100 protein-coding genes, 1 tRNA gene, 1 other RNA gene and 1 pseudogene (2 of these 103 only partly in view) are annotated in these 115343 nt (G+C 72.3%); 58 read left to right on the forward strand and 45 right to left on the reverse strand.

What is annotated here, in order from left to right; all coding sequences use genetic code 11:
• Positions 1–1669, reverse strand: partial view of a glycosyltransferase gene (locus tag QRN56_RS09900; RefSeq protein ID WP_285102762.1) — the 5' portion only. The gene continues 1058 nt to the left of window position 1, outside the view; only the first 1669 of its 2727 coding nucleotides appear in the window; the start codon lies at positions 1667–1669; the stop codon falls past the left edge of the window.
• Between the two features lie 128 nt (positions 1670–1797).
• On the opposite strand from QRN56_RS09900, the gene QRN56_RS09905 reads away from it, so the two are divergent.
• The gene (locus QRN56_RS09905; protein WP_285102764.1) at positions 1798–2472 is read left to right on the forward strand and encodes a DUF402 domain-containing protein; all 675 of its coding nucleotides are present in this window, start codon (positions 1798–1800) and stop codon (positions 2470–2472) included.
• Here QRN56_RS09905 and QRN56_RS09910 read toward each other — a convergent pair.
• Positions 2459–3259, reverse strand: coding sequence for a siderophore-interacting protein (locus QRN56_RS09910; RefSeq protein WP_285102766.1), 801 nt, complete (start codon positions 3257–3259; stop codon positions 2459–2461). The two genes, QRN56_RS09905 and QRN56_RS09910, sit on opposite strands and share 14 nt — an antisense overlap.
• A 155-nt stretch (positions 3260–3414) precedes the next feature.
• Here QRN56_RS09910 and QRN56_RS09915 point away from each other — a divergent pair, with 155 nt between their 5' ends.
• Complete coding sequence (locus QRN56_RS09915) at positions 3415–4581, forward strand: nucleotide sugar dehydrogenase (RefSeq protein WP_285102768.1); 1167 nt, start codon at positions 3415–3417, stop codon at positions 4579–4581.
• Positions 4582–4584: 3 nt separating this feature from the next.
• Complete coding sequence (rfbB, locus tag QRN56_RS09920) at positions 4585–5580, forward strand: dTDP-glucose 4,6-dehydratase (protein ID WP_285102769.1); 996 nt, start codon at positions 4585–4587, stop codon at positions 5578–5580.
• 86 nt (positions 5581–5666) lie between these two features.
• Here rfbB and QRN56_RS09925 read toward each other — a convergent pair whose 3' ends face one another.
• Positions 5667–6278 carry a dTDP-4-dehydrorhamnose 3,5-epimerase family protein gene (locus tag QRN56_RS09925; protein WP_285102771.1) on the reverse strand — a complete coding sequence of 204 codons (612 nt, stop codon included), beginning with the start codon at positions 6276–6278 and terminating at the stop codon, positions 5667–5669.
• Positions 6279–6332: 54 nt separating this feature from the next.
• On the opposite strand from QRN56_RS09925, the gene rfbD reads away from it, so the two are divergent.
• Entirely contained in the window at positions 6333–7205 is an 873-nt protein-coding gene (gene rfbD / locus QRN56_RS09930; RefSeq protein ID WP_285102773.1) for a dTDP-4-dehydrorhamnose reductase, read from the forward strand.
• Positions 7206–7250: 45 nt separating this feature from the next.
• On the opposite strand, the gene rfbA is transcribed toward rfbD, so the two are convergent.
• Positions 7251–8114 carry a glucose-1-phosphate thymidylyltransferase RfbA gene (gene rfbA / locus QRN56_RS09935; protein ID WP_285102774.1) on the reverse strand — a complete coding sequence of 288 codons (864 nt, stop codon included), beginning with the start codon at positions 8112–8114 and terminating at the stop codon, positions 7251–7253.
• A 244-nt stretch (positions 8115–8358) separates the two neighbouring features.
• On the opposite strand from rfbA, the gene QRN56_RS09940 reads away from it, so the two are divergent.
• The 5 genes from QRN56_RS09940 (at position 8359) to QRN56_RS09960 (ending at position 17131) form a co-directional block, all read left to right on the forward strand.
• A complete protein-coding gene (locus QRN56_RS09940; RefSeq protein WP_285102775.1) occupies positions 8359–9432 on the forward strand; it encodes an LCP family protein in 1074 nt (357 codons plus the stop codon).
• 323 nt (positions 9433–9755) lie between these two features.
• The gene (locus QRN56_RS09945) at positions 9756–11579 is read left to right on the forward strand and encodes a glycosyltransferase family protein (protein ID WP_285103157.1); all 1824 of its coding nucleotides are present in this window, start codon (positions 9756–9758) and stop codon (positions 11577–11579) included.
• Between the two features lie 21 nt (positions 11580–11600).
• On the forward strand, positions 11601–12851 hold the full coding sequence (gene wecC / locus QRN56_RS09950; protein WP_285102776.1) for a UDP-N-acetyl-D-mannosamine dehydrogenase: 1251 nt from the start codon (positions 11601–11603) through the stop codon (positions 12849–12851).
• A gap of 461 nt (positions 12852–13312) precedes the next feature.
• Complete coding sequence (locus QRN56_RS09955; RefSeq protein ID WP_285102777.1) at positions 13313–15133, forward strand: CgeB family protein; 1821 nt, start codon at positions 13313–13315, stop codon at positions 15131–15133.
• A 6-nt stretch (positions 15134–15139) separates the two neighbouring features.
• A complete protein-coding gene (locus QRN56_RS09960; RefSeq protein ID WP_285102778.1) occupies positions 15140–17131 on the forward strand; it encodes a glycosyltransferase in 1992 nt (663 codons plus the stop codon).
• Between the two features lie 30 nt (positions 17132–17161).
• On the opposite strand, the gene QRN56_RS09965 is transcribed toward QRN56_RS09960, so the two are convergent.
• Genes QRN56_RS09965 through QRN56_RS10000 form a run of 8 tightly spaced genes read right to left on the reverse strand, consistent with a single transcriptional unit; the run spans position 17162 to position 27386 of the window.
• Positions 17162–18382, reverse strand: coding sequence for a hypothetical protein (locus QRN56_RS09965; protein ID WP_285102780.1), 1221 nt, complete (start codon positions 18380–18382; stop codon positions 17162–17164).
• 35 nt (positions 18383–18417) lie between these two features.
• On the reverse strand, positions 18418–19737 hold the full coding sequence (locus QRN56_RS09970) for a glycosyltransferase family 4 protein (protein ID WP_285102782.1): 1320 nt from the start codon (positions 19735–19737) through the stop codon (positions 18418–18420).
• Between the two features lie 2 nt (positions 19738–19739).
• A complete protein-coding gene (locus tag QRN56_RS09975) occupies positions 19740–21125 on the reverse strand; it encodes a DUF6270 domain-containing protein (RefSeq protein WP_285102784.1) in 1386 nt (461 codons plus the stop codon).
• The gene (gene wecB, locus QRN56_RS09980) at positions 21122–22297 is read right to left on the reverse strand and encodes a non-hydrolyzing UDP-N-acetylglucosamine 2-epimerase (protein ID WP_285103159.1); all 1176 of its coding nucleotides are present in this window, start codon (positions 22295–22297) and stop codon (positions 21122–21124) included. The genes QRN56_RS09975 and wecB overlap by 4 nt, the downstream gene beginning before the upstream one ends.
• A 17-nt stretch (positions 22298–22314) precedes the next feature.
• Positions 22315–23442 carry an ABC transporter ATP-binding protein gene (locus tag QRN56_RS09985; protein WP_285102786.1) on the reverse strand — a complete coding sequence of 376 codons (1128 nt, stop codon included), beginning with the start codon at positions 23440–23442 and terminating at the stop codon, positions 22315–22317.
• On the reverse strand, positions 23432–24331 hold the full coding sequence (locus QRN56_RS09990) for an ABC transporter permease (RefSeq protein WP_285102788.1): 900 nt from the start codon (positions 24329–24331) through the stop codon (positions 23432–23434). Before QRN56_RS09990 ends, QRN56_RS09985 begins: the two co-directional genes overlap by 11 nt.
• A complete protein-coding gene (locus QRN56_RS09995) occupies positions 24328–26076 on the reverse strand; it encodes a glycosyltransferase (RefSeq protein ID WP_285102790.1) in 1749 nt (582 codons plus the stop codon). The genes QRN56_RS09990 and QRN56_RS09995 overlap by 4 nt, the downstream gene beginning before the upstream one ends.
• Entirely contained in the window at positions 26076–27386 is a 1311-nt protein-coding gene (locus tag QRN56_RS10000; protein ID WP_285102792.1) for a glycosyltransferase family 4 protein, read from the reverse strand. Before QRN56_RS10000 ends, QRN56_RS09995 begins: the two co-directional genes overlap by 1 nt.
• A gap of 122 nt (positions 27387–27508) precedes the next feature.
• On the opposite strand from QRN56_RS10000, the gene QRN56_RS10005 reads away from it, so the two are divergent.
• Complete coding sequence (locus QRN56_RS10005) at positions 27509–28579, forward strand: LCP family protein (RefSeq protein WP_285102793.1); 1071 nt, start codon at positions 27509–27511, stop codon at positions 28577–28579.
• A gap of 14 nt (positions 28580–28593) precedes the next feature.
• On the opposite strand, the gene QRN56_RS10010 is transcribed toward QRN56_RS10005, so the two are convergent.
• Both QRN56_RS10010 and QRN56_RS10015 read right to left on the reverse strand, forming a co-directional pair.
• A complete protein-coding gene (locus QRN56_RS10010; protein ID WP_285103161.1) occupies positions 28594–30303 on the reverse strand; it encodes a phospho-sugar mutase in 1710 nt (569 codons plus the stop codon).
• Between the two features lie 77 nt (positions 30304–30380).
• Positions 30381–31220, reverse strand: a complete 840-nt coding sequence (locus tag QRN56_RS10015) for a purine-nucleoside phosphorylase (RefSeq protein ID WP_285102795.1) — start codon at positions 31218–31220, stop codon at positions 30381–30383.
• Positions 31221–31300: 80 nt separating this feature from the next.
• Between QRN56_RS10015 and QRN56_RS10020 the strand changes: the two genes are divergently transcribed.
• A complete protein-coding gene (locus QRN56_RS10020) occupies positions 31301–32857 on the forward strand; it encodes an NAD(P)H-quinone dehydrogenase (protein WP_502928777.1) in 1557 nt (518 codons plus the stop codon).
• Between the two features lie 33 nt (positions 32858–32890).
• Here the strand turns inward: QRN56_RS10020 and QRN56_RS10025 are convergent, their stop codons facing one another.
• From QRN56_RS10025 to QRN56_RS10040, 4 genes are all read right to left on the reverse strand, one after another.
• The gene (locus QRN56_RS10025; RefSeq protein WP_285102799.1) at positions 32891–33355 is read right to left on the reverse strand and encodes a hypothetical protein; all 465 of its coding nucleotides are present in this window, start codon (positions 33353–33355) and stop codon (positions 32891–32893) included.
• A gap of 9 nt (positions 33356–33364) precedes the next feature.
• Positions 33365–33865 carry an NUDIX domain-containing protein gene (locus QRN56_RS10030; RefSeq protein ID WP_285102801.1) on the reverse strand — a complete coding sequence of 167 codons (501 nt, stop codon included), beginning with the start codon at positions 33863–33865 and terminating at the stop codon, positions 33365–33367.
• Between the two features lie 48 nt (positions 33866–33913).
• Complete coding sequence (locus QRN56_RS10035) at positions 33914–34384, reverse strand: hypothetical protein (protein ID WP_285102802.1); 471 nt, start codon at positions 34382–34384, stop codon at positions 33914–33916.
• A 125-nt stretch (positions 34385–34509) separates the two neighbouring features.
• Positions 34510–36315 carry an acetyl/propionyl/methylcrotonyl-CoA carboxylase subunit alpha gene (locus tag QRN56_RS10040; RefSeq protein ID WP_502928778.1) on the reverse strand — a complete coding sequence of 602 codons (1806 nt, stop codon included), beginning with the start codon at positions 36313–36315 and terminating at the stop codon, positions 34510–34512.
• Between the two features lie 459 nt (positions 36316–36774).
• Between QRN56_RS10040 and QRN56_RS10045 the strand changes: the two genes are divergently transcribed.
• A complete protein-coding gene (locus tag QRN56_RS10045) occupies positions 36775–37773 on the forward strand; it encodes a hypothetical protein (protein ID WP_285102803.1) in 999 nt (332 codons plus the stop codon).
• 69 nt (positions 37774–37842) lie between these two features.
• Here the strand turns inward: QRN56_RS10045 and QRN56_RS10050 are convergent, their stop codons facing one another.
• Together QRN56_RS10050 and QRN56_RS10055 are read right to left on the reverse strand one after the other, a co-directional pair.
• Complete coding sequence (locus QRN56_RS10050) at positions 37843–38589, reverse strand: Maf family protein (RefSeq protein ID WP_285102804.1); 747 nt, start codon at positions 38587–38589, stop codon at positions 37843–37845.
• Between the two features lie 134 nt (positions 38590–38723).
• Positions 38724–40421 (reverse strand): DUF885 domain-containing protein, encoded by a 1698-nt coding sequence (locus QRN56_RS10055; protein WP_285102806.1) that lies wholly within the window; start codon positions 40419–40421, stop codon positions 38724–38726.
• A 342-nt stretch (positions 40422–40763) separates the two neighbouring features.
• Here QRN56_RS10055 and QRN56_RS10060 point away from each other — a divergent pair, with 342 nt between their 5' ends.
• The gene (locus tag QRN56_RS10060) at positions 40764–43310 is read left to right on the forward strand and encodes a glycosyltransferase family 8 protein (RefSeq protein WP_285102808.1); all 2547 of its coding nucleotides are present in this window, start codon (positions 40764–40766) and stop codon (positions 43308–43310) included.
• A gap of 1919 nt (positions 43311–45229) precedes the next feature.
• On the opposite strand, the gene QRN56_RS10065 is transcribed toward QRN56_RS10060, so the two are convergent.
• Genes QRN56_RS10065 through QRN56_RS10080 form a run of 4 tightly spaced genes read right to left on the reverse strand, consistent with a single transcriptional unit; the run spans position 45230 to position 49183 of the window.
• On the reverse strand, positions 45230–46789 hold the full coding sequence (locus tag QRN56_RS10065; RefSeq protein ID WP_285102810.1) for a glycosyltransferase: 1560 nt from the start codon (positions 46787–46789) through the stop codon (positions 45230–45232).
• Positions 46786–47025 (reverse strand): acyl-CoA carboxylase epsilon subunit, encoded by a 240-nt coding sequence (locus QRN56_RS10070; protein WP_285102811.1) that lies wholly within the window; start codon positions 47023–47025, stop codon positions 46786–46788. Before QRN56_RS10070 ends, QRN56_RS10065 begins: the two co-directional genes overlap by 4 nt.
• Entirely contained in the window at positions 47022–47546 is a 525-nt protein-coding gene (locus tag QRN56_RS10075) for a hypothetical protein (RefSeq protein ID WP_285102813.1), read from the reverse strand. The genes QRN56_RS10070 and QRN56_RS10075 overlap by 4 nt, the downstream gene beginning before the upstream one ends.
• A gap of 38 nt (positions 47547–47584) precedes the next feature.
• Complete coding sequence (locus tag QRN56_RS10080; RefSeq protein ID WP_285102814.1) at positions 47585–49183, reverse strand: acyl-CoA carboxylase subunit beta; 1599 nt, start codon at positions 49181–49183, stop codon at positions 47585–47587.
• Positions 49184–49303: 120 nt separating this feature from the next.
• Here QRN56_RS10080 and QRN56_RS10085 point away from each other — a divergent pair, with 120 nt between their 5' ends.
• From QRN56_RS10085 to QRN56_RS10095, 3 genes are all read left to right on the forward strand, one after another.
• The gene (locus tag QRN56_RS10085) at positions 49304–50149 is read left to right on the forward strand and encodes a biotin--[acetyl-CoA-carboxylase] ligase (RefSeq protein WP_285102816.1); all 846 of its coding nucleotides are present in this window, start codon (positions 49304–49306) and stop codon (positions 50147–50149) included.
• A 163-nt stretch (positions 50150–50312) separates the two neighbouring features.
• Positions 50313–50609 (forward strand): hypothetical protein, encoded by a 297-nt coding sequence (locus tag QRN56_RS10090; RefSeq protein ID WP_285102817.1) that lies wholly within the window; start codon positions 50313–50315, stop codon positions 50607–50609.
• 77 nt (positions 50610–50686) lie between these two features.
• Positions 50687–51769 carry an adenylate/guanylate cyclase domain-containing protein gene (locus QRN56_RS10095; RefSeq protein WP_285102818.1) on the forward strand — a complete coding sequence of 361 codons (1083 nt, stop codon included), beginning with the start codon at positions 50687–50689 and terminating at the stop codon, positions 51767–51769.
• Between the two features lie 43 nt (positions 51770–51812).
• On the opposite strand, the gene QRN56_RS10100 is transcribed toward QRN56_RS10095, so the two are convergent.
• The 3 genes from QRN56_RS10100 to QRN56_RS10110 all read right to left on the reverse strand — a co-directional run bounded on the left by QRN56_RS10100 (position 51813) and on the right by QRN56_RS10110 (position 54609).
• A complete protein-coding gene (locus tag QRN56_RS10100) occupies positions 51813–52610 on the reverse strand; it encodes a crotonase/enoyl-CoA hydratase family protein (RefSeq protein WP_285102819.1) in 798 nt (265 codons plus the stop codon).
• Positions 52611–52627: 17 nt separating this feature from the next.
• Positions 52628–54316: a lysyl oxidase family protein gene (locus tag QRN56_RS10105; protein ID WP_285102820.1), complete on the reverse strand. Its 1689-nt coding sequence runs from the start codon at positions 54314–54316 to the stop codon at positions 52628–52630.
• A gap of 83 nt (positions 54317–54399) precedes the next feature.
• A complete protein-coding gene (locus QRN56_RS10110; RefSeq protein ID WP_285102821.1) occupies positions 54400–54609 on the reverse strand; it encodes a hypothetical protein in 210 nt (69 codons plus the stop codon).
• Positions 54610–54694: 85 nt separating this feature from the next.
• On the opposite strand from QRN56_RS10110, the pseudogene QRN56_RS10115 reads away from it, so the two are divergent.
• Positions 54695–55198: pseudogene (locus tag QRN56_RS10115) on the forward strand (HAD family hydrolase); the annotation flags it as partial.
• Here QRN56_RS10115 and QRN56_RS10120 read toward each other — a convergent pair.
• Both QRN56_RS10120 and QRN56_RS10125 read right to left on the reverse strand, forming a co-directional pair.
• Complete coding sequence (locus QRN56_RS10120) at positions 55185–56195, reverse strand: PDDEXK nuclease domain-containing protein (protein ID WP_285102822.1); 1011 nt, start codon at positions 56193–56195, stop codon at positions 55185–55187. The pseudogene QRN56_RS10115 and the gene QRN56_RS10120 sit on opposite strands and share 14 nt — an antisense overlap.
• A 104-nt stretch (positions 56196–56299) precedes the next feature.
• Positions 56300–57055: an SOS response-associated peptidase gene (locus tag QRN56_RS10125; RefSeq protein WP_285102823.1), complete on the reverse strand. Its 756-nt coding sequence runs from the start codon at positions 57053–57055 to the stop codon at positions 56300–56302.
• A 140-nt stretch (positions 57056–57195) separates the two neighbouring features.
• Here QRN56_RS10125 and QRN56_RS10130 point away from each other — a divergent pair, with 140 nt between their 5' ends.
• From QRN56_RS10130 to QRN56_RS10145, 4 genes are all read left to right on the forward strand, one after another.
• Positions 57196–58452: a multidrug effflux MFS transporter gene (locus QRN56_RS10130; RefSeq protein WP_285102825.1), complete on the forward strand. Its 1257-nt coding sequence runs from the start codon at positions 57196–57198 to the stop codon at positions 58450–58452.
• A gap of 93 nt (positions 58453–58545) precedes the next feature.
• Positions 58546–60795 carry an esterase-like activity of phytase family protein gene (locus tag QRN56_RS10135; protein WP_285102827.1) on the forward strand — a complete coding sequence of 750 codons (2250 nt, stop codon included), beginning with the start codon at positions 58546–58548 and terminating at the stop codon, positions 60793–60795.
• A 53-nt stretch (positions 60796–60848) separates the two neighbouring features.
• Positions 60849–62075, forward strand: a complete 1227-nt coding sequence (locus tag QRN56_RS10140) for an LCP family protein (RefSeq protein ID WP_285102829.1) — start codon at positions 60849–60851, stop codon at positions 62073–62075.
• A 191-nt stretch (positions 62076–62266) separates the two neighbouring features.
• Entirely contained in the window at positions 62267–63559 is a 1293-nt protein-coding gene (locus QRN56_RS10145) for an LCP family protein (protein WP_285102848.1), read from the forward strand.
• A gap of 27 nt (positions 63560–63586) precedes the next feature.
• Here QRN56_RS10145 and QRN56_RS10150 read toward each other — a convergent pair whose 3' ends face one another.
• Together QRN56_RS10150 and QRN56_RS10155 are read right to left on the reverse strand one after the other, a co-directional pair.
• Positions 63587–64192, reverse strand: coding sequence for a LysE/ArgO family amino acid transporter (locus tag QRN56_RS10150; RefSeq protein ID WP_285102850.1), 606 nt, complete (start codon positions 64190–64192; stop codon positions 63587–63589).
• 97 nt (positions 64193–64289) lie between these two features.
• Complete coding sequence (locus QRN56_RS10155; RefSeq protein WP_285102852.1) at positions 64290–65216, reverse strand: LysR family transcriptional regulator ArgP; 927 nt, start codon at positions 65214–65216, stop codon at positions 64290–64292.
• A 90-nt stretch (positions 65217–65306) separates the two neighbouring features.
• Between QRN56_RS10155 and QRN56_RS10160 the strand changes: the two genes are divergently transcribed.
• Positions 65307–65924, forward strand: a complete 618-nt coding sequence (locus QRN56_RS10160; protein ID WP_285102853.1) for a LysE/ArgO family amino acid transporter — start codon at positions 65307–65309, stop codon at positions 65922–65924.
• On the opposite strand, the gene QRN56_RS10165 is transcribed toward QRN56_RS10160, so the two are convergent.
• Positions 65921–67207, reverse strand: coding sequence for a pyridoxal phosphate-dependent aminotransferase (locus QRN56_RS10165; protein WP_285102855.1), 1287 nt, complete (start codon positions 67205–67207; stop codon positions 65921–65923). The genes QRN56_RS10160 and QRN56_RS10165 overlap by 4 nt on opposite strands.
• 180 nt (positions 67208–67387) lie before the next feature.
• On the opposite strand from QRN56_RS10165, the gene QRN56_RS10170 reads away from it, so the two are divergent.
• The 6 genes from QRN56_RS10170 (at position 67388) to QRN56_RS10195 (ending at position 71764) form a co-directional block, all read left to right on the forward strand.
• Positions 67388–68785: a TadA family conjugal transfer-associated ATPase gene (locus QRN56_RS10170; protein WP_285102857.1), complete on the forward strand. Its 1398-nt coding sequence runs from the start codon at positions 67388–67390 to the stop codon at positions 68783–68785.
• The gene (locus QRN56_RS10175) at positions 68785–69642 is read left to right on the forward strand and encodes a type II secretion system F family protein (protein WP_285102859.1); all 858 of its coding nucleotides are present in this window, start codon (positions 68785–68787) and stop codon (positions 69640–69642) included. Before QRN56_RS10170 ends, QRN56_RS10175 begins: the two co-directional genes overlap by 1 nt.
• Positions 69639–70556, forward strand: a complete 918-nt coding sequence (locus QRN56_RS10180) for a type II secretion system F family protein (RefSeq protein ID WP_285102861.1) — start codon at positions 69639–69641, stop codon at positions 70554–70556. Before QRN56_RS10175 ends, QRN56_RS10180 begins: the two co-directional genes overlap by 4 nt.
• Positions 70557–70596: 40 nt before the next feature.
• Positions 70597–70782: a hypothetical protein gene (locus tag QRN56_RS10185; RefSeq protein ID WP_285103177.1), complete on the forward strand. Its 186-nt coding sequence runs from the start codon at positions 70597–70599 to the stop codon at positions 70780–70782.
• Entirely contained in the window at positions 70779–71159 is a 381-nt protein-coding gene (locus QRN56_RS10190) for a TadE/TadG family type IV pilus assembly protein (RefSeq protein WP_285102863.1), read from the forward strand. Before QRN56_RS10185 ends, QRN56_RS10190 begins: the two co-directional genes overlap by 4 nt.
• 101 nt (positions 71160–71260) lie before the next feature.
• Positions 71261–71764: a pilus assembly protein gene (locus QRN56_RS10195; protein ID WP_285102865.1), complete on the forward strand. Its 504-nt coding sequence runs from the start codon at positions 71261–71263 to the stop codon at positions 71762–71764.
• A gap of 115 nt (positions 71765–71879) precedes the next feature.
• On the opposite strand, the gene QRN56_RS10200 is transcribed toward QRN56_RS10195, so the two are convergent.
• Positions 71880–73199, reverse strand: coding sequence for a glycoside hydrolase family 10 protein (locus tag QRN56_RS10200; protein WP_285102867.1), 1320 nt, complete (start codon positions 73197–73199; stop codon positions 71880–71882).
• Positions 73200–73429: 230 nt separating this feature from the next.
• On the opposite strand from QRN56_RS10200, the gene QRN56_RS10205 reads away from it, so the two are divergent.
• From QRN56_RS10205 to prfB, 3 genes are all read left to right on the forward strand, one after another.
• Complete coding sequence (locus QRN56_RS10205) at positions 73430–73906, forward strand: hypothetical protein (RefSeq protein ID WP_285102869.1); 477 nt, start codon at positions 73430–73432, stop codon at positions 73904–73906.
• Between the two features lie 31 nt (positions 73907–73937).
• Positions 73938–74354, forward strand: a complete 417-nt coding sequence (locus QRN56_RS10210; protein ID WP_502928779.1) for an ankyrin repeat domain-containing protein — start codon at positions 73938–73940, stop codon at positions 74352–74354.
• Positions 74355–74422: 68 nt separating this feature from the next.
• A complete protein-coding gene (gene prfB, locus QRN56_RS10215) occupies positions 74423–75532 on the forward strand; it encodes a peptide chain release factor 2 (protein ID WP_285102872.1) in 1110 nt (369 codons plus the stop codon).
• A gap of 40 nt (positions 75533–75572) precedes the next feature.
• Here prfB and QRN56_RS10220 read toward each other — a convergent pair whose 3' ends face one another.
• A complete protein-coding gene (locus tag QRN56_RS10220; protein ID WP_285102874.1) occupies positions 75573–76616 on the reverse strand; it encodes an NAD(P)-dependent alcohol dehydrogenase in 1044 nt (347 codons plus the stop codon).
• Positions 76617–76813: 197 nt separating this feature from the next.
• Here QRN56_RS10220 and ftsE point away from each other — a divergent pair, with 197 nt between their 5' ends.
• The 5 genes from ftsE (at position 76814) to ssrA (ending at position 80898) form a co-directional block, all read left to right on the forward strand.
• Positions 76814–77590 carry a cell division ATP-binding protein FtsE gene (ftsE, locus tag QRN56_RS10225; protein ID WP_285102875.1) on the forward strand — a complete coding sequence of 259 codons (777 nt, stop codon included), beginning with the start codon at positions 76814–76816 and terminating at the stop codon, positions 77588–77590.
• Between the two features lies 1 nt (position 77591).
• Positions 77592–78503, forward strand: coding sequence for a permease-like cell division protein FtsX (gene ftsX, locus QRN56_RS10230; protein WP_285102877.1), 912 nt, complete (start codon positions 77592–77594; stop codon positions 78501–78503).
• Positions 78503–79867, forward strand: coding sequence for a M23 family metallopeptidase (locus QRN56_RS10235; RefSeq protein WP_285102879.1), 1365 nt, complete (start codon positions 78503–78505; stop codon positions 79865–79867). Before ftsX ends, QRN56_RS10235 begins: the two co-directional genes overlap by 1 nt.
• 90 nt (positions 79868–79957) lie before the next feature.
• Positions 79958–80440 carry an SsrA-binding protein SmpB gene (gene smpB / locus QRN56_RS10240; RefSeq protein WP_285102881.1) on the forward strand — a complete coding sequence of 161 codons (483 nt, stop codon included), beginning with the start codon at positions 79958–79960 and terminating at the stop codon, positions 80438–80440.
• Positions 80441–80529: 89 nt separating this feature from the next.
• Positions 80530–80898, forward strand: a transfer-messenger RNA (tmRNA) gene (ssrA, locus tag QRN56_RS10245).
• An 89-nt stretch (positions 80899–80987) separates the two neighbouring features.
• Here ssrA and QRN56_RS10250 read toward each other — a convergent pair.
• Positions 80988–81647 carry a hypothetical protein gene (locus QRN56_RS10250; RefSeq protein WP_285102883.1) on the reverse strand — a complete coding sequence of 220 codons (660 nt, stop codon included), beginning with the start codon at positions 81645–81647 and terminating at the stop codon, positions 80988–80990.
• A 699-nt stretch (positions 81648–82346) separates the two neighbouring features.
• On the opposite strand from QRN56_RS10250, the gene QRN56_RS10255 reads away from it, so the two are divergent.
• The 6 genes from QRN56_RS10255 (at position 82347) to QRN56_RS10280 (ending at position 91157) form a co-directional block, all read left to right on the forward strand.
• The gene (locus tag QRN56_RS10255; RefSeq protein ID WP_285103165.1) at positions 82347–84089 is read left to right on the forward strand and encodes an HNH endonuclease; all 1743 of its coding nucleotides are present in this window, start codon (positions 82347–82349) and stop codon (positions 84087–84089) included.
• Positions 84090–84175: 86 nt separating this feature from the next.
• Complete coding sequence (locus QRN56_RS10260; RefSeq protein ID WP_285102885.1) at positions 84176–86056, forward strand: propionyl-CoA synthetase; 1881 nt, start codon at positions 84176–84178, stop codon at positions 86054–86056.
• A 38-nt stretch (positions 86057–86094) separates the two neighbouring features.
• Positions 86095–87888: a beta-N-acetylhexosaminidase gene (locus tag QRN56_RS10265; protein WP_285102887.1), complete on the forward strand. Its 1794-nt coding sequence runs from the start codon at positions 86095–86097 to the stop codon at positions 87886–87888.
• The gene (locus QRN56_RS10270; protein WP_285102889.1) at positions 87885–89459 is read left to right on the forward strand and encodes an N-acyl-D-amino-acid deacylase family protein; all 1575 of its coding nucleotides are present in this window, start codon (positions 87885–87887) and stop codon (positions 89457–89459) included. The genes QRN56_RS10265 and QRN56_RS10270 overlap by 4 nt, the downstream gene beginning before the upstream one ends.
• Before the next feature lie 59 nt (positions 89460–89518).
• Positions 89519–90724, forward strand: a complete 1206-nt coding sequence (locus QRN56_RS10275; RefSeq protein WP_285102891.1) for a type III PLP-dependent enzyme domain-containing protein — start codon at positions 89519–89521, stop codon at positions 90722–90724.
• A 28-nt stretch (positions 90725–90752) separates the two neighbouring features.
• Positions 90753–91157 (forward strand): RidA family protein, encoded by a 405-nt coding sequence (locus tag QRN56_RS10280; RefSeq protein WP_285102893.1) that lies wholly within the window; start codon positions 90753–90755, stop codon positions 91155–91157.
• A 6-nt stretch (positions 91158–91163) separates the two neighbouring features.
• On the opposite strand, the gene QRN56_RS10285 is transcribed toward QRN56_RS10280, so the two are convergent.
• Positions 91164–92138 carry a DUF4349 domain-containing protein gene (locus QRN56_RS10285; protein WP_285102895.1) on the reverse strand — a complete coding sequence of 325 codons (975 nt, stop codon included), beginning with the start codon at positions 92136–92138 and terminating at the stop codon, positions 91164–91166.
• A gap of 308 nt (positions 92139–92446) precedes the next feature.
• Between QRN56_RS10285 and QRN56_RS10290 the strand changes: the two genes are divergently transcribed.
• From QRN56_RS10290 to nagB, 6 genes are all read left to right on the forward strand, one after another.
• Positions 92447–93601 carry an ROK family transcriptional regulator gene (locus QRN56_RS10290; RefSeq protein ID WP_285102897.1) on the forward strand — a complete coding sequence of 385 codons (1155 nt, stop codon included), beginning with the start codon at positions 92447–92449 and terminating at the stop codon, positions 93599–93601.
• 90 nt (positions 93602–93691) lie between these two features.
• A complete protein-coding gene (locus tag QRN56_RS10295; protein ID WP_285102898.1) occupies positions 93692–94984 on the forward strand; it encodes an extracellular solute-binding protein in 1293 nt (430 codons plus the stop codon).
• Positions 94985–95121: 137 nt separating this feature from the next.
• Positions 95122–96072 (forward strand): carbohydrate ABC transporter permease, encoded by a 951-nt coding sequence (locus tag QRN56_RS10300; protein ID WP_285102900.1) that lies wholly within the window; start codon positions 95122–95124, stop codon positions 96070–96072.
• Positions 96069–96923, forward strand: a complete 855-nt coding sequence (locus QRN56_RS10305; protein WP_285102902.1) for a carbohydrate ABC transporter permease — start codon at positions 96069–96071, stop codon at positions 96921–96923. The genes QRN56_RS10300 and QRN56_RS10305 overlap by 4 nt, the downstream gene beginning before the upstream one ends.
• Positions 96924–96988: 65 nt before the next feature.
• A complete protein-coding gene (locus QRN56_RS10310; protein ID WP_285102904.1) occupies positions 96989–97990 on the forward strand; it encodes an ROK family protein in 1002 nt (333 codons plus the stop codon).
• Complete coding sequence (nagB, locus tag QRN56_RS10315) at positions 97990–98769, forward strand: glucosamine-6-phosphate deaminase (protein WP_285102905.1); 780 nt, start codon at positions 97990–97992, stop codon at positions 98767–98769. Before QRN56_RS10310 ends, nagB begins: the two co-directional genes overlap by 1 nt.
• 41 nt (positions 98770–98810) lie before the next feature.
• Here the strand turns inward: nagB and QRN56_RS10320 are convergent, their stop codons facing one another.
• A complete protein-coding gene (locus QRN56_RS10320; RefSeq protein ID WP_285102907.1) occupies positions 98811–100166 on the reverse strand; it encodes an AAA family ATPase in 1356 nt (451 codons plus the stop codon).
• 125 nt (positions 100167–100291) lie between these two features.
• Here QRN56_RS10320 and QRN56_RS10325 point away from each other — a divergent pair, with 125 nt between their 5' ends.
• The 5 genes from QRN56_RS10325 (at position 100292) to QRN56_RS10345 (ending at position 105109) form a co-directional block, all read left to right on the forward strand.
• Complete coding sequence (locus QRN56_RS10325; protein ID WP_285102909.1) at positions 100292–100594, forward strand: DUF3039 domain-containing protein; 303 nt, start codon at positions 100292–100294, stop codon at positions 100592–100594.
• A complete protein-coding gene (locus tag QRN56_RS10330) occupies positions 100591–102396 on the forward strand; it encodes a DEAD/DEAH box helicase (protein WP_285102911.1) in 1806 nt (601 codons plus the stop codon). Before QRN56_RS10325 ends, QRN56_RS10330 begins: the two co-directional genes overlap by 4 nt.
• A 92-nt stretch (positions 102397–102488) precedes the next feature.
• A complete protein-coding gene (locus QRN56_RS10335; protein ID WP_285102913.1) occupies positions 102489–103937 on the forward strand; it encodes a nicotinate phosphoribosyltransferase in 1449 nt (482 codons plus the stop codon).
• Positions 103938–104051: 114 nt separating this feature from the next.
• Positions 104052–104360 carry an ATP-dependent Clp protease adapter ClpS gene (gene clpS / locus QRN56_RS10340; protein ID WP_502928786.1) on the forward strand — a complete coding sequence of 103 codons (309 nt, stop codon included), beginning with the start codon at positions 104052–104054 and terminating at the stop codon, positions 104358–104360.
• Positions 104357–105109, forward strand: a complete 753-nt coding sequence (locus tag QRN56_RS10345) for a DUF2017 family protein (RefSeq protein ID WP_285102914.1) — start codon at positions 104357–104359, stop codon at positions 105107–105109. The genes clpS and QRN56_RS10345 overlap by 4 nt, the downstream gene beginning before the upstream one ends.
• Positions 105110–105124: 15 nt before the next feature.
• On the opposite strand, the gene QRN56_RS10350 is transcribed toward QRN56_RS10345, so the two are convergent.
• Positions 105125–105952 carry an MBL fold metallo-hydrolase gene (locus tag QRN56_RS10350; protein WP_285102915.1) on the reverse strand — a complete coding sequence of 276 codons (828 nt, stop codon included), beginning with the start codon at positions 105950–105952 and terminating at the stop codon, positions 105125–105127.
• Positions 105952–106755, reverse strand: a complete 804-nt coding sequence (gene murI, locus QRN56_RS10355; protein WP_285102916.1) for a glutamate racemase — start codon at positions 106753–106755, stop codon at positions 105952–105954. Before murI ends, QRN56_RS10350 begins: the two co-directional genes overlap by 1 nt.
• Before the next feature lie 143 nt (positions 106756–106898).
• Here murI and rph point away from each other — a divergent pair, with 143 nt between their 5' ends.
• Together rph and rdgB are read left to right on the forward strand one after the other, a co-directional pair.
• Positions 106899–107654, forward strand: coding sequence for a ribonuclease PH (gene rph / locus QRN56_RS10360; protein ID WP_285102917.1), 756 nt, complete (start codon positions 106899–106901; stop codon positions 107652–107654).
• On the forward strand, positions 107651–108262 hold the full coding sequence (gene rdgB / locus QRN56_RS10365; RefSeq protein ID WP_285102919.1) for an RdgB/HAM1 family non-canonical purine NTP pyrophosphatase: 612 nt from the start codon (positions 107651–107653) through the stop codon (positions 108260–108262). Before rph ends, rdgB begins: the two co-directional genes overlap by 4 nt.
• On the opposite strand, the gene QRN56_RS10370 is transcribed toward rdgB, so the two are convergent.
• A complete protein-coding gene (locus QRN56_RS10370) occupies positions 108259–108657 on the reverse strand; it encodes a DUF3054 domain-containing protein (protein WP_285102921.1) in 399 nt (132 codons plus the stop codon). The two genes, rdgB and QRN56_RS10370, sit on opposite strands and share 4 nt — an antisense overlap.
• Before the next feature lie 175 nt (positions 108658–108832).
• Between QRN56_RS10370 and QRN56_RS10375 the strand changes: the two genes are divergently transcribed.
• Both QRN56_RS10375 and QRN56_RS10380 read left to right on the forward strand, forming a co-directional pair.
• Positions 108833–109834 (forward strand): trypsin-like serine peptidase, encoded by a 1002-nt coding sequence (locus QRN56_RS10375; RefSeq protein ID WP_285102922.1) that lies wholly within the window; start codon positions 108833–108835, stop codon positions 109832–109834.
• Positions 109835–109928: 94 nt separating this feature from the next.
• On the forward strand, positions 109929–111560 hold the full coding sequence (locus QRN56_RS10380) for an ATP-binding cassette domain-containing protein (protein WP_285102924.1): 1632 nt from the start codon (positions 109929–109931) through the stop codon (positions 111558–111560).
• A gap of 3 nt (positions 111561–111563) precedes the next feature.
• Here the strand turns inward: QRN56_RS10380 and QRN56_RS10385 are convergent, their stop codons facing one another.
• Positions 111564–112133: an NUDIX hydrolase family protein gene (locus QRN56_RS10385; RefSeq protein WP_182614170.1), complete on the reverse strand. Its 570-nt coding sequence runs from the start codon at positions 112131–112133 to the stop codon at positions 111564–111566.
• Between the two features lie 155 nt (positions 112134–112288).
• On the opposite strand from QRN56_RS10385, the gene trxA reads away from it, so the two are divergent.
• Complete coding sequence (gene trxA / locus QRN56_RS10390) at positions 112289–112654, forward strand: thioredoxin (RefSeq protein WP_182614171.1); 366 nt, start codon at positions 112289–112291, stop codon at positions 112652–112654.
• 38 nt (positions 112655–112692) lie between these two features.
• On the opposite strand, the gene QRN56_RS10395 is transcribed toward trxA, so the two are convergent.
• The 4 genes from QRN56_RS10395 to QRN56_RS10410 form a co-directional block, all read right to left on the reverse strand.
• The gene (locus QRN56_RS10395; RefSeq protein ID WP_350224565.1) at positions 112693–113457 is read right to left on the reverse strand and encodes a DsbA family protein; all 765 of its coding nucleotides are present in this window, start codon (positions 113455–113457) and stop codon (positions 112693–112695) included.
• 98 nt (positions 113458–113555) lie between these two features.
• Positions 113556–113993, reverse strand: a complete 438-nt coding sequence (locus QRN56_RS10400) for a hypothetical protein (protein ID WP_285102925.1) — start codon at positions 113991–113993, stop codon at positions 113556–113558.
• 63 nt (positions 113994–114056) lie between these two features.
• Positions 114057–114138, reverse strand: a tRNA-Leu gene (locus tag QRN56_RS10405).
• A gap of 35 nt (positions 114139–114173) precedes the next feature.
• Positions 114174–115343 carry the 3' portion of an acyl-CoA dehydrogenase family protein gene (locus QRN56_RS10410; protein WP_285102927.1) on the reverse strand. It continues 42 nt past the right edge of the window, so 1170 of the gene's 1212 nt are visible here — the last part of the coding sequence; its start codon lies beyond the right edge, outside the window; it ends in the stop codon at positions 114174–114176.

A 115343-nucleotide genomic window follows, 5' to 3' on the forward strand; every position in this document is an offset into this window, starting at 1 on the left:
TGGCGCGCCGGCCAGCCTCGTCGGCGTCGAGCAGGCCGGCGAAGCGGATGTCGGCGTCGTTCCGGGGCCGGAAGTCGACGTCGGCCCCGATGGACCACGCGGGCAGGAAGGCGTGCAGGCGCGAGGTGACCACGTGTGAGTACCGGCTGCGGTAGGCGTCGAGCAGGTCGACGGCGTCGCGCACGTTGCGGGCGAAGGAGTTGCGGCGCACCTCGGGGTAGAGGTGCGTGACGGACTCGGCCGCGGCGTCGTGCTCCGGGACGGCCGTGTCCACGTACACGGCCGGGGCCCCGGCGGGCGCCGGCGTGAAGCCGGCCGGGAACACGGTGTCGACGGTGGTGGTGAGGCAGCCGCTGAAGAACGCCGGGACGCCGGCGTTGAGCAGCAGGTGCACGGTGGTCCAGTCCCGGCAGCCGATCGGCCCGTGGGCCCTGAGGTAGTCGACGGCGGTGGGCGTGAGCACGGCGTGCTTGTTGATGTGGAACGACACGAACAGCGGCTGCAGGTTCTCGTGGAACGGGAAGTCGAACCGCAGGTCGAACTGGCTGTGCATGTACCAGCCGTAGGCCAGCATCCACGTGTTCTCCGGCACGGCGTCCAGCCGCGACATGTCCCGCTGGACCAGGGTCAGGTCGACGTCGGCGCCGGGACCGGGCACGACGTGCTCGGGCCGCACGCGGCCGGCGAGGAGCCGGACGGGCTCGGTGACGGCGGCGTCGCCGTGCAGGCGCAGGCCCTCGTGCCGCAGCAGGTGACCGAGGCTCGCGACGGTCTGGACCGTGTCGCCGATGTTGGTGGACGCCACGTTCTCGTCGGGCGCCTTGTAGTCGAGCACGGCGAACGACACGTGCCCGGCCGGGACCCGGGCCGGTGCGGCCGGCCGGTGCGCCTTCTCGATCCAGGGCGCCAGGTGGTCGATCGAGGCCTGGACCTGGTCGGTCAGGCCGGTCGCACGGCGGGCGGCGTCGAGGGCCTCGGCGGCCAGCGCGGCCTCGTCGGCGATGAACAGCAGCCGCGCGAGGTCGAGCAGCACCGGAGCGTCGGACACGATCCCGTGCCGCACCCACGTCGCCGCGGTGCGGGCCACGTCGGGGCTGGCCATGGCGATGCCCGCCCGGACGTACTCCGCCGGGGCGAGGCGGGCGGCGTCGTCCGGCCCGAGCTGGCGCAGCAGGTCCCAGGCGAGCTCGCGCAGGCCCACCCGCTGCGCGATCAGCGCGGCTCCGGCGACCCCGGCACGGCGCGTCTCGGGGTGCGCCATGAGCGAGTGGCAGAGCGACCGCCACTGGCCGGTGTCCAGGGTGCCGGCGGTGCGGATGGAGGTGGTGACGGCCTCGTCGACGGGCAGGCCGCGACGCAGGGCGGCGGTGACCACGGCGTCGCCGGAGAGGGGTTCGGGACGTTCCTGGAACGGGCGGTCGGCGGCGCGGTCCGGGGCGGACCACACCTCCCGCGGCTGGCGGCTGGGCTCCTTGGCCTGGGTCCAGGACTCCTGGTCGGGAGTCGGCACGGGCCGGGCCTCGGGTAACGGGCCCGGCTTGTCGGGATGCGGGTTGTACAGGGTCTCGGCGGTGGCGGTGAGCAGCGCCTCGGCGATCATCTCGTCGGCGGCCGGGACCTGGTGCGCAGTCTCACCGGACGCGGCGAGACGGCGGCTTGCAGGGGACATGAAGACTCCTCGTGGGGTCGACGGTTGAGCAGGAGAACCGTCGTACCGGCCTGTGCACGGAGCCGACGGTGGCCAGAGCGTAGTGCCCTCCGGTTACGCCCCGACGACGACTGGGTAGGCTCCCGGACATGTCTGCGCAACAACCTGCTGACCAGGCCTTTTCGTCGTCGCAGCCGCCGTCCGGGCTGCTCCCGGAGCCACCCTCGGAGCCGTCGTCGCGGCCGACGGAGCCGGGCACCCTCGTGGGCTGCCGCATGCGCAAGTGGGACGGCACGCCGCACTGGCGGTTCGACGCCGTGCACCTCGGCCGGGACGAGCACGGCGTGTGGCTCGGCTACCGCTCCGGGACGCGGTTCAGCAGGCCCGGCCGGGAGTACCGGACGCGCTGCCCCGGCGTCGTGCTGTTCGGCGACGTCGGGTGGGTCGCGGACATCTACCGCGGCCACCCGCGGGGCGTGCGCCTCTACATCGACCTCACGACGGTCCCGCAGTGGCGCGCCGTGCCCGACGGCGGGGACGGCCGCGGCCCGGCGTTCGAGGTCTCGGGCATCGACATGGACCTCGACGTGCTCGCCCTGCGGCCGGGCAGCGAGCGAGCCAGGGAGCAGGGCGAGTTCTTCATCGACGACGAGGACGAGTTCGCGGAGCACTCCGTCCGGTACGGCTACCCGCCGTCGGTCGTGGCCCGGGTACGGGCGGACGCCGACGCGCTGCTCGAGACGGTGCGGGCCGGGGAAGCGCCGTACGACGGCCCGACGGCGGACCGCTGGTTCGCGGTCCTCGACGGGCTCAGCGGGCGCTGAGCACCAGGTCGTCCTGCTCGACGGCGGCTCGCCACTCGGGCTTCTCCGCGCGCCAGCGCTCGTCGTCGCGGCCGAGCCGCCAGTAGCCCGACGCCGAGAGCAGCTCGCGCGGGACGCCCAGCGTCCCGCGCGCCCAGCGGCGCAGGTCGCGCACGCAGCCGGCCTCGCCGTGCAGGAACGTGTGCGGGGTACCGTCCGGCAGCTCGGCGGCCTGCACGACGTCGGCCAGGCTCGCCCCCGTGGACCGGTGGACCCAGGTGAGGTGCAGGTTCGCGGCGCTGGTGATCTCCTGCTCCTCGGACGCGTCGGCGACCTCGACGAAGACGTGCGCCACGGCGTCCTCGGGCAGGGCCTCGCACGTGGCCGCGATGGCCGGGAGGGCGGACTCGTCACCGGCCAGGAGGTGCCACGGCGCGTCGGGGGACGGCGCGTAGTCGCCGCCCGGGCCCACGAAGGAGACCTCGTCGCCCGGCTGGACCCGCTGCGCCCACGGGCCGCCGTGGCCCACGTCGCCGTGCGTGACGATGTCGATGTCCCAGCCGGACGCGGTCACGTCGCGGATCGTGTAGGTGCGCAGGACGGGGCGGCCCTCGGGCTCGGTGGGCTCGGCCATGACCAGCTTGACGTAGCGGTCGGTGAACGGCGTGATGTCGGCGTCGGCCAAGGCCGTGCCGCCGAGCGTCACCCGGATCATGTGCGGGGTGAGCTGCCGGACCGCTGTCACGGTAGCCGTGGTGCGGACGCCTCTGCGGGGCTTCTCGGTCGGTGCGCTGGTGGTCTGTGACATGGTGAGGCAAGCCTAACCTCGGGCGCGCTGGGGTGCCGGTGTGGCGTGCGTCACTGAATGAAGCACTTGTCGGGCGCTCCGGCGCTTGTCCTACGGACCGGGCGGCGCGCCTACCATGGGCCCGTTGTCGAACTCTTCCTGTCAGGAGCCTGGTCGTGAAGATCGCTGTTGTCGGTACGGGGTATGTCGGGCTGTCGAACGCGGTGCTGCTCGCGCAGAAGCACGAGGTGTGGGCGCTGGACGTCGACCCGGTCAAGGTGGCCCAGGTCAACGACCGGATCTCGCCGATCGTGGACCCCGAGCTGGAGGAGTACCTGGCCGGCCGCGAGCTGGCACTGACCGCGACCCTGGACAAGGAACAGGCGTACGCGGAGGCCGGTGTCGTGGTGATCGCGACGCCGACCAACTACGACGAGGTCACCAACTTCTTCGACACGTCCTCGGTCGAGACCGTGATCGACGACGTCCTGGAGCGCGTGCCCGACGCGACGATCGTGATCAAGTCGACGATCCCGGTCGGGTTCACCGAGCGCATGCGGGCCGAGCACCCGGGGGCCGCGATCGTCTTCTCCCCGGAGTTCCTGCGCGAGGGCCGGGCCCTGTACGACAACCTGCACCCCTCGCGCATCGTGGTCGGGGACCGCGGCGACCGCGGCAGGCAGTTCGCCGACCTCCTGCTGGAGGGCGCGCTGGACGAGACCACCCCGGTCCTCCTGACCCACCCGACCGAGGCCGAGGCGATCAAGCTGTTCGCCAACACCTACCTGGCGCTGCGGGTGGCGTACTTCAACGAGCTGGACACCTACGCGGCCACCCACGGCCTGGACACCGCGCAGATCATCGAGGGCGTGGGCCTGGACCCGCGGATCGGGACGCACTACAACAACCCGTCCTTCGGCTACGGCGGGTACTGCCTGCCCAAGGACACCAAGCAGCTGCTGGCCAACTACGCCACCGTGCCGCAGAACCTGATCAACGCGGTCGTCGACGCCAACACCACCCGCAAGGACTTCGTGGCCGCGGACATCCTGCGCCGGGAGCCGAAGACCGTGGGCGTGTACCGGCTGGTGATGAAGGCCGGGTCGGACAACTTCCGCGACTCCAGCGTCCAGGGCATCATGAAGCGGATCAAGGCCAAGGGCATCGAGGTCATCGTCTACGAACCCACCCTCGAGCAGGACGACTTCTTCTCCTCGGAGGTCGTGCGCGACCTGGACCAGTTCAAGACGCGCGCGGACGTCATCATCGCCAACCGGCGCACCGAGGTGCTCGACGACGTCGCGGACAAGGTCTACACCCGCGACATCTACGGACGGGACTGACCGATGCGCGTCCTGGTCACCGGCGGCGCGGGCTTCATCGGCGCGAACTTCGTGCACCAGACGGTGCGCGAGCGCCCCGACGCGCGGGTCACGGTGCTCGACGCCCTGACCTACGCGGGCGACCGTACCTCGCTCGACCCGGTCGCGGACCGGGTGGAGCTGGTGGTCGGGTCGATCGCCGACGCGCCGCTCGTGGACCGGCTCGTGGCGGAGTCGGACCTGGTCGTGCACTTCGCGGCCGAGTCGCACAACGACAACTCGCTGAACGACCCGTCGCCGTTCGTACAGACGAACCTGGTGGGCACGTTCACGCTGCTGGAGGCGGTGCGCAGGCACGACGTGCGGTTCCACCACATCTCGACGGACGAGGTGTACGGGGACCTGCCGCTCGACACCCCGGACCGGTTCACGCCGGAGACGCCGTACAACCCGTCGTCGCCGTACTCGTCGACCAAGGCGGGCTCCGACCTCCTGGTCCGGGCCTGGGTCCGGTCGTTCGGCGTCCAGGCCACCATCTCCAACTGCTCGAACAACTACGGCCCGTACCAGCACATCGAGAAGTTCATCCCGCGTCAGGTCACCAACCTGATCGACGGCGTGCGTCCGCGCCTGTACGGCGCGGGGCTCAACGTGCGCGACTGGATCCACGTCGAGGACCACAACGCGGCAGTGTGGACGATCATCGACAAGGGCAGCATCGGCGAGACGTACCTGATCGGCGCCGACGGCGAGACCAGCAACCTCGACGTGGTGCGGACCCTCCTGGAGATCTTCGGGCGGGACGCCGACGACTTCGACCACGTGACCGACCGGCCCGGGCACGACCTGCGGTACGCGATCGACGCCAGCCGGCTCCGGACGGAGCTGGGGTGGGTGCCGCGGTACACGGACTTCCGGGCGGGGCTGGAGGCGACCGTGGAGTGGTACCGGGAGAACGAGCCCTGGTGGAGGGGGGCGAAGGCGCTGACGGAGGCCAAGTACGCCGCCTCGGGACAGTAGCTTTTCGGCGCCCCGGCCTCGTCGTTCGGCTGGCGGTCCTGAGGTGGCGTAGTTGGCCTCTGTCAAAGGCCTGGTCGTTGGGGTGGCTAGGGACCGGCGAGGTAGCTGGTGACCGACTCCATGGTGGGGAGCAGGCCCTTTTCCCTGGCCTCGGCGAGGCTGGGGGCTGCCTCGTCCTTGTCCGAGAGCAGGGGCTTGAGGGGGGTGCCGTCGCGGGCCGTGGTGGGCCAGGTGATGGCGAGGTCCTCGTCGAGGGGGTGGACGCCGTGCTCGCGGCCCGGGGCGTAGCCGCTCGAGCAGAGGTAGAGCACCGTGGAGCCGTCTTCGAGGGACATGAAGGCGTGGCCCAGGCCCTCGGACAGGTAGACGGCGCGGCGGTCGACGTCGTCCAGGAGCACGGCGTCCCAGGTGCCGAAGGCGGGCGAACCCACGCGGAGGTCCACGACGACGTCGAGCACCGCGCCGCTGACGCACATGACGTACTTGGCCTGGCTGGGCGGCACGTCGGCGAAGTGGACGCCGCGGACCACTCCGGCGGCCGACACCGAGCAGTTGGCCTGCTGCAGGTCGAAGGCGTGCCCGACGGCGTCGGCGAACGGGCCCGCCTTGAACGCCTCCAGGAAGAGTCCGCGCGGATCCCCGAACTGTTTCGGGGTGATCTCGAAGGCGCCGGGCACGGTCAGCTCGCGGTACTCCATGGAACTCCTCGCGTGGTTCGTCGGCGGTCCTGCGGCCCTGGTTAGGATCCTAGGGTGACCAGCGGACGCAGCACGGCACAGCAGTGGGTGGTCTTCGGCGCGGCGGGCATGCTCGGCCAGGACATGGTGGCCGCCGCCCGTGGCGCGGGCCACGAGGTGGCCGGGATCCGCCGGTCCGACGTCGACATCACCGACGCGTCGGACGTGCTCGCCGCGGTGGCGGGTCACGACGTCGTCGTCAACTGCGCGGGCTGGACCGCCGTCGACGACGCCGAGACGCACGAGGCGGAAGCCTTCGCCGCCAACGCGACCGGGCCCGCGCACCTCGCGCGCGCCGCCGCGGCGTCCGGGGCGCGCCTGGTCCACGTGTCCACGGACTACGTGTTCGACGGCGGCGCGACAGAGCCCTACGCCGAGGACGCGCCGGTGGACCCCCGGTCGGCCTACGGACGGACCAAGGCCGCCGGCGAGTGGGCCGTGCGGGCGTACGCGCCGGACGCCCTCGTGGTCCGGACCGCGTGGCTCTACGGTGCGGGCGGCAAGTGCTTCCCTCAGACCATCGCGCGGGTGGCGGGGGAGCGGGACCGGCTGAGCGTCGTGGACGACCAGACCGGTCAGCCCACCTGGACCGCGGACCTGGCGGACCTGATCGTGCGGCTCGTGGCGGCACGGGCGCCCGGCGGGCTGTACCACGGGACGGCGTCGGGCCAGGTGACGTGGCACGGGTTCGCCCGCGAGGTGGTGGCGGCCGCCGGGCAGACGACGCCGGTGGACCCGACCACGAGCGCCGCCTACCGGCTCCCGGCGCCCCGGCCGGCGTTCTCGGTGCTGGGGCACGACCGGCTCCGGGAGGTCGGCGTGGAGCCGATCGGCGACTGGGCCGACCGCTGGAAGGCCGCGGCGCCGACGGTGCTGGGGACCCGCTGAGCGCGTGGCGCTCCGCCCCGGCGGTCGGGCGCCGCACCCCGGCGGTCAGGACTCCAGGAGGCTCAGCAGGTAGGTGCCGTAGCCGGACTTGGTGAGCTTCTCCGCCCGGGCGCGCAGGTCGTCGTCGGACAGGAAACCGCGGCGCCAGGCGACCTCCTCCGGGGCGCCGATCTTGAGGCCCTGGCGTCGCTCGATGGTGCGGACGTAGTCCGAGGCCTCCAGCAGCGAGTCGAAGGTCCCCGTGTCGAGCCAGGCGGTGCCGCGCGGCAGCACCTCGACCTGGAGCCGGTCCTGGCGCAGGTACTCGGCGTTGATGTCGGTGATCTCGTACTCGCCGCGTGCCGAGGGCTCGAGCCCCTTGGCGATGGCCACGACGTCGTTGTCGTAGAAGTACAGGCCGGGCACGGCGTAGCTCGACTTGGGGCGGGCGGGCTTCTCCTCCAGCGAGAGCGCCTTGCCGTGCTCGTCGAACTCGACCACGCCGTAGGCGGTGGGATCGGCGACGCGGTAGGCGAAGACCGCACCCCCGTCGAGGTCTGCGAACCGGGTGAGCTGATGGCCCAAGCCGGGGCCGTAGAAGATGTTGTCGCCCAGCACGAGCGCGGCCGAGTCTGCGCCGAGGAACTCCTCGCCGAGCACGAAGGCCTGGGCGAGGCCGTCGGGCGACGCCTGCGTCGTGTAGGTGATCGAGATGCCGAACTGCGAGCCGTCGCCGAGCAGCCGCTCGAACTGGCCGGCGTCGTGCGGGGTGGTGATGACCAGGATGTCGCGGATCCCGGCCAGGATCAGGGTGGAGAGCGGGTAGTAGATCATCGGCTTGTCGTAGACGGGCACGAGCTGCTTGCTGATCCCCTGGGTGATCGGGTGCAGCCGTGTCCCTGAACCGCCGGCGAGAATGATTCCGCGCATGAGCCGGATCTTCCCACGCGGCGGCCGGTCACCGGAGGGTGGAACCGGCCGGTCGGAACGTGTTCTCCCGCTCTTCCCCCGTCGTCTTTCTCTCATCAGGAAATACCCGCGCAGAATTCACCCGGATGAAATCCTCTTCTCGCACACGGGCCGTTGTCGTGCAGGTCAGGGGCAGGGTGAACCACGGGTGATCTCTTTCGCAGGGTGATGCGGCGCCGGTCCTCCGAGCGGTACTCAGATGGGTATGCATGGACCTGATGGAGTCAGCGACCTCCGTACCGCGCCGCGCCCCGCCGAACCCGAGCCGGCTCCCGCGCGTCGCCGTCGCCGGGGCAAGGGGTTCGTCGCGCTGGTGATCATCGGCGCCCTGGTGCTCGTCTGCGCCAGCGGGGCCATGGCCTACTACGGCTACAAGATCTCGCTCGACGAGAAGATCGAGCGCATCGAGGACCCGTTCGCCGACATCGACGAGGCCGCCCGCCCCGAGCCGGCCCCCGTGGAGGGCACCGCCGCGCCCGTGAACATCCTGGCGCTCGGCTCCGACAGCCGGATCTCCGCCGGCGACCCCTCCGCCTGGGAGCTCGGCGCGCAGCGCACCGACGCGATCCTGCTCCTGCACCTGTCGGGGGACCGGAAGTCGGCCGCGGTGATCTCGATCCCGCGGGACTCCTGGGTGGACATCCCCGGCTTCGGCGAGGGCAAGATCAACGCGGCGTTCTCGTTCGGCGGCCCGGGCCTGATGGTCCAGACGGTCGAGGCCCTGACCGGGGTGCGCATCGACCACTTCGCGGTGAGCGACTTCGAGTCCTTCACGACGCTCACCGACACCCTCGGCGGCGTGGAGATCACGGTGCCCGACGGCGGGGGCGGCTCGGTGGAGCAGACGATGACGGGCCAGGAGGCGCTGGAGTTCACGCGCGAGCGGTACGCGCTGGCGAACGGCGACTTCGGTCGCGTGCAGCGGCAGCAGGCCTGGATGCGGGCCATCGCCTCGAAGGCCACCGAGAACAAGAGCGACCTGCTGAAGATGTCCAAGTTCCTGGAGGCGGCGGTCCGGGCCGTGGCCGTCGACCCGGACCTCACGATCGACCGGATGCTGGAGCTGGCCGTCAGCGCCAAGGACCTCTCCACCAGCGACATCACGTTCCTGACCGCGCCCTACTCGGGGACCGGCCGCAGCGACGACGGGCAGTCGATCGTGCTGCTCGACCGGGACGCGCTCGACCCGCTCATGGCGGCCGTGGCGCGCGACGAGCTGCCCGTCTACCTGGCGGAGTCGCCGGGCGGGATCGACACGCTGCCCGCCGTCGTGGAGTAGCCGGGGCCGCCGCGCTGCCGAAAGTTGACCGGCCGAAATATTGCCCGGGTGAATCTCTGCTCCTTTCACCCGCTTTCGGCAATTGAGGGACATGGGCCGCTTGTAGCATCAGTTCACCAATGGCGCATCCTGGACCTCCGGCACCTTCCTTTCGCGCCTGGCGGGGTGCCCTTATCGCTGAATGCCTTCGGGCAGACAAGGACATTCTTGCCGTGAAGGATCGTGCGCCGGGCGTGGTGCGAGGGCTCCGTCGTGCGGTGTGGCACCTGCGCCACGGCGGCCTCGACCAGCTGCGGACGCATCTGCGCAGGCAGCGGGTGCCGATGGCCGGGCAGGTCGGCGGTTCGCGCCTGACGAAGGACGGGCTGACGTTCGACCCGTGGCCGGCCCGCCCGACGTCGGGCCTGGCAGCCCGCGGCACTGCGGCCGGGCGCGACCCCGTCGGCGGGCCGCGCGCCCTGCGGGTCGGCGTCATCCTGGACGACTTCTCGCGGCTCGCGTTCGCGCCCGAGTGGGACCAGGTGCCGCTGACCCCCACGACCTGGCGGGACGAGCTGGCGAGCGGCCTGGACCTGCTCTTCGTGGAGTCCGCGTGGAACGGCAACGCCGGCGCGTGGCAGTACCACCTGACCGGCACGTCGGCCCCGCGGCCGGCCCTCGTCGAGCTCGTCGCGGCCTGCCGCGCGGCGGGCGTGCCCACGGTGTTCTGGAACAAGGAGGACCCGGTCCACTTCGCGGACTTCCTCGACGCCGCCCGGCTGTTCGACCGGGTCTACACCACGGACGTCGACCGCGTGCCCGCCTACGTCGAGGCCCTGGGCCACGACCGGGTGGGTGTGCTGGAGTTCGCCGCGCAGCCCGCGATCCACAACCCCGTGCGGCTCCACGGCCGCGGTCCGGAGCGCGACGTCGCGTTCGCCGGGATGTACTTCGCGCACAAGTACCCGGAGCGGCGCGAGCAGATGGACCTGCTGCTCGGGGCGGCGCTCGACGTCTCGCCCAAGATGGGGCACGGCCTGGAGATCTTCAGCCGGTTCCGCGGCAAGGACGAGAAGTACCAGTTCCCGGCGCCGCTGGACGGGCGCGTCGTCGGCTCGCTCGACTACGACCGGATGCTGACCGCCTACCGCGAGTACAAGGTCTTCCTCAACGTGAACTCGGTGGTCGGCTCGCCGTCGATGTGCGCGCGCCGGATCTTCGAGATCACCGCCTCCGGCACGCCCGTCGTCTCGACGCCGAGCGCGGCCGTCGGGGAGTACTTCCCCGGCGACGAGGTCTTCGTCGCCGGGACCCGCGAGGCCGGCGCGCACGCGATCCGGGCGCTCGTGCGCTCGTCCGAGCTGCGCGACCGGGCGGTCCACAAGGGCCAGCGCCGCATCTGGCGCGAGCACACCTACGCCGTCCGCTCGCAGAAGGTGCTGGCCGACGTCGGCCTGGCCGGCTCGCCCGTCGTCGCCCGGCCGACCGTGACCGCCCTGGTCTCCACGAACCGCCCGCACCAGCTCGACCACGTGCTCGGCGTGCTCGGCGCCCAGGAGGGCGTGGACCTGCAGGTCGCGCTGCTCACACACGGTTTCGAGGCGGACGACGCCGACCTGCGCGCCCGCGCCAAGGAGGCCGGCGTCGGCTCGCTGGAGCTGCTCTCGGCGACGGCGGACGTGCCGCTGGGCACGTGCCTGAACCTGCTGCTGGACACGGCCGACGGCGACGTCGTGGCCAAGATCGACGACGACGACCTGTACGGCCCGCAGTACCTGTCCGACCAGCTGTACGCGCTGGCGTACTCCGGCGCGGACGTGGTGGGCAAGCAGGCGCACTACATGTACCTCGAGGGCGCCGACGCGACGATCCTGCGGTTCGCGGACCGCGAGCACCGGTACACCGACCGCGTGATGGGGCCGACGATCGTCGCTGCGCGTGAGACCGCTTCCACCGTGCGCTTCCGCCCGCTGGGGCGTGGCGAGGACACGGCCTTCCTGGCCGACGTCGTCGAGGCGTCCGGGACCGTCTACTCGGCCGACCGGTTCAACTTCATCCAGGTGCGCTCGGCCCCGGGCGGGCACTCGTGGTCCGTGACGGAGGCCGAGCTGCTCGCGAGCGGCGAGCTCCGGCACTACGGACGTGCGGCGACGCACGTCATGTTCTGAACGTACGAAAGAGAGAACTCAATGGGTATCAGCACCGTTGCCGTGATCGGCCTCGGTTATATCGGTCTGCCGACGGCCGCGATCCTGGCGGCCAACGGTGTCGACGTCATCGGCGTGGACGTCAACCAGACGACGGTCGACGCCGTGAACCGCGGCCAGGTGCCGTTCGTCGAACCTGACCTGGCCGGGTACGTCTCGGCTGCGGTGACCGGTGAGCGGCTCCGTGCCGTGTCCGCACCGGAGGAGGCCGACGCGTTCGTCGTGGCCGTGCCCACGCCGTTCACCGGCGACCACGAGCCGGACCTCAGCTACATCAGGTCCGCGGCGGAGGCGCTCGCGCCCAGGCTGCGCGGCGGCGAGCTCGTGGTCCTGGAGTCGACCTCGCCGCCCGGTGCCACCGCGCAGATGGCGCAGTGGATCCTCGACGAGCGCCCGGACCTCAGCCTCGACGGCTCCGGCTCGCGGCCGGTGATCCACGTGGCGCACTGCCCGGAGCGCGTGCTGCCGGGCCGCGTCATGGTCGAGCTCGTCACGAACGACCGGATCGTCGGCGGCCTGACGCCGGAGGCCGCGCAGCGAGCCCGCGACCTGTACCGGGTCTTTTGCCAGGGCGAGATCCTGCTGACCGACGCGGTCACCGCCGAGCTCGCGAAGCTCGTCGAGAACTCGTTCCGCGACGTGAACATCGCCTTCGCCAACGAGCTCTCGGTGATCGCGGACCGGCTCGACGTCGACGTCTGGGAGCTCATCCGCCTCGCGAACCATCACCCGCGGGTCAACATCCTCCAGCCCGGCCCCGGGGTGGGCGGGCACTGCATCGCCGTGGACCCCTGGTTCATCGTGGACGCCGCTCCGGAGGAGGCGCGCCTGATCCGGGCGGCGCGCGAGGTCAACGACGCCAAGCCCGAGTGGGTGCTCGACAAGGTGCGGGCGGCCGCGCAGGGCATGACCGAGCCGACCATCGCCGTGCTGGGGCTCGCGTTCAAGCCGGACATCGACGACCTGCGCGAGTCGCCGGCCCGCCGGATCGCGGGGCGGCTGGCCGACGAGTTCGCCGAATCCGACGTGCTGGTCGTCGAGCCGCACATCGAGGAGCTGCCCAAGGAGCTGGCCAACCGGCGGAACGTGCTGCTCACCACGCTGGAGGACGCGGTGCCGAAGGCCGACGTGGTGGTGCTGCTCGTGGACCACTCGGCGTTCAAGCACGCGGACACGGAGGCCCTGGGGCTGGGCACGACGCCGCTGGTCGACACGCGCGGCGTGTGGGGGTGACCGTGCGATCACGGATCAGGCGTGTCCTGGGCAGAGCGCGGCGCGCGCTGGTGGCGAGGATCCAGCCGGTCGCAGTCGCCGCTGCGCTCTGTGGAGCCGTGGCCACCGCGGTGGTCGGGACGCTGACGCGGTCCTGGGCACTGACGGCCTTCGTAGCGGTCGTCTCGCTCGCGCTCGCAGCTGCGGTCCACGTGCAGCATCGCAGTGTCCGTGTGCACCTGGCCGCCATCCATGCCTCCACCCGTGCACTGACCCGGAAGGCCGGCCACCCCGACCAGAGCGGCAGTCGCGGCGTCACCGCTCGGCAGGCGGCCTCTCCGACGCCACGGGCCGCGGGTACGGTTCCTGCCGTACCGCCGAAGCAGCCGGGAGGTGCGGCTGCCGCTCCAACGGCCCCCGTCCGACAGCTCCGCACGGGCCGAGGTGGTTCACCGCTGGCCGTCGAGAGCTGGCACGTGCGGGTGGACGACGACTCGGCGACCACCGCGCTGGTGACCATCTCGCCGGACGAACCGACCACGTTCACCGTCCCCGTGCGCGGTGGCGGACGGCTCGAGGCGGAGTTCTCGCTGCGTTCGCCGTCGGCGGCCCCCAACCCCCGGGCACTGCAGGTGGACACACAGTACGTCCGCGCCGACGGCGAGCCGGTCGGCCATCCGGTGCCCACGACCACCCTGCCCTACGTACCTGGCGCACTCCGCCGGAAGACCAGCCTCGTGGTACCCGACTCGGCCGCAGCGGTGCGCTTCACGGTGCGCAAGGCGGGCGGGAACATCCCGTACCGGCTCGTCAACAGCGTCGAGGTGCGGCAGGAGTCGCTGGCGGCGGGCCGACGCGAGGCCCAGGACGTGCGGGTGGCGTTCATCGCCGACACCTTCACCTTCAACTCCTTCCGTGACGAGTGCGACGCGGTGGCGCTCGACCCCGCTCGATGGCGGGAACAGTTCGAGGAGCACGCTCCCGAGCTGTTGTTCTGCGAGTCAGCCTGGGCGGGCGTGACGCCGGAGCGGGAGTGGCGCGGCAAGGTCTACGCAACCAACGCGTGGGCGCACGAGAACCGTACGGCTCTGCTCGAGATCGTCGCCCACTGCCGGGCGAACGGGATACCGACGGTCTTCTGGAACAAGGAGGACCCGAGCCACTACTACGACCGCAGGCACGACTTCGTCCGGACAGCGACGCAGTTCGACCACGTGCTGACGACCGACGAGGCGTGCGTGGACCGCTATCGGGTCGAGTGGGGCGCTCGCAGCGTCGGCTGCCTTCCCTTCGCCGCTCAGCCACGGCTCTACAACCCGTCCGATGCGGTCGAGCGCGAGCCGGGCAGCATCGTCTTCGCCGGTAGCTGGTACACGTATCACGTCGCGCGGAGCGCAGCGATGGCATTGGTCTTCGACCGGATCCTCGAACAAGGACTCCGCCTCGACATCTACGACCGGTACCACGGTGGCGACGACCCGCATCACTTCTACCCTGAGCGCTACCGGGGTCTGACCCGGGCGGCCGTCCCGCACAGCGACCTTGCCCAGGTGTACAAGAAGTACGAGTTCGGGCTGAACTTCAACACCGAGACCCGCTCGCGGACCATGTTCGCGCGTCGGGTGTTCGAGCTCGCCATGTCTGGAACCTTGGTCGTCTCCAACTATTCCGCGGGCGTGGCGCGGTACTTCGGCGAGGGTGTGATCTTCGCGGACAGGGAGCCTGACCGGGTCCGCGACATGGACGCGGCCGACCGCCTGCGTCTGCGCGAGAAGAACCTCGACCTGGTCCTCAAGGACCACACCTACGCCCGGCGCTTCCGACAGGTTCTCGACCTGGTGGGGATCTCGTACGAGCCCGACGACGGCTCGGTCGACCTCCTGGCCACGGCGAGCGATCGCAAGACCGTCGAGAGTGTCCTCGACACCCGCAGGTCCTTCGGTGACCACGTTGCCCGCACGGTCGTCGTGGTGCCGCGCACCGTCGACCCGTCAACGGTCCAGGAGCTTTACGGCTACGCCGGAGATCACGTCCAGGTGGTCGCAGAGCCGTTCGTCGAGGCGGCGCTCGCGCGCGGGAGGAGCCGGCAGGCGCTCGTGCTGGGCAGTCGGCCGGTCTCGCTGACCGACCTGGACCGTGGCCTGCTGCACCTGGCATATGCCGACGGCGGAGTGGCGCTGGCCGGCACGCGTGACTACGACTACGGCGGTGTCGGCGACGAGGTCTCGGTGCTGCTGCCGCAGGGCGCCGCCGTGCGACCGGTGCTCGATGGCACCGTCCGTGAGCGGCTCTACCGCATCTGAGGAGACATGGAAGCAAGAACTGCCGCAGGCCCGAGGGACGTCCAGCTCTCGATCATCATTCCGGCGTACAACGCGGAGGCGACCCTCCGGTCCGCCCTGTCCTCTGTGTCGGAGCTGGACGAACATGGCGTGGACTACGAGGTCGTCGTGATCGACGACTGCTCGACGGACGCCACGGTCGAGGTCGCCGAACGCCTCAGCTCGGGACGCCCGAGCTGGCGGGTGGTGCGGCTGCCCAACAACACTGGCTCGCCGTCGGCACCACGCAATGCGGGAGTCGACGCGGCGCGCGGGGAGTTCGTCTACTTCCATGACTCGGACGACGAGCTGCTGGCGGCCGGTGTCGCAGTAGCGCTCGACGTCGCCGTCCGCAACGGGTCCGATCTCGTGCGAGGTCCTTTGCTGGTGCGCGACGACATGGGCGAGACCTACGTCGGCAACCGCCTTGCGGATGCTGCGGAGGACGGTGACCGGGACCAGCTGATCGAGCGCATCTTCGCCGAGCAGAGCACCACGCCTCCGGCCATCATCCGTCGGCGGCTCCTGGCGGATCACCAGATCCGGTGGGATCCGGACGTCCGCATGGGCGAGGACACGCTCTTTCTCGCCGAGGTCGCGCTGCGGGCGGACTCGGTCCACTACTCGGACGCGCCGCTCTACGTGTACGACCGCCGGCTACGGGACGCGCGCTCCTCGACGCAGGCTTATGACGACGCCGCCCTCCGTAACCACTTGCACGTCTGGACGTCGGTGCAGCGACTGCTCGCCGAGCGCGGGATCGACTATCTGGCGGGACGCGGGCGGATCGGGGTCCGCGAGGCACTCGTCGCGCTCTATACACGGCGGTCCGGGAGCATCGCGCGAGACACGTTCGTGCGGCTGCAGGACTTTCTGCGAAGGTACGACGGCGTGCTTGGCGCCGACACGTTCAAGCCCCGCATCCAGGAGATCTACCGGATGGCGAGGGACGGCGCGTACGAGGCGTTCTGCGACGTCATCACGCCGAGACTGCTTGTCGCCGGCTACGACCTGAAGTTCATCATGGGAGCTCTGCCCCGCCTCGGGGACGACTTCGTCACCATGGTGGACGAGTGGGAGGGCCACGACCGGCACGACGCCAAGCGGTCCGAGCGCCTGCTGGCTTGGGCAGACATCGTGTTCTGCGACTGGCTGCTCGGGAACGCCACCTGGTACGCGCGGCATGTGCGACCCGAACAGGTGCTCGTCGTTCGGGGCCACCGCTTCGAGCTCGAGCGGAACTTCGGCTTCGATCCGGTGCTCGACCGGGTGGACCGGTTCTACTCGGTGTCGGTGAAGACGCTGGAGGACTTCCTGCAGGTCTTCCCCATCCCACGATCCAGGGCGCGGCTGCTGGCCAACTGGGTCGACGTGGACTCGTACGCCGTGGCCGACGACCCGGAACGGGTCTACCGTCTGGCCATCGTGGGTGCGGTCCCGGAGCGCAAGGGAATGCTCCGCGCTCTCCAGGTCCTCGCCGACCTCCGGGCGTCGGACGAGCGCTTCCAGCTGCACGTGTACGGCAAGGCCGCGCACGAGGTCGACTGGATCTGGAAGGACGACGCCGAGCGGGACTACTTCGAGCGGTGCGATCGCTTCGTCGAGCAGCACGAGCTCGCTCCGGCCATCACCTACCACGGTTGGGCGGACATGCGCTCGGAGCTCGCCACTACGGGCTGGGTCCTGTCGACCAGTGAGGACGAGAGCTTCCACCTCGCACCGGCCGAGGGCTTCGCGGCGGGTGGACAGGGCCTGGTCCTGGACTGGCCGGGCGCCGAGTACGTGTATCCGCCCCGGTTCGTCTTCCGCTCGGTCGACGAGATGGTGTCGTACGTCGAGAAGAACCTCGACGCGGACACCTACGTGGAGGGCGTGGCGGAGGGGCGAGAATTCGTGGTGGAGAACTACGACCTCGAACGGTTCGCCGATCGGCTGACCGTCGACCTCAACGCCCTGTTGACACGGCGCAGCACGCGGTGACCTCCGGCCCGGTGACCTGGTGGCGGCAGGTCACCGGGTCACCGGCACCTCGAAGCGCGCCTGCTCGACGATCACGTTCCGGACGAAGCAGGAGACCGAGGTGGCTCGCCGTGCCGTCGTCCCGGTGAGCTCGATGCCAGGTTCCGGCGTGTACCAGATCTTCTCGAGCACCCCGTCCGGGCTGTTGACGTAGAACGCGAAGGTCAGGCCGGCCGGGGGCCGGACGAAGTCGATGCGGTATCCGTCGGGGGTCGACGAGAGAGCGAAGTCCTCGCCCGTGATCTCGCCCAACGACGCGATTCTCGCGCCGAAGAACTGCGGGAAGGTCGTGGACACCGACTCGTAGGCGGCCTGCGGCGTCGCACCCGCGAGCAGCGCACGGGTGGCGAGCAGCGTCACCTCGCGTGGCGGCGCGGAGTGCCCGCCGCCCCAGTCACCGATGGCCACGACGCCGGCCCCGTCGGTCAGGACGCCCTGTTCGACCGTCATCTCCCGCCGGGTGGCGTACGGCCTCGCATGCTGCTCCAGGTGCCAGTCGCCCGTGTTCTGCAGCACCAGCGTGGCCGATCGGTCGTCCGCGTCACCGAGCAGCGTCCTGATGCCCCGCCCTTCGAAGTACGCGCGGAGCGTCTCACGTTCCTGGGGGTCGCCCGGGTCGAGCCGACTCGTCCGTGCCTCCGGAAAGGCGCTACGGACGTAGTCCGCGACCGCCGTGACCTCGTACGCCAGCAGGTCGGTCTGAGGGTTCCACGCGAGTGCCCGTGCGCGCTTCCCGACGGCGTGGGCGGCGCTGAGCGCGGCGAAGCCACCGCCGCTGCCGCCGATGAGTAGCAGGTCGACGTCGTAACGTTCGACGATGCCGGCGAGCAGGCCATGGAGGGCCCGCTCGGCGTGAAACCTCGAACAGCCCGCGTACCACGCGAGCTTGAGGTCACCATGGTCGCTGATGGTCGGGTCGGCGACGCTGATGGAAGCGGTGCCCAGCTCGGTGCTGATGCCTTGGCCGGAAAAGTACGGACCGAGTGCGCCGTTGCGCTCCTTCGTCGCGCCGGAGAAGATCACCGGCACCGTGGCCGGACCGTCCTCGCCCAGCGGCCGTCCGTAGAACGATACGTCCAGCGTCCCGTCCGGGAACGAGATGGAGTGCAGCCCGGTGTCATGGCCCGGCGTGGCCAGGAACGCAACCAGGCTCTCCCAGCGGCGCACCGGCCGCTTCCACTGGGCGAGGTCGACGGGGGAGTGAGCGTGCACGACGTCTCCGGGCGGTGTGGTGGGTTGAGGGGGGGTCACGAGCCCGGGGTGAGGTCGACCATGACCTGCTGGATCGACCCCTGACGGTCCTTGACGAAACAGCGCACCCCCGTGGCGGCGGCCGCTTCCTCCTGGCGCAGGTCAAGCCAGTAGTTGGCCCCGTACCAGTCGGCACGCAGCCGCTCGGAGCCCTGCATCACGTAGAAGGCGAACTCGCTGCCGCGGGGGTCACCGGCGAAGATCACGCGGACAGCGCCCTGGGCCCGTTCGACGCGGAACTGCGGCGTGCTCCGGGGGCCCTCCGCGACCGCCAGCTCGTGGATCGCGGCCAGCGCGAGGTCCAGTGCCTGAGGGTTGAACCGCGACCGGGTCAGCCGCATCCCGCTCACGGCGTGCCGCTGGCGTGCCTCGGCGTCCGTGGCGATCTCGACGCAGTGGTCGTGGAAGGCCGCCCCGGAGACACGTGCGCCGTCCGTGCCGTAGAGCAGGGTCGACGTGTCGCCCGTGGGCGACAGCGCGTAGGTGCCCGTGCCCTGTGCCACGACGGCGGGCAGGCCGACGGCGATGGCGTCGATCGCGTCCCGACCCGCGGCGACCACGGCATACGCCCGGCCGTAGAGCTCACGGGTGGCCGTGGCGTCCAGATGCCCGTGGACGACGACGTCCGGGGCACCTGGCGCCAGGCAGGCCTTGGCGAGCTGCGCCGTGATGTCGGGGCGGGTGGCGCCCGAACCAGCCAGCTCGATGCGCCACCCGAACCGCTGCTCACCGGATGCGCGCTCGATGAACTCGTTGAGGAGCTCGAGGGCGGGGTCGAAGTCCTTGGTCAGGTTCGCGTGCACGGCCAGGACCAGCGCCCGAGGATCGTGCTTCGCCTGCTGCTGCGGCATCGCGTCAGCGCGCAGGCGGTTCTCGACCACGTGCACCCGGTCGGCCGGGACGCCGCTCACGCCCCGCAGACGGTCGGCGACCGAACCGGTGACCGCGACGAGAGCGTTGGCCTGGTTGTGCCAGGTGTCGATGTCGTCCAGGTAGGGGCCATGGAACGTCGCGACGAGGGGGAGCTCGTGCTGGGCGGCGAACCGGGTGGCGAACTTGCGCGCGGCAAAGGGATGGGTGTGCACCAGGTCCCAGGGGCCACGCCGTGCCGCGGCTTCGCTCGCGGCCTCAAGGTCGGCGAAGTCGACGAGGAACCCGTCCACCCCGCGTGCGGCGAGGCGATCCAGGTACGGCTGCGACGAGGTGGCGACGACCACCTCGGCATCGCGTTTCCTGCCTGAGACGGCGATCTCTTCGCAGTGATCGTGGATGTCCCCGTCGGCGCCGTTCAGGCTCACCGGCATCAGAATGCGCATCATCAGATCCTTGCGTGCCGTCGGGCGTCGGTCAGGGTCGTGTGCATCCGCTCCATGGCTCGGCGGAGCACCGCGTCACCGTCGTGCATCAGCAGGAAGCTGCCGGTCCGGGTGACCGTGCCGAGCAGCTTGAGGGTCAGGTCCACCTGCTCCGCGGTGTGCCGGGCCGTAAGATGTTCCGCCTCGGCGAAAGCATGCACGTCGACCTTCTTAAGGCCCGGCACCGTGACCGACTCGGGGAACTCCGGGTAGACCACGACCAGCTCTGAGGCCCTGTCGGCCGCTGCCACGAGCAGGGCGCACACAAGACCGTCGCCGGCCGTCAGATAGGTACGGTCCTTCCCGGTCCGGGCCGTGACCTGGGCGAGCTGTGCTGCGGCCGACTCCGCCCCGGCTGCATCGAGCGCGGGTCCCTGAGCTGTCACGGTGACGACGTTCAGGTTCCCACCACCGACGTTGGCGACCATGTCGTCGAGGAGCGCGGCGAGGCTGGCGTGCTGGCTCGTCGTCTTCACGAGCACCACCGTCGGGGCCTCGGCAGAGGCACTCCGGATCAGCTCGACGGTTGGAGGTGCCGTGAGCGCTGCAGCGCTGGAAGGCGCCTGGTGCGCCGTGACCTGCTGTGGCGCTCCGCTGGAGGCCGGGCCCGCATGCGGTGGAACGAACTGGGCTATCGCCTGAGCGAAGTACGTGTAGACCGGCCCCGCGAAGTGGAAGGGCGCGAGCCCCCACTGATGACCGGTGTCCGACCTGGTGTCTGCCAGTCGCACGGTCCGCAGGCCGAGATAGTTCTCGAGCAGGTCGACATAGCGCTGCTGGAAGTAGTTCGCGTCGGACGGGGTGTAGCCGTAGCTGTCGCCGCTGTACTGTCCGTCGACCGTGTACTCGGCCCAGTTCGGCGCCAGGACGAGCGTCCGTTCGGTCAGCTGCAGGCGGTCGAGCTCCGCGCGCAAGGTCTGGGCGGCCCAGCCGAACACCTCGAAGTGCTCGTCGGTACCGAATCGCAGGTAGCGGGTCGACGCGTCGGAGATCTGCGGCGTCAGGCCGGCACCGTCCAGCTCGATCGACCGTGTGACGTATGAGCCGTCCGGCATCTCGAAGACGCCGGCGCGCTCGTCCGTCAGGTCGACGAGGACCAGGTCCGTGTCCGCGGCATGGCGGCCGAGGCTCTCGTAGAGGCTGCCGCTCAGGGCGCCCTGCACCATGCGCTGCTGGAACCGCGAGGAGATGACGGACAGGTCCAGCGGGTACGCGAGCGGCGGTCGGGCGGCCGAGATCATCGACTGGCGCGCGACGTAGTCGACCAGCCCGTACCCGTCCTGTGGCAGGGCGTTGAACGTGTCCCGCGACACGCACGAGCCGTAGACGAAGACCCTGGTGGCGCTCATGCCCCGCCCTCTGCGCTCGCTGTGGTCAGCTCCCCGCTCAGGTCGAAGTCGGGCAGCAGGTCGGGCAGCACGGGCGTGAGCATCCGTGCCGTCGCCTCGATGGTGCGGGCGGCGCTCTGGCCGTCGCCGTACGGGTTCACCGACTGGGCCATGGCGGCGTAGGCGGTCTCGCTGGTCAGGAGCCGGGCCACCTCGGCCACGATGCGGTCCTCGTCGGTGCCGATGAGCCGGGCGGTGCCGGCCTCGACCGCCTCCGGACGCTCCGTGTTGTCGCGCATGACGAGCACCGGCTTGCCGAGGCTGGGCGCCTCCTCCTGGAGCCCGCCCGAGTCGGTGAGCACCAGTGTGGACAGTGACAGCAGGTGCGTGAACTCGCCGTACGCGAGCGGTTCAGTCACCGTGACGTTCGCGAGCCCGTCCAGGTGGGGCAGCACCGCCTCGCGGACCACTGGGTTGCGGTGCACCGGCAGCACGATCTCGGTGTCGGGGAAGCGGCGGGCGATGCGTGCCAGGGCGCGGCCGACGCCCTCCATCGCGTCGCCCCAGTTCTCCCGCCGGTGGGTGGTCACCAGGACGAGCCGGCGCTCCGACGCCGCCACGCGCTCGACCGCGGGGTCCGTGAAGGCTGTGCGGCGCTCCACCGCCATGTACAGCGCGTCGATGACGGTGTTGCCGGTCACGGCGATGTCCTCGAGCTGGACGCCCTCCGCCACCAGGTTGGCCAGGCTGCGCAGGGTCGGGGCGAGGTGCAGCGAGGCGATCTGCGACGTGATCTTCCGGTTCGCCTCCTCCGGGAACGGCGACATGATGTCGCCGCTGCGCAGCCCCGCCTCCAGGTGCACCACGGGGATCTGCCGGTAGAACGCCGCGAGGGCCGCGGCCGTCGACGTCGACGTGTCGCCCTGCACGACCACGGCGTCCGGCTTCAGCTCCGCGAGGATCGGGTCGAGCCGCTCCATGACGCGCGCGAAGATCTGGGCGAGTGTCTGGCCGTGGCTCATGATGTCGAGGTCGTGGTCCGGCACGATGCCGAAGATCTCGTTCACCTGGTCCAGCATCTCGCGGTGCTGCCCGGTCACGACCGTGACCGAATCGAACTCCTCGCTTGCCTCGAGCGCCTTGATCACAGGGGCGACCTTGATCGCCTCCGGCCGCGTGCCGTAGACCGTCATGATGAGCGGGCGGGTGGTCACATGTCCTCCTGAGCAGTGCTTCTCGTGCGTGCGGCTCGTTCCAGAGCCTTCAGTTCCTTGCCGGTCGGCCGCGCGTGCCGTTCCCGCACCCGCCCCTTGGGCGGTTCCGGCGCGTCGATCCGAACCTGCGTCTCGCGGCGCTCAGCGAACGCCTCCTCGAGGATCCGCCTGGCCTCCTCGGGCTGGTCCTTCGCGAAGGCCCACGCCCACTTGCGGTAGCGGACGGCGACGTCCTGCGCCTCACCGTCGAGCACCAGGCGGCCGTGGTGCAGCCAGATGGCGCGGGTGCAGGACTCCTCGATGGTCTGCGCCGCGTGGCTCACCAGGAACACCGTGCCCGCCTGCTCGCGGAGCCTGGTCATCCGGGCCTCGCTGCGCTCCTTGAACGCGGCGTCGCCGGTGGCCAGGGCCTCGTCGATGAGCAGGATGTGCGGGCGCGCCGCCGTCGCGATGGCGAAGCGCAGGCGCGCCGCCATGCCCGAGGAGTAGGTGCGCATGGGCAGGTAGATGGACTTGCCCAGGCCGGCCAGCTCGATGACGTCCGGGATCGCGGCCTCGGCCTCGGCCGGGGACAGTCCCATGGCCAGGCAGCCGAGGCGCACGTTCTCCTCGCCGGGCAGGTCGGGCACCAGGGCGGCGTTCACGCCGATGAGCACGGGCGTGCTCTCGGCGAGCACCTGTCCCTTGGTGGGCTTCTCCAGGCCCGCGATGATCCGCAGCAGGGTGCTCTTGCCGGAGCCGTTCTGCCCCACGAGACCGATCTGCTCGCCGGAGTTCGCGACGAACGAGATGTCCGTGAGGGCGCGCACCGTCACCTTGGGCTCCTGGCCCAGCACGTTGAGCACGGCGCGCTTCACCTTGGCGCGGCGGCCGTGCGTCGTGTCCGTGGACGGCGTCCGGTAGAACATCCGCAGGCCCTGCACGGCCACCGTGGGCCACAGCACGGGAGTGCTCCCGGACCGCGGCGCGACGGCGGCGAGCTGGCCCGTGTGCGGCGGCGCCTGGACTGACATCGGGATGGCGCCGGTGAGTGGCTGCTGGGCCGCCTGGGCGGGCACGGGCATCGACGCCGGGCCGTTCCGGCCGAGCGGCGGGGGCATCGGGTAGTCGAGGTCAGCGGCCATAGCTCTCCTCCGCCCGCCAGAAGACGACGAACCCGACTACGAGCAGCCCCACGCTCCAGCCGCCGAGCCATACCCAGCGCATCAGGTCGGGCGTCGTGGCGTACAGGACGCAGTCCCGCACGATGTCCAGCACGATGAACATGGGGTTCGCTTCGAGCCACTTCCGTTGGACAGGGTCGTCGATGAGGTTGTCGAACGAGAAGAACACCGCCGAGGCGTACAGCCAGACGCGCATCACCATGCCGATGAGGTTGGTGATGTCCGGCAGGGCGGCAGCCCACCGCGCCACCAGGAGGGCGAGCCCCGTGGTGAACATGACCTGCAGCGCCAGGGCGGCGGGTACCAGCGCGAGGCGCCAGGTGTACTGCTCGGCCGGCGCCGTGAGATAGATCAGTGCGGCCAGGGTGACCAGCGTGGGCCCGAGGTTGAGCAGGTTGCGCAGCACCACCGAGATCGGCAGCGCCGCGCGTGGGAACGTGAACGCCCGGATCAGGTTCTTTCCGGTCTGCACCGACCGCGCGCCACCGTTGATCGACTGCGTGGTGAACTGGAAGAGGAACACGCCGATCAGCAGATAGCCGATGAAGTTGTCGATACCGTGCGAGCTCTTCATCAGCACGCCGAACACCAGGTAGTAGACCGTCCCGTCGATCAGCGGGTTCAGCACCAGCCAGGCCTTGCCCAGCAGGCTCTGCCGGGTCCCGCTGGCGACCTTCGCCCGCGCGTCCGCCCACAGGAAGTGCCGGCGCTCCCACAGGAGCCGCACGTACTGCCCCAGCGGCGGTCGCGCTCCCACACGCGACAGGTTGCCGAGCGTGACCAGCTTCGTCGTCGTCGGTGAGGCGTCGAACAGGGCCGCGTACGACCCGGTCTCGGGGCCCGCGCTCATGCCGTCACCCCCAGGCACTGCCGGTAGACGCCCAGGTAGGTCTCCGCGTTACGCACCCATGTCCTCTCCGTAGCCACCCTGTGGCCCAGCTCCACCAGCTCGGCCCGCCGGCCGGCGTCGGCCAGGAGCGAGCCGACGGCGTCGGCCCAGCCCTCCAGGTCGCCGGCGTCGACGTGCAGTCCCGCGCCCCCCACCGCCTCGACGAGCGCGGGCAGTGCGCTCGCCACCACCGGCCGTCCCACCGCCATGGCCTCGACCGGCTTGAGCGGCGTCACCAGGCGTGTCACCTCGTGGTCGCGCCGGGGCACCAGCACGACGTCGAGCGCGGCCAGCCACGTCAGCGCGACGGCGGGTGGCACCCGGCCCGGGAGCACCACGTGGTCGGCCACGCCGAGCTCGCGCGCCAGCCGCGCCAGCCCGGGTCGCGAGACGCCGTCGCCGACCAGCATGCCCGTCACGTCGTGGCCCCGCGCGCGGAGCGTCGCGACCGTGCGGACCACGGTCTCCAGGCCCTCGTAGTCGACCAGGCTGCTCACGGTCCCGATGGCGGGACCGGCGGGCAGGCCGAGGGCGGCGCGCGCCGCCTCCGGCGTGGGGTGGTGCGCGGTGAGCAGCGCGTCCGGCACGGCGTTCGGCACCACCGTGATGCGCCCGGCGGGCACGCCCCGCGCCACGAGCGCGTCGCGCATCGTGCCGCTGAGCGTCACCACCGCGTCCGCGGCCAGCGCCAGCTCGGTCTCCTTCGCCTGCATCAGTGCCCGACGGCGGGACGCCGCCGCCCGTGCCCGGCCCTCGGGTGTACCGTGCGCCGCCACCCAGGTCTCCTCCGGCAGCCCGCGGACCTCGTAGACCCACGGGATCCCGGCGCGCCGTGCCGCCGCCCGGGCCAGCGACCCGACGGCCGACGGCGTGGTGGTGTGCAGCACGTCCGCCCCGACCTCGCGCGCGGCCGCGACCAGCAGGTCCGTCTCCTGCGCGGCGCGGCGTGCGGCGTCGGACTCGGCGCGCGCCGGGACGAGCCGGCGGTAGGCGACGCCGTCGACGACGTCCGTCCCGCGCGCCGCGAGCGAGCCGATGGTCAGCGGGTAGCCGGGCCGCGTCGTCGCCGACGCCGCGAGCCCGTGCGCGCGCTGCGCCACGAGGATCGCGTGCGAGCGCAGCGTGTAGCCGCTCTGGGTGTGCGGCAGGGAGTTGGTCAGGTGGTGCAGCACGGTGACGGGACGGGACCCGCCGGGTGCGGCGGCGTCCGGCGTGGCGGTGCCGCGCGCCGGCTCGGCGGCTCGGGGGTCCTCCGGCGGACCGGGGCGCAGCTCGGCCACCTGCGCGCGCAGCCCGGCGGGCGCGTCCGGCCCGATCGATTCGACGTCACCCAGCAGCCAGGCCGCGCGGTAGCGCGCGGGGCCCGCCGCGGCGACGCCGTCGACCAGCTCGGGGCGGCCCACCGCCACCGCGACCTCCGCCGCGACCCGGCGGCTCCGGCCCGTGGGGCGTGCCAGCAGCGCCTCCGCCTCGCCGGCGGCGCCCGTGGCGTCGCCCGCGAGCATGCTTCCGAGGGCGTGCCGCGCGGACGGCGCCGGCGCGAGGCGCAGGGCGCCCACCAGCGGGCGGCGCACCCGCTCGGGCGCGCGCCGGGCGGCCTGGACGGCGAGCCACAGCGGGTCCTCGACCACGGTGCGGGCCACGAAGGACGTGGTGAAGCGCAGGTTGCGCGCGAGCTCGCCCGCGCGCCGGAACGGTCGTGCCATCAGAACCGGGCCCCTCGTTCGGCAGGCTCGGGCCGCAGCGGGTGGGGGAGCAGCTCGTCGAGCAGCTCCGCGTACCGGTGGCCCAGCACCTCGTCGCTCGCGTGCTCGGCGACCCACGCGGCGGCGTCGGGGGAGGCGGCGGGCACCACGCCGTCGGCCAGCCAGCCGCACCACAGGTCGGCGAGGCCCTCGACGTCGCCGGGGCGCACGACGGCGCCCGCGCCGTTCGCCGAGACGAGGCTCGCCGCCTCGCCGGCGAGGCACGCCGACGCGACGACGCCCGACGCCATGACCTCGTACAGCTTGGACGGGACGGTCCACTCGAACGGGGCCCAGTCCCGCAGGGAGACGACCGTGGTGTCGGCCCAGGCGTAGAGCTCGCGCACCTGGGTGGACGGCACGGACGGCTCCACGCGCACGGGAGCGCCGAGCTCGGCGGCCAGCCGGCGCAGCGGCTCCAGCTCGTTGCCGTGCCCCACGATCCGCAGGTCCAGCGCGTACCCGCGCTCCTGGACCAGGGCGGCGGCGCGGACCGCGACGTCCAGACCCTGCGACCGGCCCACGGTGCCCGCGTACACGACCCGCAGGGGGCGGTCCCCGAGCGTGACGGGGGCGTGCTCCCGGACCGGCTCGAACGCCGTGCCGTTGCGCACCACCGCGACGTTCCGGACCCCGCGTGAGCGCAGCACCTCCGCGAACGCGGCGGTCGTGGTGACCACGAGATCCGCCCGGGCCTGCAGCCGGGTGACGGTGCGGTGCACCACGCGCGCCGCGAGGTCGCGGAACACCCGGCGCAGGTCGCCCGAGCGGCCCCGGCGCAGCAGGATGCCGCTGGGCTCGATCAGGTCGGGCCAGGCGTCGCGCATCTCCACGACGAGGCGGGCCCGGTGCCACCGCGCGAGGGCCCAGCCGGCCACGACGCTCGGGATGCCCGGGACGGTGGCGATCACCACGGCCGGCCGTCCCGCGGACGGGCGCACCCCGCGCAGCACCGAGCTGACGGCGGCCACGACCTGGTCCGCGACGCGCGAACCGAGCCCGTGGGAATGCTCGCGGAAATTCACCCGGATGATCTTCTCGCCATGGGTGCCGGTGGTTACCGAACCCGGCAGGAAAGCGGGTGAATAATGGGTGATCTTTCCCGAGGGGTAGTGCGGCGGGGGCGTCAGAACCGTCACCGGATAACCCGCCGGGACCAGGTGCCCTGCCAGGGCTCCCCAGCGTCTCTGCGGGGCTCCCGACTCGGGTGCGTAGTGGTGTGTGACGAGGAGAATCGCGCGGTTCTGCGGGCGTCTGGCGCGTGCGACCACGCGGACTCTCCTCTCTGTTCGGCGGCTGGCCGAGGCGTATCGGAATTCACCCGCAAGCGCTTTCTCCGGTTGCGGTGCACGCATAAGAGTAGTAGTCGAAATCGCGACTAAGATCACCGGCCATGGCCGCACCCGATCGAATGAACGACTTTCTCTCCGCACCCAACCCCGTGGACGGGGGCCTGCGTCATGCGCGGCGCAGCCGGCGGGGCACGGGATTCGTGGCCGGAATCGTCGTCGGCGCACTGCTGCTGGTGGGTGGCGGCGCGACCGCCGCCTGGTTCGGCTACCGGGCCTCGCTCGACGACAACGTGGAGCGGCTCGACGCGTTCGAGGGCATCGACCCCTCGACCCGGCCCAGCGCGGCCCCCGTGGAGGGCCCGACCGCCCCCGTGAACATCCTGGTGCTCGGTTCCGACAGCCGGATCTCCGCCGGTGACCCGTCGGCCTGGGAGGCCGGCGCCCAGCGCACGGACGCGATCATGCTCGTGCACCTGTCGGCCGACCGGCAGAGCGCCGCGGCCATCTCCATCCCGCGCGACTCCTGGGTGCCCATCCCCGGCCACGGCGAGGCCAAGATCAACGCCGCGTTCTCCTACGGCGGCCCGAGCCTCATGATCCAGACCGTCGAGGACCTCACCGGTGTGCGCATCGACCACTTCGCCGTGACCGACTTCGAGTCCTTCACCACGCTGACCGACTCCCTGGACGGCGTGGAGATCACCGTGCCCGACGGCGCGGGCGGCTCGGTGCGCCAGGCCATGACCGGCGAGGAGGCGCTCGCCTTCGCCCGTGAGCGGCACGCGCTGGCGAACGGCGACTTCGGCCGCGTGCAGCGGCAGCAGGCCTGGATGCGGGCCATCGTGGCCAAGGCCAACAACAACCGGAGCGACCCGCTGAAGATGGCCTCGTTCCTCGGGGCCGTCACCAGCTCCGTGGCCGTGGACGAGGGGTTCACCTTCGACCGGATGCAGGAGCTGTTCCAGAGCGCCCAGGACATCTCGACGAAGGACATCACGTTCATGACCGCCCCCTACTCGGGCACGGGGCGCAGCGCGGACGGGCAGTCGATCGTGGTGCTCGACCGCGCGACGTTCGACCCGCTCATGCAGGCCGTTGCGGCGGACGAGCTGCCGGACTTCGTGGCCGCCAACGAGGCCAACATGGACGTGCTGCCCGCCGTGGTGAAGTAGCCCCTACGGGCCCCTCAGAGGCCCAGGATCGAGCGGAGGTCCGCCTGCACCAGGGCGAGGCGCCGGCGCGCGGCCACGCGCGCCGTGGACAGCTCCTCGGCGGACGCCGCGGGGTCGATCGGCGCGACCACCTCGATGTAGCACTTGATCTTGGGCTCGGTACCGCTGGGGCGCACGATCACCCGGGTGTCGTCGACGGTGAGCAGCACCACGCCGTCCGTGGGCGGCAGGCCGTTCAGGCCCTCGGCGAGGTCCCGCACGGAGTTCACGGGCGAGCCCGCCAGCTCCGACGGCGGCGCGTTGCGCAGCCACGTCATGGTCGTCTCGATCCGCGCGAGGTCCTCGAACCGCGCCGACACCTGACCCGTGACGTGCAGCCCGCATGCCCGCGCGACGTCGTCGAGCCGGTCCAGGAGCGTGCGGCCCTCGTGCGCGAGCCGGTTGGCCAGCTGGGCGACGGCGACCGCCGCGGACAGCCCGTCCTTGTCCCGCACGTGCACGGGGTCCACGCAGTAGCCCAGGGCCTCCTCGTACCCGAACACGAGGCCCGGGCTGCGCGAGATCCACTTGAACCCGGTGAGCGTCGTGGCGTGCTGCAGGCCGTGGTGGTTCGCGATGGCGGCCAGCGCCCGCGACGACACGATCGAGCAGGCCAGGGTGCCGCCGGTACCGGCGCGCACGGCCCGTTCGGCCGCGTCCCAGCCCAGCAGCATACCCACCTCGTCGCCGTGCAGCATGCGCCAGCCCTGCGACCCGGCCGTCTCCGCGCCCTGGTACGTGCCGTACTGGGGGTCGAACACGGCGACGGCGCAGCGGTCGGCGTCGGGGTCGTTGGCGATGACGAGGTTCGCGTGGGCGTCCTGCGCCAGGGCCAGCGCCATGTCGATCGCGCCGGGCTCCTCCGGGTTGGGGAAGGCGACCGTGGGGAAGTCCGGGTCGGGCGCGACCTGCTCCTCCACCGGCACGACGTCGTCGAAGCCCGCCTCCGCGAGCACACGGGCGATCGCGACGCCGCCCACGCCGTGCAGCGAGGTGGTGACGATGCGGAGCCTGGTGCGCGGCTCGCCGTCGTGCAGCGTGGCCGCCGCCCGGTGGTACTCGTCGGTGATCTCCGGGCCGAGCACGGTCCAGCCGGACCCGGCGCGGGGCACGTCCTTGGCGGCGCCCACGTGGGCGATCTCGCCGGCGATCCGGGCGTCGTACGGCGGGACGATCTGGGCGCCCTGCCCGGGCCCGGCGACGACCCGTCCGCCCAGGTACACCTTGTAGCCGTTGTCGGCGGCGGGGTTGTGGCTCGCGGTGACCATGACGCCGGCGTCGGCCGCCAGGTGGCGCACCGCGAACGCGAGCACCGGGGTAGGCCCGGGCGCGGGCATGAGCAGCACCTCGGCCCCGGCCGCGACCAGCACGGCCGCGGTGTCCCGGGCGAAGTCGGCGGAGCGGTGGCGCGCGTCGTAGCCCACCACGACGCGCGGCGGCACGCCGGCAGCCTCCGCCCGGAGGAACGCGCCGAGCCCCGCCGCGGCGGCGATCACCACGGCGCGGTTCATGCGGTTGGGCCCGGCCGCCATCGCGCCGCGTAGGCCCGCCGTCCCGAACTGGAGCGGGCCGGAGAACCGGTCGGCGAGCTCGGCGACGGCCAGGTGGCCCATGTTCTCGTCGCCGGTCCGGGCGACGAGGCTACGCAGCTCCTCGATGTCGGACGCGTCGACGTCGGCGGCCATCCAGGCCTCGGCGCGCGCGACGAGCTCGGGCGCCGAAGGGGTTCCGGTGGCGGTCGGCAGGTCGGTGGACACGGGCGTCAGATCTGCTTGATCACTCGCGCGAGCAGGTCGCTGATGCGCGGCCCTGCCTCCTTGCCCGCCTCCAGCACCTCCTCGTGGGAGAGCGGGTGGGGGCTGATCCCCGCGGCCAGGTTGGTGGCCAGGGAGATGCCGAGCACGTCCATCCGGCAGTGCCGGGCGGCGATGGCCTCCAGCGCCGTGGACATGCCGACCAGGTCGGCGCCCATCAGGGAGGCCATCTTCACCTCGGCCGGCGTCTCGTACTGCGGGCCGTGGAACTGCGCGTACACGCCCTCGGGCAGGTCCGGGTCGACCGTCCGCGCGACGTCGCGCAGGCGCGGTGTGTACACGTCCGTCATGTCGGCGAACTTGGCGCCCTCCAGCGGCGTCTGCCCCGTGAGGTTCAGGTGGTCCTTGATGAGGACCGGCTGGCCGGGACGCCAGCCGATGTGCACGCTGCCGCAGCCGTTGGTGAGGATGACCGTCTCGCAGCCGGCAGCAGCGGCGGTCCGGACGCCGTGCACCACGCGGCGGGGCCCGAGGCCCTCGTAGAGGTGCGTGCGCGAGCCGAGGACGAGCGCGTGCCGGACGGCGCCGTCGGGCCGCTCGACGCGGATCGAACGGGTGGTGGACCGGTGGCCCTGGACCGCGGGGTGCACGAAGCCGGGGATCTCCGCGGTGGGGATCTCCGCGACGACGTCGCCGATCAGCTCGGCCGCACCGCCCCACCCGGACCCGAGCACGACGGCGATGTCGTGTCCCGGCACACCGGTCTTGGCGGCGATGTACTCAGCGGCGGCGGCAGCGACGTCGAACGGGTCGGTCGTCGGGTCGTCCAGATCTGGCTCCGTACTCATGGTCCGAGGTTATCGCCACTTTCCCCCGGGCACGCGCCCACGAGCGCGGCGGATCCGGGGTACTTCCCGGCGATGCGAGAATGGACCCCGTGACCCCCCTCGATCCCGCAGCAGTCCCGCACCGTGTCGTCGTCGTGGGAGGTGGCCCCGGTGGTTACGAGGCGGCGCTCGTGGCGCGCAGCCTGGGCGCGCAGGTCACGGTCGTGGAGCAGCAGGGGCTGGGCGGTGCGGCGGTCCTGACCGACGTGGTCCCCTCCAAGACGCTCATCGCGACCGCCGAGTGGATGACCATCGCCGACCGGGCCCCCGAGCTCGGCATCCGCATGCCCGACGACGTCGTGGACCCGCTGTCCGACGTCGACGTCTCGCTGGCCACCGGCGGCATCCCCGTCGTCTCCGCCTACGCCGCCCCCGCGCTGAGCGGTGCGGGCGTGCAGGCGGCGGCGTCCGCGGCCGGGACAGCGGAGAAGCGCAAGCACTTCGTGGACCTGCAGGCCGTCAACAAGCGCGTGCTGGCGCTGGCGCGGGCGCAGAGTGCCGACATCCGCGGTCGCCTGGAGCGCGAGGGCATCCGGATCGTCGCGGGCAAGGGGCGGCTGGACGGCCCGTCGCGCGTGGTCGCCGAGCTCGCGGACGGCGCGACCGAGGTGCTGGAGGCGGACTCCGTGCTCCTCGCGCTCGGCGCCACCCCGCGCACGCTGCCCACCGCGGTGCCGGACGGCGAGCGCATCCTCACGTGGACGCAGGTGTACAACCTGCGGGAGCTCCCCGAGCGGCTGATCGTGGTCGGCTCGGGCGTCACGGGCGCCGAGTTCGCGGGCGCGTACAACGCGCTGGGCTCGGACGTCGTGCTCGTCTCCAGCCGCGACCGCGTGCTGCCGGGCGAGGACGAGGACGCGGCCGAGCTGCTGGAGGGCGTGTTCCGCTCCCGCGGCATGACGGTGCTGTCCCGCTCGCGCGCGGCGTCCGCGGTGCGTACCGACGCCGGTGTCGAGGTGACGCTGTCCGACGGGCGCGTGGTGCACGGCTCGCACGTGCTCGTGGCGGTCGGCGGCGTGCCGGCGACGTCGGGCATCGGGCTGGAGGAGGCGGGCGTGCGCCTGTCGGACTCGGGGCACGTGGTCGTCGACCGGGTCTCGCGCACCTCGGTGCGCGGCGTGTACGCCTCCGGCGACTGCACCGGCGTGCTCCCGCTCGCCTCGGTGGCCGCCATGCAGGGCCGCATCGCGATGGCGCACGCCCTGGGCGACGCCGTCCAGCCGCTGGCGCTGCGCACCGTGGCGTCCAACATCTTCACGGCGCCCGAGATCGCGACCGTCGGCTACAGCGAGGAGAAGCTGCGCGCGCAGAACTCCCGCTACATCACCACCACGCTGCCGCTCGCGCGCAACCCGCGCGCCAAGATGCTCGGCGTCAAGGACGGGTTCGTGAAGCTCTTCGCGCACCCCGAGGCCGGCGTGGTGCTCGGCGGCGTGGTCGTGGCCCCGCGGGCGTCCGAGCTGATCTTCCCGATCACGCTGGCGGTGCAGCACCGGCTCACCGTGGACAACGTGGCCTCCGCGTTCACGATCTACCCGTCGCTGTCGGGCTCGATCGCGGAGGGCGCGCGGGTGCTGGACGCCCGGGTCGGCAAGTAGGTCCCAGACCCCTGACGAGGGGTTCCAGACCCCTTATGAGACGGAGGCGTCCAGGACGATCTGGCCGCCCTCGACCTTCGCCCCCGTGACGGTGACGCCCGGGAACTTGGCCTCCAGCAGGCGCTCGACGTCGACGGCGATCCGCGCGTCCGGCTGCACGTCCACGACGCCCGGCGGCAGGCCCTGCTTGGCGACCTCCTGCTCGATCGGCGCCGCGGCCAGGCTGAGCAGCCGGTGCGCCGGGAGGCCCGCCGCGTTCACCTCGACCGTGAGCGTGGCGACCCCGCGCTCGAACGAGGCGAGCTTGACGTCGCCGCGCACGATCGGCGCGATCTTCACGGCCAGCTTGAGCGGGCCGGGCAGCGTCTCGAGCCGGCGCAGGTCCGCGACCACACGAATCACGTCCCCGTCGCCGACGACGGAGCTGATGACGGGCGGGGCCTGCTTGGCGATCCTCGCCAGGCTGAGCACCTCTTCGGGAGCGATCCGGATATGCACGATTCGACCCTAACCCAGCATCGCGAGCAGGCGAGGCAGGGCATGGGCGAACGCGGGCAGCAGGTTCAGCCCGTCCAGCTCGTCGAGCCCGACCCAGCGCACCTCCAGGCTCTCGGGATCGGCGGCGCGCGGCTCGACGGTGTGGCCGGGCGCGACGTCGGCCACGACGGTCGTGTACGTCCAGGCCGGGTGCTCCAGCACGTGCGTACCGACCACGTGCACCGCGGCGGGCTCGATCGCGGCCTCCTCGGCGGCCTCGCGCAGGGCGCCGTCCTCGGGCTTCTCGCCCGGGGCGAGGGCGCCGCCAGGGATGCCCCAGGTGCCGCCCATGTGGGACCACAGGGCGCGGTGCTGGAGCACCATGGCCGACGGCGCCCCCGCGACGTCCCGGCGGACGAGGAGCAGCCCCGCCGCGCCGAACAGACCCCAGTGCCGATGGTCCCCGCAGGTCACCCAGCCGTCGCCGTCGTGCCGGTGGAGGTCTGCGGGAGGCACTGTCGGGTTCGGCACGGCGTCAGTCTCTCAGGTCCGGACGCGGGCTGTCAGCGACCGGCGTGGTCAGTCCTCGGCGGGAACACCCTCGACGACGACCTTGCCGCCCTCGAACCGGAAGCCGGTGACCTCGGTGAACTGGCCGCGCATCAGGGCGCGCAGGTCGACCGAGACCGTGCCGTCCTTGCGGAGCTGCACGGCGTTCTCCGGCAGGCCGCTCTTGCGGGCCATCTTCTCGATGGTGCCGGAGGCGAGGGGGAGCAGCTTGGTGGCGGGCAGGCCGGCGGCGTCCGCCTCGACCTGGAGCACCGCGATGTTCTGCCACACCGACGTGATCCGCGCCGACGCGTGCATGACCGGGACGGCCTTGGCCGCGATCTTGACGGGCAGCGGGGCATACGTCAGGCGGCGCAGGTCCGCGGTGACGGCGATGACGCCGTCCTCGCAGGTCAGCTCGCTGACGAACGACGGAAGGGACTTGCGGGGACGGACGAGGGCGATGGCCTCTTCGGGGCTGAGAACTACGACGCGTGTCACGTCGCAGAACCTAGCCGATCACACGAGGCCTGATGGGCGCGGGTGGCGCCTATCAGGCCTCATGGGGCACTTTTCACCCGAGTTGATGCCGGAAATCACCCGATGAGTTCCGGTGACCGCCCAGCTCAGTCGACGATCTCGCAGAGCGGGGCGCCCGCCGTCACGCCCGCACCCGGCGTCGCCGAGAGGGAACGGACCGTCCCGGCGCGGTGGGCCAGGATCGGCTGCTCCATCTTCATGGCCTCCAGCACGACGACGAGGTCGCCCTCGGCCACCTGCGCGCCGTCCTCGACCGCGACCTTGACGATGGTGCCCTGCATGGGCGAGGCGAGCGTGTTGCCCGTCGAGCCGCTCGACGCCTTGGCCCCGCCGGCGCGCCGTGCGGGACGCCGGGCGGCGTTGGCGGTCCGGGCGCGGCCGGCGGCCACACCGAGGCCCGCGGGCAGCACGACCTCGAGGCGGCGTCCGCCCACCTCGACGACGACGCGCTCGGCCGTGACCTCCTCGACCTCGTCCTCGGGGGCCGGCGCGGGCGCCGGGGCGAGGGCCTTGAGCTCGTCGGCGAACTCCGTCTCGATCCAGCGGGTGTGCACGCGGAACGGCGAGCCGTCCGTCGGGACGAACGCCTCGGCGTCGAGCACTGCCTTGTGGAACGGGACCACCGTGGGGATGCCCTCGACCACGAGCTCGCGCAGGGCGCGGCGGGCGCGCTCGACCGCCTGGGTGCGCGTGGCGCCCGTGACGATGAGCTTGGCGATCATGGAGTCGAAGGCACCGGAGACCGTGTCGCCCGCGACGACACCCGTGTCGACGCGCACGCCCGGGCCCGACGGCCACGTGATCGTGTTCAGGCGGCCCGGCGCAGGCAGGAAGCCCGCGGCCGGGTCCTCGCCGTTGATGCGGAACTCGAGGGAGTGCCCGCGGATCGCGGGGGAGTCGTAGCCGAGCGGCTCGCCCGCCGCGATGCGCAGCTGCTCGCGGACCAGGTCGATCCCCGTGACCTCCTCGGTCACCGGGTGCTCGACCTGGAGGCGGGTGTTCACCTCGAGGAAGGAGATGGTGCCGTCGAGGCCCACCAGGAACTCGCAGGTGCCGGCACCCACGTACCCGGCCTCGCGCAGGATGGCCTCGGAGGCCATGTAGAGGGACTTCTCCTGCTCCGGCGTGAGGAACGGCGCGGGCGCCTCCTCGACCAGCTTCTGGTGGCGGCGCTGCAGGGAGCAGTCCCGCGTGGACACCACGACGACGTTGCCGTGGGTGTCCGCGAGGCACTGGGTCTCCACGTGACGCGGCTTGTCCAGGTAGCGCTCCACGAAGCACTCGCCCCGGCCGAACGCCGCCGTCGCCTCGCGGACCGCCGAGTCGAAGAGCTCGTCGATCTCGTCGAAGGTGCGCGCGACCTTGAGGCCGCGGCCGCCGCCGCCGAACGCCGCCTTGATGGCGATGGGCAAGCCGTGCTCCTCGGCGAACGCGCGCACCTCGGCGCTGTCCTTGACCGGGTCGGGCGTGCCGGGCACCAGCGGGGCGCCCGCGCGCTGCGCGATGTGCCGCGCGCTCACCTTGTCGCCCAGCGCGTCGATGGCCGACGGCGGCGGGCCGATCCAGACGAGCCCGGCGTCGATGACGGCCTGGGCGAACGCCGCGTTCTCCGACAGGAAGCCGTAGCCCGGGTGCACGGCGTCGGCGCCAGACCGGCGGGCGACGTCGAGCAGCTTGGCGGGGTCGAGGTAGGTGTCCGCGGCGCGGGCGCCGCCGAGGGCGAACGCCTCGTCGGCGATGCGCACGTGCATGGCCTCGCGGTCCTGGTCGGCGTAGACGGCGACGGACGCCAGCCCCGCATCGGCGCATCCGCGGGCCACGCGGACGGCGATCTCACCACGGTTGGCGATGAGCACCTTCGAGATGGTTCGGGGCAGGCTGGAACTAGGCACGGCTCACCGTAACCCGGGTATCCAGGACCTATGTACCGGCTCCGGGCACCCGGGAGAAAGTCTGGAGACCAGACCAACCCCGGAGCGGCGCGTTTGGAGGATCCACACATGGCGTCGGCACTGTGCAGTCCACTGAGCCGCCCGGCCTTGTGGGTATCAGGTAAACGGGGGCTCACTGCTGGTGCCGGGCGGCGGCCGGTTGGTGGCCGCCCACCGCGATGGCGTCGGCGTCGGCGGTGAACGTAGGTTCCGTCGACGCATGAGGGCTCACGCGCCGACGGAGCCTACGTTCGGTGCCCGGTGGTGCGTGGCGAGGGAAATTGTTAGCGGGTGCGGCAGGCACCCGGGACGGTGAGTACTGGCAACGAGCGCGACCACAGGGGGCGCCCGGGGCGGTTCGTCCACAGCGGTGCCGTCGCGAGCGAGGTCACGGGACCTCGCCGGGGTGGGATCGACGGCATGAGACCCCGGAGGAGCCTCCCGCAGCCGCTGCTGTCGGTCGCCGCCGCGCAAGAGGGGCTGGTGAGCAAGGCGCAGTGCGCCGCGGCGGGGCTCGACAAGGACGCCGTGGCCCTGCTCGTCGCGCACGGCCGCTGGCGCCGGGTCGTGCGCTGCGTCTACGACACCTGCCCGACGCCGGTCGGGAAGCGTCGGGCAGACGGCCGTCACGACCACCTCCGGCGTCGTGCCGCCTGGACCGCGATGCTGGCCGTGGGGAACGGGATCGCAACCGGAGCCTGCGCGCTGGCGTTGCTCGGCGTCGACGGCCTCGTCCAGGAGGTGCTGCCCGAGGCCGCGCGATCAGGCGGCATGTACTCGGCGGTCGAGGGCGTGACGTTGCGGCGCTACCGGGACTTCGCCGACGAGGAGTACCGGGGGCGGCGGATCGCGTCGGTCGTACCGGCGCTGGCGCAGGCACTTCCGTACCTGTCGCGCGGCGAGGTGGTGGCGGTGCTCAGCGGCGCTCTGCGGGAGGGACGCATCGTCCAGGGCGGCCTCGACGACGTGCGCGCGATGCTGCGCGGGCGTCGAGGGGCTGGGCGGGTGCAGGGTCTGGTCGATCTGGCCGAGGCGCTCGACGGCTCGGCCGCTGAGTCGTTCGCCCGCCTGTCCTTCGTCGACTCGGGAGTTCCCCCGGACGGCCAGCAGGTCATGTTCACGCGGGACGGCGTCTTCCTGGCGCGGGTCGACTTCGTGTGGCGCCTGCCGGACGACCGGTACGTCGTCGCCGAGATCGACAGGCGTGCGTTCCACTCCGGGGAGCTGATGCTCGCCGACGACTCGCACCGGCAGAACCGACTGGTCGCGACCGGCAGGGTGATCGTCATCCGGTTCCCGGCGGCCAGGGCGCTGACCGGCGAAACGCCCACGGTCGGCACGGAGATGGCCGCCCGCCTGAGCACGCTGGGCTGGCGCCCCACGCCAGGGCCGTTGAACGTAGGGATCGTCGCTCTCTGAGCGCTCATCAGCCGACAATCCACTACGTTCTGCCGGCCGCCGGGCGCGCAGCGGCCGGTCAGCGGGCCGTCACGCCTCGCGGAGGGCGCGCCACGGGATGTTCAGGTCGCCCAGGAGCTCGCGGAGGAGGGGGAGGCTGATGCCGACCACGCCGTGGTGGTCGCCCTCGATGCGCTCGACGTAGGGGCCGCCGAGGCCGTCGATGGTGAACGCGCCGGCCACGTGCAGCGGCTCGTCGGTCGCCACGTAGGCGTCGATCTCGTCGTCGTCGATGTCGGCGAACCAGACCGTGGTCGAGCTGGTCGAGCCGAGGGTGCCGCCGGTGCCGCCCGCGGCGTCGTCGCGCAGGTCCACCACCCAATGTCCGGTGTGGAGCACACCCTTGCTGCCGCGCATGGCGCGCCAGCGCTCGCGTGCGGCGGCGGCGTCCGCCGGCTTGCCCACGATGGTGCCGTCGATCTCCAGCATGGAGTCGCAGCCGACGACGATCACGTCGGCGGGCGCCTCGGCCTCGGGAGAGCCGTCCCCGGCAGAAGGGCCGTCCCCGGCGGGAGAGCCGTCCCCGGCGGGGGAGCCGTCGGCAGGAGCCTCGGCGTCGGCCCAGGACTCCTCCAGCCGCGCCGCCACCTCCTCGGCCTTGGCCTGGGCCAGGACGAGCACGGCGTCGGCGGGGTCGAGCTCGCCGAACCGTTCCGTGGCGTCGGCGAGGACCTTGTCCTCGTCCACGCCGGACACGACGACTTCCGGCGTGACTCCGGCGGACTTCAGCGTCGCGAGTCGGGCGGGGGACTGGGAGGCGAGGACCAGGCGTGGCACGCGCGCCACAGTAACGAGAATGCGGGCGGACGAAACAGCAAATACGAGATCTGCCGAAAGTGACCCCGGTCACGTGTCAGACGTACAGGTCACCCGAGGGACCCGTACGTCTGACACGGCGGGGGCGCGACGGCTCAGGCCAGCGCCTCGCGGAGGGTGTCCAGGCCCACGGAACCGAGGTTGAGCGCCCGGGCGTGGAACGCCTTGGCGTCGAACTCCTGACCGGCCGGCACGGCAGCCCGGGCGGCGTCACGCGTCTGCTCCCAGAGGCGCTGGCCCACCTTGTACGACGGCGCCTGCCCCGGCCAGCCGAGGTACCGGTTGAACTCGAAGCGGACGAACTGTTCGGGCATGTTCACGTTGGCCAGCAGGAACGGCCAGCCCTTCTCGGCGGTCCAGGTGCCGCCGCCCCACTGCTCCGGGGCGGGCAGGCCGAGGTGCACGCCGATGTCGAACACCACGCGGGCCGCGCGCAGGCGCTGCGCGTCGAGCATGCCGAGGCGGTCGCCCGGGTCGTCCATGTAGCCGAGGTCGGCCATGAGGCGCTCCGCGTACAGGGCCCAGCCCTCGCCGTGGCCGGAGACCCAGCAGGCGAGCCGGCGCCAGCTGTTCAGCGTCTCGCGCGCGAACACGGCCTGGCCGCACTGCAGGTGGTGGCCCGGGACGCCCTCGTGGTAGACGGTCGTCTTCTCCCGCCAGGTGTTGAACTCCGTGACGCCGGCCGGCACGGCCCACCACATCCGGCCGGGCCGGGACCAGTCGTCGCTCGGCGGGGTGTAGTAGATGCCGCCCGACTGGGTCGGGGCGATCAGGCACTCCAGGTCGAGCACCGGCTCGGGGACGTCGAAGTGGGTGCCGTTCAGCGCGGTGATCGCGGCGTCGGACGTCTCCTGCATCCAGGCCTTGAGGGCATCGGTGCCGAGGAGCTTGCGCGCGGGGTCGGCGTCGAGCGCCGCCACCGCCTGCTCGACCGTGGCGCCGGGGCCGGCGATCTGTGCGGCGACCTGCTCCTGCTCGGCGACGATCGAGGCGAGCTCCTCCAGGCCCCACCGGTAGGTCTCGTCGAGGTCCACCTCGGCGCCCAGGAAGTACCGCGAGAACAAGGTGTAGCGGTCGCGGCCCACGGCGTCGGCCTCGGGGGCCCGCGGCGCGAGGTCGCGCTCCAGGAACTCCGCGAGCTTCCCGTAGGCCTCGCGCGCGGCCGTCGCGCCGTGCTCCAGCTCCTTGCGGACCAGGCTGCACGCGGCCGACTCGTCCAGCACCGCGTCGACGGCGGGGCCGCGCGTGAACGACGTGAAGAAGGAGTCGCTCCCGGCCAGCTCGCGCGCCTGGTCGACGCACTCGCGCACCTGGCGGATCGCGGCGACGTTCCCCTGCGCGGCCGCCGCGGTCAGCGACTCGATGTATCCGTCGACGGCGTCCGGCAGGCCGTTGAGGCGGGACGCGATGTTCTCCCAGGCCTCGACCGAGTCGGTGGCCATGATGTCGAAGACGTCCCGCAGGCCCTGCACGGGGGACTCGATGTTGTTCAGGTTGCGCAGGCCCTCGCCGGCCTCGTGGAGCTCCAGGTCGAGCCCGATCCGCTCACGCATCGCGGAGAGCGTGACGCGGTCGACGTCGTCGGCGGGCTGCGCGCCGTCGAGCCGCGCCAGGACGTCCCGCCCGGCCCGGGCCAGCTCGTCGTGCCCGGCGGGTGAAAGATCGCCGATCTCGTGGTCGTGTCCGGGCAGGCCCATGGCTGTGGCGGACAAAGGGGCGAGTTCAGTGAGACGCTTGACGTAGTCATCGGCGATGACGTCGATCTGCGTGGACGTGCGCACAGGGCTGGTCATGTCGGCCGAGCCTACGTGCCTCGCCGGTGACAAACGAGAAGTTAACGTGCTATGTGGCGCTCGTGGGGCCTCTGGATCGGCCTGGACGGTACGATCGTCCCCGGCTTGAGCGCCCAGCTCGCCGACCCCGAGAAAGGTATATGGATGAACGTTCGAGGCCGGAGCCTGCGCCGTCGCGCACTTCGCAAAATCGCCAGGACGGCTGATCGCTGGGCCGGCACCAGCGCGCCGCAACAGAAGAAGCCCGCCGAGGCAGCTGCGAAGGCACCGTCCTCGGGGCCGACGGCCAAGCCGACGGTCAACGAGAAGGCCGCCGCGCGCCTGCGTGGTTCGTACCGCCAGATGACCGAGGTCGTCCTCGGGCTCGAGCCCGGCAGCCTGCCCGAGGAGGAGGTGCGGGCGAAGCGCCAGTACGTCCACGCCGCCAAGCGCCTGGCCGCCGACGCCGAGCTCACGCGGAGCCTGCGGTCCGGCGTCCCCCTGACGGACGCCGTGGTCAAGCTCATCCGCGGCCGGTTCACGCGCAAGCTGAACGCCGAGGTGCTCGTGGGCGCCCGCGCGCTGTGCCACTCGCTGCACAGCCAGCCCGAGACCCGCGTCGCCGGCGCGCTCGGCGGCGCGCTGGTCGCCCGGCACGCCGGGACCTACGACCTCGCCTGGGACCTGTTCTCCGAGGTGCCGCGGGACGCCGTGGCCCGGAACGCGCCGGTCGAGTTCCTCCGCACGGCCGCCCAGGTGGGCCAGCTCGGCGTGGTGGACGAGGTCGTCAAGTGGATCGACCAGGGCGTGGTGCAGGGCGCCAAGCCCCTCTACAACATGGCGTCCATCTTCTTCGCCGTGAAGGAGTACACGGCCGCGTCCCGCGCGATCGACGCGGCCCGCGAGGCCACCGACGCCGACGAGGCGCTGACCCGCCGCATCGAGCTGCTGGCCGACTTCACGGCGCGCGCGATCACGCCGCAGACCGCCACCGTCCCGCAGGGGCGCGTGTCGTTCGGCGTCATCGACTACAAGCAGCCGGACGAGGGCACGACGTCGTCCAACGTGGGCGACTACGTGCAGACCATCGCGAGCCTGGGCCACCTGGTCCGCCACGCGAACCTGCGCCTGCACGGCGACGACGAGCTCGTCGAGGTGGTCTCCGAGCTCCAGGGCCGGGTGCGCCCCGAGCTGCAGATCGACGGCCCCGGCGCCGACGTCCAGCTGATGACCCTCAACCGCGACTCGTCGAGCTACGACGCCGTCCCGGAGAACACGTGGGCCATCGCCTTCGGCTGGTACATGCAGGACATCTTCGGGCTGGCCTACGACTTCCCGTTCAACCCGAACGTGAACCCGCTGTTCATCTCGTTCCACGTGAACCGCCCGAACATGCTCACGCCCGAGGCGATCGAGTACCTCAAGGCGCACGGCCCGATCGGCTGCCGCGACTGGAACACGGTCTACCTGCTGCTCGCACGCGGCGTGCCGGCCTTCTTCTCGGGCTGCCTCACCACGACGATCAGCACGGTGTTCCCGGACGCCGCCACGCCGGTCCCGGTCGGCGGCCCCACCGCCTACGTGGACACCCCGGCGCCGACGGACGACGCCATCCAGATCACGCAGATGCACGAGGACGTCCGCTGGACGTCGATGGGCCCGAACGTCCGCGAGGCGCTGGGGCTCCTGGAGAGCTACCGCTCCGAGTTCGGCCAGGTCGTCACCTCGCGTCTGCACTGCTACCTGCCGTCGTGGTCGATCGGTGCGAACGTGCAGTTCACCCCGAAGAACCGCGCCGACGTGCGGTTCGCGGGCCTGCTCGACGCCGACGAGAACGACCTGAACGCGATGCGCGAGCGCATCCGTCGCCTGCTCGCGCCGGCGATGGCCCTCGTGCTCCAGGGTGCGTCGCGCGAGGACGTCTACGCCGAGTGGCGCAAGACCGTCGCGCCGGAGGTCGCCCTGGCCGAGGAGCGCTTCGCCGCCCCGACCACGAAGCTGACGGCGTCCTTCGACGTCGACGAGGCGTGCCGGACGGCGCGTGCGTCGCGCGTGCTGACGCCGGCCACCGCGCCGCGCACCGGTGAGGTCGTCAACGTGGCGGTCGCGCTGGACGGCAACCTCAAGCAGGAGATGGAGATCGTCATCGGCGGTCTGGTCCAGCACTCGGACCGCCCGCTGCACGTGGTCGCCCTCACGCGCGACCACACCACGGAGGACCACGACCGGCTCGCCGGCCTGTTCCCCGAGGTCAGCTTCGAGTGGATCGCGTGCGACGACATCGACTACGGGCCGGTGCTCGGCATGCTCAAGCACATCACGGTCTCCACGATGGACCGCCTGCTGCTGCCGGAGCTGCTCCCGGACCTCGACCGCGTGGTCTACCACGACATCGACGCGCTGACCGTCAAGGACATCGCGACGCTGCACGACGTCGACCTCGGCGGCTCCCCGCTCGCCGCCCGACCGTCCGTCGGGCACGGCGTGCGCAGCGGTCTCGGCAACATCCTGAAGCAGGGCCGCCGCCTGTCGGAGGAGCCCGTGGTCGCCAACGAGTTCTTCCGCGCGATGTACCAGCGGCACCCGAACGACTTCGACGGCTTCAACGCGGGCATCCTGCTCATGGACCTCGCGCAGATGCGGTCGGAGGGCTTCACCGCCGACTACGTGGCGTACGTGGAGACCTACGGTCTCAACGACCAGGAGATCCTGAACTGCTACGCCGGCTCCCGGTACCGCAAGATCGAGCCGGCCTGGAACAACTGGCCCACGCAGGAGACGGTGACCGACCCGAGCATCGTCCACTGGGCGGGCTGGCTCAAGCCCTGGAACCAGGAGCTGTACGTCAAGTACCGCGAGCTCTGGGACAAGGGCAGCGCGTTCGTCGAGTCACGGCGCGCGGTCGTCTGACCGATGACCCAGGGCCCGGACGAGGCAACGCACCGCGAGGTGCGGGGCCCCGTCCGGGCCGATCGCGTTTCCGGAGGCGGCGTCGACCTGCCGACGGCGAAGCGCCGGGCGCGCGATCTCGTGGCGGCGGGCGCGCCCGCGCACGAGGTGGACGACGCGTACGGCCAGGTGCTGCTGGCCGACCCGACGAGCGCGCAGGCCTGGGCCGAGTGGCGTGACGCACCCCGCGGCGACGGCGACGTGCCGCTCCCCGAACGGCTCTCCGCGCTCCAGGCGGGATCGGCACGACCGCTCCCTGTCGTGCTGCTCGCCCTGCTCGGCGGGCCGGCGGCGGACGTGGCGCGGCAGGAGCACGCCGCGCACCTCGCGGCGTTCCTCGAGGCCGACGACGCCGCCGCGTGCGCCCGCGTGTGGGCGGCCTACTCCGCCCTCCGTCCGCTGCCCGAGGCCGACGCCGCGCGGGTCGGCGCGCTGCAGCCCGCCGTGATCAAGCTGTACTTCGCCGCCACGGGGCCCCGGGTGCTGACGTTCGAGGAGGCAGCCGAGGTCGGCGAGCCGCTGTCCGCCGACGCGGTCGCGTGGTGGCAGGACGAGTTCCTCAGCCCCGACGTGCCGCGGGCGGACGACCGGGAGTTCGTCACGCCGGCGCAGCGGCGGATCCACGAGGCCGCGGACCCGTACCTGGGCCATCAGTCGCGGGCGGTCCGCGACCGGCGGCTGGTGCTGCGCGACCCGGTGACCGGCGCCGAGTGCGCGCCGTTCGACGCGGTGGTGACGGTCGGCAAGGCCGTCTACTCGTTCGGGGACGCCGAGCACACCATGCTCGTGAGCGTCCTGGCGGGCTTCAAGGCCGCCTACCTGTTCCTCCCCGCCCGAGGGCTCGTGCTGAACCTCGGCGCGTTCACAGGCGCGGTGCTCGCGCCGCGCAAGATCACCAACCTGTCGGCCGACCTGCTTCGCCGGGTCGTGTCCCGGCGCGACCAGTACGCCCGCGCGGTCGCCACCCGGCCGGACCCTCGCGCGCGGCGCCGGGTGGTGCTCCAGATGACGGTCGCGGAGAACTTCGCGCACCACGTCTGGAACTTCTACCCCGGCGTCGAGCGGCTGATCGACCACGGGCTGGCCGGCAACGTGGCCGAGGTGCGCACGGCGGGGTCCGGGTTCTTCGGGGCGTTCGAGGAGCTGTTCCCGGAGTTCTCGACGGCGCGCGTCGTGGACGAGCCGCGCCGCCTGCTGCGCGACCCCTACCCCTTCTCCCACGAGCACCTGGTGCTCTCGGTCGGCGGGTACTTCATCCGGCGCTCGCTCGTGGACCGGATCCGGCGGCGGATGGTCCAGGCCGAGCCGGCGTCCGGGTACCCCCAGCCGCCGCCGGTCAGGGACGGGCCGGTGGTCTGGATCGGGCTGCGCGTGCGCAGCCGCGCGTGGGCGGACCAGGAGCGCGAGGCCGCCCGGTTCGTCGACGCGCTGCACCGGCGATACCCGCGGGCGCTGGTGCTCCTGGACGGCTACTCGTACCCGGTGGGTACCGACCTCGTCTCGGACCGGTGGCGGGCCAGCATCGAGGAGCTGCACGCGGTGGCCCGCGCGATCCGGGGCGACGTGCGGCGCCCGGACCAGGTGGTCGACCTGGTGGGCAGCACGCTGCGGGAGGCCGTGCTGTGGGCCGAGGCCACCGATGTGTACGTCGCGCCGAACGGCACCAGCCAGCACAAGGTGGGCTGGTTCAGCGACGCCCCGGGCGTGGTCTACGCGCCGCCCAGCCTCGGCAAGGTGTCACCCGACCTGCGGCCGGGCGCCCGCGAGGCGGAGGGGCGGCCGGTGCCGGTGACCCTGCTGGGCGAGCCGGTGGGTGAGGGCGAACGCCGTCGGCACGACGACCTCCGCCCCCACCTGGACAACCTCCGGATCGACCGCCGTCAGCTGCTGGCGACGGTGTGCGAGCTGCTCGACTCGCGGCTCGCGACCTGGCCGAGCAGGTCGCGCCAGGCGTCCCTGTACCGGCGCGGCGAGAAGCTCGTGGTGACGCGCTTCGCCTCCCGGCCGAGCCGGCGGGCGAGCCGGTCGTCCTGGAGCACCTGAACCAGGCGGTCGGCCAGCGCCGGCACGTCGTCCCGGGCCACCAGGAACCCGTTCTCGCCGTCCCGGATCACCTCGGCCGGGCCGTAGTTGCAGTCGTACGCCACGAAGGGCGTGCCCACCGACATGGCCTCGGTGAGCGTGAGCGGCAGCCCCTCGTGGAACGACGTCATGGCCGCGACCCGGGAGCCGGCGAAGGCGTGCAGCGCCTGCGACGTCGCGCCGTGGAAGCGCACGGTGGTGCCGAGGTCCAGGCCGAGCTCGGTGGTGAGCTTCTTGAGCGACTCCTCCTCCACGCCGTGCCCGTACACGTCGAGGTGTGCGCCCGGGACCCGCTCGTGCACCAGCACGAACGCCCGCAGCAGGTGGTCGAGCTGCTTCTGCGGCGCGAGCCGGCCCACGAACACCACGGAGTCGCCGTCCCGCCGCACGCCGCGGACCCTGGGCTTGGGCGCGGCGTGCCGCAGCACGTGCAGCGGCAGCCCCGGGTACCGCTCCAGGAGGTCGGTGCGCTGCCGTTCGGTGAGGCAGACCATGGCGTCCACGTTGGTCGTGTCCGAGAAGAAGCCGTCCCAGTGCGGCTTGGTGGGCGCCGCGGCGTCGTAGGGCGCCGCGAGGTGCGAGTTGTGCAGCACCGACACGCCCCGCAGGTGCGGGTGGCGCATGAGGCGCAGGCTGCGCTGCCACACGTTCTCGCCGTCGGCGAAGACCACGAGGTGCCGCGCGGAGGCGAAGGTGGTGTCGAGCCAGCGGGCGATCGCGCCCGCGTAGTCCCCGACCTGCTCCTCGCGCAGGAGCAGCCGGGCCTCGCCGGTGCCGACGTGCCCGTCGACCTCGCCCTCCAGCCAGACGGCGCGTCCGTCGACCACGAGCTCGCGCCGGCGGCCGCCGCCCTTCGGGAGGTGGTCGATCGCGATGAGCTCGCCGTGCGCGAAGGCCCACAGCGACTCCCGCGAGCCGTCCTCGCGCAGCACGATGAGCTGGCGCGTGGTCTCGGTGTCCTGGTCGAGCAGCTCGATGGTGCGCAGCTTGTCGTCCACCAGCGTGCGCACCTGGAGCACGTCGCCCACGGTCCGGCGCCGGCGCTTCACGCCCGGCCCGTCGGCGATGCGCGGCACCGTGACCGGCTCGACCTCCTGGGCGCGCGCCCGGTCCACGGCGTCGGGCCCGTCGCGCCACAGGACGAGCAGACGCACGTCCGGGCGGAGGAGGCCGTGCTCACGGACCCAGTCGCCGTCGTCGTCGAGCAGGCCCGTCACCACGAGCGTGGTGCGGTACCCGAGGCCGGCGTAGAGGTTGGCGCGGGCCAGGACGGCGCGGGTACCACCCGCGATGCGCTGGCCGAGCGAACGGACGAACAGGACGACGTCGGTGTCCCCGGGGCGGGGAGCCCTGGTCATGAGCGCAGACTCCAGCGCCAGGCGTCGGCGTTGTGCCGCCCGGAGCGTCCGCCGAAGTTCTTGGCGGTCGCGGCACCGTTCCCGCGCAGCACCCGCGAGTGGTTGGTCCACTCGTCGAGCGGCGCGGCGTCGTCGGGTTCCGTGCCGGCCGCCGCGACCGCGGCGAGGCCGGCGACCAGGGCCGCGACCTCGACGTCGTCGGGCTGACCGCGGACGACCCGGACCTCGGGGCTCACTCGTCGTCCTCCTCGTAGAAGCCGAAGCCGGGGGCCTCGCCGCGCGAGGCGGCCCACTCGGCGATGTCGTAGCCGCCCTCGGTGAGCTGCGTCGCCACGGACTCGCCGGCGGCGTCGAGCAGGTCGATCACGCCGTCCAGCGAGGCGTCGCCGCCCCGCGCGCCCACGACGAAGCCGAGGTAGAACGACTCGCCCTCCTCCGGCGCGTCGGACTCGAGGATCTCGTCCTCCTCGCCCTCGTGCTCCGGCTCCCACACGGACGAGGTCAGGTCGGGGTGCATGCCCAGCGCGCCGTGCAGCACGTCGAACAGGGCGGCGTTCAGGTGCCCCACCTTCGACTCGAGGGCCAGCACGCGCGGGTCCTCGTCGGCCTCGGCGGCGCCGAACTCGGCGCGTACGCCCACGGCGGTCCCCACGTAGTCGTGCAGCGCGGCCGCCAGGGCGTCGACGGCGCGGTGCATCGGCTCCGTGTCGACGCGGCCCATCGGCGCCGGGCCGTGGGTGGCGTCTTCGTGGCTCATGCGGTCTCCTCCAGGTTCTGGACCGGCTCGATACCCGCTCAGAGCGGGATGTTGCCGTGCTTCTTCGGGGGAAGCGTAGATCGCTTGGTGCGCAGCGCGCGCAGGGCACGCACGACCTGCACCCGGGTCTCGGACGGGCGGATGACCGCGTCGACGTAGCCGCGCTCGGCGGCGTCCCACGGGTTGACGATGGCGTCCTCGTACTCGGCGGTCAGCCGGGCGCGTTCCGCCTCGACGTCCCCGCCGGCCTCCTGGACGGTGCGCAGCGCGCCGCGCTGCAGGATGTTCACCGCGCCGCTCGCGCCCATGACGGCGATCTGGGCGGTCGGCCACGCCAGGTTGACGTCGGCGCCGAGCTGCTTGGAGCCCATGACGATGTACGCGCCGCCGTAGGCCTTGCGCGTGATGATCGTGACCAGCGGCACCGTGGCCTCGGCGTACGCGTAGATCAGCTTGGCGCCGCGGCGGATGATGCCCTGGTGCTCCTGCCCCACGCCGGGGAGGAAGCCCGGCACGTCCACGAACGTCAGCACCGGGATGTTGAACGCGTCGCACGTGCGCACGAACCGCGCGGCCTTCTCGGCGGCGTCGATGTCGAGCGTGCCCGCCATGGACTGCGGCTGGTTGGCGATGATGCCGACCGACTGGCCCTCCACGTGCCCGAACCCGACCAGCACGTTCGTGGCGAACATCGGCTGGACCTCCAGGAACGACTCCGGGTCCAGCACCGCCTCGATGGCGTCGCGCATGTCGTACGGCTGGTTGTCGCTGTCCGGGATCAGCGTGTCGAGCGCCTCGTCCTCGGCCGTGACCTCCAGCACCGTCTCGTCCTCGGGCGGGAATGCCGGGGCGTCCGAGAGGTTGTTCTGCGGCAGGTAGCTCACCAGGTGGCGCACGTAGTCGAGCGCGTCGTCCTCGTCCTGCCCCATGTAGTGCGCCACGCCCGACTTCGAGTTGTGCGTGCGGGCGCCGCCCAGGGTCTCGAAGTCGACGTCCTCGCCCGTCACGGTGCGGATCACGTCCGGGCCGGTGATGAACATGTTGGACGTCTGGTCGGCCATGACGATGAAGTCGGTCAGGGCGGGGGAGTACACCGCGCCGCCCGCGCTCGGGCCGAGGATCAGGGAGATCTGCGGGATCACGCCCGACGCCGCGACGTTGCGCCGGAACATCTCGGCGAACTGCGTCAGGGCCGCGACACCCTCCTGGATGCGCGCGCCGCCGCCGTCGCTGATGCCGATGAGCGGCACGCCCGTGCGCAGCGCGAGGTCCTGCACCTTGGTGATCTTCTGGCCGTGCACCTCGCCGAGGCTCCCGCCGAACACCGTGAAGTCCTGGGAGAAGATGCACACCTGGCGGCCGTCGATCGTGCCGTACCCGGTCACGACGCCGTCGCCCGCGATGCGCTTCTTGTCCAGGCCGAAGTTGCGGCTGCGGTGCTTGGCCAGCGCGTCCAGCTCGGTGAAGCTGCCCTCGTCGAGGAGCGCCTCGATGCGCTCGCGGGCGGTCTTCTTGCCCCGCTTGTGCTGCTTCTCCTGGGCCGTCACCTCCGGCTCGTCGATGGCGGCGGCCCGGCGTGCGTCGAGGTCGTCGAGCTTGGCGCGCGTGCCGGCGAGGGTCGTCGTGGAGTCGTTCACACCTCCGAGCGTAGTTGTCGGATGCCTCCCGCTCGATGCGGGAGCGTCCAGCGGGTCGCGCCGCCGACTTGTGGGTTTCCTCCAAGGGCACTCGCGCGGCGCAGGAGAGAGGATGAGGAGGTGCACCCCTCCCTGTACCTCGACCGGCTCTCCGTCCCCGGGTTCGCCCGGGTCGAGGTGGTCGAGACCTCGCCCTCCACCAACGCCGAGCTCGTCGCCGCCGTCCGCGACGACCCGGCCGCCTGGCCCGCGCCGTCGGCCCTGATCGCCGAGCACCAGACCGCCGGCCGGGGGCGCGCCGGACGGTCCTGGGAGACGCCGCCGCGCGCCGGACTGACCGTCTCCGTGCTGCTCCGGCCCCGCGTCCCCGCGGGGAGCCTGGGCTGGCTCCCGCTGCTCGCGGGGCTCGCGGTGGTCCGCACGGTGTCCGACGGCGGGGTCACCGCCGCCGTGAAGTGGCCCAACGACGTTCTGCTGCCCGCCGTCGACACCGTGGCCGGGCTGGGCCTGTACCGCAAGGTCGCCGGGATCCTCGCCGAGGTGGTGCCCGAGGGGCCGGACGCCGGAGGCGCCGCGGGCGCCGCCCCCGCGGTCGTGCTCGGGATCGGCCTCAACGTGTCGCAGTCCGCCGAGGAGCTCCCCGTGCCGACGGCGACGTCGCTGGCGCTCGCGGGCTATCCCCGGCCCGACCGCACCGACGTGCTGGTGCGGATGCTCGGCGAGATGCACGCCGTCGTCCGGCGCTGGGAGGAGGCGGGCGGCGACGTCGTCGCGTCCGGCATCCTGGCGGAGTACACGGCCGTGTCCGCGACGCTGGGCACCCGCGTACGCGCCGAGCTCGCCGGGGACTCCGGCGTGCTGGAGGGCGAGGCCGTGGGCCTCGACGGCACCGGCGCGCTGACGATCCGCACCGACACGGGCGAGGAGCGCACGGTGACCGCGGGCGACGTCTGGCACCTGCGGTAACGCGGTCTCCCGCGCCGCGCGGCGGCCCCGGCCGGCCCGGGTGAACTCGTGCGCGGCGTCGGGTGAACTCGACGGCAGCCCCTGCCGCGGGGCATCTGACCTGCGGTAATCTCCGCCACAAGCGACGACGGGCAGCACGGGCGGGTGACGGTCAGGAGACGCCATGGAGGCAGGTCGAGCCACGGTCGGGGTGGCCAAGGGAATCGTGTGCGCCGCGGCGGTGGTCGCGGTCTATCTGATCAGCACGGTCCGGCTGGACCGGGGCATCGTCCAGACGGAGGGGACCCCGACGGCGGGCCTCATCGCGGCCGGGATCTCGTGGCTGCTGGTGGTCTGGGTGCTGCTCTACCGGGACGACGGCGTCCCGGGCGTGCGGCTGGGCCTGTGGAACGTCGTGACCGTGGTCGGGATGCTCCTGGTGCTCATGGGGATCCCCCTCGTGCTGACGCTCTGGAACTGAGGTCTCCGGAGCCCTGACCGGGGTGTGCCCCGCCGATGTATGCGGTTGCATGTGGTGTGCCCGCCTACAGTGGTGACGTGCTCCACAACTCCGAGACGTCCCCCACGAACCACGAGACCCCCGGCACCGACACCCCCGGCGCCGACACCGCGGCCCGGCTCGACGAGACGCTGCTGGGCGGCGCGCGCCGGTACACCCTGTCGCAGGTCGTGGAGCTCACCGGGCTCGACAAGCAGTTCGTGACCCGCTACTGGCGCTGGATCGGCCTGCCCGTCACGCATCCCACCGAGACCTGGTTCACCGACGCCGACGTCGAGGCGCTCAAGGACGCGGCCGGACTGTTCGAGGCGGAGCAGATGGACGAGCGCGCCCAGATGACCTTCATCCGGTCCGTGGGCCACACGACCGAGCGGCTGGCGCTGTGGCAGGTCGAGGCGCTCGTCGAGCACCTCGCCCGGCGCTACGAGCTGGACGAGACGTCGGCCCGCCTGCTCGCGCTGGACCGGCTCCCGGAGATGTCGGAGGTGCTCAGCCGGCAGCTCGAGCACGCGTGGCGACGTCAGCTCGCCGCGCTCACGGGGCGCACGGCCATCGAGTTCGCGGGCGCGCGGGGCGACGAGCGCAACGACACCCATCAGCTCCCGCTGCTGCGCGCGGTCGGGTTCGCCGACATCGTCTCGTTCACCAAGCGGACGGCGGGTCTCGGCTCGGAGGAGCTGGCGGAGTTCGTGCAGCGGTTCGAGGCCGGCGCGCGGGACGTCATCGTCAACGCGGGCGGCCGCGTGGTGAAGACCATCGGCGACGCCGTCCTGTTCGTGACCGACGACGTGGTCACCGGGGCGGAGGTGGCCCTCGGCCTGGCCGAGACCTCCGGGGCGCAGCTCGGCACCGCCGCGCCGGGCGACCCCGAGATCCCGGTGCGCGTCGGGTTCGTCTGGGGGCGGGTGCTGTCCCGGTTCGGCGACATCTTCGGCCCCACGGTCAACCTCGCGTCGCGGCTCACGGAGCAGTCCGACCCCTCGACCGTGCTGGTCGACAAGGAGACCGCCGCGCTGCTCGCCACGAGCTCGCGCTACGCGCTCACCGCGCAGCCCGAGCGCGACGTCCCGGGCATCGGTCCGCTGGCGCCGGTGCGGCTGCAGCGCGCGTACCGGGGCTGACACCGGGTCGGTTGCGCCGGGCGGCGCCCGGGCGTGGCCGTCGTCAGCCGGCCCGACCGCCCTTCATTCGCTGGAGCGCCCGCATCGCGCCGGGCAGCAGCCGGAGCTGCTCGCGGCGCTCGGCCGCGAACGTGCGCCGGTCGCCCGACGACCAGCGGCGGTCGAAGAGCCGCTTGGCCGCCGCCACGGCCTCGGGCCGCCGCTCCGCGATGCGGCCGGCGAGCGCGAACGCCTCGTCCAGGGGCGTGTCGGTGACGGTGCCCGCCAGGCCGAGCCGTCCGGCGTCGGCCCCCGAGAACTCCTCGGCCGTGAAGGTGAGGCGCTTCGCCGTCTCGATGCCCACGAGCTGCGTCAGCGCGCGGATCCCGGACATGTCGGGGATCAGGCCGCGCTCGACCTCCTTGACGGACCAGCGGGCGTCGGGCGTGGTCAGGCGCAGGTCGGCGGCCAGGGCGATCTGCACGCCCGCGCCGATGACGTGCCCGTGCACGGCTGCGATCACCGGGACCGGCAGACGGCGCCAGGCCCAGCAGGCCTCCTGGAACAGGTTGGTGCCCCGCGGCGTCGGCACGAAGGCACGGGCGACCGCCGCCGGGTTCCGCGCTGCCGAGCCGAGGTCGAGCCCCGCGCAGAACGAGCGGCCGTTGCCGGAGACGACGACCGCACGCAGCCCGGGTTCGCGCCCCAGGCGGCGTGCGGTGGCCCGGAGCTCGCCGAGCATGCCGAGCGACAGCGCGTTGAGCTTGTCGGGCCGGTCGAGCCGGACGTCGGCGATCCCGTCCGAGAGGGTGCACGAGACACCGCTCCCGGACGGGATGCCGGTCGTGCTGCTGGCGTTCATGGGCCGCAGCCTACGTTTTAGTTCACGACCTCCGTGTCGACGCCCTCGTACGGCGGCACCGTCACCGTGCGCTTGCCGGGCTTGCCGCCCAGGACGACGGTCCGGTAGCTGACGTTGTTGTCCGTCGTCAGCTCGTGCAGGGCGCCGTTCGGGTTCACGGTGATCTTGATCTGGTAGGTCCCGTTCTTGACGCCCGTCAGCTTGAACGCCTGCGTCTGGGTCTGGTTGTAGGTGTCGCCCCAGCCCACGGGCAGGACCTCACGCAGCCAGAGCGCGGACCGGTCGCCGCAGGTGCTGTCGAGGCCGGTCGCCTCCGGCCGCCAGGTCGCGCCGGGCACCGACAGGTCGACGGCGTTGGTGGGCGCGAGGCACCACGACTGCTTGCCGCTGGTGGTCACCAGGGTGCCGTCGGGCTTCACCAGCTCGTAGCTCGCGAAGTCCAGGAAGTGCCAGTGGTCGTGCTCGGGGGCGGCGTGGTACTTCATCTTGCCGGTCCTGGTGCTGCCCACCTCCTTGCCGTCCCGGTAGAAGAACTGGTAGGCGTCCATGACCTCAGCGGAGCCCTTGCGGTAGCCCTCGACCACCAGGGGCGCCGGGCCGGCGTTCCACTCGTTCGCGTTGAAGGTCAGCCGGTCGGCGCCGGAGGACCGCTCGATCCCGATCTGCCACGCGGGCAGCGACAGGAGGTCCGGGAGCGTGTCCTCGGCGGGGGCCTTGTTCGACGGCTTCGACCCCGGCTGGCCGAGCGCGGGGTGGTCGCCGCCGTGCTCCTGGCTCCCGCCCTGCAGGGTGAAGAGGTTCGCGCGGTGCGAGGTCCCGGCCCCGTCGCCGTGGGACCCGTGGGCGCCGCTCGCCAGCGCCCGCACCTCGTCGGCGTGGGCGGACGCCGCGTCGCCCTCCGCCAGCGTGCTGAAGCCCTCGACGGGCGCCCCGAGGAGCGCGTCCCCGACCTCGCCGCAGTCCACGACGGTGCACTCGTCGATCACCTTGACGCGCTGCGACACGGAGCGGCTCCCGGCGGGCAGGCCCAGGAAGTCCGCGACGGGGTCGCTGATGGTCACGGTCATCCGGAGGTTCTTGCGCGTGGTCTTCAGCTCGAAGTACGTGTCCAGCTTGGTCGCCCAGCCCTGCTCGATCCCGGACACGGTGGACTTGGTGAACCAGTCCCCGCCGCAGAACATGGGGTAGATCGGCTCGGTGTTGCCGGTCGGCTCGACGCGCTGGCGCTCCGTGCCGCTGAGGCACAGGCTGCGGGACTTCTTGACCAGGACCTTGCCCGTCGAGTCCGTGACCTGGACCGTGAGCCCCTTCTTGAAGCCGTCCAGCCCGTCGACGATCGCGGCGGGGGCCTTCGTGGTGGTGCGCTCGTCGCCGCGGATCACGGTCTTGGTGAGCGTCGCCCGGGCGGAGGGCTTGGCCTTCTTGGCCCAGAACTCGTAGCCCTCGCCGTAGGCGGCCAGCCAGACGCCCGAGTCGAAGTACACCCAGCCGTCGTAGTTGTAGGCCTCGACGGTGCTCGCCGCCGGGGCGAAGCGCAGGCCGCGCTGCGCGGTGGGCGCGGCGTCCGCCGGTGCCGTCGCGATCGGCGCGGCGGAGGCGGTGGCGTTGGTCGCGCCGCCCTCGCCGAGCAGGCCGAGGGCCAGCACGACGGCGACGCCCATGGTGAGCAGGCGCGGCGACGGGCGGGACAAACGTGGTGCGGTCATGGATCCCCCAGATCGGTGAGGACAGGAACCTGTCACCGCTAGGGACGCACGAGACGGCCGGTTCGTTGGCGGGCGCGCAGAATTCACCCGGTGAATGTTGTCCGGGCAGGCCAGACGGCGCGCAGCGCGCCCGGCCGGCGCCCGGCGAGCCGGTCCAGCGCCTCCGACGTCGCGGCGTCCGCGGGCAGGTCGGTCGCGTTCTCGCTCGGGCGGCTGATCGACGCCGCCGAGGTGGCCTCCGCCGTCGTCTGGCTCGGCTCCGGGGCGAACACCGCGGTGAACGGCCAGGTCATCGGGGTGACGGGTGGGGCATAGACCGGCGTGTGACACGATGCGAGCGTGCTGAAAGTCGTTCTCTTCGATCTCGACGACACACTCGTGGACCAGGAGGGCGCCTCTCGGACGGCGCTCCTGGGCTGGCTCCCCGAGCTGGGTCTGGACCACGACGACCCCGAAGAGCTGGTCAGGGCGTGGGGTGGCATAGCCGAGGAGGCCTACGGCCGGTACCAGCGGCGCGAGATCACGTTCCAGGAGCAGCGGCGCGTCCGCGTGCGCGAGTTCCTGGGGGCGGACGCCACCGACGACGAGGCCGACGAGCTGTTCTCCGGCTACCTGTCGCGCTACGAGCAGGCCTGGACGGCGTTCGACGACGCCGTCCCGGCGCTGCGCCGCGTGCGGGACGCCGGCCTCGTCGTCGCACTGCTCACCAACGGCGACAGCGCCCACCAGCGACTCAAGCTCGACCGCACGGGGCTGGCCGCGCACCTCGACGTCGTCGTCGCCTCGGACGACCTGCCCGCGGGCAAGCCGGACCCGCGCGCCTACGCGGCGACGTGCGAGGTGCTCGGGGTGGCGCCGGCCGACGTGCTCATGGTGGGCAACGACGTCGAGAAGGACTACCAGGGGCCGCTCGACGCCGGGCTCGGCGCGGTGCTGCTGGACCGCGAGGACCGGTACCCGGAGATCGCGGACCGCATCCGGACCCTGGCCGAGGTGCTGCCGGCGGCGTAGGCGCCCGTTGCTCAGACCGTTGACCGGGCCGACGCCGGCCGTCGACCATCGCGACGTAGGTGCCGATCTGGCCCATGTGAGCGGGCTGGAACTTGCCGACCTTGAGCTCGACGACGACGTAGCGCAGCTGGGTGACGTGGAAGAAGAGCAGGTCGACGAAGAACTCATCGCCGCCAACCTCGATTCGGTGCTGACGGCCGACGAACGCCATGTCCCGACCGAGCTCCAGCAGCGTTTCCTGGATGCGGTCCATGAGCGCCCGCTCGCGGTCGCGTTCGGCGCGGTGCTCGTCGGGGTCGAGGTGCTCGAAGACGTACGTGTCCTTGACGGCTTGCTGGGCGAGGTCGGAGTCGGCGGCGTCGAGGGTCGCCGTGAAGTTCGACGGGGCGGATCCGAGACGCTTCCTGAGGTCCGTCTTGATCTCGAACTCGAGGCTGGCCCGGGACCAGCCGTGAGCTGCTGCCTTGGCGGCGTACCACTCCCGGTCGTCGCGCGTGTCGAGCTTGTCGAGGAGGAGCATCAGATGGCCCCACGGCATTTGTGCAGCAGCTTGCTGCACGAACTCGGCTTCGTCGGGCCAGGCGTCCGCAAGCTTGCGCATGTACTTCAGGCTTCGGGTCGACCAACCCCGCTGACCAGGAAACTCGCGCCGCATGTCCGCCGAGATCTGGTCCACGACCTTCGCGCCCCAGCCCGCGCCCTGCTGGCGGTCGAGGATGCCGCGGCCCACGGACCAGTACAGGCGCAGAACCTCGGTGTTGGCGGCGCGGACGGCGCGGAACTGGGTGGTGCGGACCCGTCGTTTCAGGTCCGCGATGAACTCTCCGTAGCCGTCGGGCGCAGAGAAGTTGCCGGTGTCGATAGTCACGTGCACCAGCCTGTAGAGGAATTTCGACATCTGCCAGTCCAGTTGCGTATATGCAACGAAACCACATCGAGGACTAGGCGTTTTGCGCGTGTTCGGCCCGTTTGTCAGACCCGGACCGGCTCCGGGTCCCTCGGTTCCGACTCCTCCTCGATCAGCGACGGTCCGTCGTTCTGCACCGAGCCGACGGCGTCGCCGACCGGCAGCGTGGTCAGCGGCGCGTTGTCGAGCTTCAGCAGGCTGGACGCGTCCCCGACCGCGGGGTCGAGCCACTGGTCCCAGGCGCTCGACGGCAGCACGAACGGCATGCGGTCGTGGATCGGGGTCATGCTCTCGGACGCCGGCCGGGTGATCACCGTGGTCGACACCAGCCAGCGGTCGGGGTCGGTCTCGCTCGCCGCCGGGTTGCGCCAGAACTCGTACAGACCCGCGAAGGCCGCGACGTCCGCCTCGGCCGGGTGGATCCAGTAGGGCTGCTTCGGGACCTTCTTCGAGCCCGACGAGGGCAGCGCCAGCTTGCGCCACTCGTAGTAGCCGTCGGCCAGCACGATGCAGCGCCGCACCTTGAACGGCTTGGCGAACGCCGGCTTGTCCAGCAGCGACTCGGAGCGTGCGTTGATCATGCGCGCGCCACCGCTCGGGTCCTTGGACCAGGACGGCACGAGCCCCCAGCGGGCGAGCCGCACGGAGCGCGTCACCTCCGTGGAGTCACGGGCCGCCCGCTCGACGACGATCCGCACCGGGTCCGTCGGCGCAACGTTCCAGGACGGCGGCAGCAGCCGGGCGTCCTCGGCGATCTCGGCGATCGCGAGCTCGTCGGCGAGATCCTGGGTCTGGGTGAAGGAGGCGAAGCGTCCGCACATGGGACCAGCATGCCCCGAGCCACTGACACTCGCGGGGCGCGGCCGGCGCGCCGTCGTCCATGGTGGACTCCGGGCGAACACATGACCGGAGAGCGAGATCACGCTTCTCATCGTCGTATCGATTCGATAGCATCGTGCCCATGCCAACCTCCGCGCCGTCGGGCGTCTCCCCAGTCGTGCCCGCGCGCCGAGCGTCCTCCCGGTCCACCGTCAAGTGGGTCCTCATGCTCGGGGCCCTGTCGGCCCTGCCCGCCTTCACCGTCGACATGTACCTGCCCGCGCTGCCGCAGGTCGCCCTGGACCTGGGGTCCACGGAGGCGCTGGCCCAGCTCACGGTGTCCTGCATGCTGATCGGCGGTGGCGTGGGCCAGCTCGTCATCGGCCCGCTCTCCGACCGGTTCGGCCGGCGCACGCCGCTGCTCATCGGCCTCGCGCTGCACGTCGTCATCTCGCTGCTGTGCGTCGTGGTCACGAGCATGCCGCTGCTGATCGTCCTCCGACTCGCGCAGGGCTTCTTCAACGCGGCCGCCGGCGTCGCCTCGGTCGCCGTGGTGCGCGACCGGTTCGTGGGCGCCGAGGCGGCCCGCATCCTCTCCCGTCTCATGCTGGTCATCGGCGTGGCGCCGATGTTCGCGCCCACGCTCGGCACGTTCGTGCTGGCGCACGGCACCTGGCGCTGGGTGTTCGCGGTGCTCGCCGTGATGGGCGCCGTGCTCGCGCTCGTGGTGCTCCGCCTGATGCCGGAGACCCACCCGCCGGTCAAGCGGCTCACCGGTGGATTCCGCACGGTCGCGGGTGGCTACGGCCGCCTGCTGAAGGACAAGCACTTCCTGGCCCTCGCCGTGATCCCGGGCCTGGGCTTCGGTGTGCTCATGAGCTACGTGGTGGGCTCGCCCATCATCTTCCAGCAGGAGTTCGGGCTCAGCGAGGGGCAGTTCGCCCTGCTGTTCGCAATCAACGGTGTGGGGCTCGTCCTGTCCGCGCAGGTCAACGCGGCTCTGGTGCGCAAGGTCGCGCCGGTCCGGCTGCTCCGGTTCGGCGTGGTGGCGCAGGCGGTGCTGGTCGTCGTGCTCCTCGTGGTGGTCCTGACCGGCGCGGGCGGGCTGATCGGTCTGCTCGTGGCCCTGTGGTGCGTCCTCGCGTTCCAGGGCCTCGTCCCGGCGAACGCGTCCGCGATGGCGCTGTCGCGGCACGGCGAGATCGCCGGGACCGCGGCGGCGATGATCGGCGCGATCCAGTCCCTGGTCGCGGGCACGGTGAGCTCGCTCGGCGGGTTCCTCGGCGGGGACGCCACGGCCATGGCCCTGGTGATGCTCGCGGCGGTGACGCTCGCGATCCTCGTCCTGGCGACCGCCACCCCGGCGTTCCGGCGCGGCGGCTGGCACATGCCGGTCTGAGACCCGCCCGGGCGCTGAGACCCGCCCGAGAGTTCACCGGGAGGTAGCGCCGGATTCACCGGGATTTCCGGTGCGCCCACTTGGCTCGCCCCCATGAGCACACCCCTGCGTACCCGCGCCGCGCGTGTGGTGGCCGCCGCGGCGGCGACGTCGTTGCTGCTGCCGGCGGCCGCCGCCGTCGCCGCCGCGCCCCGGCCCGGCCCCGCGACCGAGCACCACGGCGGCACCCACCTCGCCGCGACCCTGGCGGGTCGCGCCACCCTGTCCGCCGACCACCTGGCCGAGGGGCCGCCGTCGGGCGCCGCGGCCAGCCCCGGCAACGGACGGCAGGGACCCTGGGACGGCCAGGTGATCCCCGGTTTCTCCGCGATGGTCGACAACCACGACGGCACGTTCTGGGCCCAGCCCGACAACGGCTTCGGCGCCAAGGGCAACTCCGCCGACTTCCTGCTGCGCAACTACCTGGTGCGCCCGCAGTGGGACACGAACCGCCGCGGCTCGGGCGACGGCGAGATCGAGGTGCTCGACTTCATCGAGTACAACGACCGCAACGACGTGCTCGACTTCGACATCGTCAACGAGGACACCACCGACCGGCTGCTCACGGGCGCCGACTTCGACATCGAGTCCCTGGTTCGCGCCGCCGACGGCACGCTGTGGGTGGGCGAGGAGTTCGGCCCGTTCCTGCTCCACTTCGACGCCGACGGCACCCTGCTGGAGGCCCCGTACGAGTTCCCGGACGGCAAGTCGCCCGGCAACCCGTACCTGGAGCCCGGCGAGACGCCCAACGTGGGCAGCAGCCGCGGCTTCGAGGCCATGGCGGGCATCGGCCGCTACCTCTACCCGGTGGTCGAGGGCGCGCTGGCCAACGACGCCGACCCGCGCCGCCGCTGGATCTACCAGTTCGACACCCGCCGCGGCGAGTACACGGGCAAGCGCTGGGCCTACCAGACCGACCAGCCCGCCGACGTGATCGGCGACGCGTACGCGACCGGACGCGACACGATGCTGCTCATCGAGCGCGACGATTTCGAGGGCGACCAGGCGGTCACCAAGCGCGTCTACGAGATCGACCTGGGCACGAAGGACCGCGACGGGTTCGTGCGCAAGGAGCTCGTGGTCGACGCCCTGCGGATCGACAACCCCCGCGGCATCGACGCGGGGGAGGGCTACGGCCTGGGCGAGACGTTCGCCCTGCCCGCGCAGTCCTTCGAGACCGTCCTGTTCGTGGACCGTGACACGCTGCTGATCGGCAACGACAACAACTACCCGGGCAACGACGCGCGGGTCACCGGCACCCCGGACGACACCGAGATGGCCCTGGTGGACCTGCGCAAGGAGCGCGTCACGGACGACGGCGTCACCGTCGTCGGGCACCGCGGCGCCTCCGGCTACCGGCCGGAGCACACCCTCGCCGCCTACGAGACCGCCATCAACCAGTGCGCCGACTACATCGAGCCCGACGTGGTCTCCACGAAGGACGGCGTGCTGGTCGCCCGGCACGAGAACGAGATCAGCGGCACCACCGACGTCGCCGCCCACGCCGAGTTCGCCGGCCGCCGCACCACCAAGACGATCGACGGCACCCGGATCACCGGCTGGTTCACCGAGGACTTCACGCTCGCCGAGCTGCGCACCCTGCGCGCCAAGGAGCGCCTGCCGCAGGTCCGGCCGCAGAACACCGCGTTCGACGGGCTGTACCTGATTCCGACGCTCGACGAGGTGCTCGACCTGGCCCGCAACAGCCGCACGTGCGACGGCGCGCCCGTCGGCGTCTACCCGGAGACCAAGCACCCCACCTACTTCGACTCGGTGGGCCTGTCCCTGGAGGAGCCGCTGGTGGCCGAGCTGCGCCGCAACGGGTTCGACGACGAGGACGCGCCGGTGATCGTGCAGTCCTTCGAGGTCGGCAACCTGCAGGAGCTCGACGAGCTCACCGACGTGCCGCTCGGCCAGCTCGTCAGCAGCAGCGGCGCGCCCTACGACCTGGTGGCCGACGGCGACCCGCGCACCTACGCGGACCTCGTCACCCGGCAGGGGCTCCGCGAGATCGCGACGTACGCCGACGGGATCGGCGCCGAGAAGAACGTGCTGATCCCGCGCACGGCCGACGGCACGCTCGGCGCGCCGAGCAGCGTGATCCGCGACGCGCACCGCGCGGGTCTCGAGGTGCACACCTGGACCTTCCGCCGGGAGAACCAGTTCCTGCCGGCGGAGTTCCGCTCGTCGGCCGACCCGAACGGGATCGGCGACCTCGTCGGTGAGATCCGCGTCTTCCTGGACGCGGGACTGGACGGGTTCTTCTCGGACAACCCGGACCTCGGCGCCGCCGCGGTCAGGTGATCTCCGGGTGACTTAACAGGCCTCGTGCCGGGGTACGTGCTTATGCTCCGTATGTGCCCCGGCACCTCCGTCACCAGCGCAGTCATCGCGTCGCGCGCGCCGCGGCGCTCGTCGTCGTCGGCGCGCTCGCCCTCGTGGTCGCGGGCGGCGCGGCCGCCTATCTCGACTTCAAGCAGCAGATCGGCGTCAGCGACGTCTCGGGTCTCGTCAAGGGGCCGACGCCGTCCGTGGACCCCGACGACCCGTTCACCGGCCGCAGCCTGAACATCCTCGTGCTGGGGACCGACCTGCGCGGCGGCGAGAACACCGAGATCGCCGGTGCGGGCGACGGCGGCATGCGGTCGGACACCACCATGCTGGTGCACATCTCCGGCGACCGGTCCCGCATCGAGGTGGTTTCGATCCCGCGCGACTCGCTGGTCGACATCCCGTCGTGCAAGCTCCCCGACGGCACCGAGTCCGGCGCCACGTACGGCATGTTCAACAGCGCGTTCACGATCGGCGGCGGTGCGGCCGAGGACCTCACCCATGCCGCCGCCTGCACCATCTCGACCGTGCAGACCCTCACGGGCGTGCCCGTCACCAACCACATGGTGGTGAAGATGGACGGCGTGGTCGACGTCGTCGAGGCCCTCGGCGGGGTGCGCATGTGCCTGCCCGAGCCGCTCGTCCAGAATCCCGCGTACGGCCGGTTCGAGCTGCCCGCCGGCGAGCAGACCCTCGACGGCCGCCAGGCCATCGGGTTCCTCCGGGCACGGCACGGCACCGGCCTGGGCCTGGAACAGGGCAGCGACCTGACCCGCATCGACCGCCAGCAGGCGTTCGTCGACGCACTGGTGCGCCAGATCCTGGCCCAGAACATCGTGACCAACTCGCCGAAGCTGTACCGCACCATCGAGGCGGTGCTGCGCGCCATCTCGGCCGACCCCGGCCTGGCCGACCCGGCGGCGCTCGCGGGCCTGGCGTTCAGCATCCGCGACATCGACCCGGCTGAGATCGTGTTCACCGAGCTGCCGGTGGTGGCCGCGCCGACGGACCCCAACCGGGTGGTCTGGACCGAGGACGCCACGGCGATCTGGGAGCGCCTCGCGGCCGACGACCCGCCGCCCGGCCACGAGAGCGCGGCGCCCGTGGCCGGCGGGTCGTCGGACAAGCCGTCGGACGGCGCCTCGGACGAGCCCACCGACGAGGCGACGGACGACGGCGGTGCGACCACGCCGTCCGACACGCCCAGCCCGTCGCCCTCGCCCTCGCTGCTGCCGGGCGTCTGCGCGGACTGAACCGCGGGCCGGATCCCTGGCGCGGCCTGGATGCTGCCTGGGAACGGCGCGACTTATTTACACGATTGTTGCACTGAGGCCCTAGTCTCCGATGCGTGGCGAGTGACTTCTGGACGGCAGTGCGACCTGTCGGCGAGATAATTCCCGGGGTTCCCCGACATGCGCGCACGGGTGAACGTCAGCCGCGCCACGTGCGCAGCTGGCGCAAGGCGCTCGTGTTCCGCAGCGTCACGATGGGCCTGGTCGGGGTGATGGCCTTCGGTTCCGCGGCGGCCGCGACGGCGTACCACAACGCGATCTCGCAGATCGAGGTCCAGGACCTCGACGGCCTGGTGACCGAGGTGGTCGAGCCGAAGGACCCGTCCGACCCGTTCAAGGACCAGGCCGTCAACCTGCTCCTCATGGGCACGGACATCCGGGACGGGACGAACGCCGACATCGGCGGCACGGTCTCCGGCATGCGCTCGGACACCACGATGCTGGTGCACATCTCGGCGGACCGGCAGTGGATGGAGGTCGTGTCGCTGCCCCGCGACACGTTCGTCGACATCCCGTCCTGCAAGCTCCCCGACGGCAGCCAGTCGCAGCCGTACCGGGACAAGTTCAACGCCTCGTTCACCGTCGGCAGCGGCGGCACGGACATGAAGTACGCCGCCGCGTGCACCATCAACACCGTCAACGCGATCACTGGCGTGACGGTGACCAACCACGCGGTGGTCAAGATGAACGGCGTGATCGACGTGGTCGACGCGATCGGCGGCGTCAAGATGTGCCTGCCCGAGGCGCTGCACGGCAACCCGAAGTCCGCCCGCATCGACCTGCCCGCGGGCGAGAACCTGCTCGACGGCAAGACGGCGATCCAGTTCCTGCGCGTGCGCAAGGGCACGGGCATGGGGCTCGAGATGGGCAGCGACCTGACGCGCATCGAGCGTCAGCAGGCGTTCATCAACGCGACGATGCGGCAGATCCTGTCCGCCGAGACGCTCGCGGACCCGACCAAGACGTTCCGCCTGATCAATGCCGCCCTCGGCTCGCTGAGCGCCGACCCGGCGATCGCCAACCCGGGCAGCGTGGCCGGTCTCGCGTGGTCGCTGCGCGAGATCGAGAAGCGCAACATCGTGATGACCAAGATCCCGGTCTACGACACCACCGAGGGCGGCGTCGGCGGGCTCGGCTGGGGGCCGGAGGCCGCGGAGATCTTCGCTCGCATCGCCGCCGACCAGCCGCCGGAGGAGGTCGTGCTGGACACGCCGGAGCCGGCCGCCTCGGGCAGCCCCAGCGGCGAGGCCCAGGAGGGCGACACGGCCGGTGACGCCGGTGGCGAGGCCGAGGAGGGCGCGGACGCCGGTGGAGACGCCGAGGGTACGGAGGGTGGCGACGCCGAGACCGGTGACACCAGCGAGGCCGACGGCACCGCGTCCGAGCCGGCCACGCCGAAGCCGAGCCCGAGCCCCGAGGTACTGCTCGACGGCGTCTGCGCCTGACGGGTCGGCCGGACGCTCGTCCTGGGCTCAGGCGCCCAGGACGAGCGTGGCCGCGACGACCACCATGGTCAGCGCGACCACGCTGTCCAGCACGCGCCAGGCGCCGGGCTTCTCCAGCAGCGGCGCGAGGTAGCGGGCCCCGTAGCCCAGCGCGACGAACCACGCGGTGCTCGCCAGGCAGGCGCCGAACCCGAACCACCACCGGTCGTCGCCGTGCGTCGCCGCCAGGCCGCCCACGAGCACCACGGTGTCGAGGTAGACGTGGGGGTTGAGCCAGGTCAGCGCGAGGGTGGTGGCGACGGCGGCGCCCACGGTCCGCGACGTCATGCTGTGCCGCCCCATGACGACCTGCTGGCCCTTCCAGGCGCGGCGGGCGGCCATGCCCCCGTAGACCAGCACGACGACGGCGCCCGCCCACCGCGCGATCTCGACCACCATGGGCGCGCTCTGGATCAGGGTCCCGAGCCCGCCGACCCCGGCCGAGATGAGCACGAAGTCGCTGACGGCGCAGATGCCCGCGACGAGACCCACGTGCTCGCGCCGCAGGCCCTGGCGGAGGACGAAGATGTTCTGCGCACCGACGGCGACGATGAGGGAGAGGCCGAAGGCCATCCCGGCGAGCGCTGAGAGCATGCCTGAACCGTAGGAAGTCGGACAGAGCATGTCCGGTTCATGATTCGGAAGTGCGGAAGGACTGGAAGGGGGCTAATGATGGGGGTACGTCCAGATTTCACGCCGGCAGGAGCTTGCGTGTCGCTTCTTTTCGCAGGGCTGCCGTGACCCGGTCCAGCACGGCCGAACGCAGCTTCCACTGCTGCAGGTGGAGCGGGATGTCCAGGACGTAGCCGGGCTCCAGCAGCGTGATGCCGCCGCCGGTACCGGTGTGCAGGCCGCCGATCGCCGGCTGCTCCAGGAGCATGCCCCAGCCCAGCCCGAGGCGGATGGTCTCCTCGTACTCGACGGTGCTCGGCACGTGGAACCGCGGCGGCCGCGCGTGCGGCGCGCGGGCGCGCAGGTAGACGTCCTGCAGGTCGTCGGTCCGGTCGAAGACGACGACGGGCGCGGCGGCGAGGGCCTCCGGCGTCGGGCCCTGGGGGAACCAGCGCTCCGCGAAGGTGCGCGTGCAGGCCGGGCGGTAGCGCATGATCCCGAGCGGGGTGCTGCGGCAGCCCTGCACCTGCGCGGTCTGCGAGGTGACCGCCGCCATGACCACGCCCTCGCGCAGCAGGTCGGCGGTGCGGCTGTCGTCGGCCCGGTGCAGGTCGAAGGTGATGCCCTCGACCTGGGCGAGGGCGGGCAGCACCCACGTGGCCAGGGAGTCGGCGCTGACCGCCAGCGGCACGGTGACCAGGCGGTCCGGCGCGCCGCTGTCGGCGTCGTCGGGCGGGTCGTCGGTACCGTGCGCGCCCAGCTCCGCGGCGACCTCCGCGCCGAGCAGCTCGGTCTGCCGGGCGAGGCGCAGCAGCGCCTGGCCCGACGGCGTGGCGACGACCGGCCGGGCGCGCCGCACGAGCACGCTGCCCGCCGCGTTCTCCAGCGCGCGGATGCGCTGGCTCACCGCCGAGGGCGTCACGTGCAGGGCGCGCGCCGCGGCGTCGAACGAGCCCTCGGCGACCACGGCGGCCAGCGCCTCGAGCTGGCGGGAGTCCCATCGCATGGAGCCAGTTTGGCGCATCTTCAGTTCTGCTTATGCGGGCTGAGAAACATGAACTGGCCTTCAGGTGGTTCCGCTGCCTAGCGTGGAGGCATGCTCGCCCTGCTCGCCGGACTCGGATTCGGCCTCTCGCTCATCGTCGCCATCGGAGCCCAGAACGCCTTCGTGCTGCGTCAGGGGCTGCGCCGTGAGCACGTGGGCGTCGTGGCGGCGATCTGCGCGGCCTCCGACGTCGCGCTCTACGCGGCCGGCGCCGCCGGGTTCGGGCCGCTGGTCGAGCGCTGGCCCGACGCCGTGGTGGTGGTGCGCTGGCTGGGTGCCGCCGTCGTGCTCGGGTACGGGGCCATGGCGGCCTGGCGCGCGGTCAAGGGCGACACGACGCTCGCCGCCGCGGACGACGGCGCCCTCGGCGACGGTCCCGGCCGGCGCCTCAAGCCCGTCGTCCTCACGGCGCTGGCGCTCACCTGGCTCAACCCGCACGTGTACCTCGACACCGTGGTGCTGCAGGGTTCGGTCGCCGCGACCTACGGCGACACCCGCTGGTGGTTCACCGCGGGGGCGATGGTCTCCAGCGTCGCCTGGTTCGCCGCCCTCGGCTACGGCGCTCGGCTGCTCGCGCCCGTGCTGCGGCGCCCGAACGCGTGGCGCGTGCTCGACGGCGTGATCGCGCTGATCATGCTGGCCGTGGCGATCTCGCTGGTCACGGGCTAGCTGAGGGGGATCCCCAGGCCCGCGAGGCGCGTCGCCGCCTCGCGCAGCACCTCCTCGCGCTTCACGAAGGTGAACCGCACATGGTTCGCCAGGGCCTGCGCCGTCGGGGAGCCCGCGCGGCAGAACGCCGACGCCGGGATCGCCACGACCCCCGCCAGCTCGGGCAGGCGGCGGCACAGCTCGACGCCGTCGCGCAGGCCGAGCCGCGCGAGCACGGCGGACGCGTCGGCCATCACGAAGTACGTGCCGGCCGGGCGCGTCACCATGAAGCCGGCGGCCTCCAGACCCGCGCACAGGAGGTCCCGGCGGCCGGCCAGCGAGGCGGCCAGCGCGCGCGGCGCGTCGTCGTCGGCCAGGGCCTGCGCGATGGCGGGCTGGAAGGGCGCACCCGAGGTGTACGTCAGGTACTGCTTGACCGTCCGCACCGCCGTGACCAGGTCGGCCGGCCCGTGTACCCAGCCCACCTTCCAGCCGGTGAACGAGAACGTCTTGCCCGACGACGAGATGGTCAGCGTCCGCTCGGCCATCCCCGGCAGCGTCGCGATCGGCACGTGCTCCGCGCCGAAGGTCAGGTGCTCGTAGACCTCGTCGGTCACCACGATCGCGCCGTGCTCCCGGGCGACCGCGGCGACGGCGGCCAGCTCGTCCCGCGTGAGCACCGTCCCGGTCGGGTTGTGCGGGGAGTTGAGCAGGATCATCCGCAGGCGGTCGGTGGCCGCCGCCCGCAGGGCGTCGACGTCGAGCCGGAAACCCTCCGGCCCCGGGACCAGCGGGACGGTCACGTGCGTGGCGCCCGACATGCCGATCGCCGCCGCGTGCGAGTCGTAGAACGGCTCGAGCGTCAGCACCTCGTCGCCCGGCCGGGTCAGGGCCAGGACGGAGGCCGTCAGTGCCTCGGTGGCACCCGTGGTGACCAGCACCTCGGTGTCGGGATCGACGTCCAGCCCGTAGTGCCGCTTCTGGTGCTCGGCGACGGCCTGACGCAGCTCCGGCACGCCGTCGCCGGGGGCGTACTGGTTGCGACCCGCCTCGATCGCCTTGATCGCCGCCTGCTTGACGTACTCGGGGCCGTCGACGTCGGGGAATCCCTGGCCGAGGTTGATCGCACCCGTGCGGACGGCCAGGGCCGACATCTCGGCGAAGATCGTGACGGCGACGCTGCCGTCGTCGGCCAGCAGCCCGGCGGCGCTCGCGGTGGCCTGCCAGCGGTCCGTGCCGCGGCCGGAGGAGTCGCTGCCGGAGTCGTGCTCGGAGTCGCTGCCGGATGAAGGATGGGCGTTCATGGGCTAGACGATATCCACCGCCCGTCCACCGCGGGTTCATCTCCGGGCATCCCAGACAACCCGCTCTACCTGCACCTTTGTGGACAACTCTGTGGATTAGGTGGATAACTCCGGCTTCTGGGGAAAGTTATCCACAGGGTGGCCTGCGGAGATGAACGTTTGGATCTAGCGTTGCCGGTCATGGGCGATGAGGGGGCGCGGATCCTCGAGCACGAGGTACGCGAGCTGGTGCGGCGCAGGGGTCTGGACCCGATCGGTGATCGGGAGGGGCTGTCGAGCCTCGTCACGGACGCGGTGGGCGACTACGCGACACGGGCGAGCGTCGGCGTGGTGCCGCCGCTCGACGATCCCGACGCGGCGGCCCGCACGGTGACCGACGCCGTGGGTGGGTTCGGGCCGTTGCAGCCCTACCTCGACGACCCCGAGATCGAGGAGGTCTGGCTCAACGCCCCGACCCATGTCTACGTCGCGCGGCGCGGAGTGTCCGAGCTGACCAGCACGGTGCTGACCGACGAGCAGGTGCGCGACCTCGTGGAGCGGATGCTCAAGACGTCCGGGCGGCGTCTCGACCTGTCCAGCCCGTTCGTGGATGCCCGGCTGCCGGGCGGGGAGCGCCTGCACGTCGTCATCCCCGACATCACGCGCGCGGCCTGGGCCGTGAACATCCGCAAGCACGTGGTGCGGGCCCGTTCGCTGGCGGACATGGTGCGGCTCGGCTCGCTCACGGCCCAGGCCGCGACCTTCCTCGACGCCGCCGTGCGGGCCGGGCTGAACGTGCTCGTGTCGGGCCAGACCCAGTCGGGCAAGACCACGATGCTCAATGCGCTGGCGGGCTCGATCCCGGGCTCCGAGCGGGTCATCTCGGCCGAGGAGGTCTGGGAGCTGCGGCTCCCTGTCCGCGACCACGTGGCGCTGCAGACCCGCCCGGCCAACCTCGAGGGCACCGGCGAGGTGCCCCTGCGGCGCCTGGTCAAGGAGGCCCTGCGGATGCGCCCGGACCGGCTGGTGATCGGCGAGGTCCGGGAGGCGGAGGCGTTCGACCTGCTGATCGCCCTCAACAGCGGGGTGCCCGGCATGTGCACGCTGCACGCCAACACGGCGCGGGAGGCCGTCGCGAAGATGACCACGCTCCCGCTGCTCGCGGGCGAGAACGTGTCCGACCGGTTCGTGGTGCCCACCGTCGCCTCCGCCGTGGACCTCGTGGTGCACCTCGGCCTGACCCGGGCGGCCGACGGCGTGGTGCGCCGCCAGGTCCGCGAGATCGTCGCGGTGACCGGACGCGTCGAGGAGGGGCGCATCGAGACCGCCGGGATCTTCGACCGGGACGCCGACGGTGACCTGTGCCGCGGCGACGGCATGCCGCCCGGCGAGGACCGGTTCGAGCGCGCCGGGTTCGACGTCCGGGCGCTGCTCGCCGACCCCCGGGCGCTGGCGCCGGACGCGCCCCTGCCGGGGACACGCTCCGCGCGCGGTGCCGTCGCCGGTCCGTGGGTCGGCGTGGGAGGAGTGGGTGCGCGTGCGGCGGTGGGCGGTCGTGCGGGTGCCCGGGCCGGCGCGAGCCCCTGGGCGACCCGCTGATGGGCGTGGTGGTGGGCCTGCTCCTGGGTGCCGGGCTGTTCTGCGTCTGGTGGTCGTTCTGGGCCCCGACGCCACGCCCCGCGGGCCGCGTGACCTGGCAGATGCGCACCCGGGACCTGCTGACCCAGGCCGGGGCGCCCTCCGTGACCCCCGCGATGCTCGTGGGCTCGTGCGTGGCGCTCGGCGTCGTGACCCTGCTCGTGGCGCTCGCCCTGACCCGCTCGCCGGCGATCGCGGCCTGCTTCGCGCTGCTCGCCGCGCCCGGCCCGGTGGTGCTGGTCCGTGCGCGGGCGCGCCACCGCCGTCGGGCGCTGCGGGAGGTGTGGCCCGAGGTCGTGGACCACCTCGCCTCCGGCGTGCGCGCCGGGCTGTCGCTGCCCGAGGCCGTGGCCCAGCTCGCGCACCGTGGTCCGGTCGAGCTGCGCGAACCCTTCGGCCGCTTCGCCCAGGACTACCGGGCCGGCGGCCGGTTCGGCGACGCCCTGGACGCGCTCAAGGAGCGCCTCGCCGACCCGGTGGCCGACCGCATCGTGGAGGCCCTGCGCCTCACCCGGGAGGTCGGCGGCCAGGACCTGGGCCGGCTGCTGCGGACCCTGAGCGGCTTTCTCCGCGAGGACGCCGCCACCCGGGGCGAGCTCGAGGCGCGGCAGAGCTGGACCGTCAACGGAGCGCGGGTGGCGGTCGCCGGGCCGTGGGTCGTCCTCGCCCTGCTCTCCACCCGGCCGGAGACGGCGCGTGCCTACGACTCGCCGGCGGGCGTCACGGTGCTCGTCACCGGTGGCCTCTGCGCCCTGGTCGCCTACCGGCTGATGCTGCGGATCGGGCGCCTGCCCGCCGAGCGCCGGGTGCTCCGGTGACCGCCTGGGCGGCCGGGGCGCTCGTGGGGCTCGGCGTCGCGACGGGGGTGCTGGTCGTGCTGTCCCGCCTGCGGGCGCGGGCCGTCAGCCTCGACGAGCGGCTCGCCCCCTACCTGCGCCCGCGCGACGCGACCTCGACGCTCCTGCGCGAGGCCAGCCGCACCTCGGCGGTGGTCCGGCTCCTCGGCCTGCACGACATCGGCGCGCGCCTCGAGCGGTTCGGCGCACCCCGCGAGGAGATCCGCCGCCGGCTCGACCGCGCCGGGTCCGCGGAGACGGTCGACCACTTCCGGGCCCGCCAGGTGGTCTGGACGGTGGGCGGGCTCGCGGCGGGCCTCGGCCTCGCACTGGTGCTCGCGGCGACGCGCGGCGCGGCGGCCGTCCCGCTGGTGGTGCTCGTCGCCGTCGCGGGCGGGTGCGGCTACGTGGCGTGCGACCAGGCCCTCACGCTGCGGGTGCGGCGACGCGAGGAGCGGCTGCTCGCCGAGCTGCCGACCATCGCGGAGCTGCTCGCCCTCGCCGTGGCGGCGGGGGAGAGCCCGCCCGCCGCGCTCGAACGGGTGGCGTCGACGGCGCGGGGTGAGCTGGCGGGCGAGATCCGCCGCATGGTCGCCGAGGTCCGCGCGGGCGCACCCGTGACGGCCGCCCTCACCGCGCTCGCGGACCGCTCCGGGCTGCCACCCCTGTCCCGGTTCGCCGAGGGGGTGGTCGTCGCGCTGGAACGCGGCACCCCGCTCGCGGACGTGCTGCGCGCCCAGGCGCGCGACGTCCGAGAGGCGGGCCGCCGCTCCCTCCTGGAGGCGGGCGGCCGCAAGGAGATCCTGATGATGGTGCCGGTCGTGTTCCTCGTGCTGCCGGTCACCGTCGTCTTCGCTGTTTTCCCCAGCCTGGCCACCCTCCGGATCGGGCTCTGACATGACTCCGCCAGGGAGTCTGCCGACGAAAGGAACCGCTGTGCGCGACGACCGAGGGACCAGGAACATGACCGAGACCGCCGAGGCCGAGCGGGGCGACGTGCCGGGCTGGGTGCTCGTCACCCTGATGACCGCAGGACTGGTCGTGGCGCTCTGGGCCGTGGCGGGCCCGCTGCTCGAGGACGCGTTCCGCCAGGCGATCAGCAGCGTCACGGGCCAGGGGTGAGCACGGGCCGGCGGGAGCACGGCTCCGCGGCGGTCGAGTTCCTGCTGGTGTCGGTGCTGGTCCTGGCCCTCCTGCTCGGGGTGGTCCAGGTGGCGCTCGCGGTCCACGTGCGTTCGCTCGCGATCGACGCGGCCGCCGAGGGCGCCCGCGTGGCGGCCCGCGCGGACCGGACCCCGGCCGACGGCGTCGCGCGCACGCGCGCACTCCTGGAGGGAGCCCTGACGGGCGACTACGCCCGCGACGTCACCGCTGGCAGCACGTCGCGCGACGGGATCGAGGTGACCGAGGTGACGGTGCGGACGCCGCTGCCCGTGGTCGGCCTGCTCGGTCCCGGCGGGACGCTCACGGTGCGCGGTCACGCGTTGGCGGAGCGATGAGCGGGTCGCAGCGGGGGCTGCGGGGGACTGGTTGCGCAGCGGGGGAGGTAACGCTGGGCGAGCAGTGCTCCCTCTCCGTTACGTCTCCCGGTGCGGTGGTGGTGCTCCGGGGCAGGAAGGCCGGGAGCCGGAGCACCGAGGGCCCGAGCCGTGCGGACCCGAGCCGGGAGGACCGCGGCCGCGAGGTGGGCTCCGCGATGGTCGAGTTCCTCGGCGTCGCGCTGATCCTCCTGGTCCCGCTGGTCTACCTCGTGGTCACGCTCGGCCGCGTGCAGGCCGGCGCGTTCGCGGCCGAGGGTGCGGCGACGAGCGCGGTCCGCGCGATGGTCACGGCCGAGTCGGCCGCCGTCGGGACCACCCGGGCCGACGCCGCGGTGCGGCTCGCCCTGACGGACCAGGGCTTCGCCGGCGACGAGGGCGCGCTCACCCTGGAGTGCTCGCAGTCCCCGTGCCTGACGCCGGGTGGTGCCGTGGCCGCCGTCGTCCGCGTCGAGGTGCCCTTGCCCCTGCTGCCCGACGCCGTGCGCGGCTGGGTGCCGCTGTCCGTCCCGGTGGAGGCGGCGCGCACGGGGACGGTCGACGAGTACGCGGCGGTCCGGCCCTGAGGAGTGCCCGGCAGGGGCTCGGGCACGACGGTCCGCACCCTCCGTGGGGTGCGGACCGCCGTCGTCCTGCCCGGCCGAGCGGCCTCGCGGCCGGCGGCCGGGCCAGGTCAGCCCGTCAGCTGGTCGAGCAGGTCGCCGTGGGCAGGGTGGTGTTCCCGTTCTTGTAGAGCGTGATGCCGAAGTTGTTGCCGGCCCCGTTCGGCGTGGCCGTCAGCGTGCCGGTGCTCCCGGAGACCGTGGCGTTCCAGGAGTTCTGCAGGCTCTGGCTGCCCTGGAGCTGGACCGAGACGCGCCAGGTCGAGCTGCCCGAGACCGCGAGCGACACGTTGAACCGGTCGGACCACTCCTGCCCCCGGGTGACCGACACCGTGCAGCCGCCGGTGGGCGGCGGGGTGGTGGTGCCGCCGTTCAACGCGTTGAGCGTGGAGGTGTAGGCGGCCTTCTTGTTGCCGTTCCCGTCGAAGAGCAGCGGGGTGCCGCCGGCGCGCCACGAGTCCGTGTCCCGGACACCCCACACCGAGATGCCGGTGCAGCGGGACACGGCGAGGCACGCCTGGACGACCCTGCGGTAGTTGTCGGCCTGCGCCGAGCCGGAGCCCTCGATGTCGAGCTCGGTGATCTGCACGTCGACGCCCAGCGCCGCGAAGCTCGACAGCGTGGTCTGGTAGTTGCTCGGCACGGGGCTCTGCGCGTTGAAGTGCGACTGGAAGCCCACGCAGTCGATGGGCACCCCGCGGGACTTGAAGTCGCGCACGAGGTTGTAGACGGCCTGCGTCTTCGCGTGCGACCAGTCGTCGGTGTTGTAGTCGTTGTAGCAGAGCTTGGCGTTCGGGTCGGCGGCCCGGGCGGCGCGGAACGCTGCCTCGATCCAGTCGTTGCCGGTGCGCTGCAGGTTCGAGTCGCGGCGGGCGCCGGACGAGCCGTCCTGGAACGCCTCGTTCACCACGTCCCAGGAGTGGATCTGGCCGCGGTAGTGGGTGGCCACCTGGGTCACGTGGTTGAGCATCGCCGACCGCAGGGCGGAGCCGCTCATGTTCTGCATCCAGCCCGGCTGCTGCGAGTGCCAGGCCAGCGTGTGCCCCCGGACCTGCTTCCCGTTGCTCCGCGCCCAGCTCACGATGCGGTCGCCGTTGGTGAAGGTGAACTGGTTCTGGTTCGGCTCGGTCGCGTCCAGCTTCATCTCGTTCTCGGCGGTGACCATGTTGAACTCGCGGTTCGCGATGGTGGTGTACGCCGTCTCGGAGAGCTTGTTCGCCGCGATCGCCGTGCCGAAGTACCGGCCGGACTCCGCGGCGGCGGCCTGCAGGGTGCTGCCGGCGGCCTGGGCCGAGGTGACGGCCACTCCGGTGCTGAGCACCACCGCCGCCAGCGTGGCGAGCGAGACCGCGCGCAGCGTGCGCCGGTGTCGCGGTGGGGTGAGCGTTCGGGTCATCATCGTTGATCCCCTTCGTTCAGGACGTGCCGTCGTTGGCCCGTCGGGACATGGAAAAGGATTTCTATGCCTCCCACCAGGTGTCAAGGGTTTCGCTAAACGTTTTCGAAGATCGGGCGAATCTAAACGATTAGGTTCCGTCCTGGGAGATGACCAGGGCGGCGAACCACCGCTCCGAGACTTTTCCACAGCCATGCCGAGCCGGGTCCGCACCACCGGCGAACAATGAGCGGATGACGCCCGCCGCTCGCACCGACGCACGCCGACGCGACCCCGAGGACCGCGAGAGCGGCCGCATCATGCTGCTCACCTCGGCCTTCGTCGCGTTCGCGCTGATGCTGGTCGCGGTGGTCGCCTCGGCGAGCGCGGTGCACCTGGACCGCAAGGCCCTCTACGACGTCGCGGACCTCGCCGCGGCCGACGCGGCGGACGCGATGTCCCCGGACGCCTTCTACGCGGGCGTGGGTGCGCCCGCCGACGGCGCCCCGCTCGCCCTGTCCGACGCCGGCGTGCGCGCCGCCGTCGAGCGCTACCTCGCCGCGCACCCGCCCGGCCTGCCCGTGGTGGTGACCGGGGCGTCGTCGCCGGACGGGCGTTCGGCGCGGGTGACGCTCGCGGCCGTGTCCCGCCCGCCGCTGCTGCACTGGTTCACCGACGCGTTCGGCGGCGGGATCGGTCTGTCGGCGTCGTCGACGGCCCGGGCCTGGTGAACCGATCGGCCGGCCTGGGCCGGGTTAGGTTGTGCCCATGAGCGAGCAGCACGGCACGAGCGACCAGAGCGGTGACCAGCCAGGCGGCACCCGCCTCGAGCCCGAGCAGGTCTTCGACCTCGCCCGCCAGGGTGCGGACGTGCTGCTCGACCTGGTGGACGCCGGCCTGCCGGTCGAGCTGGCCGACGACGCCGGCAACACGCTCCTGATGCTCGCCGCCTATCACGGGCACGCCAGCCTCACGGCGGGCCTCGCGGAGCGCGGCGCGGACGTGAACCGGCTCAACGGCAACAACCAGGCTCCGCTCGCGGGCGCCGTCTTCAAGAACGAGGCCGACGTGATCCGGGTGCTGGTCGAGCACGGTGCGGACCCCGACGCGGGGACGCCCAGCGCCCGTGCGACCGCGCAGATGTTCGGCCGTGAGCTGCCCGAACCGGGAGCTCGCTGAGCCGGACGGGGGGCGGTGCGAGATTTTCCGGCGTCGGGCACCGGGATGCGCGGGTAACCTTGAACATCGTGGCCACCAACGACTTTCCCGCTGAGATCAAGGCGCTCCGCACGACCCTCGAGTCCATCGAGGCCGTGAGCGACCCCACCGCGCTCGAGGCGAAGATCGCCGAGCTGTCGGAGCAGGCGTCGGCGCCCAACCTGTGGGACGACCCGGAGGAGGGCCAGAAGGTCACCTCCGCGCTGTCGGCGGCCCAGGCCGAGCTGAGCCGCGTCGAGAAGCTCGGCGCGCGCATCGACGACGTCGAGACGCTCGTGGAGCTCGGCCAGGAGATGGACGACGCCGACTCGCTCACCGAGGCCGAGGAGGAGGTCGCCAAGATCCGCAAGGACCTCGCGGCGCTCGAGGTCCGGACCCTGCTGAACGGTGAGTACGACTCCCGCGAGGCCGTCGTGACGATCCGCGCGGGGGCCGGCGGCGTGGACGCCGCCGACTTCGCCGAGATGCTGATGCGCATGTACCTGCGCTGGGCCGAGCGGCACGGCTACCCCACCAAGGTGGGCGACACGTCCTACGCCGAGGAGGCGGGTCTCAAGTCCGCGACCTTCGAGGTCAACGTGCCCTACGCGTTCGGCAACCTGTCCGTCGAGGCCGGCACGCACCGGCTGGTGCGCATCTCGCCGTTCGACAACCAGGGCCGCCGGCAGACGTCGTTCGCCGCCGTCGAGGTGATCCCGCTCATCGAGCAGACCGACCACATCGACATCCCGGACTCCGAGCTCAAGATCGACGTGTACCGCTCGTCGGGCCCGGGCGGTCAGTCCGTCAACACCACGGACTCCGCGGTCCGCATGACGCACATCCCCACCGGCGTCGTCGTCGCGATGCAGAACGAGAAGTCCCAGATCCAGAACCGCGCCGCCGCCTACCGCGTGCTCCAGTCGCGCCTGCTGCTGCTCCGCAAGGCGGAGGAGGCCGCGAAGAAGAAGGAGATGGCCGGCGACATCAAGGCCAGCTGGGGCGACCAGATGCGGTCCTACGTGCTGCAGCCGTACCAGATGGTCAAGGACCTGCGCACCGAGCACGAGTCGGGCAACCCGCAGGCCGTGTTCGACGGCGCCATCGACGACTTCATCGAGGCCGGCATCCGCTGGCGCCGCGGCGGCTCGGGGAGCTGACGCCGGACGGCGGGCGGCCCGGACGGCCGCCCGCGCCCGCTCAGGCGTGCGGCACGATGACGGCGCGGCCGGAGAGCTGACCCGACTCCAGCTTGCGGTACGCCTCGTCGAACCGGTCGAGGGTGTACCGCTCGACGTCGGGCACGATCTGCCCCGCCCGGTACATCGCGACCACCTCGTAGAGCTCCTCGACGGTGCCCCAGTAGGTGTTGGTGAGCTCGGCCTCGTACGGGTTGGTGAAGAAGCTCCACTCGGTCACGCCGCCCGCGATGCCGACCACGGTGAGCCGTCCCTGCTGGGCCAGGCATGCCTGCGCCGTCCTGATCGTGGGCGCCGCCCCCACCAGGTCGAAGGCCGCGTCGACGCCGCGTCCGCCCGTGAGCTCGCGGATCGCCGCCACCTGGTCCGGCCCGCCCGGCACGGTGACGGCGCCGTTGGCGGCGGCGCGGTCCATGGCGTCCTGCTTCATGTCGGTGGCGATCACGGTGGCGCCGGTCAGTGCCGTCAGGATCTGCACGGCCACCTGACCCAGCCCGCCCAGGCCCACGACCAGCGCGAACTTTCCGCCGCCCGCCAGCTTGGGCAGCGACAGCTTGATCGCGTGGTACGGGGTGAGGCCGGCGTCGGCCAGGGGAGCGGCCGCGACCGGGTCGGCGTCGCCCAGCGGCACGAGGTTCCGCGCGGGCGTCACCATGTACTCCGCCATGCCGCCGTCGCGGCCGATCCCCGTCGCCGCCCAGGGCATGGACGCCGCGTTCTCGCAGTAGGTGTCCTGCCCGCGTGAGCAGGCCTTGCAGTGCCCGCACCCGTTCGGGCCGTAGACGAGGTAGGCGTCGCCCTTCGAGAACCCGGTGACGCCCGGACCCAGCTCCTCGATCCAGCCGGACGCCTCGTGGCCCAGCACGAACGGCGGCGCGAACGACCCCGGCTGCCCCTCCGCGAACTCCTTGTAGAGCGCCACGTCGGAGTGGCACGCCCCCGAGCCGGCGATCTTCAGCAGCACCTCGCCCGGGCCGGGACTGGGTCGCTCCACTTCCTTGAGGGTGGGGAAGGTCTGGAACTTCTCGAACACGACAGCACGCATCAGCTCACGCTCCTGTTGCCGGGGGCCGGTTCTTCCATGAGACCCCATCCGGCATGCTCCGGCACGAGGTACGGCAACGGCAAAATGCCGCTTGCGCACGTTTTGGGCAGGTATGGCGGACGACGCCGGCCAACGGGGTGAGCGCCGTCGGCGTGTCTGCCCGACACGCCACCCGATCTCCCACCTAGGGTCGGCTCGTGATCAGGTTCGAGAACGTGTCGAAGGTCTATGCGCGCGGCGCACGACCTGCCCTCGACCAGGTCTCCGTGGACGTCGAGCGTGGCGAGTTCGTCTTCCTCGTGGGGGCCTCCGGCTCGGGCAAGTCGACCTTCCTGTCGCTCGTGCTGCGCGAGCAGCGGCCCACGCGCGGCCGCGTCTACGTCGCGGGGCGCGACGTCGCGAACCTCTCCGGCTGGCGCGTGCCCACGCTGCGCCGCCAGCTCGGCGTCGTGTTCCAGGACTTCCGGCTGCTGCAGAACAAGACCGTCCACGAGAACGTGGCGTTCGCCCTGCAGGTGATCGGCAAGCCGCGGCACGTCATCCGGGACACCGTGCCCGAGGTGCTCGACATGGTCGGCCTGGCGGGCAAGGGCAAGCGCATGCCCACCGAGCTCTCCGGCGGTGAGCAGCAGCGCGCCGCGATCGCTCGCGCCATCGTCAACCGGCCGCAGATCCTGCTGGCCGACGAGCCCACGGGCAACCTCGACCCCACCACCTCGCTGGGCATCATGCGCCTGCTGGACCGCATCAACCGCACCGGGACCACGGTGATCATGGCCACGCACGACGACGAGATCGTCAACGAGATGCGCCGCCGCGTCGTCGAGCTGTCCGACGGCGTCGTCGTCCGCGACGAGGCCCGCGGCGGCTACGGCGAGCGCGAGGCGATCCTGCCCGACGTCGGCGCGTCGCCCGTGCTCGACGCCCCCGGCAGCGGCACCCGCGCGCCCGTCCAGACGGTGCGGGGGTCCTGAGGTGCGCTTCCAGTTCGTGCTGGGCGAGGTCGTCAGCGGCCTGCGCCGGAACACCACCATGGTCGTGGCCGTGGTGCTCGTGACGTTCGTGTCCCTGACGTTCGTCGGCGCCGCGGCCCTGCTGCAGGCGCAGATCGGCAAGCTCAAGGACGACTGGTACGACCTCGTCGAGGTCTCCGTCTTCCTCTGCCCGGAGGGCTCCGTGTCGCCCACGTGCGCCACGGGCGAGGCCACCGACGACCAGATCGACGCCGTGCGCCAGGTCATCGACACCGAGCTGTCCTCCCAGGTCAGCAAGGTCTACTTCGAGTCCAAGCAGCAGGCGTTCGAGGCCTTCAGCGAGCGCTACCCCGACGGCTACCAGGGCACGCAGCTCACCGCCGACGACATGCAGGCGTCCCTGCGCCTCAAGCTGACCGACGCCGAGCAGTTCGCCGTCGTGAGCGACGTCCTGTCCGGGCGGGACGGCGTGGAGATCGTCGAGGACCAGCGCGCCGTCTTCGAGCCGCTGTTCCGCACGCTCAACGTCGCCACCCTGCTCGCGGCCGGGCTGGCCGGCGTCATGCTCCTGGCCGCGGTGCTGCTGATCACCACCACCATCCGGCTGAGTGCCGTCTCCCGGCGCAAGGAGACGGAGATCATGCGCCTGGTGGGCGCCTCCAACCTGTTCATCCAGCTGCCCTTCCTGCTGGAGGGGGCGCTGGCGGCCGTCCTCGGCTCCCTGCTCGCCGGCGGCGGGCTCTGGCTCGCCGTGCGGTTCATGGTCAGCGACTGGCTCGAACGGTCGGTCGACTGGGTCGCCTACGTGTCGGAGGTCGACGTTTTCCGCGTCGCGCCGCTGCTCGTGGTCATGGCGGTCGCACTGGCCGCCCTCTCGTCCTTCTTCATGCTGAACCGGTACACGAGGATCTGATGTCGACTCCCCGAAACCCTCGCTCCAGGGTCCCCGGCCGCAGCACCCTGGCCGCGGCGCTCGCCGTCCTGCTCCTGCTGGGCGGCTCGTCCGCCGTCCAGGCCGACGACCTGGACGACCGCCGCGCCGCCGCGGAGCGCCAGCAGGCGGCCAAGGAGAAGGAGCGCGAGAGCCTGGAGGCCGAGCTGGAGCACACGGACTCGCAGCTCGCGGACGCCGTGCTCGAGCTGGACCAGGTCGAGGGCCGGCTGCCGGTGGCGGAGGCAGAGCTCGCCGTGGCCGAGGCCGAGCTGCAGCGGGCGGAGCGGGAGGCCGCGATCCTGGCCCAGCGGCTGGCCGACGCCCAGCTCGAGGAGGCGCAGGTCACCCAGCTGCTCCAGGACGGTTCCGGGAAGGTTGACGCCGCCCGCGACGACATCGCGCAGATGGCCCGCGAGGAGTTCCGTGGTTCCGGCAGCGCCTCGACGCTCGGGCTGGTGACCGGCGCCCAGAGCACCGAGGAGTTCATCGACGGGTACTCCGTGTCGTCGTCCGCGGCCCGGATCCGGGCGCGCACGCTCGCCGAGCTGCAGGACGCCGAGGCGACCGCCCGCAACCTGCAGGCGCGGCTGACTGCCATCCGGGAGGTCGTCACCGAGCTCAAGCGCCTCGCGGACGAAAACGTGGAGTCCAAGGAGGCGGCCAAGCAGGCCGCGGTGGAGCGCAAGGCGGAGATCGAGCGCCTGATCGCCGAGCAGCAGCGGCTCAAGGCCCGCATCGAGCGGCGCAAGGACGCCGCGCTGGAGAGCATGCAGGCGAACGAGCAGGAGCTGAGCTCCATCGAGTCCGACCTGAAGTCGATCATCCGCAAGCAGCAGGCCCGGGACGAGCGCCTGGCCCAGCAGCGTCAGGAGGAGCAGGGCTCCTCGGGCGGTTCCTCCGGCGGTGGTGGTTCCTCGTCCGGTGGTGGTGGTGGCGGCACCATGACATTCCTCAGCTACCCGACGGCGAACCCGTTCGTCACCTCGTCGTACGGCATGCGGTTCCACCCGGTGCTGAACTACTCCCGTCTGCACGCCGGCACCGACTTCCGGGCCTACTGCGGCACGCCGATCCTGGCCGCCGCCGACGGCACGGTCCTCTACGCCCGCACTCTGGCGGGTCTGGGCAACCAGGTGCTGATCGACCACGGCTACACGTCGAGCGGTACCAGCGTGATGACGAGCTCGAACCACCTCACGTCCTTCGCCGTCTCGTCGGGGCAGCGCGTCTCGCGCGGGCAGCTGATCGGCTACTCGGGCACCACGGGTACGTCCACGGCCTGCCACCTGCACTTCGAGCTCTACATCAACGGTTCCACCGTGGACCCGATGACCTGGCTCTAAAAGCCTGGTCCCCGCGGTCCGGGCGCGTAAACTGGGACGTCGCGCGGCCCGCAGCGGGTACCGCGCAGCCGCAGACCCCGGAGGGAGACCATGGCCAAGAAGAACGTCGATGATCCGCGCAAGATCGTGGCGAACAACAAGAAGGCCCGTCATGACTACGTGATCGAGGACGTCTTCGAGGCCGGACTGGTGCTCTCGGGCACCGAGGTCAAGGCGCTCCGGATGGGTCGCGCGTCCCTGACGGACGGCTACGCCGCCATCGACCGCGGCGAGGCGTGGCTCGAGAACGTCCACATCCCCGCGTACTTCCAGGGCACGTGGAACAACCACGCGCCGCGGCGGCGGCGCAAGCTGCTGCTGCACCGCGAGGAGATCGCGCGCCTGGAGTCGAAGTCCCGGGAGAAGGGGCACACCCTCATCCCGCTGTCGCTGTACTTCCTGGACGGCCGTGCCAAGGTCGAGATCGCGCTCGCACGAGGCAAGAAGGAGTACGACAAGCGCCAGACCCTGCGCGAGCAGCAGGACATGCGGGAGGCCCAGCGGGCGATCCGGCACAAGGAGATGCTCGGCTGAGGAAATAACGTTCCCGGCCAGGGTGTTGATCACCTAGACTGGGAGCACTTCACGGGCGAGAGCCCGGGGAGCTGGTTGACAACACCATAGGGGCTGATCGGTTTCGACGGTGGTCGTGCTTCGAGGAGAAGCGGGCCGAGGATGCAGGCTTATCTCGTAAACGATGCCTGTAAACCAATAGTTGCCGATAACTCGCGCAACGACTTCGCCCTCGCCGCCTGAGCGAGCCCGAAGTCCGTGGGCCCGGAGTCTGCTTTCGCTCCGGTAGTCCGCGTCATCTAGAAAGCCACTGCTCGTAGCTCTCGTCATCGGGGCTACGGGAACACTTAGATGACTGGGCCTGTCCGCGAACGTGTCTGCGCGAGCGCGGGGGCCGAGAAAATCCATAGCAGACTGCGCCCGGAGAAGTCCTCGTTAACCGATACCGGACCCGGGTTCGATTCCCGGCAGCTCCACGTGACAGCCATGTGGCAGAAGGCCTCGCCGGTGTTCCGGCGAGGCCTTCGTCGTGCCCGGGGTCTGGTGCCCGCCTCGCGGGCCGGGCCCCCTACTCGACGTCGCGCAGTGCCGACAGCACCGCGACCGTCTCGGCGCCGTACGTGTCGTCGGCGTAGCGCTGGATGCTGCCGTCGTCGTAGACGACCGTCACCCGGACGTAGCCGTTCTCGACCCAGCCGCTGAGGCCGCCGAGGTCGTCGAACACCTCGCTCTGCAGCTCGTCGGCGCCGGATCCTGCTCCGGCCGCCCCGGCGTTGTCCGGCGCGAGCCGGGGGTCGTCGTCGGACGCGGGCGGCTCGGCCGGGGCGGCGCCCGCCTCGGTGAGGTGGAAGGTCGCGCCGTCCCAGGTGCCCTCGACCGTGTACTGGCCCCAGGTGGTGCTCTGTGCGGACTCCTCCGCCTCGACGGCGTCCCAGTCCCATCCGGCGATCTCGGGTCCGCCGCACTGGGGCGGGTACGACTCGGCCACCCCGCCCAGGCAGAGCTCGGGCGGTCCGTCGCCCTCCTGGAGCACGGTCGCGACGGCGGTCACCGGGCCCGGCGCCGAGGGCGCGGGCGGCGCGGACACCGCAGTGTCGCCGGTCTGGTCACCGTCGGATGCGGGGTCGGCGGGGCTGGCGGGGTCGGCGGGGCCGGCGCACGCGCCGAGCAGCAGGACGCCGGCCAGGCCGGTGCCGAGGGCGCGGAGTGGTGCTCGCAGCGGGCTCATACCCGCTATGTGTCGGCGCTTGCGCGCCAGCCGCTGGTCGGAAGTGCGCCTCTACCCAGTCATCTGGCCCAGATCTACTGTGGTTTCCGGGCCAGATGACTGGGTAGAGGCGCACTTTGCCGGGGCCGACGCCGACCGGGCACCAAGCACCGGGCGCCACGCACCAGGCGCCGGCCAGGTGGTGCCGAACACGCCGGGATCGAAGCCGAGCAGGAGGCTGGCATCGAACACGCTCGCGTCGGTTGACATGCCCTCGCCGGAACGGGCCGCAGCGGAGTTCGTTCCAGGCTCGCGCCAGCGGTTGGGCTTGCGCGAGCAGATGACGCGCCAGGATCGCCGCTCGCTGACGGCCCGACTGCGTGCGAACTCGACCGACCTCGGCCCAGCTCGGGCGCCCGGGACGCTATCCGATCCGTGCTCGACGAGTGGTGTATCCACCGGGTCGCGAGCGAGGCAGCCGTCGGTTTCTGCCGATGGCAGACAGGGTCGGTTCGACGAGCAGTGCGAACATGTGTGTCATAGGTTGATGGCATGACGCGAACGGGTGAGGTGTTGACACGGACAGGCGACGAGCTGCCTGTCGGGTCGGTGCTGCCCGGCGGTGGAGTGCCGTCTGATGGTGCCGTGCGGGCCGGGATCGTAGATGCCGCGGTGGTTGATGCTGCGGGTGTGCGGGCGGTGCGTCAGATGGTGGCGGGCATGGTCTTGCCGGGTGCCGACGAGATGGTCAGGGTCGCGGGTGCGAACGTTGGCGTTGGTGTGAACGATGGCCCGGGTGGCGGGCCGCGGGTGCAGGCGGAGTGGGTGGACCTGCTCGGTGAGCTGGAAGCGTTGAAGAACGCGGTCACGGCGACGCAGGCCCGGTTAGCCGTGATGTTGGATGAGGCCACGAAGTCCGAGGAAGCCGGGCAGGGCATCCGGGCCGAACGCAGGGGTCGTGGGGTCCCGAACCAGGTCGGTGCCGCCCTGCGGGTGAGCCCCCACGCCGGTGCCGGGTTCGTGAGCACGGCCCGGGTGTGGGTCACGCAGATGCCGCACACCTTCGCCGCGTTGCAGGCTGGGGTGCTGTCCCCGTGGCGGGCCACCCTCCTGGTCCGGGAGACCTCACACCTGACGGTGGAGCACCGTGCCCTGATCGACGAGGAGATCTGCGGACCGCAGCACCTGGCGGACCTGGCCCGGATGGGCACGCGCCGCCTGGTCGCTCGGATCAAGGAACTGGCCGCCCAGTTGGATGTGCACGCGTGCGTCAAGCGCAACGCCACGGCCGTGTCGGAGCGGCGGGTGTCGGTGCGTCCCGCACCCGACCTGATGGTCTACCTGACCGCCCTGGTCCCGATGGCGCAGGGTGTGCAGGCCTACGCCCAGCTCAAGACCCACGCCGAGATGGTCAGGGCGGGCGGTGATGGGCGGGGTGCGGGGCAGATCATGGCCGACACCCTCATCGAACGCGTCACCGCCCGTCAGCCTGGCCACACGAACGACGTACCGGTCACGATCAACCTCCTGGTCTCGGACGAGACCCTGCTGGCCGGTGGTAACGAGCCCGGTGTGGTGTTGGAGGGCGCCCCGGCGGGTGTGGGCACGGTCCCGGCGCCGGTCGCCCGGCATCTGGCGGCGCATGCGATCGAGACCGACACCGCGTGGCTCCGGTCGATCTATGTGAACCCGCACGGTCGCCTGGTGGCGACGACGTCGACGTCAAGGTTCCACCCCCAGGGCCTGGCCGCGCTCCTGCGTGCCCGGGAGCAGGGGATCTGCGCCACGACGTGGTGTGACGCCCCGATTCGGCACCTGGACCACGTCACCCCATTCATCGAGGGCGGACCAACGAGCCTCGATAACGGGCAGGGCTTGTGCGCCCGGTGCAACCACGCCAAGCAATCACCCGGTTGGTCGCAGAAGACCACCCAGGTCGACGGCCGGGATGCTGTGGAGACGATCACACCCACGGGGCACACGTATGTCTCGGTCGCGCCCACACCACCGACACCGGTCACGACCGGCAATGCAACGCCGGCTCGTGGTGCGCTGGTTCGCACCACAGTCCGCGACGCGATCCCGGTCCCTGACACGACACCTGCTCAGGGCGCGGCACCGGTCCGCGGCACGACCGTGGTTAGTGCCGCCGCAATCCTGCCCGCTGAAGCAGCGGCGACCGGCCCCACCGGACCCGTCCGCGACCAGGCACCAGCCCCCGAGCGATCCACCACCCCAACCTGGACCCCCGCCGTCGGCATGACGGGACCGAGCAACGGGCACACACCCCGCAGCCGCTACCAGATCGGCTGCCACACCAACCCCCGCAACGCCCCGATCCCTTACCGACCAGGCCCACCCGGCCGGCGCCGCCCGCCACCGCCTTCACGCCAAACAGCACCTCGGCGACCAGCGTCCTACGGAGGCCGCCAGGCCGACCTCGCCTGGACGCACCCTCGCTGAGGCCGCCCGCTCGACGATCCCGCACCTCCGGGGCACACTGGCAGCGGCGCGGACACCGGGGTTCGCGGCGGAGAGCTGGAGGGCCCATGGCCGACTACGCGGACGTCTACCGGCGCAGCCTCACCGACCCCGAGGGGTTCTGGGGTGAGCAGGCGGCCCTCGTCTCGTGGTTCCGCAAACCGACCCGGGTGCTCGACGGCGACAACGCGCCGTTCTACCGCTGGTTCCCCGACGGGCGGCTCAACACCTGCTACAACGCGCTCGACCGGCATGTCATCGCGGGACGGGGCGAACAGACCGCGCTGATCTACGACAGCCCGGTCACCGGCGACGCGGAGACGATCAGCTACGCCACCCTCCTGCAGGACGTCGCGGCGTTCGCCGGCGCCCTGCGCGACCTCGGCGTCGGACAGGGCGACCGCGTGGTGATCTACATGCCCATGGTGCCCGAGGCGGTCGTCGCGATGCTCGCCTGCGCCCGCCTGGGCGCGGTGCACTCGGTGGTGTTCGGCGGGTTCGCCGCGAACGAGCTGGCCGTGCGGATCGACGACGCGCAGCCCAAGGTCGTCGTGTCGGCGTCCTGCGGTATCGAGCCGAGCCGGGTCGTGGAGTACAAGCCGCTGCTGGACCGGGCGCTCGAGCTGGCCGACCACGCGCCGGCGTCGTGCGTGGTGCTGCAGCGGCCGCAGGCCGTGGCGACGCTCGTCGAGGGGCGGGACCTGGACTGGGCCACCGCGATGCGTGCCGGGCGCACCAACCCCGCGCCCTGCGCCGAGGTCGCGGCGACGGACCCGCTCTACATCCTGTACACGTCGGGCACCACGGGCCGGCCCAAGGGGATCGTGCGCGACAACGGCGGGCACGCCGTCGCGCTGGCCTGGTCCATGCGCAACATCTACGACATCGAGGCCGGTCAGGTCTGGTGGACGGCGTCCGACGTCGGCTGGGTGGTCGGGCACTCCTACATCGTCTACGGGCCGCTGATCGCGGGCGCGACCACCGTGCTCTACGAGGGCAAACCGGTCGGCACGCCGGACGCCGGCGCGTTCTGGCGCGTGGTCGCCGAGTACGGCGTCGAGGCGCTGTTCACCGCCCCGACCGCGATCCGCGCCATCAAGAAGGAGGATCCGGAGGGGATCCTCGTGGCCGCCCACGAGACGACCTCGCTGCGGCACCTGTTCCTCGCGGGGGAGCGGCTCGACCCCGGCACGTACGAGTGGGCGGGCCGGATCCTCGGGGTGCCCGTCGTGGACCACTGGTGGCAGACCGAGACCGGGTGGGCCGTCGTCGCCAACCTGCGCGGGCTCGACCCGATGCCCACCCGGCCCGGGTCGCCGTCGGTGCCCGTGCCGGGCTTCGACGTGCAGGTGCTGCTGCCGGACGGCTCGGTCGCGGGACCCAACCAGGAGGGGAGCCTCGCGCTCCGGCTGCCGCTGCCGCCCGGGACCCTGCCCACGCTGTGGCGCGACGACGCGCGGTACGTGTCGTCGTACCTCGCCGCCTTCGACGGCTACTACCTCTCCGGCGACGGCGGCTACGTGGACGACGACGGCTACGTCTACGTCATGGGCCGCACCGACGACGTCATCAACGTCGCGGGCCACCGGTTGTCGACCGGCGCGATCGAGGGGGTGCTGGCCAGTCATCCCGCCGTGGCCGAGTGCGCGGTGATCGGCGTCGCCGACGAGCTCAAGGGGCAGGTGCCGCGCGGCCTCGTGGTGCTCAAGGCGGGGGTCGACCCCGAGGGCGTCCCGGCCGAGCTCGTCGCCGCGGTGCGCGACCAGATCGGCCCGGTCGCCGCGTTCAAGGACGTCGAGATCGTCGCCGGGCTGCCCAAGACCCGCTCGGGCAAGATCCTGCGGCGCACCATGCGCCAGCTGGCCGACGGCGAGCACCCCACGGTGCCCTCGACGATCGAGGACCCGGCGGTCCTGAGCGCGCTGGAACCGATCCTCCGCCGGGAGTGACCGTCCTCTGAACGGGACGCCGCGCTAGGGTGTCCGGCGTGCACCAGCCCGGAGATCCTGGCCTTGTTCCCCTGCCTGCGTCGACGCAGGTGCCGGGAGGTTCGGTGCCGCTCCGTGACGGCGCGCGGGTCCTGACCGACCCGGCCCTGCGGCCCGCCGCGCGCAGGTGGCGCCGGGTCACCGAGGAGGCCTTCGGGATCGACCTCGTGCCGGTGACCGACGGGCCCGCCGACGTCGTCCTCGCTCTCGCGTCCGACCTGCCTGACGGGGGCTACCGGATCGAGGTGCGCGCGAACCCCGCGGCACCCGGGACGGTGCACGTCGAGGCCGCGGACCTCGCCGGTGCCCATGCCGCAACGCAGACCCTGCGCCAGCTCGCCGGCCCGGCCGCCTTCCGCCGGGCGCCCGCGGACTACCGGGGACCGTCCGGGGGTACCCCGGCACCCATGCTCCCGGTCGTGCGGATCGAGGACCACCCGCGGTTCGCCTGGCGCGGCGTGCTGCTCGACGTGGCCCGCCACTTCCTGCCCAAGCACGACGTGCTGCGGTTCGTCGACCTCGCCGCCGCCCATCGGCTCAACGTGCTGCAGCTCCACCTCACGGACGACCAGGGCTGGCGCGTGCAGATCGACCGGTACCCGGAGCTGACGCGCACCGGGGCGTGGCGGCGCGAGTCCACCGTCGGCACCTGGCGCACGGGCTCCCGCGACGGACGTCCGCACGGCGGCTTCTACACGCAGGACGACCTGCGCGAGATCGTGGCCTACGCCCGCGACCGCGGGATCACCGTGGTGCCCGAGATCGACGTGCCCGGCCACGTCGAGGCCGCCGTCGCCGCCTATCCCGAGCTCGGCACGCGCAAGGACCGCAGCGGCGTGCGCACCACGTGGGGCATCAGCCAGGACGTGCTCGACCCGTCCGAGGGTTCGCTCGCGTTCTTCCGGCACGTGCTGGACGAGGTGCTGGACGTGTTCGACGCGCCCTGGATCGGCCTCGGCGGGGACGAGGTGCCGCCGACGCTCTGGCGCGAGTCGCCGCAGATCGTCGAGCGCGCCCGGGCGCTGGGCCTGTTCGGGCCGGACGGCGCCGTGGACGTCAGCCGGCTGCACGGCTGGTTCGTCGCCCGGCTGGCCGAGCACGTGTCCGCCGCGGGCCGCCGTGCCGTCGTCTGGGACGAGGCCGTCTCGCCGATGCTCCCGCACGACGTGATCGTCACCTCCTGGCGCGGGTATGCCCAGGGCGCCGCCGCGCTCGCCGCGGGGCACGACGTCGTCATGGCGCCCGAGCAGGCCGTCTACCTGGACCACCGGGCCGGCGACCACCCGGCGGAACCCATCCCGGTCGGCTTCCTGCGCACGATCGAGGACGTCTACGCCTTCGACCCGCTCCCGGCGGAGCTGGTCGAGGCGCAGCCGGCCGGCGGCCGGACCGGGCGGCTGCTCGGCGCGCAGGCCCAGGTGTGGACCGAGCACCTCGACAGCGCGCGCCGCGTCGACTACGCGACCTACCCGCGGCTGGCCGCGTTCGCCGAGGTCGCCTGGTCGCCGCGCGGCGACCGGGAGCCGGGCTCGGCGGCGTCGAAGGAGTTCCTGGACCGGCTGGAGCGGAACCACCTGCCGCGCCTCGACGCGTACGGCGTCGAGTACCGGCCGCTCGCCGGGCCGCACCCCTGGCAGACCCGGCCCGGCGTCCAGGGCTACCCGCGGGACCTCGCGGCCGAGACCGCCGTCGGCGGCTGGGCCGGGCTCGGCGGCTGGCGGGAGGACGGCGGCGTCGAGAACCTGCCGGAGCGGAGCCCGGTGGACGACCCGGCCCCGGAGCGCGACACGTGACCGGCACCGTCCAGGTCCGTGGGGCCCGCCTGCCCCAGCCCGACGGGACCCTGTCCGAACCCCTGGACCTGCACGTCGTGCGGGGCCGGATCGCGGCGATCGCCCGCGCGGGCGCGCGGGACCTCGCCGTGCCGGACGTCGCGGGGCCGGAGGCACCGACCCTCGACGCGCACGGTCGCGTCGCCCTGCCCGGGTTCGTGGACGCGCACACGCACGCCGAGGCGGCCGTCTTCGAGCCGGACGTGCAGCTCGCCATGCTCCGCCAGGGCATCACGACGATCGTGACCGGCCAGGACGGCGTGTCCTTCGCGCCGTCCGACCCCGCCACCTACGCGTGGGCGAGCACGTACTTCGCCGCGATCGACGGCGACCACCCCGTGTTCGCGGGCGGGTCCGTGGGCGACCTCCTGACGACCTACCACCGCACGGTCCCGGTGAACGTCGCCTACCTCGCGCCCCACGGCACCATCCGGTACCGGGTGCTGGGGGCGGCGCAGCGACCGGCGTCGGACGACGAGATCGCGGCCATGACGGACCTGCTGGAGCAGGCCCTCGACGACGGCGCCTGCGGCCTGTCGACGGGCCTCGAGTACGTGCCCGCCGCCTACGCCGACGAGCGCGAGCTGGTCGCTCTTGCGAAGGTGGTCGCCGCACGCGGGCTGCCGCACGTCAGCCACATGCGCGGCTACGAGGACAAGGGCGTCGCCGGGCTCGACGAGCTGCTGCGGATCGCCCGCGCGTCCGGCGTCGCCACCCACGTGTCGCACCTGCACGGTCCCGCCGGCGACCTGCTGGACCGCATCGGGGCGGCACGCGCCGCGGGCCACGACCTGACCTACGACTCCTACCCCTACCTGCGCGGCTGCTCCATCCTGTCGATGGTCTCACTGCCCACGTGGCTCCCCGTGGCCGACGCCGCCGCGACCGTCGCCGCCCTCCGCGACCCCGCCATCGCCGGACGCCTGAGCGAGCACTTCGCCGGCCTGAGCGACCTCTGGCCGCGGATCACCTTCGCGTCCGTGCCCGGCATGGAGTGGGCCGAGGGCATGACCCTGCCCGACGTCGCGGCCCGGCTCGGGCGCTCGGCCCCCGACACGGTGGTCGAGATCCTCACGACCACCGCGCTGCGCGCGAGCTGCGTGTTCGCGCAGCCGCCCACCAACTCGCCCGAGTCGGTCCGCACGCTCGCCGGGTACGAGGGCCACCTCGCCGGGTCCGACGCGATCTACCGGGGCGGCCGGCCGCACCCCCGCGGCTGGGGCGCCTTCGCGCGGTTCCTCGACGAGCACGTGCGCCGCGGCGCGTGGAGCTGGTGGGACGCGGCCGAGCACCTGTCGGCCCGGGCGGCCCGGCGGTTCGGCCTCGCGGGCCGCGGCCGGCTCGTGCCCGGTGCCGTGGCGGACCTCGTGCTCGTGGACCCGGGCCGGGTCCAGGACGAGGCGACGTACGAGCTGCCGCGCACGCCGGCCACGGGCATCGAGGACGTGCTGGTGGCCGGGATCCCCGTCCTGGCGAACGGAGCCCTCACGGGAGAGACCCCGGGGCACGGCCTGCGGCCCGCATCGGGGTAGTAACGCCCGACAAACGGACCGTTTCGTCGGCACACCGACCCGCACGGCAAGATGGGGGCGTGCTGCGCATCGACGACCCCCGGTTCTCCTGGCCCCTGCTGACGCTCGACGAGCCGGCGCTGGACCACAACATCGCCACCGTCGCGGGCGCCTTCGCCGCCGCGGGCGTGGAGCACGCACCGCACGTCAAGACCCACATGTCCCGCCAGATCTGGGAACGGCAGGTCGCCGCCGGGGCGTGGGGCGCCACCGTGGCCACGCCCGCGCAGCTCCGCACGGCGCTCGGCTGGGGCATCCCCGGCGCCGGGCGCCGGGCGTTCCTGGCGAACGAGCTCGTGGACCCCCGCGAGATCGCCTGGCTGCGCACCGCCCTGGGTGACGGCACCGCGGACGAGGTCTGGGTCTACGTCGACTCCGCGCGCGGCGTCGACCTGCTCGCCGCCGGGTTCGCGGGCGCCGCCCCGCAGGTCGCGGCGCGGCTCGGTGTGCTCGTGGAGCTCGGCGTCCCGGGCGGCCGCACCGGCGCGCGCACCGTGGCCGACGTCGCGGCGCTCGCGGGCCGGGTGCACGACGCCGGGCTGCGCCTGGTCGGCGTCGCCGGCTACGAGGGACCCGTCGCAGGCGGCACCAGCGACGAGGAGCTCGCCGCCGTCGGCCGGTGGTGCGACGGGCTGCGGGAGGCCGGGGCGCAGGTCGCGGACCTCGTCGACGGGCCCGTGGTGCTGAGCGCGGGCGGCAGCGCCTTCGCCGACGTCGTGACGCGGCGCCTCGGGGAGCCGCTCACCGCCGCGGACGGCGGGCAGGTGCCCACCCGCATCGTGCTCCGGTCCGGCGCCTACGTGACCCACGACCACGGCCACTACCTGCGCACCGACCCGTGGACCCGCCTGGGCGCCGAGCCGCTGCGCCCCGCGATCACGGTCTGGGCCTCGGTGCTGTCCGCCCCCGAGCCCGGGCTGGTCATCTGCGGGATGGGGCGCCGCGACGTCTCGTTCGACATCGACCTGCCGACGCCGCTCGTGGTGCGCCCGGCCGGCGCCGACGGCCGGATCGGCGACGCCCGCGAGCTGTCCGGCGTGGCCGTGACCGCGCTCAACGACCAGCACGCCTACCTGTCCCTCGACGAGGCCGCGGACGGCGCGCTCCGGCCCGGCGACGTGGTCGGGTTCGGCATCTCGCACCCGTGCACCACGCTCGACAAGTACCGCACCGCCCTGGTGACCCGCGGCGACGAGGTCGCCGAGCAGGTCACGCTGAGCTTCTGACCGAACACCGAACCACAAGGAGACACCGATGACCGCGAAGACCGCCATCTCGACCCCGGGCGCCCCGGCGCCCGCGCACACCTTCCACCAGGGCGTGCGCAAGGGACCGTTCGTGCAGGTCTCGGGCCAGGGCCCCATGGACCCGGCGACGAACGAGTACGTGCACCTGGGCGACGTGGCCGCCCAGACCACCCGCACGCTCGAGAACGTCCGGGCGATCGTCGAGGCCGGCGGCGCGACGTTCGACGACGTCGTGATGCTGCGGGTCTACCTCACCAAGCGTGAGGACTTCGCGATCATGAACGAGGCCTACGGCGAGTTCGTGACCAAGCACTGCCCCGGCGGCGTGCTGCCGAGTCGCACCACCGTGTTCACGGGGCTCCCGCGCGAGGAGATGCTCGTCGAGATCGACGCGCTCGCGGTCACCGACTGACCCGGACTACTCCGCGGGGGCGGGCTCCGGATCCGGTGTGGGGGAGGCCGGGCCGCCGTCGCGGCTCCTGGCCACCTGCCGGCGCACGCCGACCACCACCAGCAGCACCAGGCCGGCCAGCACGAGCCACGGCGTGATCGCGCCGAGCACGAGGACCACCACGTTGAACGTGCTCACCAGGGCGCTCCACCCCGCGGACAGGCCGCCGAGGAACCCGCCGGGCCGGGCCTGCGCCGCCGGCGTGCCCTCCGCGACGATCTCGACGTGCAGGGTGGACATCGCCACCTCGTCCGAGAGCCGGTTCCGCTCGGACACCCGCGAGTCCAGCTCGGCCTGACGGGTCGCGAGCTCGGCCTCGATCTCGATGAGGTCGGCGGTGCGGTCGGCGCCGGCCATGAGCTCGCGCAGCCGGTCGGTCGAGGTGCGGAGCGCCTCGATGCGGGCGTCGAGGTCCTGCGCGGTGCCGGTCACGTCCACCGTCTCGACGTGCCGGTCGCGCACGTCGCCGAGCTCGTCGAGGGCGTCGAGGGTGGCCGAAACGCGGTCGGCGGGGATGCGGAGCGTCATCGACGCGCTGCCCAGCTCGTCGTCGGTCTCGGCACGCTCGTCCCGGGCCTCGACGCGGCCGCCGGCCTCCTCGACCAGGTCGGCGATCTGCTCGGCCGCGTCGAACGGGTCGTCCACCACGAGGGTCGCGTTGCCGGTGGTGATGAGCTCGCGGTCGACGGCCTCCTCGCGGGCCTCGGCGACGCCGATGGCACCGGCGGCCCCGTCGGCCGCGGTGTCGGGCGCCGCCATCTCGCTGCGTGCGGCGCCGCCGTCGGTCGCCGCCTCGGATCCGCTGGAGTCCCCTGCTCCGCCGCCCGAACATGCTGCCAGGGACACGGCGAGCGCGCCCCCGACGACTGTTGCCAGAAGTGCGTGGACGAGTCGGCGCGCGGGTGGGCCCGCGTCCCCCAGGGCAGACCGGTTGCGCATCATGGGACGAGCGTAGGAGCCCGACGGTGTCGGAACCCGCCTCACCTGAGAACTGTGATCCCTTTGTGAACTTGTGGCCCTGGTGACCCGATTTTTCATTGGTTTTGCACGGTTCTTGATCACGTTCCGGTCACGCCGTGCTCCTCTCGCCCGCTTACGGCAGGCTCGCTTTCGTCAGGCACGTGAAGTAATCCGTCCACGTCGAACAGGGCATGTCCCCTGCCAGGAGCAGCGTGACCCAAGTAACAGTCTTGTTACGGGTCATACCGGGCAATGGACAGGGACTCTGTTAAGGAGGTCTACTAACAAACATGGCGACGGCGACAGAACGCAGCGGTACCGGGCGAGGGCTCGGGGCACGGCTGCGCGCGACGTCCAAGGTGCTCCCCGAGCACGCCAGGGCGCACAACAGGTCCCTGGTGCTGCAGCACCTCTTCCACGAGGGGCCCACCTCCCGGGCCGACCTCGCACGAGCCACCTCGCTCACCCGCGTCACGATCTCCGACCTGGTCTCGGTGCTCATCACCGAGGGCCTGGTCGAGGAGCTCGGCACGCGGCCCGGCCAGCGCGTGGGCAAGCCCGCGATCCTGGTGGGCCTGCGCACGGACGCCTACCAGATCGTGGCGGTCGACCTCACGGAGCACGGCCACATGCGCGGCGCCGTGCTCAGCCTCACCGGCGAGATCATGGTGCGCCGTCAGCTCGACATCGACGGGCGCACGGGCGACGAGCTGGTCGATCTGCTCACCCGGTTCGTCCGGCGGCTCGTCGCGGCGGCCAGCCACCCGGTGATCGGCGTCGGCGTCGGCTCGCCCGGCATCATCGACCTGGACGGGCGCGTCGTCGAGGCTCCCAACCGCGGCTGGTACGACGTGCCGCTGGCGGCGATCCTGGGCGAGCGCCTGGGCCTGCCCGTGCACGTCGCGAACGACGCCAACACCGCGGCGCTCGGCGAGTTCACCTACGGCGGGGCGACCGGCAGCATGCTGGTGGTCACCCTGGGCGCGGGTGTCGGCGCGGGCGTGGTGGTCGACGGCGTGCGGGTGCACGGCCAGCACGACGCCGCCGGCGAGATCGGCCACGTCACCGTGGTCGACGACGGCGAGCCGTGCGCGTGCGGCCGCGTGGGCTGCCTCGAGACGGTGCTCTCCGTCCCGGCGCTGCGGCGCGCGGTCGCGGACAAGAGCCCAGAAGATTCCGACGCCGCCCTGGCGTCGGCCGGCCGGGTGCTGGGCGTGACCCTCGCCCCGGTCGTCAGCGCGCTCAACCTCACGGAGGTGCTGCTGAGCGGTCCGCGCGACCTGCTCGACGGCCCCCTGCGCGAGGCTGCGCTGGACACCATCCGACAGCGGACCATGCCGGCCATCAACACGGGCCTGCAGCTGCGGATGGCCGCACTCGACGAGGACGTGGTGCTGGCGGGTGCCGCCGTCCTCGTGCTTTCCGCCCAGCTGGGGGTCTCGTGAGCATCAGTGCGCACGCGTGGGCGGTGGGCATCCCATCGAGCTTTCCCTTTGTTCCGCGACACACGGTCGTATCCCGGGAGGAACCCACACGTGAACAAGAACCGTCTCGTCGGCGCTGCGGCGTCGGCGATCACCCTGACGCTCGCGCTCAGCGCCTGCGGTAACGCCGGCGGTGCTGCCGCCCCCGAGGAGACCGGCCCCGGAGAGGTCCGGGTCTGGCTCGTCGGTACCGACACGCCCCCGGAGGCGCGCGACTACCTCAAGAAGACCTTCGAGGAGGCGAACCCCGGCAGCACCCTCACGATCGAGGAGCAGGCCTGGGACGGCCTGGTCGACAAGTACACGACGGCGCTGGCCGGCTCGGACGCCCCCGACGTGGTCGAGATCGGCAACACGCAGGCCGCCGCGTTCACCTCGGCGGGCTACTTCCGCGAGATCACCGCGGACGAGTTCGAGAACCTGGGCGGCGCCGACCTGCTCCCGGGCTTCGTCGAGGCCGGCGACTGGGAGGGCAAGCACTACGCCCTGCCGTACTACTCGGGCTCGCGCGTGGTCTTCTACTCCGAGCAGGTCCTGGGCGACACCCCCGTGCCGACCACGCTGGACGAGTACGTCGAGACGGCCGTCGACCTGAAGACCGACGACCTGTCGGGCGTGTACTGGCCCGGTCAGGACTGGTACAACGCGCTGCCCTTCATCTGGGAGAACGGCGGCTACGTCGCCGAGCAGGCCGAGGACGGCACGTGGGACGCCGGCTTCTCCTCCGAGGGTGGTCTCGCCGGCCTGGAGCAGATCCAGACGATCATGACCAAGGGCAACAACGCCCCGTCCGACGCGCAGGAGACCGACCTGCAGGTGCCGTTCTGCGAGGGCAAGGTCGCCTTCCTGTCGGCACCGAGCTGGATCCAGTGGTCCATCAACGCGCCCGAGAAGCCCGAGGACCCGGACGGCGTGCCCGGCTGCGCCTCCACCTACGGCTCTGACCTCCAGGGCCTCGCCCTGCCGGGCAAGGACGGCGGCGCCGCGCAGGTGTTCGCCGGCGGCTCCAACATCGCCATCGCGCAGAAGTCGGCCCGCCCCGACCTCGCGATGAGCGCCTACGAGATCCTGCTCAGCGACGAGTACCAGTCGATCCTCGCGGGGATCGGCCTGTTCCCGGCCAAGACCTCGCTCTTCGAGAAGGTCGACCAGTCGACCTCGATCGGCAAGGCCGCCGCCGAGGCCGCCGCGAACGCCAAGCTCACGCCGGCCTCCCCGAAGTGGGCCGACGTCGAGTCCCAGAGCCTGCTGCAGACCGCCTTCTCGCGGATCGCCGCCGGCGATGACGTGAAGACGGTGGCCGAGAAGCTGGACGCGGACATCGAGGCGATCCTCAACAGCTGATCCCTGGTCAGCACGATTTCCCGTCCCGCCCGGTGACCTCAGGATCCCGGGCGGGACGGGACACCACTGCCCGTCTGACGCCTTCGGCCGCTCCTTCGCGGAGCGCGGCTGTCGTGCGCCTCGCAGGAAGACAGGACATGAGCTCCACACTTCTCGACCCACCGGTGGCGCCGTCCCACCAAGAGATCCGGCAGAAGAACCGGACCCCCTACCTGCCCTGGCTGATGCTCTCGGCCACGATGATCCTGCTCGGCGTGCTGACGGGATACCCCGTCGTCCGCCTCGTCGTGATGTCGTTCCAGGAGTACGAGCGCGCCCAGCTCATGGGCCTGCCCGCCGAGTGGGTCGGGTTCGACAACTACGCGACGATCCTCACCGACGTCGACGGCTTCTGGACCGTCCTGCTGCGCAGCTTCGTGCTCATGGTCGTCCTCGTGGTGATCACGATGGTGATCGGCATGCTCGTCGCCTTGTTGATGATGCGCGTCGGCAAGGCCCTGCGGCTCCTGGTGTCGGTGGGCCTGCTGCTGGCCTGGGCGATGCCGTCGCTGGCCGCGACCACCGTGTGGGGCTGGATCTTCGACACGCAGTACGGCGTAGTGAACAACCTGCTCACGGCGATCACCGGTGACCGGTGGTTCGGCTACTCCTGGCTGCTCAACCCGTTGTCGTTCTTCACGATCCTCACCTGCATCGTCGTGTGGGGCGCGGTGCCGTTCGTCGCGTTCACGCTGTACGCGGGCCTGACGCAGGTCCCGGAGGAGGTCATGGAGGCGGCGCAGCTCGACGGCGCGAGCGCGTTCCAGCGCTTCCGGCTCATCCAGGTGCCCTACGTGCGCAGCATCATCACGGTGCTCGTGGTCCTGTCGATGATCTGGGACCTGAAGCTGTTCACCCAGGTGTTCGTGCTGCAGGACATCGGCGGCGACCGCGAGCTGACCAACACCATCGGCGTCTACATCTACCAGATGGGCATGGCCCAGGGGCACTACGGCCTGGCGAGCGCCATCGGCGTCGTCTTCGTCGCCGTCATGCTGGCCATCGCCTATCCCTACGTGCGGCGCACGCTGCGGGAGGACGAGCAGTGATCAAGATCCGCAAGCGCCTGGCCGACACCGGGTACGGCGTCATCGCCGTGATCGTCTTCGCCCTGTCGGCGTTCCCCGTGTACTGGATGGTCAGTACGTCGTTCCTGCCGAACAACCGGATCCGCGGTGAGAACCTGGCGTTCTTCCCGACGCCGGACGTGTTCACCCTGGACAACTACCGCTCGGCGATGTTCGGCCAGGTGCGGGCCCCCTTCCCGCCGGCCGTGGCGAACTCCGTCGGTGTCACGTTCCTGACCCTCGTCATCACCCTGGTCGTGGGCTTCGTCGCGGCGCTGGCCCTCACCCGGTTCCAGTTCAAGGGCCGCCGGACGTTCATCGTGCTGATCCTCGTCGTCCAGATGATCCCGGGAGAGGCGATGATCATCTCGATGTTCCGGATCATCGACGGCTGGCAGCTCCTGAACACGATCATCGGCCTGACCATCGTCTACGCCGCCGGCGTGCTGCCGTTCACCGTCTGGACGCTGCGCGGATTCGTGAACGGTGTACCCAAGGAGCTGGAGGAGGCTGCGATGATCGACGGGTGCTCCCGGGTGGGCGCGTTCTGGCGGGTCACGTTCCCGCTGCTCGCACCCGGCCTGGTGGCCACCGGCGTGTTCGCCTTCATCCAGGCGTGGAACGAGTTCGTCATGGCGCTGGTGATCATGCAGCGGCCCGACTCGATGACCCTTCCGCTCTGGCTGCGGACGTTCGTGCAGGCCACGCAGGCCACCAACTGGGGTGCGGTGATGGCCGCGTCGGTGCTCATCGCCATCCCCGCGGTGATCTTCTTCCTGATCGTGCAGGGCCGGATGACCGGCGGGCTGGTCTCCGGCGCGGTGAAGGGCTGATGGGCGGTAGGCGGAAGTCCGGAAGCGGCAGTTCCACGGGTAGGTCGAGCAAGCGAAAGGTCGGGATGGGAAAGGTCGGCAAGCGGGAGGGTGGTGCCCGGTCGGTGACCGGGCGCGCGTCCGAGTACACGGTCGGCCTCGACATCGGCGGCACCAAGATCCTCGGTGCGCTCCTCGATCCGGCGGGCGAGGTGGTCGCCACGGTGCGCCGGTCCACGGTGCACGGCGCCGAGGGCCTGGTCGCCGGCGCGGCGCAGGCGGTGCGGGACGTGGTGGAGTCCGGCGGGGTGGAGCTCGCGTCGGTGGTCGGCGTCGGGCTGGGTATCCCCGGCATCGTGGACCACGTGTCCGGCACCGTGAAGCACGCGGTCAACCTGGGGGTGCACGACGACGAGCTGCCGCTCGCCGACCTGCTCTCCCTGGCCCTGGGCGGGGTGCCGGTGGTGGTCGAGAACGACCTCAACGTGGCCGCCGTCGGCGCCGCGCACGTGCTGGAGCGCTCGGAGGGCCAGGACGGCGGGGCGCCGGAGCACGAGGACCTCGCGTTCCTCGCGCTGGGCACAGGACTCGCGTCCGGCCTGGTGCTGGACGGCGAGCTGCGCCGGGGCGCGAGCGGCGCGGCCGGCGAGATCGGGCACATCCCGGTGGACCCGCTCGGACCGGAGTGCCCGTGCGGCCAGCGCGGCTGCCTGGAGCGGTTCGCGTCGGGCAAGGCGCTGGAGGCGGCCTGGCCGTCGCGGTACGGCAAGCCCGCCCCGGTGGAGCTGTTCGAGGCGGCACGCGCCGGCGACGAGGAGGCGATCGCGGTCAAGGACCGGTTCGCGTCCGCGACGGCGTCCGCCGTGCGTCTGCTGGTCCTGGCCACCGACGTGCGGCACGTCGTGCTCGGCGGCGGCGTGGCGCTGCTCGGCACCGAGCTGCTGGACGCGGTGCAGGACGCGCTGCGCGAGCAGGCCAAGGTGTCGTCGTTCCTCGGGTCGCTCAAGCTCGCGGACCGGGTCAGGCTGGCGCCGACGCACGTTCCGGTCGCGGCGGTGGGCGCCGCGGTGCTGGGGAGGAGGAACTGATGGAGGTCGTGATCGCGCCGGCGGCGGAGCTGGCGAGGCTGGCGGCGGACGCCGTGGAAGGTCTGCTGCGGGGCAACCCGGAGGCGGTGCTGGGGCTGGCCACGGGGTCGTCGCCGCTGGCGGTGTACGACGAGCTGGCCACCCGGCACAAGGAGGGGCTCTCGTTCGCGCGGGCCCGGGCCTTCATGCTCGACGAGTACGTCGGTCTGAGCGCCGACCACCCCGAGCGGTACCGCAACGTGATCGAGAAGGAGATCGCGTCACGGGTCGACTTCGTCCCTGGTGCGGTGCAGGGTCCCGACGGCCTCGCGGAGGACCTGCCCGCGGCGTGCGCCGCCTACGAGCAGGCGATCACGGATGCCGGGGGAGTGGACCTGCAGATCCTGGGGATCGGCACGGACGGGCACATCGCGTTCAACGAGCCGGGTTCCTCGCTCGCCTCCCGCACCCGGATCAAGACCCTGACGAAGCAGACCCGGGAGGACAACGCCCGGTTCTTCGGCGGGTCGGTCGACCTGGTGCCGCGGCACTGCCTGACGCAGGGGCTGGCCACGATCATGGCGGCGCGGCACCTGGTGCTGCTGGCCACGGGGCGGGCCAAGGCCGAGGCGGTGCACCAGCTCGTGGAAGGCCCGGTCTCGGCGATGTGGCCCGCGACGATCATGCAGCTGCACCCGCACGCGACCGTGCTGGTCGACGACGCGGCGGCCTCCCGCCTGCAGCTCGGCGACTACTACCGGCAGACCTACGCGGACAAGCCCGACTGGCAGGGCCTGTAGCCACGTGCCGGACGCTCAGGGTGACCTGAGCGCCCGACACGTCAGAGGTAGTTGCCCGCGACCGGCGCGGGCTTCCACCGGCCGGACGTCGCCACGTCGGCGACCCGGCTGGTCGTGAGGCCGTCGGGGCCGTGCTCCAGGATGGAGCGGCGGGCCACCTCGCGCAGGTCGGCGCCCGTGGCCCCGTCCAGGTAGGACGCGACCAGGTCCACGTCGACGGGAGCGTCCGGCGGCAGGAAGAGCCGCAGGATCTCCGTGCGCCCCGCCTGGTCCGGCGGCGGCACCTCGATGATCGTGTCGAACCGCCCCGGGCGCTTCACGGCCGGGTCCAGCGCGTCCGGGTCGTTCGTGGTGGCGAGGGTCAGCACGTCGTCCGAGCTGCGGGTGCCGTCCAGGGCGTCGAGGAACTCGGCGAACGAGGTGTCGCCGCGCGAACCCTTGGAGGCGACCGAGTCGATCTCCTCCAGCACCACGAGGCACGGCCCGAGGCCGCGGATCTCCTCGTACAGCTCGGTCATCCACGTGCGCAGCACCTCGGCCGTGACCAGCACGACCGTGAGCGGACCGGCCAACTCCGTGGCGATGACCCGCGTGAGCTTCGTCTTGCCGACACCGGGCCGGCCGGCCAGCAGCAGGCCGCGCGAGGTGGTGTGGCCCAGGGCTCGCAGCGCCTCGCGGCGCGTGGTCACGCTGGAGCAGAACAGGTCCACCTCGCGCCACAGCTCGGCGGGCAGCACCACGTCGTCGCGCACCTGGACGGTGTGCCGGACCGGGGTCAGCTCGACGGTGCCGTTCCCGGACCGCGCCGACAGCACGCCGCCCCGGTAGGGGTGGTCCGCCTCCAGCGTGCGGGTGAGGTCCGCGAGCACGCGCTCGGCGAGCGCCAGCCCGCCCGGCGGCGTGAAGGCGGTGATCATGGGCGTCCCGTAGCGGTAGGCCACCTCGACGGCGACGGCCGTGTCGTAGGCGGACCCGGCCGGGAACAGCACCGTGGCGACGGCGGGCACGCTCACCGAGGTGCCGTCGCCGAGGTCGAGCGCCGCACGCTGCGGTGCCCCGCCGGGGCCGAACACGGCGACGTCGTCGGGGTGCCGGTCCACCCAGCGCTGGAGCGCGTAGGCGTGCAGCCGCTGCAGGGTGCGCGACATGTCGCGGGAGACGTTGACGAGCGTGCTCTCGTCGACGTCCCACCGGAGGGCCAGCCACTCGCTCGACGAGCGGGGCTCCTTGGGGCGCTCCGGGACGGGGCGGCCGAGCATCGCCGCGACGGCGGCGACGGCGCGACGGGCGGCCTCGTCGTGGTCACCGAAGTCGGGCCAGACGGGTTCGGGCGCGCCGCGGGGGATCGCGTAGGTCTCGGGCAGGGTGAGGCTCCTCTCAGGGCGGGGATGTGACATGCGGACAGTTATATCCGTCGTCACCGACACGACCGCAAGGAATTCCGCGCACGGTTGTCCGGAACGGTGGTCGCGGGGGCGTGCCGACGGCGTCGGTGTCGGTGGTCCCGCGTAGACTTGTCGGTATGACCGAACCACTCTCCAACCCGCAGGACGAGCCCGTGACACAGGGCGGTACGAGCGTCCTCGAGCGCGAGGAGACCCGGGAGGAGACGGAGCCGGGAGACCACGAGCGTTTTGCGCACTATGTGCGCAAGGAGAAGATCATGCAGTCCGCCATGAGCGGCAAGCCCGTGATCGCGCTCTGTGGCAAGGTCTGGGTCCCGGGTCGTGATCCGGGCAAGTTCCCGGTGTGTCCCCGGTGCAAGGAGATCTACGACGGTCTCCGCGATCCGCAGGACGGCGGCGAGGGCGACTCCACCAAGTGACGAGCCAGCCGCAGCAGCTGCCCCACACACCGTCGTCTGCGGCCGCTTCGTCGCTCAGCCCTGCCTTTCCACGCCGTGCCCCCTGGGGTACGGCGTCGAGTCTGCGCGCCTGGCAGGCGGAGGCCCTGGAGCAGTACCGCGTGACGAACCCGCGGGACTTCCTGGCCGTCGCCACCCCGGGCGCGGGCAAGACGACGTTCGCGCTCCGTATCGCCACCGAGCTCCTCGAGCAGGGCATCGTCCGGCGGGTCACCGTCGTGGCCCCCACCGAGCACCTGAAGACCCAGTGGGCCGACGCCGCCGCGCGCGTCGGCATCCGCATCGACCCGGCCTTCAAGAACTCGCAGGGCCGGCACGGCTCGCACTACGACGGCGTCGCGCTCACCTACGCGCAGGTGGCGGCCAAGCCGGCTCTGCACCGTGCCCGCACGGAGGCGGCGCGCACCCTCGTGATCCTCGACGAGGTGCACCACGGCGGTGACGCCCTCAGCTGGGGTGACGCCGTCCGCGAGGCGTTCGAGGGCGCCGAGCGCCGCCTGGCGCTCACCGGCACCCCGTTCCGCAGCGACACGTCCGCCATCCCGTTCGTCCAGTACGAGGCCGACCGCGAGGGCATCCGCCGCTCCAAGGCCGACTACACGTACGGCTACGGCGAGGCGCTGCGCGACCACGTCGTCCGGCCCGTGCTCTTCCTGTCCTACGCCGGCGACATGCGCTGGCGCACCAAGATGGGCGACGAGGTCAGCGCCCGCCTCGGCGAGGCCATGACCAAGGACATGACCGGGCAGGCGTGGCGCACCGCGCTGGACCCCGAGGGGCAGTGGATCCCGTCGGTGCTCGCGGCGGCGGACAAGCGCCTCACCGAGGTGCGCCGCACGGTGCCCGACGCCGGGGGCCTGGTCATCGCGACCGACCAGGACAACGCGCGCGCCTACGCCACGCACCTCCAGGAGATCACCGGCAAGCGCCCCGTCGTGGTCCTCTCGGACGACGAGGGTGCCTCCGGGCGCATCGAGGAGTACGCACAGGGCGAGGACCGCTGGATGGTGGCGGTGCGCATGGTGTCGGAGGGCGTGGACGTGCCACGCCTCGCCGTCGGCGTGTATGCCACCAGCGCCTCGACACCGCTGTTCTTCGCCCAGGCGATCGGCCGGTTCGTGCGCGCCCGCAAGCGCGGCGAGACGGCGTCGATCTTCCTGCCGAGCGTCGCGCCCCTGCTGAACCTGGCGAACTCGATGGAGCAGGAGCGCGACCACGCGCTCGACCGGCCGCGCACGGCCGAGGAGCAGGGCATCGAGTACGACCCGGAGGCCGCGCTGATCGCGGAGGCCAACAAGGAGGAGAAGGCGTCGAGCGAGCTGCTGGGCTCGTTCCAGGCGCTGGAGGCCCAGGCCTCGTTCGACCGCGTCCTGTTCGACGGCGGCGAGTTCGGCACGAGTGCCGACCTCGGCTCCGCGGAGGAGCAGGACTTCCTCGGCCTGCCCGGGCTCCTGGAGCCCGACCAGGTGGCGACGCTGCTGCGACAGCGCCAGGCCGACCACCTCAAGGCGCGCGGCGGTGCCCCCACCGCGCGCGAGGTGGAGAACGAACGGTCCGAGCAGGAGCACCGTCGCGCGGGCGAGCTGCGCAAGGAGCTGTCCAAGCTCGTCTCCGCGTGGGCCAAGCGCAGCGGGCAGCCGCACGGCGTGGTCCACACCGAGCTGCGCCGCAAGTGCGGCGGGCCCGAGGTACCCCTGGCGACCGCCGACCAGCTCGAGGCACGCGTGGCCCAGGTCCGGCGCTGGTTCGTCGGTCAGAAGTAGGACGGGAGCGAGAAGATCCGCATGGTGAGACAAGAGGCCGTCCTGGCCGTATTCGCCCGGCCCAGGCCAGTTCTCTGGCCTACCGTGAGTGCATGACCGACGAGCTTCGGAGCATCGGCGCTCCGCTCACAGACTCGTGGCCTGCGCTCGACAACGGTGTCGGTGAACCGCGGCCGCTTCCCGCAGCACCCCTTCCGGCGGTCCGCCCGTCGGTCGCCCTGCTGACCGACCGCTACGAGCTCACCATGCTCCAGGCGGCGCTCGCCGACGGCACCGCCCACCGGCACTGCGTGTTCGAGGTGTTCACGCGGCGCCTGCCCGCGGGCCGGCGCTACGGCGTCCTGGCGGGCACCGGTCGTGTCCTGGAAGCGCTGCCACACTTCGTCTTCGAGGACGCCGAGCTGGCCTACCTCGAGCAGAACGGCGTGGTGGACCGCCGGACGCTCGACTACCTCGCGAACTACCGTTTCACCGGGACCATCCAGGGTTACGTCGAGGGCGAGGTGTTCTTCCCCGGCTCGCCCGTGCTGCAGGTCGAGGGGTCGTTCGCCGAGGCCGTGCTGCTGGAGACCCTGATCCTGTCGATCCTGAACTACGACTCGGCGGTGGCTTCGGCGGCCTCCCGCATGACGAGCGCGGCCGGGAGCCGGCCCGTCCTGGAGATGGGTTCCCGCCGGGCGAGCGAGCAGGCCGCCGTGGCGGCGGCCCGGGCCGCCGTCATCGGTGGTTTCGCCGGCACGTCCAACCTCGAGGCCGGGATGAGGTACGGGCTCGACACCATCGGTACGGCGGCGCACGCCTTCACGCTGCTGCACGACAACGAGCGGGAGGCCTTCGCGTCGCAGGTCGCCTCGCTGGGCCCGGGCACCACGCTGCTGGTCGACACCTACGACGTGAAGCAGGGCGTGGCGACCGCCGTCGAGGTGGCGGGGACCGGGCTGGGCGCGGTGCGGCTCGACTCGGGCGACCTCGGGGGACTGGCGGGGGAGGTCCGCCGTCAGCTCGACTCGCTCGGCGCGCGGGACACCAAGATCGTGGTCACCTCCGACCTCGACGAGTACGCGATCGCGTCGCTGGCCGCGGCCCCGGTGGACGTGTACGGCGTCGGGACGTCTCTGGTGACGGGGTCGGGTGCGCCGACCTGCGGCATGGTCTACAAGCTGGTGGCACGCGCCGACGCGTCGGGCGTGCTGCAGCCGGTGGCCAAGGCGTCGGCCAACAAGGCGTCGGTGGGTGGGCGCAAGGCCGCAGCGCGGCGCTACGGCCGCGACGGGTACGCCGTCGAGGAGATCATGGTGACCGGTCCGGACACCGCGGTGGCGGAGTGGACGCCCCAGAGCGACGACCTCCGGCCGCTGCTCGCCCCGCTGGTCGTGGACGGCGCCGTCGACTCGCGCTGGGTGGGTCCGTACGGCGTCGCGAACGCGGCGATCAACCACGGCATGGTGCGCGCCGAGCTGCCGCGCGGCGCCCGCCGGCTGTCCAAGGGCGACCCGGCGATCCCGACCGTGGACCTCCGGCTCGACGACCTTCGCGACTGAGGTCACAGCCCGGCGACAACTTGGTGGGAATCTCTGACAGGGGTGTCCAGTCCAGGGACGAAACAGCCTAGAGTGAGACCTGTGACAACTTCCCCGCTGCCGCTGCTCGTGCCCCTGGGGTCAGCCGGGACGGCCGTCGAGGAGGACACCGAGGAGGCGCTCGCCTCCGGGATCGCCGACCCGTGGGTGACGATCGTCTGGAACGACCCGGTGAACCTCATGTCCTACGTGACGTACGTGTTCGAGAGCTACTTCGGGTACCCACGCGCCAAGGCGGAGCGGCTCATGACGCAGGTGCACAAGAACGGTCGCGCAGTCGTGTCCAGTGGTGGGCGCGAGCGCATGGAGGTGGATGTGCAAGCGATGCACGGGTACGGGTTGTGGGCGACGCTGCAGGAGTCGGGCGCGCGGGGAGCCGCATGACACCGTTCCGCGCCATGCGGCGGGGTTACGAGGCTCGGTTCGAACCGGTGGAGCGCGTCGTCCTCGCCAAGGTGGCCCGTGACGTCTCCGCGATGCTTCGCGAGGAGGCGGGCCTGGACCTGTTCGCCGACGGCGACGACCCGGGGCCGTCGTCCCACCACGCGCCGGGCAAGGGGCAGGCCTGGGCCAACGGCCTCCTCGCGCCGGACGAGCTGACCGACGCCGACCTGGCCCGGCTCACGGGGGTGACCGGCGTGGGGCGCGTGCCCACGGACCCCGCGGCGCAGCGGCTCCTGCCGGACGCGAGCAAGGACGACGCGGACATCGCCGACGAGTTCCGCCGGCTCACGCAGAACGACGTGGCCCAGGCCAAGGTGGACCGGCTCGAGGCGTTCGCTGCGCTGCTCGACCTGCCGTCGGGCGAGGACGCCCCCGAGCCGCTGGGCCGGCACGGCGCGCCGCCGCCGGTGCGCGTGCCGCGCGAGGACGCCGAGCAGTTCGCCGGGGCGCTCACGGACGTGCGGCTGGTGATCGCCGAGCGGCTCGGCCTGAAGACCGACGACCAGGTCATGCAGCTCACCGACGAGATCATGTGGGACCGGCAGGCCGGCCGCGAGATCCCCGTGGCCACCGACGGGCGGGCCGCCCGCCGGTTCTGGTCCGGGGTGTTCGTCGCGGCGGGCTATGCCCAGGAGACCCTCATGGACGTGATGCTCGCGGAGCTGCGCGGACGGCGGCCGCTGGCCTAGCGGCCGCGCGCCCGGTCAGAGCTCGTAGACGGTGCCCGGCTTCGCGATCTCCACCGGGCCCGCGTAGGAGCGGCGGGCCTCGGCCAGGGAGTCCTCCGGGTCGTTCCACACGGGCAGGTGCGTGAGCAGCAGCCGGCGGGCGCCGGCCTCGGTCGCGACCTGTCCGGCGCGGTGCCCCGTGAGATGGATCCCGCGCTCCACGGCGTCGTCGCGCCCCTCCAGGAAAGCCGCCTCGCTGAGCAGCAGGTCGGCGTCGCGCGCGAGCTCGACCACGGAGGTGCAGGCGTCGGTGTCGCCCGTGTAGGCGAGCGTCGTCGTGCCGCCGGACGCCGACGGGCCGGTGACCCGCACGCCGTACGTCTCGACCGGGTGGTAGACGCGGTACGGCTCGATGGTGAGCGGCCCGACCTCCACCAGCTTGTGCTCGGCCCACGACCGGAAGTCGAAGTCGTTCTCCATGGACTCGCCGTCGCTCAGCCCGTAGGACAGGGCGACGTGCCGCTCCGCGGTCGACGGCCCGTAGACCGGCAGCGGCTTGTCCCGGCGCCCGGCCCGCAGCGACCCGTGCTCGGGGTGGTAGCGCAGGTAGACGTAGAGCCCCGCGAGGTCCGCGCAGTGGTCGGGGTGCAGGTGCGAGATCGACACCGCGTCGAGCGCGTGGGGGTCGACGTGCTGCTGCAGGGCGCCGAACGCGCCGTTGCCGAGGTCGAGCAGGACGTTCCAGTCGCGCGCCTCGTGGCCGGCCGCGGCCGACTCCGCCGCGGTGACCTGCACCAGGTACGACGACGCGGGCGTCGCGGGGCCGGGGAACGAGCCGGAGACCCCCAGGGGGATGAGGCGCATCAGACGGCCTCCACGAGGGACACCTCGGGGCCGAGGAACCGGCTGGCGAGCTGCCCGAAGGGCGCCGGGTCGCCGGTGGTCAGGAACCGGTGCACCGGGGCGCCGGCGTCGGGCGAGCGCTCCAGGTCGTGCGCCACGAGGGTGCGGTACACGTCCTTGGCGGTCTCGTCGGCGCTGGAGACCAGCGTGACGTCCTCGCCCATGACGTAGGAGATGGCGCCCGCGAGCAGCGGGTAGTGCGTGCAGCCCAGCACGAGCGTGTCGACGCCGGCCGCCTTGACCGGGTCGAGGTACTCGTGCGCGAACTTCTGCACCTCCGGGCCCGACGTGCGGCCCTCCTCGACGAAGCGCACGAACTCGGGGCAGGCCTGGCTCGTGATCGTCAGTCCGGGGGTCACGTGGAAGGCGTCGTCGTACGCGCGCGACTGCACCGTGGTGCGCGTGCCGATGACGCCGATCCGGCCCGTCCGGGTGGCGGTCACCGCGGCCCGGGCCGCGGGCAGGATGACCTCGACCACGGGGATGCCGTGGCGCTGCTCGTACCGCTCGCGCGCGTCGCGCATCATGGCCGACGACGCCGTGTTGCATGCGATGACCAGCATCTTCACGCCGTCCGCCACGAGCCGGTCCATGGCGTCCAGCGCCATGGCGCGCACGGCGGCGATCGGCTTGGGGCCGTACGGGCTGTTGGCGGTGTCGCCGAGGTAGCGGACCTGCTCGTTGGGTAGCTGGTCGAGGATGGCGCGCGCGACCGTGAGGCCGCCGAGGCCGGAGTCGAAGATCCCGATGGGCGCGTCGTTCACGGGGTGAAGCCTAGCGACGACATCGTGTCGGAACCGTTACCGGCGCCACGCCCAGTGCGTGACGCGCGACACGTTCCGGCAGGTCAGCGGGTTGCTTTCCGCACGGCGAAATGATCGCCGCCCGCACCACCTAGGCTGGGCGCATGACCTCCAGCACCGACCAGATCGTGCGCGCCGACGGGCGCGCCACCGACCAGCTCCGCCCCGTGAAGATCACCCGGGGATGGCTCGACGAGGCCGAGGGTTCGGTGCTCGTGGAGTTCGGGCGCACGCGCGTGCTGTGCGTCGCCTCGTTCACCGAGGGTGTGCCGCGCTGGCGCAAGGGCTCGGGCGAGGGCTGGGTCACCGCCGAGTACGCGATGCTGCCGCGCGCCACCAACGAGCGCAGCCAGCGTGAGTCCGTGAAGGGCAAGATCGGCGGGCGCACGCACGAGATCTCGCGCCTGATCGGCCGCTCGCTGCGCGCCGTCGTCGACATGAGCGCGCTGGGGGAGAACTCCATCGTGCTGGACTGCGACGTGCTCCAGGCCGACGGCGGCACCCGCACCGCCGCGATCACCGGCGCGTACGTGGCCCTCGCCGACGCCATCGCGTGGGGCCGCCGGCACGGGCACATCAAGGGCGGCAAGCAGGTGCTCTCCGACTCGGTCGCCGCCGTCTCGGTGGGCATCATCGACGGCACCCCGATGCTCGACCTGCCCTACGTCGAGGACGTGCGCGCCGAGACGGACATGAACGTGGTGGTCACGGGCGGCGGCAAGTTCATCGAGGTGCAGGGCACCGCGGAGCACGCGCCGTTCGACCGCGCCGAGCTCGACGCCCTGCTCGACCTCGCGGTGGGCGGCACGGCCGAGCTCGCCAGGATCCAGCAGGACGCCCTCGGGCAGGAGCTCGCGTGACCGCGCGGATCGTCCTCGCCACGCACAACGCCAAGAAGGTCGTCGAGCTGCGCGTGATCCTCGCCGCGGCCGGCCTCGACCTGCCCGACGGCGAGCTGGTCACCTCGGGCGAGGTCGGCGCGCCGGAACCCGTGGAGGACGGCGTGACGTTCGCCGAGAACGCCCTCATCAAGGCGCGCGCCGTGTGCGCGGCGACCGGCCTGCCCGCCGTCGCCGACGACTCGGGCCTGGCCGTGGACGTGCTCGGCGGGGCGCCCGGCATCTTCTCGGCCCGCTGGGCCGGCAAGCACGGCGACGACCTCGCCAACCTGGAGCTGCTGCTCGGCCAGCTCGGCGACGTGCGCACCGAGCACCGCCAGGCCGGCTTCGTGTGCGCCGCCGCGCTGGTCACGCCCGACGGGCGCGAGGAGGTGCGGCTCGGCGAGATGCGCGGCGTGCTCGCCACGGCGCCGCGGGGGACCAACGGGTTCGGCTACGACCCGATCCTGGTCGTGGACGAGGTACGGACCGCCGCGGAGCTGTCCGCGGACGAGAAGAACGCGATCTCCCACCGCGGCAAGGCGTTCCGGGCGCTGGCGCCGGTGGTCGTCGAGGTGCTGGGCGCCTAGCTCGCCGCCGCGCGGGCCTGGCCGCGGCGGATCCCCGCCACCAGGCCGCGCCAGCCGAGCATCGTGATCGCCAGGAAGATCGCGGTGACCAGGGCGAACGACCATGCCAGCCCGCCGCCGGCGAGGCCGCGCAGCGCCAGGCCGCCGAGCACGGTGACGGCCCAGATGATCACGCCGGTGGGCCAGACGCGGGCCGGGTCGCGCCAGGCGCGGCTCACGGCCCAGCCGATGGCGGCGGCCAGCGCGAAGGGCCACACCACGCGGCCCAGGGCGGCGACCAGCGACCCGTCGTGCGACGCGATGCCGACGACCGTGAAGACGAGGACCGCGACGGCGTCGGCCACGAGGGCGGGCCAGAACGGCGAGGTGCGGGAGGCGGGGGCAGTGGTGCTCACGGGTCGAGGGTAGTCCGCCGGCGACGCCGCCCGTGTTCGGTACCCCGAACCCTGTCAGGCGGGTGTCCCGGAGAAAATTTACATCCCGGACATAAGCGCCTCTTGCGGCCGAATCACCCAGGCCGGAGGATCACACGGCCGCCACTCCGGCGGCGAGCGTGATCAAGGAGGCAGCATGCGCAGCAACCTCTCCCGCACCCTGCTCGGTGGTCTGGCCGCCCTGGCACTCGGCGGCAGCGTGGCCGTCGCGTTCGGTGCACCGTCGCAGGCCAGCGAGGCCACCGGCGACATCGCGGTACACAGTGCGGCGACCACCCGGGCGGCCCAGGACAGGGTGACCGACTACTGGACCCCGCAGCGGATGCGCGACGCCGTGCCCGCGGACGTGCTGGTGGCAGGCAAGGACAAGTCCTCGGCCGGCGACGCCGTGGCGGTGGGCAGCCCGACCGTCGTCCCGCAGGCCGCCGCCAAGCCGGCCCCGTCCGCGGCGTTCGTGGGCGGCTACTACTCGGGTGGCGGTGAGGTGGTCGACACCACCGGCAAGGTGTTCTTCACGCTCGGCGGCGTGAACTACGTCTGCTCGGGCAGCGCCGTGAGCTCCGGGAACAAGGACGTCGTGCTCACCGCCGGCCACTGCGTCAACGAGGGCCCCGGGGCGTTCGCCACGAACTGGGCGTTCGTCCCCGCCTATGACGACGGCGCCCGGCCCTACGGGACGTTCACCGCACGCCAGCTCACCACCACCACGCAGTGGCAGAACAGCGGCGACTTCGACTACGACGTCGCGTTCGCGGTGCTCAACACGCTCGACGGCGCCCATCTGACCGATGTCGTGGGCGGCCAGGCGATCGGCTTCAACCAGGCCCGCGGCCAGTACATGTACTCGTTCGGGTACCCGGCGGCCAACCCGTACGACGGCTCGGACATCGCGTGGTGCCACGGCACCGTCGTGCAGGACACGTTCGGCGGCAGCTCCGACCAGGGTCTGGACTGCAACCTGACCGGTGGCTCGTCCGGCGGCCCCTGGTTCGTCAACTACTCCGAGTCCACCGGCGTGGGCGTGCTCAACTCGGTGAACTCGTTCAAGTACCGGGGCGGCAGCATGCGCAACTACATGTTCGGCCCGTACCTGGGCGACGTCGCACAGACGCTGTACAGCTCGGCCGCGTCGCTCTGACGCGTCGCGCCCTTCCAGGGCCCGCGGCTCCTCACCCCGGTGCCGCGGGCCCGCTCGACTTCGGGCCCCGGCGGGGTCCCCGTAGGCTGGGCGGATGCACCTCGTCGCCCAGGACCTCGGTTTCGCCTACCCCGGGCGGCCCGTCATGGACGGGGTGTCCTTCTCGGTGTCGCCGGGAACGCGGCTCGGCGTCGTCGGCGAGAACGGCTCGGGCAAGTCCACCCTGCTGCACCTGCTGGCAGGCGACCTGCTGCCCAGGTCGGGCGAGGTACGCCGGCAGGGCAGCGTCGCGCTGGTCGAGCAGGAGCTGCACCCCGCCCCGGGGCAGACCATCGGCGACCTGGTCGCCGGGACGCTCGACGGCCTACGCACCGCCGCCGCCGAGCTGGAGGCCGCGGCGGCGGCGTTCGACCACGGCTCCGGCGACCTGGCGGTGCTGGAACGCACGCTCTCCCTCGCGGAGCACCTCGCGGTCTGGGACGCCGACCGCCGCGTCGAGGTGGCCCTCACGCGCCTGGGCGCCCCGCGTGACCCCGCCCGCCAGCTCGACCAGCTCAGCGTGGGGGAGCGGTTCCGGGTCCGGCTCGCCTGCCGCCTCGCGGAGCGCGCCGACCTGCTGCTGCTCGACGAGCCCACCAACCACCTCGACGACTCCGCGATCGAGTTCCTCACGGGCGAGCTCGTCGCGTGGCGCGGCGGCGTGGTGCTCGTGACGCACGACCGCGAGCTGCTCGACGACGTCGCCACCGCCATCCTCGATCTCGACCCGTCCTGGGACGGCAAGCCCGTGCTCTACGGGCAGCCGGGCTATCTGGCCTACCGGTTCGCCAAGAACCAGGCGCTGCACCGGTGGCGGCAGCGTTACCGGGCCGAGCGCAAGCGGGCGGAGGCCCTGGCCGAGCGGCTCGACGAGTCCTACGAGGGCCTCTCCGACGAGTGGCGCCCCGGCAAGGGCTCCCAGAAGCACCGCCGCGCCACCCGCGCCCGCATCCACGTCAAGGCCGCCGACCGGCTGGTCCAGAAGCTGGAGGCCGAGGCCATCGAGGTGCCGGCCCCGCCCGTCGAGCTGGGCTTCCCCGACCTGCCCGCGATGTCGCCGGGCTGGGATCCCGGCAGCCCGGTCGTGGAGGTCCGCTCCCCGCGCGTCGGGGACGACGACGGCGCCCGGCTCGACCTGCCCGGTACGCGGGTCGCGATCCCGCCGTCGGGCAGGCTGCTCGTGGTGGGGCCCAACGGGACCGGCAAGTCGACGCTGCTCGCGGCGCTCGCCGGCACGCTCGAGCTGGACCGGGGGAGCCGCACGGTCGCGCCGGGCGCCCGCATGGGCGTCGTGGGCCAGGAGAGCCCGCCCATCACCGGGAAGGCGCGCCTGCGGACCGGGTTCGAGACGTACGCCGACGAGGCGCTGCGGCTGCTCGCCTCGAACGAGCTGGACCCCGACCACGTGGTGCCGGTCGCGGGCCTCGGGCTGCTCAGCGAGGAGGACCTGGACCGGCCGCTGGCCGAGCTGTCCGCGGGCCAGCGCCGCCGGTTCGAGCTGGCGCGGGCGCTGCTGCACGCACCGCACCTGCTGCTCCTCGACGAGCCGACGAACCACCTGTCGATCGACCTCGTCGACGAGCTGACCCGGGCCCTCCAGGTCACGCCCTGCGCCGTGGTCGTGGCGACGCACGACCGGCGCATGCGGGCCGACCTGGAGGACTGGCCGGTCCTGGACCTGTCCTAGCCCCTACGGCAGCCGGCCCACGTGGGCCATCGCCTGCTTGATCAGCATGCCCTGGCCGTTCATCATCTCGGCCTGGACGTCGTCGGCGCAGGCTTCCTCCGGCGTGAGCCAGGCGAGGTCGAGCGCGTTCTGCTGCGGGCGGCAGTCGCCGGTGACGGGCACCACGTACGCGAGCGAGACGGCGTGCTGGCGCGGGTCGTGGAACGCGGTGATCCCCGGCGTGGGGAAGTACTCGGCGACGGTGAACGGCTGCGGCGACGGCGGCACCTGCGGCAGCGCGACGGGGCCGAGGTCCTTCTCGATGTGCCGCAGCAGGGCGTCCCGGAGGCGCTCGTGGTACATGACGCGCCCGGAGACCAGGGCGCGCGTCATCGCACCTTGCGGGTTCACCCGGAGCAGCAGCCCGACGGCGACCACGTCACCCGAGTCGTCGACCCGCACCGGCACGGCGTCGACGTACACGAGGGGGAGCTGCGCGCGTACGACGGCGAGGTCCTCGTCGGTCATCCAGCCCGACACCGGGGCGGGCTCGCGGTAGAAATCGTCGGCTGGGTAGTCGGCAGTGTCCGTCACGGGTCCGTTCTACCAGTTCGGGCGTTGCGGTGCCTGACCCCGCGCCGCCCGATCGGTGCCGGGATGTGACACGGATCGCCCCGCCGCCGCTCCTGGAATAGCAGAGGGCAGGGCTGTGCTTCACCTGGTAGACGCCCAACGAAAGGAAGCGTGACATGGCAACTGTCGACATCACCGACGCCACGTTCGAGAAGACCGTCAGCGACAACGGGATCGTCCTCGTGGACTTCTGGGCCACCTGGTGCCCGCCGTGCAAGATGTTCGGACCCGTCTTCGAGGCCTCCTCGGACAAGAACGACGACATCGTGCACGCCAAGATCGACACCGACGCGAACCCGGGTATCTCGGCCGCGGCGCAGGTGACGTCCATCCCCACGCTCATGGCGTTCCGTGACGGCGTGCTCGTGTTCCGCCAGGCGGGCGCGCTGCCGGCCAAGGGCCTCGCCGAGGTCGTCGAGGCTGTGCGCGGGCTCGACATGGACGTGGTCCGCAAGGACATCGCCGCGCAGCAGCAGAACTGACGCGGCGGGCGGGCCGGGGCGGCCCGCCCGCGGTGCGGCTACCGGCCGAGCGCCGTCTCGACGGCCCCGACGAGGTCGGCGGGGCTCCGGGTCTCCAGCCTCTCGCCGTCCAGGAAGAACGTCGGGGTGCCGCTGACACCGAGCGCGCGGCCCTCGTCGAAGTCGTACTGGACGCGTTCCGACGTCGCCGGGTCGGCCACGGCGGCGTCGTACCGGTCCAGGTCGAGGCCGAGGTCCCGGGCGAAGCCCCGGAAGACCTCGGCCTGGGACTGCTGGACCTCGCCCCACTCGGCCTGCGACTCGTACATCCGCTGGTACATGGGCTCCAGCGCGCCCTGCGCGGCGGCGGCCTCGACCGCGACGGCGGCGTTGGCCGAGTTGGCGTGCGCGGGGATCGGGAAGTACCGGAGCACCACGGTCAGCTCCTCGCCGTACTGCTCCTTGAGCTGCTCGACGGTGGGGTAGTAGGCGCGGCACACCTCGCACTCGAAGTCGAGGAACTCGACGAGCACCGCCTGCTCGTCGTCGGCCTGGTGCAGCACGTGGCTGTTCTCGCGCACGACCTGGGCGTCCCCGGCCGGGGCGTCGGGGCGGGAGCTCAGGATGAACCCGACCAGCAGCGCGACCAGGCCGAGCACCCCGGCCAGGAGGACGAGCTGCAGCACGAGTCGGGGCGTGAGCCGGCGGGCGGCGGCCGGACGCCTGGCGGCGGGGCTCTTGGTGGCCGGGCTCTTGGAGGTGGGTCGCGGAGACGTCGATCGCTGGGTGGTGGAGCGGTTGGGGGCAGGGCGCTTCGTGGTCACGGGTGGTCCTTCACGGGTAGGCGGGGCGCGGCGGCGGCCGGGTCGGGCCCGGCGGCCGGTGCTGGTGGGCGGACGGCGGTGTCCGCCGGACGCCCGGCCTACGTGCGGCTGATGCCCCAGAGCAGCGGGTCGTGCCCGAGTGCGTGCGCCAGCGTGTGGGCTCGTGCCGCACGGTTCCCCGCGGTGATCGGTGCCGGCGCCGTGACCCGGTAGGACGGCGGGCAGACGGCCGGTTCGGTCCCGGCGCCGAGCGGTGCGCGCAGGCTCAGCAGACCCAGCGCCTCGGCGCCGTGCCGTGACCCGTGGGCCGGGCAGTCGTCCGCGGCCGGGACGACGCGGTCCCGGGCGGTGCCTTCTGATGCGTCGTGGTCCGGGACGTCGACATGGTGCTGCACCACGGCCGCCGCCGGGGCCGCGCTCGCCGTGGTCACGCCCAGGGTGGTGACGCCCAGCAGCCCGGCCAGCGCGAGCAGCAGCACCACGAGCGCGGACCGCGGGGCGGTCGCGCTCGATCCTGGCCGGGGCGAGAGGGTCATGTCGGGGCGATCGTAGACGAACCGCCCGGCCTTCGGGGGCCGAAGGCGCCAGTGCGCCGAGGGTGCGCGAGGCGGGACTCGAACCCGCACGTCCGAGGACACCAGGACCTAAACCTGGCGCGGCTGCCAATTACGCCACTCGCGCGCGGCGCTCAGTCTACGGCCAGGTGAGCGTGCAGGTCAGCGGAACGCGGCGATCCCCGTGAGGTGTCGCCCCAGCACGAGCGTGTGGACCTCGTCCGTGCCCTCGTAGGTACGCACGGACTCCAGGTTGCTGGCGTGGCGCATCGGCGAGTGGTCGAGCGTGACACCGTTGCCGCCCAGGATCGTGCGGGCGGTGCGGCAGACCTCGATGGCGATGCGGGCGTTGTTCAGCTTGCCCGCCGAGATCATGTGCCCCTCCAGCCGCCCGGAGTCCTTGAGCCGCCCCAGGCGCAGGGCCATGAGCTGCGCCTTGGTGATCTCCAGGGCCATGTCGACGAGCTTGGCCTGCGTGAGCTGGAACCCCGCGATCGGCGTGCCGAACTGCTCCCGGCCCTGCGCGTAGGCCAGCGCCGCCTCGAACGCGTCCTGGGCCGCGCCCACCGTGCCCCAGACGATCCCGTAGCGGGCCTCGTCGAGGCACGCGAACGGCCCGGCCAGGCCGGGGTGTTCGGGCAGCAGGGCGTCCGCGGGCAGCCGCACGCCGTCCAGCGTGACGTCGCACTGCACGGACGCCCGCATCGACAGCTTGGGCTCGATGGGGACGGCGGTGAAGCCCGGGGTCGACGTCGGCACCACGAACCCGCGCACGCGGTCGCGCTCGCTCCCGTCGTCCTGCGGCTCGCGGACCTTGGCCCAGATGATCGCGACGTCCGCGAACGAGGCCATGCCGATCCAGCGCTTCGCGCCGTCCAGGACCCACTCGCCGCCGGCGTCGCCGCCCTCCGAACCGGGCTCGAAGCGGGCACGCGTGGTCATGCTCGACGGGTCGGAGCCGGCTCCAGGCTCGGTGAGCCCGAAGCAGCCCACGACCTCACCCGTCGCCATGCGCGGCAGCCACTGCTGCTTCTGGGCCTCGGACCCGTGCTTGTGGATGGCGGACATCGCCAGCGACCCCTGCACCGAGACGAACGTGCGGATGCCGGAGTCGCCGGCCTCCAGCTCCTGCGCCGCCAGGCCGTACTCGACGGCGGACCGCCCGGCGCAGCCGTAGCCGTCCAGATGCATGCCGAGCACGCCGAGCTCGCCCAGCTCGGGGACCAGCTCGCGCGGGAAGTGGGCGTCGGCGAACCAGCCGGCGATGTTCGGGCGCACCCGGCGGTCCACGAACTCCCGCACGCGGGCGCGCGTCGCGAGCTCGGCGTCGGT

Source organism: Promicromonospora sp. MEB111, from assembly GCF_030209445.1.
Classification (GTDB): domain Bacteria; phylum Actinomycetota; class Actinomycetes; order Actinomycetales; family Cellulomonadaceae; genus Promicromonospora.

What these genes read in the sequence shown, in the direction of transcription:
- QRN56_RS10335 (WP_285102913.1), top strand. Translation starts at nt 102,489, where the DNA reads ATGACCGACGAGCTTCGGAGCATCGGCGCTCCGCTCACAGACTCGTGG.
- QRN56_RS10130 (WP_285102825.1), top strand. Translation starts at nt 57,196, where the DNA reads ATGCCAACCTCCGCGCCGTCGGGCGTCTCCCCAGTCGTGCCCGCGCGC.
- QRN56_RS09945 (WP_285103157.1), top strand. Translation starts at nt 9,756, where the DNA reads ATGGCCGGGCAGGTCGGCGGTTCGCGCCTGACGAAGGACGGGCTGACG.
- QRN56_RS10160 (WP_285102853.1), top strand. Translation starts at nt 65,307, where the DNA reads ATGCTCGCCCTGCTCGCCGGACTCGGATTCGGCCTCTCGCTCATCGTC.
- QRN56_RS10285 (WP_285102895.1), bottom strand. Translation starts at nt 92,138, where the DNA reads ATGATGCGCAACCGGTCTGCCCTGGGGGACGCGGGCCCACCCGCGCGC.
- trxA (WP_182614171.1), top strand. Translation starts at nt 112,289, where the DNA reads ATGGCAACTGTCGACATCACCGACGCCACGTTCGAGAAGACCGTCAGC.
- QRN56_RS10015 (WP_285102795.1), bottom strand. Translation starts at nt 31,220, where the DNA reads ATGAGTACGGAGCCAGATCTGGACGACCCGACGACCGACCCGTTCGAC.
- QRN56_RS10400 (WP_285102925.1), bottom strand. Translation starts at nt 113,993, where the DNA reads ATGACCCTCTCGCCCCGGCCAGGATCGAGCGCGACCGCCCCGCGGTCC.
- nagB (WP_285102905.1), top strand. Translation starts at nt 97,990, where the DNA reads ATGGAGGTCGTGATCGCGCCGGCGGCGGAGCTGGCGAGGCTGGCGGCG.
- QRN56_RS10345 (WP_285102914.1), top strand. Translation starts at nt 104,357, where the DNA reads ATGACACCGTTCCGCGCCATGCGGCGGGGTTACGAGGCTCGGTTCGAA.
- QRN56_RS10255 (WP_285103165.1), top strand. Translation starts at nt 82,347, where the DNA reads ATGGTCTTGCCGGGTGCCGACGAGATGGTCAGGGTCGCGGGTGCGAAC.
- QRN56_RS10055 (WP_285102806.1), bottom strand. Translation starts at nt 40,421, where the DNA reads ATGACCAGCCCTGTGCGCACGTCCACGCAGATCGACGTCATCGCCGAT.
- QRN56_RS09970 (WP_285102782.1), bottom strand. Translation starts at nt 19,737, where the DNA reads ATGCGCATTCTGATGCCGGTGAGCCTGAACGGCGCCGACGGGGACATC.
- smpB (WP_285102881.1), top strand. Translation starts at nt 79,958, where the DNA reads ATGGCCAAGAAGAACGTCGATGATCCGCGCAAGATCGTGGCGAACAAC.
- QRN56_RS10005 (WP_285102793.1), top strand. Translation starts at nt 27,509, where the DNA reads ATGGCCGCACCCGATCGAATGAACGACTTTCTCTCCGCACCCAACCCC.
- QRN56_RS10170 (WP_285102857.1), top strand. Translation starts at nt 67,388, where the DNA reads ATGGGCGATGAGGGGGCGCGGATCCTCGAGCACGAGGTACGCGAGCTG.
- QRN56_RS10290 (WP_285102897.1), top strand. Translation starts at nt 92,447, where the DNA reads ATGGCGACGGCGACAGAACGCAGCGGTACCGGGCGAGGGCTCGGGGCA.
- QRN56_RS10235 (WP_285102879.1), top strand. Translation starts at nt 78,503, where the DNA reads ATGTCGACTCCCCGAAACCCTCGCTCCAGGGTCCCCGGCCGCAGCACC.
- QRN56_RS10380 (WP_285102924.1), top strand. Translation starts at nt 109,929, where the DNA reads ATGCACCTCGTCGCCCAGGACCTCGGTTTCGCCTACCCCGGGCGGCCC.
- QRN56_RS10220 (WP_285102874.1), bottom strand. Translation starts at nt 76,616, where the DNA reads ATGCGTGCTGTCGTGTTCGAGAAGTTCCAGACCTTCCCCACCCTCAAG.
- QRN56_RS10155 (WP_285102852.1), bottom strand. Translation starts at nt 65,216, where the DNA reads ATGCGATGGGACTCCCGCCAGCTCGAGGCGCTGGCCGCCGTGGTCGCC.
- QRN56_RS10060 (WP_285102808.1), top strand. Translation starts at nt 40,764, where the DNA reads ATGACCGAGGTCGTCCTCGGGCTCGAGCCCGGCAGCCTGCCCGAGGAG.
- QRN56_RS10205 (WP_285102869.1), top strand. Translation starts at nt 73,430, where the DNA reads ATGACGCCCGCCGCTCGCACCGACGCACGCCGACGCGACCCCGAGGAC.
- QRN56_RS10105 (WP_285102820.1), bottom strand. Translation starts at nt 54,316, where the DNA reads ATGACCGCACCACGTTTGTCCCGCCCGTCGCCGCGCCTGCTCACCATG.
- QRN56_RS10165 (WP_285102855.1), bottom strand. Translation starts at nt 67,207, where the DNA reads ATGAACGCCCATCCTTCATCCGGCAGCGACTCCGAGCACGACTCCGGC.
- QRN56_RS09995 (WP_285102790.1), bottom strand. Translation starts at nt 26,076, where the DNA reads ATGGCACGACCGTTCCGGCGCGCGGGCGAGCTCGCGCGCAACCTGCGC.
- QRN56_RS10100 (WP_285102819.1), bottom strand. Translation starts at nt 52,610, where the DNA reads ATGAACGCCAGCAGCACGACCGGCATCCCGTCCGGGAGCGGTGTCTCG.
- QRN56_RS10090 (WP_285102817.1), top strand. Translation starts at nt 50,313, where the DNA reads ATGGAGGCAGGTCGAGCCACGGTCGGGGTGGCCAAGGGAATCGTGTGC.
- QRN56_RS09975 (WP_285102784.1), bottom strand. Translation starts at nt 21,125, where the DNA reads ATGAGCGCCACCAGGGTCTTCGTCTACGGCTCGTGCGTGTCGCGGGAC.
- QRN56_RS10280 (WP_285102893.1), top strand. Translation starts at nt 90,753, where the DNA reads ATGACCGCGAAGACCGCCATCTCGACCCCGGGCGCCCCGGCGCCCGCG.
- QRN56_RS10150 (WP_285102850.1), bottom strand. Translation starts at nt 64,192, where the DNA reads ATGCTCTCAGCGCTCGCCGGGATGGCCTTCGGCCTCTCCCTCATCGTC.
- QRN56_RS09910 (WP_285102766.1), bottom strand. Translation starts at nt 3,259, where the DNA reads ATGTCACAGACCACCAGCGCACCGACCGAGAAGCCCCGCAGAGGCGTC.
- QRN56_RS09925 (WP_285102771.1), bottom strand. Translation starts at nt 6,278, where the DNA reads ATGGAGTACCGCGAGCTGACCGTGCCCGGCGCCTTCGAGATCACCCCG.
- QRN56_RS10020 (WP_502928777.1), top strand. Translation starts at nt 31,301, where the DNA reads ATGGACCCCGTGACCCCCCTCGATCCCGCAGCAGTCCCGCACCGTGTC.
- wecC (WP_285102776.1), top strand. Translation starts at nt 11,601, where the DNA reads ATGGGTATCAGCACCGTTGCCGTGATCGGCCTCGGTTATATCGGTCTG.
- QRN56_RS10325 (WP_285102909.1), top strand. Translation starts at nt 100,292, where the DNA reads ATGACCGAACCACTCTCCAACCCGCAGGACGAGCCCGTGACACAGGGC.
- QRN56_RS09940 (WP_285102775.1), top strand. Translation starts at nt 8,359, where the DNA reads ATGCATGGACCTGATGGAGTCAGCGACCTCCGTACCGCGCCGCGCCCC.
- QRN56_RS10175 (WP_285102859.1), top strand. Translation starts at nt 68,785, where the DNA reads ATGGGCGTGGTGGTGGGCCTGCTCCTGGGTGCCGGGCTGTTCTGCGTC.
- QRN56_RS10250 (WP_285102883.1), bottom strand. Translation starts at nt 81,647, where the DNA reads ATGAGCCCGCTGCGAGCACCACTCCGCGCCCTCGGCACCGGCCTGGCC.
- QRN56_RS10260 (WP_285102885.1), top strand. Translation starts at nt 84,176, where the DNA reads ATGGCCGACTACGCGGACGTCTACCGGCGCAGCCTCACCGACCCCGAG.
- QRN56_RS10200 (WP_285102867.1), bottom strand. Translation starts at nt 73,199, where the DNA reads ATGATGACCCGAACGCTCACCCCACCGCGACACCGGCGCACGCTGCGC.
- QRN56_RS09990 (WP_285102788.1), bottom strand. Translation starts at nt 24,331, where the DNA reads ATGAGCGCGGGCCCCGAGACCGGGTCGTACGCGGCCCTGTTCGACGCC.
- QRN56_RS09985 (WP_285102786.1), bottom strand. Translation starts at nt 23,442, where the DNA reads ATGGCCGCTGACCTCGACTACCCGATGCCCCCGCCGCTCGGCCGGAAC.
- QRN56_RS10075 (WP_285102813.1), bottom strand. Translation starts at nt 47,546, where the DNA reads ATGAGCCACGAAGACGCCACCCACGGCCCGGCGCCGATGGGCCGCGTC.
- QRN56_RS10135 (WP_285102827.1), top strand. Translation starts at nt 58,546, where the DNA reads ATGAGCACACCCCTGCGTACCCGCGCCGCGCGTGTGGTGGCCGCCGCG.
- QRN56_RS10065 (WP_285102810.1), bottom strand. Translation starts at nt 46,789, where the DNA reads ATGACCAGGGCTCCCCGCCCCGGGGACACCGACGTCGTCCTGTTCGTC.
- rph (WP_285102917.1), top strand. Translation starts at nt 106,899, where the DNA reads ATGACCTCCAGCACCGACCAGATCGTGCGCGCCGACGGGCGCGCCACC.
- QRN56_RS10045 (WP_285102803.1), top strand. Translation starts at nt 36,775, where the DNA reads ATGAGACCCCGGAGGAGCCTCCCGCAGCCGCTGCTGTCGGTCGCCGCC.
- QRN56_RS10350 (WP_285102915.1), bottom strand. Translation starts at nt 105,952, where the DNA reads ATGCGCCTCATCCCCCTGGGGGTCTCCGGCTCGTTCCCCGGCCCCGCG.
- wecB (WP_285103159.1), bottom strand. Translation starts at nt 22,297, where the DNA reads ATGACGGTCTACGGCACGCGGCCGGAGGCGATCAAGGTCGCCCCTGTG.
- QRN56_RS09960 (WP_285102778.1), top strand. Translation starts at nt 15,140, where the DNA reads ATGGAAGCAAGAACTGCCGCAGGCCCGAGGGACGTCCAGCTCTCGATC.
- QRN56_RS10010 (WP_285103161.1), bottom strand. Translation starts at nt 30,303, where the DNA reads ATGGCCGCCGACGTCGACGCGTCCGACATCGAGGAGCTGCGTAGCCTC.
- QRN56_RS10310 (WP_285102904.1), top strand. Translation starts at nt 96,989, where the DNA reads ATGGGAAAGGTCGGCAAGCGGGAGGGTGGTGCCCGGTCGGTGACCGGG.
- rfbA (WP_285102774.1), bottom strand. Translation starts at nt 8,114, where the DNA reads ATGCGCGGAATCATTCTCGCCGGCGGTTCAGGGACACGGCTGCACCCG.
- QRN56_RS10375 (WP_285102922.1), top strand. Translation starts at nt 108,833, where the DNA reads ATGCGCAGCAACCTCTCCCGCACCCTGCTCGGTGGTCTGGCCGCCCTG.
- QRN56_RS10125 (WP_285102823.1), bottom strand. Translation starts at nt 57,055, where the DNA reads ATGTGCGGACGCTTCGCCTCCTTCACCCAGACCCAGGATCTCGCCGAC.
- QRN56_RS10110 (WP_285102821.1), bottom strand. Translation starts at nt 54,609, where the DNA reads ATGACCTGGCCGTTCACCGCGGTGTTCGCCCCGGAGCCGAGCCAGACG.
- rfbB (WP_285102769.1), top strand. Translation starts at nt 4,585, where the DNA reads ATGCGCGTCCTGGTCACCGGCGGCGCGGGCTTCATCGGCGCGAACTTC.
- QRN56_RS10320 (WP_285102907.1), bottom strand. Translation starts at nt 100,166, where the DNA reads ATGTCACATCCCCGCCCTGAGAGGAGCCTCACCCTGCCCGAGACCTAC.
- QRN56_RS10300 (WP_285102900.1), top strand. Translation starts at nt 95,122, where the DNA reads ATGAGCTCCACACTTCTCGACCCACCGGTGGCGCCGTCCCACCAAGAG.
- QRN56_RS09905 (WP_285102764.1), top strand. Translation starts at nt 1,798, where the DNA reads ATGTCTGCGCAACAACCTGCTGACCAGGCCTTTTCGTCGTCGCAGCCG.